Origin of the sequence: Frankia sp. R43, assembly GCF_001306465.1 — a bacterium.
GTDB lineage: Bacteria > Actinomycetota > Actinomycetes > Frankiales > Frankiaceae > Parafrankia > Parafrankia irregularis.
Map to the genome: position 1 here is coordinate 461,371 of NZ_LFCW01000001.1, position 115,343 is coordinate 576,713.

The window sequence follows — 115,343 nt, forward strand, 5'->3', positions numbered from 1 at the left end:
TGCCCGGCGTTGACCAGATCCAGCTGGCCGTCGCGGATCTGCAGCACGACGGCGGTGACGAAGTCGTCGAAGCCGCTGACGTCGGCGACCTCCTCGTCCAGATCGGTCAGCACGGTTTCGATGTCGGGCCGGTGCTTGGCGACGAGCCGGAAGCAGCCCAGCACGCGGCTGGCGATCCGCACCGCGTCCAGGCCCTTGCCGCGGACGTCCCCGACCAGCAGCCGGGTACCCCAGGGGCTGTCGACGACCTCGTACAGGTCGCCCCCCACCATCGCCTCGGCGGCGGCGCTCTCATAACGGACGGCGAGCTGCAGATCACCTGCCGCGGTCGGCGCCATGGGCAGCACCGCCCGCTGAGCCACCTCGGCCACCCGGGTCACGTTCTGCAGCTTCACCTCGCGCTGCGTGTTGTACCGGCTGACGAAGACGGCCATCACACCGCCGACCGCGATGCCGGTCAGGCGCACCAGCTGCGCGGCCAGACCGCCCTCGTTGACGGTGAACAACTCGTCGTGGATGCCGATCAGCACGCTGGCGGCCAAGGCCAGGGCCGCGTAGACCGTGGTGAGGAACGGGCCGGAAATCGTCGCCGCGAGCAACGGGGAGAGCACGGTCAGCTCCAGGATCGTCCAGCCGTTGCTGGCCAGCTGCAGAACGACGATCGCCACGAGCATCAGCAGCGGCGCCAGCCGCATCGCCCACCGGGCCGCGGGCCGGTCGTTGCCCCTGGGCGAGGAGGACGGGCTCACCGCGACCGCGCCACGACGCCGGAGCGCCCCGCGACGCCGGTCAGCGCGGGCCAACCCGGCCACCCCGCACTGCCGCGCTCAGATCCACCTTTTCCCTGTTCCCAGCCCCTCCCAGCCCGAACCCCGCACCCCAGCGACGCGCCCAGCACGAACTACTCTGGCCGGGCACCCGTGACCTGGAGGCTCGCGGCCTGGAGGCTCGCGGCCTGGACGCCGGCTCGGCTCAGAGCTCGGGCAGCAGCCCCGCCGGGTGGATCTGAGCGAGCAGGAGCAGCACCAGCAGGACGGTGACCGCACGGAACTCGCGCACGGTCAGGTCGTGCTCACCCACATGGTCTCGCCGCCCCGTGTAACCCGCGAAATACCACTTCATGACGGTCGCGCCGGAGCCCGCGACCGCGAGCACGAGCACCGCCGCGAGCAGCACGAACCAGGTGCCGACGCCGTCGAGGACCAGGTCCTCCCAGACGAATCCGATGGTCGCCGGGTAGCCGACCGCGGTGAGGCCGAACAGCAGGAAGGCCACAGCGAGCCGGGGCGTCCGCGCGAAACAGCCGCCTGGGCCGACCAGCGCCATCGGGCCGCGCCGCGCCTCCGTCGCGGCCGCGATCATGACCGCACCGCCGGTCGCGACCACGCCGACCTGCCAGGCCAGCACCGCCCCCACCGCGGCGACACCGGGATCACCCGCCGGCCCGTGCCCCGCCGTCCCGAACACCGAACCGGCCAGTGCCCCGCAGCTGACCACTCCACTCAGTGCCAGCCCAACCTGGGCGAGCGCGGTGCGGACGTCGCGTGCCACCAGGCCGAGACCCGCCCCCAGCAGGGCGGTCACCCCACTCGCGGCGACGACCAAGCCGGCCCAGGCCTGCCCGTGCAGCAGCCGCGCGACCTCCGGCAGCAACAGCAGACCGGACGGACCGGCCGTGAACGCGACGAGGAGACCCGGCGGCAGCGAACCCGCGGGGGCGCCGTTCCCGACCGGAGAGCCGTACCAGGCGCGAGAGCCGTACCAGGCGCGAGAGCCGTACCAGGCGCGAGAGCCAGGCCCTGCGACAGAACCAGGCCCTGCGACTGAGCCAGGCCCGACGGCAGAGCCAGGCCCTGCGGCTGAGCCAGAACCTTTGGGAGAGCCGGATCCGACGAGGCAGCCGTGCCACAGATGCAACGGCACCAGGCATTGCCGGACACCGACGCCGAACGTGACCAGCACAGCCGCGGCGGTCGGCCCGAGCGGCCCGGGCAGCAGCAGCCCCACGGCGCACGCGCCAACCCCGAGCAGATGGTGCAGCCCGAACACCCGCGCCGGCCCGGCCCCGGACGGATCGGCCTCATCGACCAGCTCACGCCATACGACCACGGCGGACAGCGCCCACGAGGCCAGCGCCGCGCCGGGCCCGTCGGACGCGGTCGCGGCGGTGCCGCAGGCCAGGACGAGCAGCGTCCGGGCGAAGGTGCGCGGTGAGTGTGACGTCCACGGCGAGTCGGACGTCACCGGAGCGAGGGCGGTGGCGGCGAGCCCGGCGAGGCAGGTGACGAACGGCATCCACCGCCCGCTCCCCGGCGCGAGCAGCACGACCCCACCGGCCCCGCCCGGCCAGGCACCCAGCCGCTCGGCCAGCATCGCCACGGCGATGACGCCCAGCGCGACGGCGACGCACCAGGTCGCGGTGGCCCGGGCAGCCGGCGGATCAGGGCTCCGGCGCACCGCGACCGAGCCACCGAGCAGGCCGATCGCGACCAGAAGCGGCGTGACCGCCAGGATCACCACGGCCCTCCGGAGCGGGGACGGACGGGACGGACGTCGGTGGGGAACCGGGGCGGCTCGTCCAGGTGGCGCGCCGGCCGAGTGCCGCCACCGGGCCCGTCGTTGCGGGCCGTCAGGCGACGCGACGACGGGGCGTCGGGCCTCCGGGGCCGCAGGCCCGGCCCACGACCGCCGGTGCTGTCGGACGCCGGCCCACCCGCACGGTCCGCCGCCGCACCGTCCGCCGCCGCGGGATCCGCCGATGCGGGATGCGCCGATGCGGGCTCTGCCAGCGCAGGCTCCGCGAGCGCACCGTGCGACGCGGGACGGTCCTCGCCGACGACGTCCACCGGCTCGGCGACACCGCCGGCCTCGATGTCATCCGTGGGCGCGACGCCATCCGTGGGCTCGATGACGCCGGCGTCGGTTGGCCGGCCGGCCGCGCCGAGGGACGTCATGGGCATCTCCGTGGTACCCGCGTCCACGATGCCGTCGTCGATGCTGTCCTGGGTGATGCTGTCCTGGGTGATGCTGGCCTGGGTGATGCGGTCCTGCGGCGTGGTGTCCGGTGCGGCGCTGGCCGGGCTCGGAAGCTGGCGGGCGAGGTCCTCGGCCGCGGGCCGCGGCACCGGCAGCCGCGGCGGTGTGGACGGCCGGGTCGTTTCAGGGACGGCCAACGGCTCCCCGGGCCGGGAGACCGCCGCCGGACCTGCCTGGCTGGGAATCCGTCGGGGCAGCGCGGTCAGGCCGGGCAGGTCGGGCAGGTCGGGGGCGTAGGTGTCCGCGCCGTAGGGGCCTGATCCGTCCTGGGCCCGCTGGCCGGTGCGCCGCGGTGCCGTGGGATGGTCCGCGTCGGCCCCGTCCACCGAACCCGCGTCCGCATCAGCGACAGGAGCGGAGCCGGAACCAGAAACCGGGCCTCCCTTCGCCTCCGGACGAAGCCCGACCTCGGCCTCGCCTTCGGGCTCGGGCTCGGGCTCAGGCTCAGGCTCAGGGCCGAGCCCGGCCTCGTTCACGCCGGCTGTAGCGACAGTCGGCAGTGTTTCCATCGTCGCCCAGGGCCACCAGTCGCCGTGGACTGGCTCCGTCGACGCGGCCGGCGCCCACGACGCTCCGCCGCGAGGCGGGCCCGCCGCGGCAGCCACGAACCCGGAAGCGGGGCCGAATCCGGAGCCGGCGCCCGGCCCTGCTCCGGTCCCCGGCCGCGCCTCGGCCTCGGACCTTCCGCCGATCACCTCCACGGCCTGCCGCTGCCAGCGGTCTATCGCTGTCAGCGCACGCGCGGCCGCACCTCCGACCTGGCGAAGCACCACGTCTGCGTCTCCCCTCTCGAACGCGTACCGGTAGAGCCGGGGCTGCCATCGTGCGGGCACGATCGCCATGTTTCGTCCCGGCCCGGAAGCGGATGTCGGGGCACCACGCTGTGCCTGCTCCAGGCGCTGGCTGTCACGCAGCGCGCTGGGTGAACGAAGGATCTGAGCACAGCGCAGCGTCGCGTGGACGAGGGTGTGCGTCAGGGCAAGGGTGTGCAGGCCCAGTCCGATCTCGGCGACGATCAGCCCGACCTGGGTCATCGACCCGTAGGCCAGCGCACTTTTGACGTCGCTCTGGGCCCGGCTGACAACCGCGGCGTGCAGGGCGGTGAGCCCGCCGACGACGACCAGTGCCAGCCGCGCGAGCGGGGTGTGATCGAGCAGCGGGTCGGCGCGCAGCAGGAGGTAGGGGCCCAGGTGAACCGACACCGCCCCGTAGAAGACCGCACTGGACGGCGTCGGCCCTTCCATCGCGCGCGGGAGCCAGCCACCGACGGGCACGAGCGCGGACTTGCCCAGCACGGCCAGGAGCAGCAGAAAGGCCAGGGCCGGCGCGTGCGCGAGCACCGCCGGGGCTGCCAGCACACCGTCCCAGCCGTGGGTGTGGTGCTCCGGCCCGCCGCCACCGCCGGCACCGCTCGCGCCGCCCGCGGTGCCGCTCGCGAGGTGCCCGAGCCAGACCACCGCGACGAGCAGCCCGGCGTCACAGGCCCGGTAGGTCAGGAAGGCCCGCAGCCCGTGGCGCACCGGCGCCGGCCGTTCGGCGAAGAAGGCGATGAGCAGGGCGGAGGTGAGTCCGACCAGTTCCCAGCCGAAGTACAGCGTCGGCGGGTCACCGGCCAGGACCACCAGTTCCACCGCGCCGCCGAACAGGAGCAGCAGCAGGTGGAAGCGGGTGAAGCCGGGCTCCCGATGCAGGTAGCGGGCGGACACCGCGCCGGTCAGGCCGACGAGGGCGGCCGCGACGAGCGCGAAGGGTGCGGACAGCGGGTCCGCGCTCAGATGCCAGGTGAAGCTGTGGTCAGCTGTGCCGAACCAGGGGCCGACGGCCGCGTCCACGGCCTCGCCGCCGCTGACCGCCACCGCACCGGCGAGCACCAGGCAGGCGAAGGTCACCACGCTGAACGAGGTGGCGACAACCGTGGTGGTCACCCGTTCGGAGCGGATCCGTCCGAACCACATCAGGCTGCCGAGAAGGACGACGGCCGCCCCGGGCACGGCAACCGCCAGGACCAGGGTCGCGGGCAGGAGCCCGGCGCCGAAACCGCCGCTCATGGTCCGTCCGGCCTGTCCGGGAAGGGGGCGTCAAGCCACCGTGACGGCAGCCGCGGCTGCTCCGGGATGTCCGCCCACTGCTCCGACGACAGCAGCTCCGGCGACGGCCGCTCCGACGACAGCCGCTCCGACGACAGCTGCGGCGACGGCGCCTGCGCCGGGATGTCCACCCGTGCTGGTTCACACGCCGCGAGCACGTGTGCGGGCGGCAGGTGATCGCGCTGTCCGGCGTAGTAGTGCTCCGACCGGGCGACCACCGGGAGGCGCAGGCTCTCCGGCCGGTGTGGTTCGAAGCGGCCGTCGACATGGAGCCAGGTCCGCGGCGAGTGCGGGTCCCAGGCCGCGAGCTGGATCCAGCCGCCGTCGACGAGCCGACGCAGGTGCGGGTGCCCCCGCACGATGGACGCCAGCAGGTCGGGCTCCGCCTCCACGATCATCAGCAGCCGCATCGGCTCGTGGATCTCCACCGACTGCCAGGGCATGCCGGTACGCAGGTCGGAGGCGTGCCCGTCCATCACACCGACCAGGCCGCTGATGTTGTGGGGCAGCTTGGACCCGGCGCCGAAGCCGATCGGGTCCACCGCGCTGAAGTAGTACTCGAGGCTGATGCCGGCTCCGACCGGTGCGGTGGACAGCAGCAGCCGGCTGAGCACGGAGCCGTCGTGATCGGTCGTGGGGTCGTAGGAGACGAGGAACGACCGGCGGTCCAGGTACAGCCCGCGGGTGCGGGAGCGCCGGCCGATCACACAGGTGGCGTTGGTGCTGTGCCCGTACTCCGGCCGCGACTGCGCGATGTCGGCCGACCGCCCCCGCACGTGGGCGTGCGCGGTGTCGGCGGCGACGTCGGCGCCCACCGACTCGAAGCGTCGGCAGCGCTCGTGCGCGTCGAGTTGGACGGCCGCGCGCAGCGCCTCGGTCGCGGTGGCCAGCGCCGCCTGCGAAGCGGCCGGGACGAGGTCGGTGTCGTAGCAGGTCAGGGAGCCTTCGCAGGTGTCGTGGTGGCCTGCGACGAACCAGGTGTCCGGGCCGATCAGGCGACCGCGCCGGGCGAGCGCCGCCCGCACCCGTGGATGGTTCGCCATCGCGGCGAACGCCCGCGCGTTCGGGCCGCTGCGGCCGCCACCGGTCGCGCTGCAGTCGTACGCGGCCGCGTGCGGGTTGTTGACGCTGGACGATCCGTGCCCGATCACGAGGACCACACCACCGGTCGGCCCGGTCATCCCGATCGTCGTGAGCAGCGTGTCGACGATCTCCGTCATCTCGTCGACCGTGAAGCCGAGCCGCAGCGGACCCGCGCCCACACCGGGCACCAGCCCCGCGCCGCCCACCACCGCACCGGCACCGGCACCGGATTCGATCTCTCCGCCCTCGACGCCCTCGCTGGGCTCGACGGTCTCGCTGGGCTCGACGGTCTCGCTGGGCTCGACGGTCTCGACGGCCTCGACGGCCTCGACGGCCTCGACGGCCAGTCGAGTCCGCGGCCAGGGGCCGGGGCGGTCATGGGGGCACAGCATCCGGGCGCGTTCACCGACGGCCCGCGGGGCCACCGCACCGACGACCAACGGAACCAGCCGGGCCAGCCCGGCGACCGCGTTGTGGCCGGTCGGCCGACCGGATCTGCCGCGGGCGGCCGACAGGATGTGGTGGCGGTGGGCGTCACGGCGCCGGGTCTGCTGATAGGCGATCAGCTCCGCCTGGTCCACGGCCTGCTCGACGACCAGGTTGTGCGGCGTGACCGACACCGGGCACAGCGCCCGTGGCCGGACGTCGTCGAGTCCCTGGTAGGCCATGGCGACACCGAAGAACCCCGCCGCTCCGTACGTGCGCACCCGCGGGTGGATCTCCTCCAGGTGCCTGCGCAGCGACTCCTCCCGTTCGTCCATGCAGAACACGGCCTGGAAGGCGGCCTCGGACGCGCCGCCAGCCTCGTGCACGGCATCGGCGCCGAGCCCGGCGTCGATCTCGGGGAAGCGGCGGTCGTGCGCGGTGAGCGCGTCGAGGATCTCGGTGCGGTAGCGCCGTTCATAGGCCAGGTGCAGCAGCCAGCGCCGTCGCCGGGAGCCGAGGTCCGCGACGGCACCCAGCCAGGCCCGGGCCCACCGCGGGTCCCCGAGCGCCTCGGTCTCGACGTCCATGATCTGCGCGAGCACGAACGCCTCGTAGACCAGCTCCAGATCGGGAGCGGGCCGATCGGGGACGGCCATATCGGGTGCGGCCAGATCCCGGTCGGGCCGGTCCGACCGGTCGGACCGGTCGGACCGGTCGGACCGGGCCTCGCCGGCCGGCCTCGCCGGGGCGGCATCACCGAGCGGGCCGAGGTCCTCCGGGGTGGCGTCCGGGCCGATCGTCTGGCCGAGCAGGTGACGAACGGCCACGACCTCCAGCGTGAGCTGGACGGCGAGCAGGTCCACAAGGCGGGCGGGCGACGGCTGCGACGGTGCCCGGTCGGGATGGACCTCGAACTGGCGGACCATACCCGCCCAGCCACGCAGCGACATCAGCGTCGCCCGGACGGCCTCCGGCCAGACCGGCACGGGGACCCGCAGCGCCCGCAGCGCCCAGGTCACCGTGCGTTCGGCGGTCCAGCCCTGGCGCAGCTGCCGGCGCAGGTGCGCGGCGAGCCCGGACCAGTGCGGCTCCCGGGTTGCCCCGAGCGTTCCGAACAGGTGACGGAAGGCTGTGAGCAGGCCGTCCTCCCGGTGCGGCAGCTCCCAGGCGGCCATCCCCTGGTCGAGGAAGGCCGCGCACAACCTGATCAGTACCGGATGGATCATCTCGTCGATGTCGACGCCGAAGCGGTGGAGCAGCTGGTCACGGCGACGCAGCGGGACGGCCCGCGGTGGGGCGGGCGGCACGCACCGCAGCAGATCGCCCCACAGGGCACTCAACAGCGCGGCCCGCAGCGCTCTGCGCTCGGCGGCGCGGCCGCGCGGGGACCGCCGCCGGGGTGCCGGGAAGCGCCGCCTTGCCTGTCGGGTGAGCTCCTCGCGCCGGGCCGGGGAGACGAGTGGATGGAAGTGGCTGAGCTCGCCGCCGTCCGCGAGCCGCCAGGAGACCGCGGGGGCGCCGGGGACGTCGACGAAAAGGCCGAGCCGGGCGAGCCGGAAGTCGTTCCAGGTCGGCCCGCCGGGGAGGATCTCGGTGTCCCCGGCGGAAGCGGACGCGTCATCGCTCGGCCCGCCGTGCTGGTCCAGCACGGCCACCAGGTCCCGGGTGAGGATCCGGCCGGACGAAAGGTGGTCGGAGAAGGCCCGCTCGGTCTGGAACGCCGCCGTTCCCAGCAGCGCGCCGGCACGCTCGACCGCCTGCGGGAACGGGAGCTCCTCCAGGGCGTGCAGCGGGTTGTGGTGGGAGAAGTACCCGAGTGGTGCCTGGGGCGGCAGGAGCTCGGCGACCTCCTCGACGATGCGGACGATCAGTTCGGTCTGATCCTCGACGTGGGCCATGTCCCCTCCCGTCCCCCATTCATGGTGGCCCGGTTCCTTCATTTCCCGCGGGCCTTCCAGGTACTGCTTCCTCGACCAGGAATGTGTGCCCTCCAGCACGCTGGTTGCGGTACCGACCGATCTCCGGCAGACCGAAGGCCGGCCTCTCTCCCACGACCACCCGGATTTTTCCGGGTTTTCGGCGACCGGCGACGCGGCGGGCCCGCGGGCCGACACACAATCGGCGGCGAACACGGCCGCGCATCCCAGGGGAAATGCGCGGCCGGCTCCGCCCCACCCGAGGGTCGACCAGGCTGGCCGGTGAGCCACCGCCGCAGGATCGCCTGACAGGTATCAGTATGAAGGACTCTGGGCCCCTTCGGCACGTGCCGATCATCGCGGTGGCACGAATCACCGTCATACTTTCTGGAAGGCCTTTCCTGCCAGCAAACCCAATGGTCGTCGATTGGCGGTCAGCCAGCCCCGGAAGCCATCGAAAAATGCTTCACGGCAACCGACCGGAGGCACTTTTCGGCACTCGGGAGACGGCGCTCGAAGTGGCCGGCCAAAGATTTGGGGATGCTCGTCGCCCTGGCGACCACCAGCCTCAGGCCCTGACTGGCAGCAGCCACAGCGACAGCGACAGCGCGTGGAGCGGCTCGAAGATCTGAGGATTCTCGCCGTGCCGGCGACCACAGTCCTCAGATCCTGCCGGGCCGCGGCAACAGCCGCCGGCGTCCAGCAACCTTGGCGGATACCGAACAGGTGGTAAGTTTGATTTCCGGACGTACCGTGTCAGGCCACGTCGGACGAGGAGGACCCGCGATGAGCAGGACGGCCCGGGAGTGCTCGATCGCGAACGCCCTCGCCGTCGTCGGGGAGCGGTGGAGCCTGCTGGCCCTGCGGGAGGTCATGCTGGGCGCACGCCGGTTCGACCAGATCGTCGAGAACACGGGCGCGAGCCGGGACATCCTGGCCGCGAGGCTGCGGTCGCTGGTCGCGGCGGGGGTGCTGGAGAAGCGCCAGTACAGCGAACATCCGCCGCGCCACGAGTACCTGGCGACGGAGGCCGGCCGGGCACTGCAGCCCGTGCTGCTGGGTCTCATGGACTGGGGCGACCGGTACGTCACGGCCGGCCCGCCGCCGACCGTGTGGCGGCATTCCTGCGGCGCCGAGCTGCGGCCACGCTGCGTGTGCGCGAGCTGCGGCGAGCAGGTGGAGGCGAACGGCGTCACGCCCGTCCGCCTCGGCGAGGTGAGGCCGGTCACCGAGGTGCGGCCGACGGGCTGACATGCGAACCGACGGGCCGACGCGCGAACCGGCTGGCCAACGCGCGAGCCGGCGGGGTCAGCCCGATTCCGCCCGGCCCATCGAGGCGGCCGGGCGGCCCGGTCCCACCGGGCGGACGAACCAGACGTCCGCCGGTGGGACCGAGGGGATCGTGCCGCTGCTACGCCAGGGCGCCGTCGAGCTCGCCGCGCAGCTCCTCGGGCGTGACGGTCGGCTCGAAGCGACGTACGACCTTGCCGTCGCCGTCCACGAGGAACTTCGTGAAGTTCCACTTGACCTCGTCGGTACCGATGGCCTCGGGCCGCGAGCGCTTGATGTGCTCGTAGAGGAAGCCCGACTCCGGCCCGAAGTCGCCGGGGGCCTCCGAGCGCAGGTAGGTGTACAGCGGAGCCGCGTCGGGCCCGTTCACCTCGATCTTGCCGAGCACCGGGAACGTCACGTCGAAGTTCGTCGAGCAGAACTCCTGGATCTCGGCGTTGGTGCCGGGCTCCTGGCCGCCGAACTGGTTGCAGGGGAAGCCGAGGACCTCCAGGCCACGGCCCTTGAGATCCCGGTAGAGCGCTTCGAGACCTTCGTACTGCGGCGTGAGGCCGCACTTGCTGGCAACGTTGACGATCAGCAGCGTCTTGCCGGCGTACTCACTCAGCGGGCGGGGGGTGCCGTCCGACGCCTCGACGGTGAAGTCATGGACAGTCATCTGCGACCTGGCTCTCGATGGGGCGGACCCGACGATCACGGGCCCGGCGGCGGGACGCCGAGTCGTCGCCGAACCAGGGCCAGGTACGACCGGTACGCCCCGGACGGCCGGAGGACCGCCTCGGGCGAGGCTGGGCGTGCGACGTGTACGGCGCGGACACATCGGACGCTACCCGGACCAGCAATATTCTGTCACCGCCGCGGTGACGGAAATCGCCGGTGAACGGGGCAGCCGAGCGAGGCGTCCGGGTGAAGCAGCCCCGGCGGGTGGAGGGCACCGAGCGGGACAGTCTCAGTGTGTCGGGGTGCGCAGCTGGACGAACGACATCTCGCGGCGGACCCGGAAGCCGAGGTCCTCGTAGAGCCGGATCGCGTCCATGTTCGAGACCATCACGTGGAGGAAGGGCCGGTCGCCACGGGCGAGGATGCCCATGGCCGTCGCCCTGATCAGGCGGGTGGCGAAACCGGCCCCGCGGTGCACCGGATCGGTGCACACGGCACTGATCTCGGTACGGCCCGGGAACCGCATCCGCTCCCCGGCCATCGCGACGAGTCGCCCGCCGCGTCGGATGCCCAGGTAGGCACCCAGTTCGATGGTGCGCCGCTCGAACGGACCCGGCTGGGTCCGGGCGACCAGGTCGAGCATCTCCGGCACGTCCTGCGCTCCCAGGCGAACCGCCTCGGGGTCCGGACGGCCGGCCACGTCATCGCCGAGCAGCTGAACGGCGGGGACCGCCATCACGATGTCCCACCCCGGCGGCGGCAGTGACCTCAGACCCGCGCAGCCGAGGAGGACACCCGGCCCCACCAGATCGGCGAGGTCGGCCCAGGCGGCCGGATCGGTGTCGTCGCTCACCGCGGCGAACGGTGAGATATCGGAGGGGTAACGCGCCGCGCGCCCGTGCACGATGGCCAGCGCAGTGTGTACGCCCGTCAGCGACGCCCAGACCGGGTTGTCGAGTGCCGCCTCCGGAGTGGTGACTGCCACCGACCCCAGCCGCGCGCCCGGCAACGCACTCGGGCTCGGGCTTGCGCCCGTCGGACCCATCCAACCTCCCACCGGCGACAGGCGCCCAGGACGCGCCCACGGTCAGACTATGCGCCGGGCCCGAAACCCGGTGAACGGCCCACCCTCGTCGCGGGCCGGCGGCCACCCGCCACCAGCTCGGCCGAATGCCGCACCGGGCCCGTCAGACAGCCCCTCAAGCGGGTCGGCGGTCGTGACGCGGGGTCCGGACGCACCCCCGCGAGAAGGGCCCGTCAACCGCGCCGTGGACCGCGCCCTGCGCCGGCCCATGGACCGGCCCGCCGCACGCCCGAGCCAACCGGGGGGCGACCGCAGGTGGCGCTCCGAACGGCGACACGCGCGACCGGCCATGGGCATCGAACTTGACAACCAGCCGAGGAACGCCCCCTCCGGGCCGTGGAACAGCCCGCACCCGGCGGCCGCACCACCCCCGTTCGGAGGGGGCCCGCCCCACGGCCCCACACCCGGCCCCGGCCGGAATGCGCTTGGAACAGGCCGGATTCTCACCCACCCGAACACCGACCGGCAGACCGAACCCGTGAACTGAGAATGAATTTAGCACATAACAGCCACGGCCGACACCGACTTAAAAGCGTCGTCGTTTCTGGCGAGAAATGGCCCGGTCAGGCCAGCGCAGCCGCCGGGAATGCCAAGCTGTCAACTCCGCGCAGCGGCGCCCCCGTTCAGCCGGGGGCCGTGCATCGGTTTCCAGCAAAACAGGATCAATCCAGATTCACTACAGAAACACAACAGAAACACTCTGATACCACTTTCGGCTATGGCCCGGAGATAGCCCGCAACGCCCGCCGCACGACCCGCCTGGGCGGTCAATAGCATGTGCGACGCGCAGATGACCTGCACTGATAGTTCGGGTTCGACCCAGGATCGACACCGGATCAACCCAGGTAGGACAGGCGCATCGGGGCGACGGCAAGGGGGCGGAGATCGACGCGGTCAGCACGGCCGGAGAGGGGCTCCAGGCCGGTGTCAATAGGCATCGGGAACCACATTTCAACGGCCACTTCACTTCATTTTTCCGCGACGCGGAGAAACATTACGGAACCATCCCGGGCGACCCCTCGAAGGCGACTCACAAGCGCCCCGGAGGGGCCTCGGGAGACATCAGCCAGCGAACGGGACAACGCGCTGCGCCACGCAAGATCCGTCGATTCTCAGCCGAATTCCCGACGGAAGTTCCTGACCGCGGCGGGCCGGCCCTGAGCCACCGACCACCGACGACGAGGACCTGATCGATGTCAGAACACGCAATCGCGCGCCATCAGGTGCGGCGACCACCGACGGTCCGCGACCTGATCGCACCGCCGATCGCCGCGGTGCTGGTGGTGATGCTCACCGGCCTCGGCATAGCCGCGGTGTCACCCACCGACGCCCGCGGGCCGGTCCTGTTCTGCGCATCCGTCGCCGCCATAGTCGTCGGGCTGGCGAGCGTCTTCGCGGTCCGCAACCGGCAGATCGCCATGGAGCTGCGCGGCCGGGTCGTCACGCTCGAAACGAAGGTCAAGACCTCCACCGCGCAGACGGAACGGCTGTCCCGGGAGGTGCTCCCCCTCGTCGTCACCCGCCTGCGTGAGGGCGCCACCGCCCAGGCCGCCCTCGGGGAGGCGCCGCGAGGTACCGACGGCGCACACCTACACATTCTGCGCACCGTGACAGAGGAGGTCAGCCGCGGCGAACGGATGCGCTCCGCCGCGATGGCCGCCTGCGCGAGCGCCGCCGGCCGCATGCAGGCGTTGAGCACCGCCATGCTCGCCGACCTTCGCACCATGGAGGAACGGCACAGCGAGGAGGTTCTCGGCGACCTGCTGCGGCTCGACCACCTCACCGCCCAGGCGGGGCGCCTCGCCGACAGCATCGCCGTTCTCACCGGCGGGCGTTCGGGTCGTCGCTGGACCAAGCCGATCGTCATGGAAAGCCTGCTGCGCGGGGCGATGGGACGGATCAGCGCCTACCAGCGGGTCCGGCTCCACTCGACCAGCACCGTGGCCGTGGTCGGCTACGCCGCCGAGGGCGTGATGCACACGCTCGCGGAACTCATGGACAACGCCACCAGCTTCTCGCCGCCCTCCGAAGAGGTGCACGTCTACGTCGAGGAGGTGCAGGCCGGCGTCGTCATCACCATCGAGGACGGCGGCCTGGTCATGGGGCAGGCAGCCCTCGAACGGGCCGAACGCGCCGTCTCGGCGGAATCGCTCGACCTGACCAACCTCTCCGGCACCCGGCTGGGCCTCGCGGTCGTCGGCGTGCTCGCCCGCAAACACGGTCTGACGGTGTCCTTCCGCCCGTCGTCGCGCGGCGGAACCGGTGCCATCGTGATGGTTCCGCGCCAGCTCATCACCGCGCCGAGATCGGTGGAGCCACCGCCCACGATCAGCGACGCGACGGACGCGGCGACCACGGGCCTGCGCACCGCCGTGGCGGCCCGAGCCCCACGGGCCCTGCCGCCCGCGGCCGCCGACGACCGGCACAGCCGAAGCACGGCCGCGTCGGACCCCGGCTTCAACCGGCAGCGGCAGGGGGCGGGCGGCGGCGGTGACCTGGCGAACCACCAGCCACGCAGACCGGATCCGTCCGAGTTCGTCACGGCCCTGGGTGCGCTTCCCACCCGTGAACCAGGCGCCTTCCCGACCCGCGCCGCTACCAGGAACGCTCCGAGCACGGAGCAGACCCACGCCCACCCCCACGTCGCGCTCGACGCCGGGCCGAGCGGCCCCGCGGACACCGCAGCCGCCACCGGCATCGATGCCGTCACCACCCGGATCACCCTGCCCAAGCGAGCCCGCGGCCAGTCCCTCACCGCCAGTACCCGCGCGGCCGGCCCCGCCGTCTCCCGCCCGCGCTCACACCGGGCCCGTCGCAACTCCATCGCGAACTTCGCCGCGTTCCGTCGAGCCATGCGCGCCGCCAGCGCGACCAGGTCGACCACAACGCGCCCGGCGGCTCCTGGTCCGACGCCGGCGAGCCCGCAGATGCCGACCCAGGGGACGGCGGAGCTGGCAATGCCGGGACCGGGCATGCCGGGGCTGGGCATGCCGGGGCTGGGCATGCCGGGGCTGGGCATGCCGGGCCCTGCGGCGCCGTTCGGCCCGACAACGGGCACAGCGTCCGCGACGAACCCGGCGCCCATCGACGCGGAAACCACCGTCTCCGCGGAGCAGTTCGAGATGGCGGCGCTGGCGGAGCTGATCGAGATGGCGGAGCTGGCCGCGGCCCGCGCCTCGGACGAGGCCCCGGCCATGCCGACGGACGCACCTGAGCCGGGCCCGGAGCTGGCCACGACCGTGCAAGCGGAGAGCTTCGCCGCCGCGGTCGGCCCGGCCCCCATGGCCGACACCGCCGCCGCCGACGACGTCGCCGCCGCCGCCGACGACGTCGCCGACGCCGACGCCGACGCCGCTGCTGCGACCGTGCAGGCCTCCGAGACCGCGACGACCTCCGAGACCACGCGGGGCTCCGCTACCGGGGAGCTGCCCGCGGCGGCGACAGACAGCTCCGGGTCGGCCGTGACCGACATCGAGGACAGCCGGCCACCGGCCACGCCCGCACCCGGCCCGACCGCCGGCCCCAGCCCGGATGGAGGGGCCGGAGCGGGGGCGGGGGCCTCAGCTGGGGCCGGCTCGAAGCCGCCGCTGGCTCCGACGCGCGTCGGGTCCGCGCCGACCCGACGCAGCCGGCCGACGAGGACGTCCCGGTGAGGACGTCCCGGTGAGTGGCACCGGCTGCCCGCTGGCCGACCGGACCGGACCGGTTCGGTCAGCCAGCGGGGACATCCCGATCAGAACCTTCCCGACCTGGCCTTTCCACGACGACCAGACCAGCACTGGACGACCAGATTGGAGGCAGGGGCAACCCGGGCGGGCCCACCGCACGGCACCCCGCAATCCCGATGAATACCACTGAGAGCGATCTTGACTGGCTGCTGGAGAACCTCCTCGCGCGTACCCCGGGAACGCACCATGCCCTGGTGCTGTCCCGGGACGGGCTCAAGCTGTGCCGGTCATCGGGCCTGAGCATCGACCAGGCCGACCAGCTCTCCGCGATCGCCTCGGGCATCCAGAGCCTCGCGCACGGAGCGTCCATCGAGTTCGGGGACGGCACCGGCGGGGTTCGGCAGTCGATGACCGAGTTCCACGGCGGCCTGCTGTTCATCGTCGACGCCGGCCAGGGCGCCCACCTGGCGGTGATCGCGACCGACGACGCGGACGCCGGCATCATCGGCCACAACATGAGTGAGCTGGTCGAACAGATCGGCGAATACCTGAGCGCCGCACCCCGCGGGCCCGTCCAGCCCGCCGGACAGCCGTGATCCGACGGCTCGTCGACAGCGAGGACCCGGACCGGCTGTACACCCTCACCGGTGGTCGCAGCCGGGCCGGACGCACCGCCTTCGACCTCGTCACGCTCGTCACGAGCAGAGCGGACCCCGCCCCCGGGATGCAGTCCGAACACATTCGGATCCTGCGGGTCTGCCGGGCCCCTACCGCAGTGGTCGAACTCTCGGCGGATCTGAAGCTCCCCGTGAGCATCGTGAAGATCCTGCTCTCCGACCTGTTGGAGAGGGGCCTGATCGCGGCAAGCCACCCCTCCACCCCGACCGATCCGCTTCAACTTCCCGATCCCGCGTTCCTGAAGCAGGTGCTCGTTGGACTCCAGAAGCTCTGAGGTCGCCGTCCGGCCGCCGCTGCAGACCACGGCCAAGGACGGCGTCAAGATCGTGATCGTCGGCGGATTCGGCGTCGGCAAGACCACGATGGTCCGTTCCGTCAGCGAGATCCGCCCACTGAGCACCGAGGAGGTGATGACCGAGGCCGGCGTCGGCATCGACGACCCCGGCGCGGTCACGGACAAGAACACCACCACCGTCGCGTTCGACTTCGGACGCATCAGCCTGGACGCGCAGATGGTGCTGTACCTGTTCGGCGCGCCCGGTCAGGAACGGTTCTGGTTCCTGTGGGACCGCCTGTTCGCCGGCACCATCGGCGCGGTGGTGCTCGTCGACACCCGCCGGGTCTCCGACTCCTGGTATGCGATCGACCGGCTGGAACACCACCGGATGCCGTTCATCGTCGCGAGGAACAACTTCGGCGAGCCCGAGCACTCGCTCGAGGACCTGCGCGAGGCGCTGTCCCTCTCCCCCGACGTGCCCGTCATCGACTGCGACGCCCGGCACCGCTCGTCCAGCAAGGACGTGCTGATGACGCTCGTACAGCACCTCTACGAGCAGGCCTCCGCCCGCAAGGAGGCCTCATGACCACGATGCTCGGTCCGGGTGCGGGCGCGGGGCCGGCTCCGCGCCCGGGCGTGGGCCGCGGCCGCTCCGACATCGCCCCGGTGCGGCGCCCGCAGGCCCGGGGCCACCGCGACCCGCGTCCCAATCCGGCCTCGAACCCGCACCGCACCCCCACTCCCACCCCTGCCGCCGCGCCCGGCCCGGTGATTCCGGTGACGTTCGACGGCACCCGGCACGCCTGGCTGGTCCTGGGGTACCGCGAGCTGCACTACGTCCTGAGCAGCCCGGAGATCTTCACCAGCGATCCGCGTAACCGGGCCCGCCGGGAGAACATCCCGGCGGACTGGGCGCCGCTCCCCGGGCTGGGCCGGCGCCCCTCGCTGCTCCACACCGACAGCGAGGACCATCAGCGCCGCTACCAGGCGGTCAACGACGTCCTGGGCGAGGTGGACGTATTCCTCCTGCGCGCGCGGGCCGAGGCCATCACCGACAGCGTGATCGACGACTTCGCCGGGCTCGGCTCGGCCGATCTGGTCGCGTCGTTCGCGCACCAGGTGCCCGCCCTGGTCCTGGCCTCGCTGTGCGGACCGGACGACCTCGACGCCACCCAGATCGCCGAGGACCTCGTCGACCTGGTCGACATCGGCGCGGACGCCGCCCGCGGCCACCGCCAGCTCGTCGCCCGGCTGCGCGACCTGCTCGACATCCGGCTGGACGAGCCCCCCACCGAGGACATCATCTCCGGCCTGATCGACCATCCGGCCGAGCTGACGGACGACGAGATCGTCGAGGATCTCGCGGTCACCCTCGGCTTCGGGATGCGGACGGTGGCCGGCTGGATCGGCAACTCGCTGCGGCTGCTGCTCACCGACGGGTCCTTCGCGCTGGAGCTGTCCGGCGGGCGGCGCAGCGTCATGCAGGCACTCACCCGGGTCCTGTGGGAGGACACCCCCCTGCAGATCACCGCCGGCCGCTGGGCGACCCGCGACATCCAGCTCGGTGGCCAGCGGATCAGGGCCGGGGAGATGGTCGCGCTCGGCCTCGCGGCCGCGAACTCCGATCCCCGGGTCCGCCGCGACCACGCCTCGGGCCCGCCGGCCGGGTGCGGCGCCGCGTCCGCCCACAACCACCGCCCCGGCCCCATCCAGCAGGGCGCCGGACACCACGCCGGCAACGCCGCCGACGCCGACGCCGACGCCGACGCCGACGGCACTGTCACGACGTCCGGGCCCAACAGCGCGCACCTGTCCTTCGGGCACGGTGCGCACCGCTGCCCGTTCCCCGCGCAGGAGATCGCCGAGGTCATCACACGGACCGCCGTCGAGGTGCTCCTCGACCGGCTGCCCAACGTCCGGCTCGCCGTCCCCGCGGGCGCGCTGGCCTGGCGACGCACCGCGTGGAACAGGGCACTGACCGCCCTGCCGGTCCGGTTCAGCCCAGTTTGACGTCCGCGACTGGCCGCGCCGCACGGCATCACGCTGAAACCGAGCCCGGAGACCACCGATGACCGATCCCCACTCACGCCAGCCCGGCGCCTGCCCGAGCGGCATGCCCCGGCCGCTGAGCGGCGCGCGCCAGTACAGCCCACTGCGCCAGTACGGCACGTCCTGCCCGGCGCCGAGCACCACCCGGCGCGGCGAGGCTCCCGGAACCGGCAGGACCCGCGGGTCGGCCGGGCCGGGCTCGTCCAGCTCCCCGGCCGTGCCGGCCGCACCAGCCACACCAGCCGCGTCCACCGCGTCCGCGATGCCCGCATCGTCCGCTCCGCCGGGAACGGCCGATGCGCCCACCACCGCGCTCGGGTTCCCCGGCACGCCCGGCGCCACCGCGGCCGGCCCACCGGAGCCCCGACGTCCCGGCTCACCGCCAGTGCCGCCCATCGCGCCACCCGGTGAGCGGGACCGCGGCCAGGAACCGGCGCGCCAGCCCGCCGACCGGTCGACGTTCGAGGCCCGCTGGCCCGCGCACCACGGCGCCGCCCGGCTGCCCGCCGAGGGACCCGGCAACCGGCGCGCCGCCTTCTACCACCAGATCAGGGACGAGCACGGGCCGGTCGCGCCGGTCCTGCTCGAAGGTGACATCCCGGCCTGGCTCGTCCTGGGCTACCGGGAGGTCGTCTACGTCGCGGGGACGCCCGCCCTGTTCGGGCGGGATGCCCGGATCTGGAACGCCTGGGATCTGGTCCCGTCGGGCTGGCCCCTGCAGCCGATCGTCGGCCAGCGGCCCTCCCTGCGCAGCCTCGACGGGCCCGCCCACACCCGGCGGCTGGCGGCGATCGGTGACGTGGTCGGCCGGTTCGAGTCGCACGACCTGCGCGCCCGGGTGACCCGTGGCGCGGACACCCTGATCGACGCGGTGGCGGGCAACGGCCGGGCGGAGCTGATGAGCCAGTACGCCGGCCCGCTGCCCGCGATGGTCAACGCCGAGATGTGGGGGCTGCCCGCCGGCGACCTGACCGCCCTGGCCCGGGATCTGACCCTGCTCGTCAGCGGTGGCACCGGAGCCCGCGACGCGCGCCGCCGGGTCCACGCGATGCTCGTGCGGGTCGTGCGCCGCCGCCGTGACCAGCCCTGCGACGACGCCGTCTCAGCGCTGATCGCGCACCCGGCGGAGCTCACGGACGAGGAGATCGTCGAGGACGTCATGGCGACCCTGACCGTGGCCCAGGCACCGACCGCCGACTGGATCGGGAACACCCTTCGCCTGATGCTCACCGACGACCGGTTCGCCGTGGATCTGGCGGGCGGCCGGCTCAGCGTCGGCGGCGCCATGGCCGAGGTCCTCTGGGCGGACCCGCCGATCCAGAACCTGGTCGCGCGGTGGGCTCGTCGTGACCTCCGGCTCGGCGGGCGGTGGATCCGCTCCGGCGATCTCCTCATTTTCGGCCTCTCAGCGGCGAACACCGATCCGCGGGCGCGTCCGCGCGAGTCCGGCCGGGCCGCCGGCAACAACGCCCACCTGGCATTCGGCCACGGCGAGCACCGCTGCCCCTTCCCCGCGCAGATGGCAGCCGAGACGATCGCGACCACGGCCGTCGAGGTCCTGCTCGATCGCCTCCCCGACCTGGAGCTCGCGGTGGAGCCCACGGCGCTGCTGTGGCGCCCCTCGGTCTGGGTGCGTGGCCTCGCCACCCTGCCGGTCCGGTTCACATCGCCCTGACCGGTACCGGTCCGCGTGACTGATCCGAAGCCCGGAAAAACCTCAGGGCCCGTGGGGAAACCCACGGGCCCTGAGGTTTGGTGCTGGTCACCAGCGCCGGGAGCACCAGGTGCTCCCTCGCCGGACTACTCCCTGCCGAACTGCTCCCGAAGCCGCCGCAGCGCCTCCTCGTCGATCGCCGAAGCGGGCTGCTCCGACTGCGAGGTGTAGGAGGACGGCGCCGCAGCTGCCGCGTCCGCCTCCTGCGCCGCCCGGATCTGGGCCTGGTGGGCCTCGTACCGGGTCTGGGCCTCGGCGTACTGCCGCTCCCACTCGGCCTGCTGCTCCTCGAAGCCCGGCAGCCATTCGCCGGTCTCGGGGTCGAAGCCCTCGGGGTAGACGTAGTTGCCCTGCTCGTCGTACTTGGCTTCCATGCCGTACTGGCTCGGGTCGAACGTGTCGCCCTCACCGGCCAGCGCGGAGGCCTCGTTGGCCTGCTTGAGCGAAAGGCTGATCCGACGGCGGTCGAGGTCGATGTCGATGACCTTGACGAGGATCTCGTCGCCGACGTTCACAACCTGCTCGGGGATCTCGACGTGGCGCTCGGCCAGCTCCGAGATGTGCACCAGGCCCTCGATGCCCTCGTCCACCCGGACGAACGCACCGAACGGCACGAGCTTGGTAACGCGGCCGGGCACGACCTGGCCGATCGCGTGGGTCCGGGCGAACTGACGCCACGGGTCCTCCTGCGTCGCCTTCAGCGACAGGGAGACCCGCTCGCGGTCCAGGTCGACGTCGAGGACCTCGACCGTGACCTCCTGGCCGACCTCGACCACCTCGGACGGGTGATCGATGTGCTTCCAGGACAGCTCGGAGACGTGCACGAGACCATCCACGCCACCCAGGTCCACGAAGGCACCGAAGTTGACGATGGAGCTGACCACGCCCTTGCGGATCTGGCCCTTGGCAAGCTGCGCCAGGAACTCCGAGCGCACCTCGCTCTGGGTCTGCTCCAGCCAGGCGCGGCGGGAGAGAACCACGTTGTTGCGGTTCTTGTCCAGCTCGATGATCTTGGCTTCGAGCTCACGGCCCACGTAGGGCTGAAGGTCGCGGACGCGACGCATCTCCACGAGCGAGGCGGGGAGGAAGCCACGCAGGCCGATGTCGAGGATGAGACCACCCTTGACGACCTCGATGACGGTGCCGGTGACGACGCCGTCCTCCTCCTTGAGTTTCTCGATCGTGCCCCAGGCGCGCTCGTACTGGGCGCGCTTCTTGGACAGGATCAGACGACCTTCCTTGTCCTCCTTCTGGAGAACAAGGGCCTCGACGTGGTCGCCGACCGAGACGACCTCGTGCGGATCGACGTCGTGCTTGATCGAGAGCTCCCGCGACGGGATGACGCCCTCGGTCTTGTAGCCGATGTCGAGGAGCACCTCGTCGCGGTCCACCTTGACGATGACGCCGTCGACGATGTCGCCGTCGTTGAAAAACTTGATCGTCTTGTCGACCGCGGCGAGGAAGTCCTCGGCCGAGCCGATGTCGTTGACCGCAACCTGTGGTGTGGTCGGGCTGTGCGAGGTGGTCACGGTCTCCACGGGTCGTACGTCGGTGGTGCTCGTCAAGGGGTCGGCTCCGACTGGGAATCGTCTCTTCGCGCGAGGGCCGGATCGAACCGCCGGGACGGAGGGACAGGCACCGCAAGAACGACACTGTCAGAACCGAAAGCGACTGCTCGAGTGGATCCGCTCGGTCTGAGACCCACGAACCCTCGTGCAACTCCCAAGTCTAGGGAGCGGTGTCCCTGGAGGTCAACGGGAGCAGCCACCGACTCGAAGTCGATCGGCCGGATCGCCGGCTCAGCCGGCCATCTCGTGGCCACCCAGCGGCCATCCCGCTCACCCTTTGACGCTCACATAGTACGAAAAGTCACCTGGTCTCGTCCTCGAGTTGACTGTGAAAGTGTCCACGTCGACCCTCGGGCGTTCCGCCCGGGGACGGCTGGCGCGACCGCGCGTCACGCCGATCCCGGCGGCCGAATCCCCGGTGGGCGGCCCGGGGAGCAGGTGCGCCCGGGGTGTCCTCGGGAGGCACCCGGGTGGCGGGCACGTCGCCGGATCGAACCTGTCCCGCCCCGCCGATCCGCAGCGGCATCGTCCGTGCCGGGTCACCGTCCACCGCACCGGCGGCGACGCCGCCCACACCGAGGTGTCCGCCATCCGACACCGCGACGCCGCGCGTCAGGCCGGTCGCCAATGGCGCCGTGGTGCCTGGCCCGGCTGCCTGGCCGACCCGCCCGCCCGGCCTCGAACGGGCCCGCAGCCGGCCCACCAGCCACCGCCCCAGCGCGATGAACGGGCGCTCGACCAGCAGGTAGGTCACCGCGGAGACGGCGCAGGTCAACCCCAGGACCATGAGGAAGAACGGCCAGAAGGGGCGCGCGCCGTCGGCCGGGCTGATGTGCTCGACGACGACGTCGATGACGGTGGTGTGCCACAGGTAGATGCCGTACGAGATCATCCCGAGCCAGGCCATCGGGCGGCAGGCGAGGAACCTGCGCACCAGGCCGCGGTCGCTCGGCCCGAACACCGCGGGCAGGAGCAGGAAGAATCCGGTCAGGCCGTAGAAGAGGTGGCGCCCCATGTCCTGGCCGCGGTCCGGGATGAACAGCGGGCTGCGGGGCAGCCCGAGCTGCGTGCTCGAGAACCAGTAGAAGAACGCCGCTGCCAGTACGCAGGCGGCCCCGAACCAACGCCACTGCGCCCAACGCGGCGAGCGCCCGTTCTGCGTGTACCAGGCGGACAGGACCGCGAGCAGCATGCCCATGGCGAACAGGTCCCACCAGACCGGCAGCCAAACCGTCCAGCCGTCCGCCCACCAGATGTCGGACCCGATCAACTTGTAGTGCAGCACCCGGCTGATGACGAAAATCACCGCGAGCGCGGCGAGCTCGACCCTCAGCTGGGCGCGGGGGGAGCGCCGCCGGCGGACGAGCAGCCAGGCGTAGAGCGGGATCGAGAGGTAGAACGCGAACTCGATGTTGAGGGTCCAGGCCTGGGTCAGGCCCTGGATCGCGGTCTCCTTGCGGTAGCCCTGCGCGAACAGGGCGGTCTGCACCAGCCCCTTGAGACCGTGGACGCCCATCCGCTCGTCCGGCACGACGTTCAGCGCGACCGCGAGCGCCAGCCAGTAGAGCGGGATGATCCGCAGCAGGCGACGGACGAAGAAGGCCGGGGCGTCGGGAGCCCGGCGACCACTGAGGTGCGCGGCGGCGAACGGCCGGTAGAGCAGGAAACCCGAGATCAGGAAGAAGATCTCCACGCCGATCTCGCCCCGGGCCACGTAGGTCCCGATCGCGTTGTCGCCCGTGGTCAGCCCGCTGTAGAAGGCCACGTGGACGACCAGCACCAGCAGCGCGGCGATCCCACGCAGCCCGTCGAAGCCGGGGAACACCACGGGCGGGCCTGACCGGGCCTCCGACCGCCCCGTCACCTCCGCCGATCCGGATGATCCGGATGTTTCAGTCGGTTCGGCGCCGGCCGGCCCACGCCGGGACTCCACGGCGGGCCCCGCACCATCGGTGACAGCACCGGCACCAGCGCCAGCACCGGCGAAGGCCACGCTTTTCGTGGCAACGCCGAGCTTGCCTCGGAAGCCGGCGGTCATCTATCCCGACCGCCACTGTCGGTGATGTCAGGCACGCACGCAAGGTACCAGGAGGTACCACGCGCGGGCCCCGCGCAAGCGTGACGGGGACCGCTACCGACCTCGCCGCGAGCGCCCGTTTCCCCCGGCATCCAGCGAAAATCCTGACCGGACGGCGCCTGGTGAAGCCCGCCACGGCCAGCCGGCGCGGCCTGCGCCTTTCTCCGGGGCGGCACGCGACCATACAGAGGACCAGCACGGACAGTAGTGACTTGGCAAGATTGCGCCGCAACTGATCGCAGTGCGTTTAGTGCGGATCGCACGAAGCGCCACCGCGGTGGCGCCAGCGACGCGGAGCGGCTACACCCGGCACGCACTAACACCCATATACCGACATACAACGACCAGCACCAACGATCGCGAATGCTCAACGGAGGACGTATACATCGGAAGTGGTGGTCAATTAATCAACGGGTTGAGCTGTGCGACCAGCCGACCGGCTAACGTGGATGCCGCGCCGTCCGGCCGGCGGACGACGAGCGGCGCGCCTGACCCCAGCCTCGCCAGCCGAACGGGCCACTACGCTGAACTGCGCCGACGGTGCCAGCAGTCCCGCCACAGGCCCTCCGGTCAGCCCGGCCAGGCAGCCCATCCGCCCATGCGCAATGGGCTTCCGTCGTGCCGATCAACACACTGGACAGCTCGAGCCTTGCCACCCATCAGTGTCGTCGGACGATCCCTTCGTCGTAGCCTCGACGCCGTGGTACCGCCGGGACGACAACTGGGTGAATCCGACGGGCAAGGATGATTCCGAGTTTTCTCCCCCGACCACAGCGAGGTGACGTCGAGCCCATCCAGGACAGGCAATGGCAATGTGGATGCCGGCCGGGGCACATCGCCGGCGCAACCGTGACCACGCGGCCGGGCGACAAACTCGTTTCCCGCGACGACACGGCGAAATCCGGCGGACCGGGCAGTCGGGCCGGGCCGACGTCGGTCGACCCGGCCAGCCCTCGATCCGCGTCAAAGGCGGACCCGCGAGCAGGCGCCTGCCTCACATCGGGCATCGTGGTCGTAACGGACATTGCACCCAGGCCGGGAGATCGTTCCTGGTCAGCCGCGTGCCGAGCCCAGGATCCGCGGGTCACCGGATCGACGGGCCAGGTAACAACGACTCGGAAAGGGGACTGGGCTGAGCCGCCGAGAGATCGACACCCACCCGCTGGCCCGCCCCCGACGCGGCAGTTCGCGGGAAGGCCGGGCCACCACCAGGACTGGCTCGCGCCGGGAGCGTGACCGCGCCGTGGGCTCCGACCAGCTGACCACCGGCCTTTCACCCGACCAGAACCGCCTCGACCGCGGTCGCCTCGACGCCGCGTACCAGCGGGACGCCGTCCCCGACCCTGATGGTCGGCTGCGCACGGCGACCGGCTACCGGGGCGAGGACACCGAGCGGATCGAGCGCACCTCCGCCCGGACCCGGATACCGGGACCCCCCCGGCCATCGGCACGCACCCGGCCACCGACGCAGCCGGGCCCGCCCGAGACCGGCCCGATGGAGACCGGCCCGGTGCGTCCCAGCCTGCGCAAGAGCGGCCCACGGAAGGCCGCTCCGACGGACTCCGGCCCGCGGGAGACCGGCGTGCCGCGGCCCAGCAGCTCTCCAGAGACCGGCCCGACCGACACCGGCCCGATGGAGACGGGCCCACTCACGGCTCCGGTCCTCGCGCCGCTCGGCCACTCCCCCGCGCTGGACGGCCTGCGGGCACTGGCGGTCATGAGCGTCATGGCCTACCACGCCGGTCTGAGCTGGATGCCGGGCGGGCTGCTCGGCGTCGACGCCTTCTTCGTGCTCTCCGGATTCCTGATCACCGGCCTGCTGGTCACCGAGTACCGCGCGACCAGGCGCATCGACCTCAGGTCGTTCTGGATCCGGCGCACCCGCCGGCTGATGCCGGCGCTGCTGACCATGATGCTCGGGGTGGCGGCCTATGCCCGCTGGGTAGCGGCTCCCAGCGAGGTCGCGACGTTGCGCATGGACGCGCTGGCGACCCTCGGCTACGTCGCCAACTGGCGCTTCGCGCTGTCGGACCAGAGCTACTTCGATCATCTCTCCACCCCGTCGCCGCTGCTGCACACCTGGTCGCTGGCGGTGGAGGAGCAGTTCTACGTGCTGTGGCCGCTGTGCGTCTACCTGCTGATGTGGCAGACCGGACGGACGGTGACCCGCTGGCGCAACCAGCGCCGCCGGGCCCAGACCCTGATCCTCACCGTGGCGGTTCTCGGGGCGGAGGCCTCGGCGCTGCTCGGGCTGTTGCTGGTCCTGCTCGACAGCGACGAGTCCCGGATCTACTACGGCACGGACACCCGTGCCCAGGCACTGCTCGCCGGCGCGGCCCTCGCCGTCTGGCGGATCCAGCGGCGGACTCCGCTCACCGCGCGGACGAAGAAGGGCCTGGCGGTCGTCGGGTGCCTGGCGGGCCTGGCGATGCTCGCGATCTGGGCGACCGTCGACGGGGAGAGCCGGGTGCTGTACACCGGCGGCTTCCTCGGCGTGGCGGTCGTCGTGATGCTGCTGATCGCCTCGATCATCGAGGTGCCGACCGGGCCGGCCGCGAAAGTGCTCTCCTGCGCCCCGCTGCCTGCCATCGGTCGGGTCTCCTACGGGCTCTACCTGTGGCACTGGCCAGTCTTTCTGACCGTCACCGCCGGCCGCACCGGGCTGAGCGGCCCGGCGCTGCTCGCCGCCCGGGTCGCTGTCACGGCGGCGATCACCATCGCGTCGTTCCACCTGGTCGAGAACCCGATCCGGCGTGGGAAGATCCGCTTCCCCCGGCCGCGGCTCACCGTTCCCGCCTCGATCGGCGCCGTCGTCGCCGTCGTCATGGTGGCGACGATCGCGGATCCCGCCGCCGGACGTGGCGCGGCCGATCTGGAACGCCTGGCACAGCAGGCCGCGGTCGCGGCGCCACCGACGCCGCGCGCCGAGCCCGCCTCCGGTGGCCGGACCCTGCGCGCGATCATGGCCGGCGACTCGCTCGCGCTCACGCTGGGTTTCAGCCAGTTCACCGTCACCGCGGCGGACCAGGGGATGGAGGTCCGCGACGCCTCCGAGCTCGGCTGCGGCGTCTCCCGGGCACAGCCGAGGTACCTCATGGGCGAGCGGGACTATCCGCAGGCGAGCTGCGTCAACTGGCCCAACCGGTTGCGGCAGAAGGTCGACGAGGTCCACCCCGACGTCGCACTGCTGCTGGTCGGCCGGTGGGAGGTCACCGACCAGGTGTACAACGGTCGCCGGACGCACATCGGCGATCCCGCCTTCGACGCCTACCTGGGGCGGGAGCTCGATCTGGCGATCACCACGCTCTCGGCCGGCGGGGCGAGGGTGGTCCTTCTCACCACCCCCATGTTCAGGAAGGACGAGGCGGCTGACGGCAGTATCTACCCGGAGACCAGGCCGGACCGGGTGATCGCGTTCAATGCCCTGCTACGCCAGGCAGCCGCCCGGCACTCCGCGGTGACAACCGTGATCGATCTCGCGGCGATCCTCAGCCCGGACAACCAGTACCGCGACGAGATCGACGGCGTACAGGTACGCGACGACGACGGCGTGCACATCAGCAACGGTGGTGGCGCACGGGCAGGTGATGTCATTGTGCCTCAGCTTGTACGGATGCTCCGCCCGGCAACGACTGGCGGCGCGGGCACGCCGAGCCCGGTACCCGAGTGACCTCGTCGCTTTACCTGGCGCTAACCTTCCGCAGCAGTACTCCACGGTCCACAGGAGGATGATCGTGCCTCGCGCACTGATTACGGGAATCACCGGCCAGGACGGCTTGTACCTGGGTGAGCTGCTGGTCGGGCGCGGTTATGAGGTGTTCGGCCTGGTGCGCGGGCAGTCGAACCCGAAGGTCGCGACGGTGGAGCGGGTGGTGCCCGGGGTGGTGCTCCTGGAGGGGGATCTCACCGATCTGCCGTCGTTGATCGGTGCCGTGGAGATCTCTCAGCCGGACGAGGTGTACAACCTGGGTGCGATCTCCTTTGTGGGTCTCTCCTGGAAGCAGGCGGAGCTGACCGGCGAGACCACCGGAATGGGAGTTTTGCGGGTTCTGGAGGCATTGCGGATCGCGGCGGGTAACGATCTGTCGCGCGTGCGCTTCTACCAGGCGTCCTCGTCGGAGATGTTCGGGAAGGTGCGGGAGACCCCGCAGCGGGAGACGACACCATTTCACCCGAGATCGCCGTACGGGGTGGCCAAGACATTCGGGCACTATCTGACGGTGAACTATCGCGAGTCATACGGGTTGTTCGCGTGTTCGGGGTTGCTGTTCAACCACGAGTCGCCGCGGCGCGGGATCGAGTTCGTGACGCGGAAGATCTCGCGGGCGGTGGCGCGGATTTCGCTGGGGTTGCAGGACTCGGTGTCACTGGGAAATCTCGAGTCGCGGCGGGACTGGGGTTTCGCCGGGGATTATGTGGACGCGATGTGGCGGATGCTGCAGCAGGACGTCCCGGACGACTTCGTGGTCGCGACGGGTGAGACGCACAGCATCCGGGAGCTGTTGGATGTGGCGTTCGCGCGGGTGGGGATCGAGGACTGGTCGGAGTACGTGCGGGTCGATCCGCGGTTCTTCCGGCCGGCGGAGGTCGACGTGCTGGTCGGTGACGCGTCCAAGGCGCGTGAGGTCCTGGGGTGGAAGCCGCGGGTGGGCTTCCACGAGCTGGTTGAGATGATGGTCGACGCCGACCTCGCCGCCGAGGCCGCAGCCGCGGGACAGACGCTGACGAACAGGTGACTGATGCTGCCCGGACACTCATGTCGGGACGCGTGCGAAAGGCCCGCATCCCACGCCCTGCGGCCCGCGCCACGACTCGGCGCGGGTGAGTTCACGTCCGGATGCATGTCACGCCCTGTGACGGGGAGGGTACGCGCGTGCGTGACTCCGGGGGACAGCCGATGAACACTGGTCCGGCCGCCGGTTCCCTCCCCCCTCAGTCCCGCGGACGACACCGTTCGGGCCGACGGGCACCCATGTCGTTCCGCGCGTCCGACCCGGCGGCGGGTCGGACGCCGGCCTCCTCCTCACCCACGGGCACGGCGTCACCCACGGGCACGGCGTCACCCACGGGCACGGCGTCACCCACGGGCACGGCGCCCGGAGGCACCGCCTACGACGGCGGCACGGGGCCGGTCGGCGCCACCGCCGGCACCACGGCCGGGACGCCGATCTCAGGCCGGGCGACCGGCCTGCCGGACCCGCGTGACGCGGGCGGGGCGGGCGCGGCACGGCGGACGCATCCGAGCCTGGCGGCGTTTCCCGGGCTCGCCGGGCTGGCGCCCGCGCGCCTGCGCGGCCAGAGCGACCGCATTCGGGCCGCGATGCGCGGCGCCATCCCGCTCGCACTCGCCGGCCTGGTCGCGAACGCGGCGAACCTGGGGGTGACCCTGGTGATCGCGCGGGAGATGAGCACCCGGTCCTACGGCGCCGTCGCCCAGCTCTTCGCGATCTTCTTCGTCGTCTCCATGCCCGGCAGCGCCCTGCTTGTCGGAGTCGTCCGGCGGATCAGCAACTGGCAGCACACCGGCCAGGCCGAGTTGATCGACGCCTGGATCAGCCGGGTTCGTCGGGTCGGCGTCGTGGTGGTCCTCTCCGTCGCCGTGGTCGCGGCCCTGGCCCGTGGCTTCATCGCCGACGAGCTCTCGCTGCCCGGTGCCGGCGGCGTCGCGGAGATCATCATCGCCGGTGCCGCCTGGTGCCTGCTGTGTGTCGACCGCGGGCTGATGCAGTGCGGACGGCTGTACCCCGCGTTGTCCGCGAACCTGCTCGTCGACGCCGCGGTGAAGAGCGGCTCCACGATCGCGCTGGTGCTCGCCGGCCTGGACGAGGCCGGCGCGGCGATCGCCGTCCTGTTCGGGGTGCTCGCCGCGCTGGCGCACACTCGTCTGTGCCTGCGGCGCCATCCGTCCGCGCTCAGCAACCTGGAGCCGGTAGGCTGGCAGCCGCCTCCGGCAACCCCGGCAGGCCCCCCGGCAGGCACGGACACGGCGGCGACGACGCTGCCGTTGCCCGTCGCCGGCCCGGCGGCCACCGCGGAGCCTCGGCGCCTCGCCGTCGAGGTCGGTTCGGCCCTGGTGACACTGGCGTTCCTGGGCGTCCTGCAGAACATCGATGTTCTGCTGCAGGGCAGGCTCTCTCCGGACGAGTCCGGCCCCTACGCGGCTGTGTCGGTCGCGGCGAAGGTGATTGTGCTGGCAGCGGTCGTCCTCGCCGGCTTCCTCCTGCCTGAGGCCGCGGACCGCAATCATCTGGGGCAGCACGCACTGCATCAGCTCGGCGCAACCCTGGCGATACTCGCCGTGCCTGCCGTGGGGCTGCTCACCGTGGCCGCCATCGCACCCGACACACTGCTGTCTCTGGCTTTCGGGCCGCGTTTCACCAATGCCTCCGGTGCCCTCCTTCCACTCGCCGGAGCAATGACCTGTCTCGGAGCGACCGTGTTGTTCTCCCACTACCTGCTCGCCCTCGGCGAGCGAGCCGTGCTCGCCGTGCTCGCCGTCGCGACCGGTGCCGCCGTGTCCCTGATGGTCTGGGCCCAGGGCTCCCCCGTGTCGACCGCGCGCGCGAATCTCGGCTGCCAGGCGGTCCTCGCGGTCGTGACCGGGCTGATGGTTCTCGCCGCCGCACGCCGGACGGCCCGCGCATGAGCGCGCTCCCGCAGGAGGAAGCCGCGCTGGCCGCGCTCTCCGGAATCGACCTGACCGCGCTGTCCGCCCCCACCCCGACCCTGGCCGAGCTGGTCGAGCTGTCGGGCCTGCGCCGCATCCACATGTTGGCCTGGCGTGATCTCGACGACCCCGAGTCGGGCGGTTCGGAGCTGCACGCCGACAAGGTCGCCGAGCGGTGGGCAGCGGCCGGTGTCGACGTCAGCCTGCGCACCGCGCTCGCGCCCGGCCATCCGGAGACCGCACGGCGGCACGGCTACCAGGTCGTGCGCAAGGCCGGGCGCTACTCCGTCTTCCCGCGCACGGCGATGTCCGGCGCGTTCGGGCGGGGCGGCCCGTGGGACGGGCTGGTCGAGATCTGGAACGGCATGCCGTTCTTCTCCCCGCTCTGGGCCCGCTGCCCGCGGGTGGTGTTCCTGCACCATGTGCACGCCGAGATGTGGCGGATGGTGCTCTCCCCCAAGCTGGCCCAGGTCGGCGAGACCATCGAGTTCAGGATGGCGCCGCCGATGTACCGGCGGACCCGCATCCTCACGCTGTCCCAGTCCTCCCGTGACGAGATCATCGAGCTGCTCGGCCTGCCGGCCGGCAACATCTCGGTGATCCCGCCGGGCATCGACCCGTCCTTCAGGCCGGCCGGGGAGCGTTCGCCGCATCCGCTGGTGCTGGCGGTCGGCCGGCTGGTCCCGGTCAAGCGGTTCGACGTGCTGATCGACGCGCTCATCCGTGCGCATGACGAGCATCCGGCGATGGAGGCCGTGATCGTCGGCGAGGGGTACGAGCGCCCGGCGCTGGAGGCACGCATCGCGGCCGCCGGCGCCGGCCGCTGGCTGCGGCTGGTCGGCAGGGTGGACGACGCGGAGCTTCTCGACCTCTATCGGCGCGCCTGGGTGCTGACCTCCGCCTCCGCCAGGGAAGGTTGGGGCATGACGATCACCGAGGCCGCCGCCTGCGGGACACCCGCCGTCGCGACCAGGATCGCCGGCCACACCGATGCGGTCGTGGACGGCGCGTCCGGTCTGCTCGTGGAGGATCCGCATGACCTGGGCAAGACGCTCGCGAGCGTGCTGACCGACACCGAGCTGCGGACCCGGCTGACCGCCGGCGCACTGGCCCACGCGGCGACGTTCACCTGGGAGCAGACCGCCCGCGCGACCTATCTCGCGCTGGTGAACGAGGCCGCTCGTCGCAAGCTGCTGCGCCGCCCCGCCCCGAGCAGCCACCCGGGCACGCCCCAGTGACGTTGACCGCTCAGGCATCCGGCTCCGCGGCGCCCGACGGGCCGGAGCCGGGGCCGGATGCCACGCTGGGCTCCGACGGCCCAGGCTCGACCCGCCGACCGCGCATCCCCCGCCGCTTCCAGCGTGTGATCCCCTCGTGGCCCACACTGGTGCTGGCGGCCCTGGCCTACATCCCGCTGCTGGCAACGGCGCCCGGGCGGATCGGCGCGGACACGAAGGCCTACCTCTACCTCGACCCGGGCCGGATGCTCTCCCGCGCGGTGTCGATGTGGGATCCCGACGTCGGCATGGGCACGGTCACCCACCAGAACATCGGCTACCTGTTCCCGCAGGGCCTGTTCTACTGGCTCCTCCAGCTCGTCGGGCTGCCCGACTGGGTGGCCCAGCGGCTGTGGACCGGCTCGATCCTGTTCGGCGCGGGCGCGGGCGTGCTGTTCCTGATGCGGTCGTTCCGCTGGCCCGACCGGTACGCGTTCATCGCCGCGCTGGGCTACATGCTCACGCCCTACACCCTGGAGTACGAGGCCCGGATCTCGGCGATCCTGCTGCCGTACGCGGGCCTGGGCTGGCTGATCGGCATCACCGTGCGCGGCCTGCGCGAGGCAGGCGTGGACGAGCTCGCCCGAGCGGGCGTCACCGATGCCTCCGGTGGCTCCGGTGCCTCCGGTGGCTCCGGTGCCGCTGCTGCCACGGGCCGCGCCCGGTGGGACCGCCTGCGCTCCGGCTGGCGGTGGCCAGCGGCGTTCGCGCTGATGGTGACCCTGATCGGCAGCATCAACGCGTCCAGCCTGATCTTCATTCTGTTCGCGCCGCTGCTGTGGGTGCCGTTCGCGGTGTGGGGCACCCGCGAGGTCCGGTTCGCGACCGCGCTCGGCCTGTGCACGCGGGCGGTGGCGCTGATCATCGTCACGTCCGCGTGGTGGATGGCCGGTCTGTACACGCAGGCCGGCTACGGCCTGAACGTGCTCGCGTTCACCGAGACGGTGAAGACCGTCGCGAGCAGCTCGCAGGCGTCCGAGGTGCTGCGGGGCCTCGGCAACTGGTTCTTCTACGGCGAGGACGCCCTCGGGCCCTGGATCAGCCCGGCGACCGAGTACACCGGCAACCTGGTGATCATCGCGATCAGCTTCGCGGTGCCCATCCTGGCGCTGGCCGCCGCCGCCTGCGTGCGCTGGGGCCATCGCGCCTACTTCGTCGCCCTGATCACGCTCGGCACGACGATCTCGGTCGGCGTGTACCCGTACGACGACCCGTCGCCGCTGGGCCGGCTGTTCCGCGACTTCGCCGAGGGGTCCACCGCCGGGCTGGCGCTGCGTTCGCTGCCCCGCGCGGTCCCCATGGTGGTGCTGGGACTGTCGGTGCTGCTCGCCGGCGGCCTGGCCGTCCTCGACCAGAGGTTCGCGGCCAGCCGCGCACGGCGAGTCGAGGCCGCAGCCGCGGCCACGGCCACGGCAGGCGCGGCCTCCGCGCGCCGACGGCCCGCGCTGGTGCCGACCCTGGCGTTCGGCGGGGCGGCGCTGATGCTCGTGCTGAACATGTCGCCACTGTTCCGCGGGCAGTTCATCGAGCCGCTGCTGGACCGCCCGGAGGACATCCCGGCCTACGAGCAGGAGCTCGCCAGCGCCCTCGATGCCGTCGCCCCGGACACGACCGGCCAGCAGACCCGGGTGCTGGAGCTGCCCGGAGCCGACTTCGCCCACTACCGGTGGGGCACCACGCTCGACCCGGTCACCTACGGGCTGATGGACCGGCCGTCGGTGGTCCGCGAGCTCATCCCCTACGGCGACGCCGGCTCCGTGGACCTGGTGCGCGCGCTGGACCGGCGGATGCAGGAAGGCGTGCTCGACTCCGAGTCGATCCCGGACATCGCCCGGCTGATGAGCGCCGGCGACGTCGTCCTGCGCAGCAACCTCGCCTACGAGCGGTTCCGGACCCCGCGCCCCCGCGCGACCTGGGACCTGGTGGCCGACAACCGGCCGGACGGGCTGAGCGAGCCGCGCACCTTCGGGCCGCCCACCCTCGAGGACCCCGGCATCCCCTACACCGACGAGATCACGCTGGGCACCGACGCGGACGTCATCGACCCGCCGGCGCTGGCCGACTTCGCCGTCGACGACCCACATTCGATCGTGCGGGCCGAGAGCACCGAGGCACCGCTGCTGGTCAGCGGCAACGGTGAGGCCCTCGTCGACGCGGCCGCCACCGGCCAGCTCGACGCCGTGCTCGACAGCGGGCGCACCGTGCTCTACGCGGGCGACCTCGTCTCCGACCCCGACAAGATGCGCCAGGCTCTCAACGACGGCGCGGAGCTGCTCGTCAGCGACACCAACCGGCTGCGGGCCGAGCGGTGGACGGGCGTCCGCGAGAACTTCGGGTATGTCGAGCAGCCAGGCGTCACGCCACTGACCAAGGATCCGAACGACAACCGGCTGGTGCTCTTCCCCGACGCCGGGCACGCGTCCGAGACGATCATGCAGACGTCCCCGCCCGGCTCCGCGGCGCAGGTCGCGAACGTGCGGGCCACCGACTACGGCAACACGTTCTCCTACGGTGTCGCCGACCGGCCGACCCAGGCGATCGACGGCGACATGAAGTCCGCCTGGCGGGTGGGGGCGTTCACCGATCCGACCGGCGCCGCCTGGCAGGTGCAGCTCACGAAGGCGACGACCGCCGACCACCTCCGGCTCGTGCAGCCGATCAACGGCCCGCGCAACCGGTGGATCACCCGCGTCACGCTGACCTTCGACGGCGGCTCCCCCGTCACCGTCGACCTGCGGGAATCCTCCCGCACCGAGCTGGGCCAGGTCATCGACTTCCCGTCCCGGACCTTCACCACCCTGCGGGTGCACGTCGATGCCACGAACTACGGCGAGCAGCGCACCTACGACGGTCTGTCCGGAGTGGGCCTGGCCGAGGTGGAGATCCCGGGCCCGGACGGCAGGCCGCTCACCGCGGACGAGGTGCTGCGCCTGCCCACCGACACCCTCGACGCCGCCGGCGCGGACTCGCTGGAGCACCGGCTGAGCCTGCAGATGTCGCGTGACCGCGCCAACCCGGCGGAACCGTTCCGCATGGACCCCGAGTCGACGATCAAGCGCACGTTCAACCTGCCCACGGCGCGCACGTTCGCGCTCACCGGCACGGCCCGGATCTCCGCCTACGCGCCGGACCAGCTCATCGACGCGACGCTGGGCCGCGCCGCGGCGGCGCCGACGGTGTCCTCGTCCGGCCGGCTGCCGGGCGACCTCGACGCGCGTGCGTCGAGCGCGTTCGACGGGAAGGCCACCACGGCGTGGAGCCCGGGCCTCGGGGACCAGGTCGGGACCTGGCTGCAGATCGCCGCACCGACGCCGGTCACGTTCTCCACGATGAACCTGACGGTCGTGGCCGACGGGCGGCACTCGGTGCCGACGAAGATCGGCATCGTGGTCGACGGGCGCCGGGTCGGCGCCGTCACCGTCCCACCGATCAACGACACCAAGGTGACCTCCCAGACCCGGGACGCCACCCAGACCGTGAGCCTGAGCTTCCCGGCTGTCACCGGGAACACCATCCGGTTCGTCGTCGACGACGTCCGCACGGTCACCAGCACGGACACGATCAGCGGCGCGATCACCAACCTCCCGGTGGGTATCGCGGAGCTGTCCGTCCCCGGGCTTGACGGCACCGCCGGCGGGACCGGCCGCAACGAGGCGGCCACCACGGCACCCGGCGCCGCCGGCTCCACGGGGGCCACCGCCACCGCCGCGGGCGACACGATCAACGCGGTCCCGGCAAGCACCGCCGGGACCGCCGGCCCGGCCGGCCTGGCCGGCACCGGGTTCGTCGCCGCCGCCGCGCAGGACATTCCCGCGCCGTGTCGCACCGATCTGCTGACCATCGACGGCGCCCCGATCGGGGTCCAGGTCACCGGCACCATAAAGGACGCCAGCGGCCGCGACGGCCTCTCGCTGCGAGCCTGCGGGACGCCGGTGACCCTCAGCGCCGGCGACCACGTGATACGCACCGCGAACGGTTCCGTGACCGGCATCGACATCGACCGGCTGCTGCTCGCCTCCGAGGCCGGCGGTGGCGCCTGGCTCGACGCCACCGGCGACAGCACGGACGCCGCCGCGATCACCACCGGCGGAACCTCGGCGCCCGCAACCGCGCCCGCGGCCGCGGCCGCGACCACTGCGACCAGCGGTACGGGCAGCGGCGGGGGCGCGTCCCTGCCCACGCTGAAGGTCAAGGCGACCAGCGACACGTCGTTCCAGGTGGACGTCACCGGGGCGACACCGGGCAAGCCGTTCTGGCTGGTGCTGGGCGAGAGCCAGTCCCCCGGCTGGACGGCGAAGACCGGCGGCCAGGACCTCGGCAAGCCCCGGCTGGTGGACGCCTACGCCAACGGCTGGCGGGTCGACCCGACGAGCGGCAGCTTCAGTGTCGTCATCGACTGGGCGCCGCAGCACGTGGTCGGCCTGGCGCTGAAGCTTTCGGTCGTCACCGGGGTGCTGAGCCTCGCGGTGCTGATCGCCAGCACCTACCGGCGCCGCCGCGGGCGGACCTGGCGCGACCTGGGCCTGCCCGCGGTACCGGGCGCGGCGAACCTGCCCGGCTCGGGTCGGCCCGGTCCGGGCGCCGCCAGCCTGGCCGAGCTGCCGACCGCCGAACCGTGGCGGGACGCGGCACCAGCCGTCTCCGGGCGGTCGACCGTGATTCTGGCGCTGGCTCTCGGCGCGGTGAGCGTGGTGCTGGTCGGTCCGCTGGTCGGTCTGATCGTCGCGCTGTGCACCGCCGCCGCTGCACGGGTGCCCCGAGCCCGGATCGTGCTGCGTCTGGCGCCCATGGTGTGCCTGGCGGTCAGCGCGCTCTACGTGCTGCAGGCACAGGGCCGGTTCGACCTCCCGTCAAACGGGTCCTGGGTGGCCGCGTTCCACAAGGTCGCCGCGATCTCCTGGCTGGCCGTCCTGTTGCTGGCCGCCGAGGCGGTCATCACCCTCGCGGCCCGACGCCGCCAGCGACCGGCAACGTCCGCCCCCGCGGACGCAAGTCCGGCACGGTAGGCCGAATCTCCGACTCAAAGGTTGCAGAGAGTAACTTCCGGTTACCCTCCGTATAGCATCGCTGCGTCATCTGCTACGAGCGGCTCCTGGTCGACGAGTGCGACCGACCACGGGTCCTGACGAAGGGATGAGGCGCGGGGGTGCCACAGGAAACCACTTCGGATCGGGGGATTTCGCCGCAGGAGGCAACCGACTCCGGCGAAATCAGCCCGACGCACGGTCGGCACGGTCGGCATCGACGATCCGCGACCTGGCGGATCCGGCCGGCCAGGCCACACGGCGCGGGCAAGCAGAGCGTGGGCAGGCACAGCGGGGGGGAGCACAGCTTCACGAGTGAAAACATCCACGCCGGCGGTCGACACGGTGCCGGCAGTGAACACGGTGCAGGCGATCAACACGGTGCCGGCGGTCAACACGGTGCAGGCGATCAACACGGCGCGCACGCCATGGCGGGTCGGCGGCGGCGGCGGTCGAGGCGGCGCACCGCGCTGCTGCGCCTTGCGGTCCTCGTGCCGGTCCTGCTGGCGGGCACGACCATCGCCGACCTCGGCGCGCAGGCGGTGCCGGTGCCCAGCGTCGTCATCGAGGACAACTCCGTCGGCTCCGGGGTCTCCCAGATCAGCTATTTCGGCGACTGGACGGCCTGCGTGGGCTGCTCGCCGAGCACACCCAACGGGCGTTACTCCCGTACGGCCGACGCCTCCAGCGGCGCGGTGCTCCGTTTCTCCGGCACCCAGGTCGACATCTACGGTGTGCTCGCGCCCAACGGAGGCATCGCGACCATCAGCGTCGACGGCGGGACGCCGACCGCGGTCAACACCTACTCCGCCACGCCGTCGGTGGCCCGCATCTACCAGTCCGCCCTCCTCAATCCCGGCATCCACACCGCGGTGCTGGTGAACGTCGGCTGGCGGGAACCGGCATCGGGGGGAATTCAGATCACGTTCGACCGGGCGCAGGTCTTCGTCGAACAAAGCGGCGGGAACCCCGGCAACCGGTCCGGTCAGCCGTGGTACTCCGGGGCGAACGGCGATCCCATCCAGAACGCGGCGAACGTCGACGCCTTCTGCGACCGCCGGGGCAGCCCCTGCGACCTCGCCCATGTGTTCGTCAGCCGGAACAACTGGCAGAACATCGTCCAGCCGTCGTGGACCCAGGCCAACTTCGCCAACTGGCCGGGCCGTCTCGTCATCTCGGTACCTCCCTTCCCCGAGAACTCGGGGAGCACACTCACGGCCTGTGCCGCGGGCGCCTATGACGGCTACTGGCGCACCTTCGGACAGACCCTCAACACCACCGGCAGGCAGAACTCGATCATCCGGATCGCCTGGGAGGCGAACGGCGACTGGTACCAGTGGTCCGGAAGCAACCCGTCGGCCTACATCGGCTGCTGGCGGCACATCGCCGACTCGATCAACGCGACGTCCGATCCGGATCCGCTGCTCGACTGGACCATCAACGCGCACTACTCGCAGAACCCGTCCAGCCACAACCCGCTCGACCTCTACCCCGGTGACAACTGGGTGGACATCATCGGAATCGACGCCTACGACCACTACCCGCCGTCACGGACCCAGGCGGAGTTCAACAACCAGGCCAACGCCATCGGTGGAGTCACCTGGCTCTACAACTTCGCCCGCGCCCACAACAAGCTCTTCGGCATCGGGGAGTGGGGAGTGGTGAGCGGGCGCGACGAGAACGGCGCCGGGGACAACCCCAACTACATCCGGTTCATGCGTGACTGGATGGAGCAGCGTGCCGGGCAGGGCCTGTACTACGAGAACTACTACAGCACCTGCGAGCCACCGAACGTCGGCTCGAACCTGTATCGCCCCACTGATGATCACTGCCTGTTCATCAACAACGCCGCCGCACTGCTCTACACCGATCTGTGGAGCAGCCCCTAGCGGGAGGCCCTCGGAGCGGCGCGTCGCTCGCGGGAACGTGGGGGACCCGCGAGCGACGTCGCCTTGCGTCAACGGACGATCGGACCCGGCGGAGCCACCAGCAGCTCGACCAGCCGGTCCAGCTCCGCCGGGGGGTCGTCGGTGAAGCCGGTGTGGACCGGTGAGGTCTGCACCACCGTGCTGCGGGGAGCGGTCAACCACCTGAACCGCTCCCCGCCGGAAAGCCGCGCGGCCGGGCCGGCGTCCGGGCCGCCCGCACAGACCTTCCGCAGCGCCGTGAGGTGCGCGGCCACCGCGTCGAGATCCACGAACGGGTCGAGGCAGACCAGGCGGGCCTGATCGACCAGGCACCGCGACCCGAGATAGTTCGCCGCCTGGCACCACAGCAGCACCCCGACGTTGACGCACTCGCCCCGGTCGACCCGGGGCATCACCCGGACCATCGCGTACTCGAAAAGATCAGGCACCCAGGCCTCCGCGCAGCCAGTCGGGACGTCCGCCGCGGGTGCCCGCCGAGCGGTCCGGGACGGTCGACGGGGCCGGGACCAGCAGCTCCGCGAGCCAGGGGCGGCGCCCGGAGACCCGGGCGAGCAGCCAGTCGACGTAGGCCGAGCCCGGGGCGTCCGTCCACTCTCCCGGCACCAGGCCGACGGCATCGGCGAGCAGGCCGGCGGTGACCGCCGGCGCGAGCTGGGCATCCGCGGCCGAGAGCAGTTCCGGCGCGTCCGCGCCGAGCACCGGAAGCAGGACGTGGTCGGTGAAGCCGGGCGCGGCGCGGTCCACCGCCGCCTCGATGCCGGCCCAGTCATGGTGCGGATACAGCGCGGCCCCATGATCGATCAGCCACAGGCGCCCGCCCCACACCAGCAGATTCGGGTTCCGCCACGACCTGTCGACGTTCAGGGTGAACGCGTCGAGCCAGATCACGCGGGCGGCGAGCGACGGCTCGACGGCGAACGCGAGCGGATCGTAGGTGATCGACCCGGGCAGGTAGTCCATGCCGAGGTTGCTGCCGGGGCTCGCTCGGAGCAGCTCCTGGACCTCCTGATCCGGCTCGGTGCGGCCCAGATCCGGATCGACGTCGATGACCACGAGCTCTGGCACCGCGAAGCCGAGGCGGCGGGCGAGCTCACCGACGACGACCTCCGCCACCAGCGACTTCGGGCCCTGGCCCGCGCCGGTGAACTTGACCACCCAGGTGCCGAGGTCGTCGCCCTCCATCAGCCCGGGAAGGCTGCCTCCCTCCCGCAGCGGTGTGGCATAGCGAACGGCGCGAACATGACGGAGCACATCCCCCAGCATGCCCGCCGGCCACCGGAGCGGACGGAGCGGGGCACGGACACGAACGCGGACACGGGCCCGTGCCCGGCGGGGCTGGAGCTGAAGCTGGGGCTGGGGGCGTTACCGCGGGCCGGCGACCGCGGGAAATGTGAGCGGGAGCGGAAGGGCCGCGGACATCGACACCCACGCGAGGAAACCCGAACCGGGCACGACCACCTGCCGGAAGGCGGTGAGGTCGAGGCCTTCCGCACCGTCGTCGCCGACCACGTCGTCGAACAGCTCGGCGGAGATGATGAGCGCGAAATCAGCGTGCGGATGTTCCGCGAGCTCGCGCTCGACGATGTCGGCGTCACGCAGGCCGCAGGCCTTCTCGACCGCGCGCCCGCCGAACCCTCGCTCGTCACATCGGGTGATTCCCTGGTGCAGCGCCACCCGAAGCCGTGTTCGTGCCGCGGCACCCGCATTCATCCGGCCGACCGTGAGCCGCAGCCCACGGACGAGATCGCCGACGACCCGCACCTCGTCGATTCCGGGCGGAAAAACCGCGAACTCGTCGCCCTCGGGCCGGGCAAACCAGTGTGCGCACTGGACATCGGCGGCAAGGCAGGCCTCGTCGAGAATCCCTCCCAGCGACCTGTCCGCGGCGACGGCAATGCACAGGCGCCGGATGCCGGGAACCACTTCGTTCACGCTCAGCCTCCGATGGCGACGTTCCAGCGGAATTTACCGTTCATCTACGGAACACCGAATCACCGGTGGCACGCCGAACACATCCTCATGTGACGGGTTTGCGCCCACGGTGTCGACCGGACAACGCAGTGGCCCCACATCCCGTAGCGGCCGCGGGTTCACGGGTCCCGGGTGATTCCGGCCGCCTGGTAGAGCGCGTCGACGTCACGGATCACGATCGCCCGGTAACGGGTGTCCACGATCCCCTGCTGGCGCAGCTCGCGCAGCACCTTGTGCACGGTGGGCTCCGCGGCTCCGACCAGCGCCGCGAGCTCCGGCTGGGTGAGCGCGATCTGCACCCGGCGGCCCGTGCCGTCCGGCGCGCCGGCGCCGTAGGAACGCTCCAGCTCGCAGACCACCCGGGCCAGCCGCATCGCGACCGTGCACCCGCTGAACTCGACCCGCCGCCGGGTCGAGTTGCGCAGCTTGGCGCTCACCGACTGCAGCACGGGCCTGTTCGCATCCGGGTTCGCCCGCAGAAAGGCCAGGAAGGCCTCCAACGACACGACCTTCGCGAGAACGGCCCCGGCCGCGGTGACCGTCGCGGAACGAGGCTCCCCGTCCAGCCCGGCCTGCTCACCGACGAGATCACCGCCGTGCCGGATGGCCAGGAGCGCGAAGCCACCGTTCTCGGTGGTCGCGGTGACCTTGACCCAGCCGCTGAGCAGGAGGACGACGAAGCTGGTGGCGTCACCCTCCCGCAGCAGGACCTCGTCGCTGGCGAACTCCCGGTAACTGCCGAGCGCGACGAACTCCGCACGGGTCGGCTCGGCCAACATGCCGAGCAGGCTGTTCGCCGGCCAGTCCATACGACGCGGACGCTGGCGGTCCGGCCCAGCCGGGCCCACCACCGGAACCATCACCCGCTCCTTCACCTCACCGATCGCACTCCAGGCAGCCGCCTACCGTAACGGTTGATATCACCACGTCGGCGCCTGGGGGTGAAGGTTTGGGTGCAGCAAGCCACGATCACACCCGCGCCGGCCCGAATCCGGCCCGCGGTGCGGCCGGGCCGCAGGCCGGATCAGGCCCGGTACGGCCGGATCTGCCCGGTACGGCCGGGTCAGACGCGGTCCGCGGGTCAGACGCGGTGCGGCCGGGTCAGACGCGGTGCGGCATCAGCGCGTTCTCGGGGATGACGCCGAGCCGTCCGGCCTGGTAGTCCTCGATCGCCTGCTGGAGCTCAGCCCGCGTGTTCATCACGAACGGCCCGTACATCTCCACCCGCTCCCGGATCGGACGGCCGCCGAGCAGCAGTACCTCCAGGTTCGGGGTGTCGCCGTCCTGGCGCGGGCCCGCCGCGAGGCTGATGCGGTCCCCCGCGCCGAGCACCGCCGTCTGACCGAGCTGCACGGGGGTGTCCTTGGCTCCGACGGTGCCCTCCCCCGCCAGCACATAGACCAGCGCGTTGTACTCCGGGTTCCACGGGACGCTGACGCGCGCTCCCGGGCTGACCGTCGTGTGCACCACCGCGATCGGCGTGTGGGTCGATCCGGGACCACGGAAACCACCCACGTCACCGGCGATGATCCGAACCAGGCTCCCGCCGTCCGGCGAGGCGACCAGAGAGACCTGTTCGCCTTCGATGCTCTGGTACCGGGGCGGGCTGAACTTGTCCTTGGCCGGCAGATTCACCCACAGCTGCACTCCGTGGAAGAGACCACCGCTGACAACGAGCGCCTCCGGCGGCGTCTCGATGTGCAGGATGCCCGACCCCGCCGTCATCCACTGGGTCGCGCCGTCGGTGATCAGACCACCGCCGCCATGGGAGTCCTGGTGCTGGAAGGTCCCGTCGATCATGTAGGTGACGGTCTCGAAGCCGCGGTGCGGGTGCCAGGGAGTGCCCTTGGGCTCACCGGCGGCGTAGTCGACCTCGCCCATCTGGTCACCGTGCACGAACGGGTCACGGTCGGCGAGGCTCACCCCGGCGAACATCCGGCGGACGGGGAAGCCCTCTCCCTCGAACCCGGTCGGGGCGGTCACGACCTTCTTGACGGGCCGCTCGACATCGCCGAGCCCCGGCGCGGACAGCCTCGGCAGGGTGAGGGTGTCGGCGGTGACGGCTGGCATGGTGACCTCCCAGGTGACTCTGTTCCCGTGTCATCGTGCCCCATCCGGACGGGGTGATCCGGGCGAGGGCACGCCTTCCGTGCGCGGCCACCGGCACCTGGCCACCCCCGAGAACCAAGGCTCGGCGAGGCAGCGGCAGAGGCAGTTGCGCACGCAACCACCCCTCCCAACCCGCCGAGCGCCCGGTAACTTCCCGCCGCCCGACCACGCGGACCAGTGGCGGTAGCCGCGAACCACGACCAATTCACCTTGGCGATCCGACGTGGGGTTCGGGCAGGCGTGGAGCTTCTCGGCTGAGGCGTCGTGACAGTAGATCGGCCGGGGCAGACCGCCCCGGGCATGCGGCGCGAACGCCACCGGAACAGCGCCCGACCGCGGTTCGCTCAGAGCGATCGGACTCGGGAACAACCTGCGGCTCCAATAGCTTGAGTGGTTCGTACTCAAGGTTCGTGGGTCATGAACGCTCCAATCGAGGGATGAAGGTCGTATGTCACAGACCAGGCTCCTGCCGCTGCTGCCACTGGACGACACGGTGCTCCTGCCCGGCATGGTGGTTCCGCTCGACCTGTCGGACGCCCGGACCCGCGCCGTCGTGGACGCGGCCCGGGGCGGCCGACCCGGCTTCGTGCCCGAGCCGCGCGCGCCCGGCATCAGCAGCCGCTCCGATCAGCGCCGGCCCGAGCTCCTGCTGGTTCCCCGGGTGGACGGGGTCCGCGCCGACGTCGGCGTGGTGGCCGTCGTCGAACAGATCGGGCGGCTGCCGAACGGTGAGGCGGCCGCGGTCGTCCGCGCCAGCTCCCGCGCCCAGCTGGCGACTGACGGCCCCGGCATCGCCGGCGATGGTGAAGCCGCCATCGGCGACAGCGCCGGCGACGGCGGCAGCGGCGTCGAGGTCGGCTGGGTCGAGGCGACGATCCTCGAGTCGGCCGTGCCCGCCGGCTTCACCGGCACCCTCAGCGCCCCGCTGCGCAGCGGGCATGACGACGCCGACGGTGCCGTGGCCCGCCTCGTCGAGCTCGCGCTCGAGTACCGCACGCTGGTCACCGGCCTGCTGCGCACCCGGGGCGTCGACCAGGTCGCCGACACCGTGGCGGCGCTGGAGAACCCGAGCACCCTCGCCGACACCGCCGGCTACTCGTCCTACCTGTCGGCGGAGCAGAAGCTGGAGCTGCTGCGCACCCTGGACGTCACCGCCCGGCTCGCGAAGCTCATCCCGTGGACGCGGGAGCACGCCGCCGAGGTGGACGTCGCCGAGACCATCCGGCGGGACGTCCAGGAGGGGGTGGACCGTCAGCAGCGCGAGTTCCTGCTGAGACGCCAGCTCGACGCCGTGCGCAAGGAACTCGCCGAGCTGGATGGAACCTCCGAGTCCGCCGACAGGGACAAGGAGGACTACCGGGCCCGGGTCGAGGCCGCCGAGCTGCCGGAGAAGGTCCGCGCGGCGGCGTTGAAGGAGGTCGACAAGCTGGAGCGGACGTCCGAGCAGTCCCCCGAGGGCGGCTGGATCCGCACCTGGCTCGACACCGTCCTGGAAATGCCCTGGAACGAGCACGCCGAGGACACCTACGACATCACCGCGGCGCGTGCCGTGCTCGACGCCGACCACGCGGGCCTGGCAGACGTGAAGGACCGGATCGTGGAGTACCTGGCGGTCCGCCGGCGCCGGGCCGATGCGGGGCTCGGCGTCGTCGGCGGGCGGCGCAGCGGGGCGGTGCTCGCGCTGGCCGGTCCGCCCGGGGTCGGCAAGACGTCGCTGGGTGAGTCGGTGGCCCGCGCGATGGGCCGCAGGTTCGCCCGGGTGGCGCTCGGCGGCGTCCGGGACGAGGCGGAGATCCGCGGTCACCGGCGCACCTACGTGGGCGCGCAGCCGGGGCGGATCGTGCGGGCGATCCGCGACGCCGGCTCGATGAACCCGGTGATCCTGCTGGACGAGGTCGACAAGGTCGGCTCCGACTACCGCGGCGACCCCACGGCGGCGTTGCTGGAGGTGCTCGACCCGGCGCAGAACCACACCTTCCGCGACCACTACCTGGAGGTCGAGCTCGACCTGTCGGACGTGCTGTTCCTGGCGACCGCGAACGTGCTGGAGGCGATCCCCGCGCCGCTGCTCGACCGGATGGAGCTGATCCTGCTCGACGGCTACACCGAGGAGGAGAAGGTCACCATCGCCCGCGACCACCTGCTGCCCCGGCAGATCGAGCGGGCCGGGCTCACCCCGGCGGACGTCACCGTCGACGACGACGCGCTGCGGCAGCTGGCCGGCGAGTACACCCGCGAGGCCGGCGTGCGGGACCTGGAGCGGGCGACCGCGCGGGTGCTGCGCAAGGTGGTCGCCAAGGTCGCCCTGGGCGAGGCAGCGCTGCCGGTCACCGTCGGCGTCGGTGATCTCACCGGCTACCTGGGCCGGCCGCGGCACACTCCGGAGTCCGCGGAGCGCACCGCGCTGCCCGGGGTGGCGACCGGGCTCGCCGTCACCGGCGCCGGCGGGGACGTCCTTTTCGTCGAGGCGTCGCTGGCCGACCCGGAGACGGGCGCGAGCGGCCTGACGCTCACCGGCCAGCTCGGCGACGTCATGAAGGAGTCGGCGCAGATCGCGCTGTCCTACCTGCGCTCACGGGGGGTGGAGCTGGAGCTGCCGGTCGGGGACCTGCGTGACCGCGGGATCCACCTGCACGTCCCGGCCGGCGCGGTGCCCAAGGACGGCCCGAGTGCCGGCGTCACCATGACCACCGCGCTCGCGTCGCTGCTCTCCGGGCGGCCGGTGCGCGCGGACGTCGCCATGACCGGCGAGGTGTCGCTCACCGGGCGGGTGCTGCCCATTGGTGGGGTGAAGCAGAAGCTGCTCGCCGCGCACCGGGCCGGCATCACCACCGTGCTGCTGCCCGCCCGCAACGGGCCCGACCTGGACGACGTCCCGGCCGCGGTGCGGGAGGCGCTCACGGTGCACCTGGTCGCGGACGTCCGCGAGGTGCTGGAGCTCGCGCTGGAACCGGCCTTCGAGGCCGGGCGCTCCAGGACAGCCCTGGCCGCCTGAATCGGCGCCCCCGCAGGGGGTTCGGCCGCCGCGGCACCTGAACGGGCCCACCCGAGGGGGGTCTGTCAGGTGCCGCGGCGCCGGTTGGGCTGGGTCACGCAGAGCAGCTGGTGAACACCGGTGTCACGTTGTCTGTCGGTGTCCAGCAGCAACAACGGCACGCCGCAGGAACCGATGGGACGCAACGCCCGACATCGGCGACACGCCGGGCGTTCGGTTAACACCTTGTGACGCCACCCACGAAACGGCGCTCGGGCAGCTACCTTCGGGGTGTGGATCGTGGCCGGTGTCTTCGGCAGGAGCGCGTCGCACAGGAGCGCATCCTGGCAGTGAGTCGACTACGGGGCCGTCAGCGCCCGCGGGACAATCGCGGGCCGGGGCGCACCCCGACCCGTCCACCGGGTCGGCGTCCACGCTGATCTGGCGGCGGGCCGATCAGGCCCGGGCAGTGATCGGGCCCGAGTGCGGGCGGTGCGGGCCGGCGGGCTAGAGTGGGCGTCTCTACGCAGGCCGTGACGAAGGGTGCGCCCACGTGGACGCCTTTCGGCGAGGCTGGGTTGGTCTGGCGTTGTTCCTCTCCGCCCTCGTCCTGATGCCCGTGCTGGTCGTGCAGTTCCAGCACGACGCGTCCAGGGCATCCGAGGCCGCCGATGACCTTGCGGCACAGCAGACAACTCCGGCCGGCTCGCAGCCGGAACAGACCGGGATGATCGTCGCTCCGACGAGCGCGCCGCCGGGCACTCTCACGCGGTTCGAGGGCGTGGCCGAAGGCACGATCATTCATGGCTTCCAGCGGATCACGCTCAGCACCACAGGCCAGGTCGGCGGGATCAGGTACACCCTGACCGGGCCGGGCGACTTCTCCTACACCCTCGACGCGCAGGCCGCTCCCTACCTGTTCAACCCGCATCCGGGCGGCTGGCTCACCAGCGAGGTCGACGACGGCCTCTACACGCTCAGGGCCGCCGCCGCGAACCCGGGGATCGCGCCCGCCACCATCCGCTTCCGGATCGAGAACGCCGCCGCCACCCCAAGCCACCAGCCGACCTGACCGGCGGACCTGGCTTGCGGCTCATCCCGGCGGACCTGGCCGGCCGTGCCTGCCGGGATGAGCCGGCCTGGCCCTCCCCTGGCAACGGCACCGCCGCCCGGCGAGTATGGACAGCCCGGCCGGACCAGAACCGGGTGGCACCCGGTCACCGCGCAGTGTGCGCACAGTGTCATGGTGTGGCCAGGCTCGCCCGCGATGCGCCGATGCCCGGCTTCCGGCTGCCGGCACCGTGGGTGCGGCATTCGCCTGCTCGGCGCAGGCAGGCTGGGGCGTAGAGGTAAGTGGAGGGGCGTACGTGACGACAGCGACGGAATTCCCTAATGTGAACGGGATGGATCGTCTGGTTTGGATCGACTGCGAGATGACCGGCCTCGACGCCGGTTCCGACCTGCTACTCGAAGTTGCCTGCCTGGTAACCGACAGCGAGCTGAACGTCCTGGATGAGGGCATCGACCTCGTCCTCGGCGCGCCGGACGCAGCGCTCGACCAGATGCTCCCCGTAGTGAAGGAGATGCACGAGGCCTCGGGGCTCACAGCCGCGGTACGAGCCTCCGAGCTCAAGGTCGACGAGGCCGAGAAGCAGCTCCTCGCCTACATCCGCCGCTTCGTGCCGGACTCACGCAAGGCGCCGCTGTGCGGCAACTCGATCGCGACCGACCGCACCTTCATCGCGCGCTATCTCCCCCAGCTGGACGAGTTCCTCCACTACCGCATGATCGACGTCTCCTCGATCAAGGAGCTCGCGCGGCGCTGGTACCCGCGGGCCTACTACGCGGCCCCGGTGAAGGCCGGCGGTCACCGCGCGCTCGCCGACATCCAGGAGAGCATCGAGGAGCTGCGGTACTACCGGGAGATCCTTTTCGTACCCCAGCCCGGTCCGACGACCGAGGCCGCCCGCGCCGCAGCCGCCGCGATCCGCGCCAGCTGACCTCCCCGAGGGCGCCGGAGGCCAGGTCGCACGGGCTACCGGTCGAACGAGCACAGCTCGCCCGGGCGCAGCTCGGCCGATCAACGCTGATCGGCATTTTTTCCGTTCGAACGCCACCCCGGGCGTCACGGTGGCGTGTTCAACCGGTACGATGGCCCAGCCCGGTCGAGGTCGGGTCCGGTTGATACCGGCATGGTGGGTGTAGCTCAGTTGGCAGAGCACCGGGTTGTGGTCCCGGGTGTCGCGGGTTCAAATCCCGTCACTCACCCCATGGCTCCAGCCGTTCTACCTGGCCCATTTGGCTAGGTAGGGCCGGTTGGGCGGCACGAAACATGGTCATCGGGTTGCGCGCCCTATCCGCGCCCAGGAAATGATCTCGTTGGAGAGCGTCGGCGGAGCACCGGACCGCCCGCCTCAGCAGGCACCCGCCGGCCCCACCGCTCCGCCACCCCAGTGCCGGAGCCGGAGCCGAGGATCTGAGGGCTACGGCAGCCGATCTGGCGACCGGTAAAGGGCACGGTAGGCAGCTACGGCACAGGCGTGCAGGTTGGGATTGCTCCAGACCCAACGCCCGTGGCGTCACCGTTGGCAGGTTGTTTCCGCTGGCAGGTCCGCGCCCTAGTGAAGAAGTACTTCCCCGGCTTTCCCGTGGCCCTGGCTGCTCCCACCCGGAGAATGGCCAGGATTACGGGCCGGGGCGCTCCGCTGCGGTCAGCACCCGGCAGGTTCACGATCCCGCGCAGACGCCGCCGGGACCGTGTGCACCACGGTCCCGGCGGCCTGACGGCCAAGGCGTCACCTGTCGTCACCCGACCGTCCCGAGCCGGGATCGACTCGCTATATGATCACACTGGTGGGATGAGGCCGATGTGCCGGCCTTTGCCTGCGCAGTGGCGGCAGGGCTCCAGATGCGGAGCAGTCCCGCCCTGGTCCGCGGCACGAAGCTCGAACACCGCCCGCCCACCGCGGCAGGTCAGACAGATCTGGTTGATAACGTTCACCCGCTCCGGGCTGGTATGCGCCCCGGACGGCTGCTCCGCTGTCGTCACCGATGTACCCACCTCCCCGGTCAGGACCAACCGTGGACCGCATCCTCCGGCCGGTCAGCGTGCGGCGCCTCGCCCGCCCAGTGCTCTCGCCACCGGCTGGACGCGCGCCAGGTGCTGTACCGGCCCTGGCCGCCGGCCCCACAAGGACCGGACTCGCTCACCTCCCGACCATCCGTCACCGCCGGAACAGCGGACTGCCTGGTCGCCCGATGACGCTAGCCAACGTCGACATCGTATGGGCCGGAATGCAGCAAAGAGCCGCACTCCCTCACCGGCCGCGCACCGACCGGCCATTTCCGGACACCCGATAGCCTGTCCGCGCCCACCCGACAACGCGGCGGTGACCGGACGTCCCGGCCCAACCGGCGCGGTGCGGCCGCGCCGTACCCGGTTCACCAGCGGCACTCCCGGCCACCGTTCCGACGCTTCCTACCTGGGCCTCTTTCCCAGCCCGGCGCGGACAACGCCATTCCCAGCCGCCCGCTCCTCGATTTCCCGGCAGCAATTCCCCCGGCGGCGCAGCCTCCAAGGGGAACCCGGAAAATCACCGACGGCCGCCAAACGGCCTTATCCCACCGGACCTTCCGCGCGAGGCCATCGAGACATGGATCTCACCGTCAGGAGGCTCCAGCGTGTGGTGACGCCGCACAACCACCTGACGCCGTCCGCAACGTCCACGCCGTGACATCCGTGCCGGGGAATCCGCGCGGTGACGGCCAGCCCGCGTCCCCAGCCACCAGGGCACCCTGCCCGTCGTTTCGGCGCCGGCCACCACTCGGGCCCGGCGACGCCCCCTGCCCGGGGCGCCCTCGGTACCGAGGCTCGGGACCTCGGTGCCCCCGGCACCCCGGCACCCCGCGCGAACGGCAGGGCCCTGTGGACACCGCGCCTGCGCGAACGGACCGGGCCTGTTTATTCGATATCGAACAGGCCCTGCCGGACCGCGTACATCACTGCTTCCATCCTCGAATGGAGCTGAAGTTTGTCGAGAATATTCCGGACGTGATTCTTCACGGTATTCTCGCTGATGAACAGCTTGCGCGCGATCTCACGGTTCGCGCGCCCTTCCGCCACCAGCTTGAGGACCTCCAGCTCACGCGCGGTCAGATGGGGCGCGTGCGCCCGGGGCCGGTCCTCACCTCCGCCACGCGCCATCGTGGCGAACTCGACCATCAGCTTCGAGGCCATGGACGGGCTGATCAGGCTCTGCCCGCTGTGGACGGCGCGCACCGCGTCCGCCACCTCGTGCGGGGGAATCGACTTCAGCAGGTAGCCGACCGCCCCGGCCTTGATGGCCTCGAACAGGTCGGACTCCTCGTCCGACACGGTGAGCATCACAACCCGCACCCGCGGCACCGATCGCTTGATCGCGCCAGCGGCGGCAATGCCGTCACGACCCGGCATCCGGACGTCCATCAGGACGATGTCCGGCGCGGTGCCGGACGCGAGCACGAGCGCCTCCTGCCCGTCGGCGGCTCGCCCCACCACCGAGATGTCGTCCTCGGTGTCCAGGACGACCTGCAGGCCCTGAAGAAAGAGCTCGTGATCGTCCACGACAAGGACCCGTATCGGCGCCCCGTTACGGGTCGGGTCGGCATCAGCGGCCGACGGCGGCACCACACTGGCCGTCATCACACATCCGGAAATCGGGTTCGATTATTCTGCCTCGCGGCTTCGCCGCCGCGAACGAATGCCGTTTCGGACACCCGCCCACTCTACGTGATGCACCACACACCCGAGGTCGCAGGCACGCGGAAGTCACCTCTCACTCTCGCGGCCTTAACATATCCGACATAGGCGGAAGAGTACGCGCATTCAGATCAACTGCCTCCTTCTCGGCAGTTTTCGCGCACATCCCAGCGCCGCCCAGACCCCTGCATCAGCCCCACCACCGGCACCGCGCCTGCCCACCACACACCCCACCACCTGCGTCGACGTCGGATCGGACCGGATCGACAGCACAGGCGCCGGCGCTCGCCGCCGGCCGCACCACGGACTGGAACACCATTCATCTCGATGCATACCAGAACCAGGCAACCCGGCCGAGCAACCCGCACGTCCACGTAACGGCGACTTCATAACCAGTTATCCAGGTCAACTGGATGCACTGGATAACACCGGGTGCAAGACGGCATTGAAGTCTGTTTGGTGGCGCGACGATCCGATCAGAGAGACCCTCGGCAGATGGACGCCTCAGCCAGCACGCCACCGACCCGCCTGCGCCTCAAGCAGGGCACCGCCTGGGCCGATGCCTACGGACGTGCCCGCCAGGTCGCCCCCGAAGCATTCGACGAGGACCGCCTGCTCAATCTCTGGGGCGGCAGGTGGCACCGAAGTGGTAGCCCGTTGCACAGTCTTTCACCCATCGACGGCTCCCCCATCGCCGGGCCACCGATGATGGACCCGGACGAGGCCCGCGAAGCCATCCGCGCCACCCTCGACGACCACAAGGAATGGCGCGACGTCCCGCTGGCCGACCGCCGGGCCCGGGTGACCGCCGCGGTCGAGGCCATGGAGGAGCACCGCGACCTGCTCGCGCTGCTGCTCGTCTGGGAGATCGGCAAGCCCTGGCGCCTCGCCCGCACCGACGTCGACCGCGCGCTCGACGGGGTGCGCTGGTACATCGACGAGATCGAGCCCATGACCGCCGGCCGCACCCCGCTGCCCGGCCCGGTCAGCAACATCGCCAGCTGGAACTACCCGATGAGCGTGCTCATGCACGCCATGCTGGTCCAGATGCTGGCCGGCAACGCCGCCATCGCCAAGACACCGACCGACGGCGGCGCCGCCTGCCTGACACTCGCCGCCGCCCTGGCCCGCCGCGCCGGCCTGCCGATCTCCCTGGTCTCCGGCTCGGGCTCACGGCTGTCGTCCGCGCTGGTGCGCGCGCCGGAGATCGGCTGCCTGGCCTTCGTCGGCGGCCGTTCCGCCGGCGGCCAGGTCGCCGCCGCCCTCGTCGACACCGGCAAGCGGCACTTCCTCGAGCAGGAAGGCCTCAACGCCTGGGGCATCTGGGACTTCTCGCAGTGGGACCTGCTCGCCGCCCACCTGCGCAAGGGCTTCGAGTACGGCAAGCAGCGCTGCACCGCCTACCCCCGGTACGTCGTGCAGCGCCAGCTCTTCGACCGCTTCCTCGAGATGTACCTGCCGGTGGTCTCCTCGGTGCGGTTCGGGCACCCGCTCGCCGTCGAGAACGACTCCGACCCGCTGCCCGACCTCGACTACGGCCCGGTGATCACCGCCGAGAAGGCCGCGGAACTCGCCGGCAAGGTCGACGAGGCGATCACCAAGGGCGGTGTTCCGCTGTACCGCGGTGACCTCGCCGACGGGCGCTTCCTGCCCGACCAGGACCGCGCCGCCTACGTCCCGCCGGTGGCCATCCTCAACCCGCCGCCCGCCGCAGCGCTGCACCACGCCGAACCGTTCGGCCCGGTCGACACCATCGTCATCGTCGACTCCGAGGCGGAGCTGCTCGCCGCCATGAACGCTTCCAACGGCGCCCTCGTCGCCTCACTGGCCTGCGACGACGAGGCCACGGCACGGCGGCTGTCCGGCGAGCTCTCCGCGTTCAAGGTCGGGGTCAACAAGCCCCGCTCCCGCGGCGACCGCGCCGAGCCGTTCGGCGGGCGCGGCGCATCCTGGAAGGGCGCGTTCGTCGGCGGCGAGCACCTCGTCCACGCCGTCACCGTCGGCGCCGACCCGAACGAGCGCCTCTACGGCAACTTCCCGTCCTACTCCCTCTACCCCGAGACGTAGAGCCGTTCCGTCAGCTCGCCGCGAGCGAGCGCAGCACGGTTGTCAGCGCGGCGGCACCGGCGGCGCAGTCGGCTGCCTCGGCGTGCTCGGCCGGCGAGTGCGAGACGCCGGTCGGGTTGCGCACGAACAGCATCGCGGCGCGGACGCCGTGCGCGGCCAGCACACCGGCGTCGTGCCCGGCGCCGGTGCCGATGACGGGAGCCCCGCCGAGCAGCCCGGCGAGGTCGGCCGCCAGCGCCGGGTCGAACCTGGTGGTCGAGGTGAACGACTCCTCCACCGCGCGCGTCCCGAGGGTCTGCTCGATCATCGGGACCAGCCGGCGCACGGCCGCCTCGTCCGCGCCGCGGCCGTCGAGCCAGCCGGTCGCCGCCGACGGGATCGCGTTCACCCCGTTCGGGACGACCCGGACCTTGCCCACGGTCGCGACGCAGCCGAGCGTGGCGGCTGCCTCGCGAGCGGTGAGGATCAGCGACGCGAGCGCGAGAGCGGGGTCGTCGCGGTCGGCCAGCCGGGTGGTGCCGGCGTGGTTGGCCTCACCGGTGAAGTCGAAGCGCCACCGCCCGTGCGGCCAGATCGAGGAGGCTACGGCGACCGCCGACCCTTCGTCGACGAGCCAGCGGCCCTGCTCGATGTGCAGTTCGACGAAGGTGCCGACCCGGGCTAGGGCCTCGTCGTCACGGCCCAGCGCACGCGGGTCCCGGCCGGCCGCGGTGAGCGCCTGCGCCAGCGTGATGCCATCACCGTCGGTCAGCGCGAGGGCGTGGTCGGGCGACAGCGCACCGGTCAGCACCCGCGAGCCGGCGCAGGCCACGCCGAAGCGGGCGCCCTCCTCGTCGACGAAGTTCACGACACCGATCGCGCGCGCCGGGGTGAAGCCGTCGCGGCGCAGCGTGTCGACGGCCCGCAGCGCCGCGACCACGCCGAGCGGGCCGTCGAAGTTGCCGCCGCCCGGCACCGAGTCGAGGTGGGAGCCGGTGACGACACCGGGCCGCCCGGCCCGCAGGGATGCGTCCGGGTCGCCCCACCAGGCCCACTGGTTGCCGACCCGGTCCTCGGTGACGTCCAGCCCGACGGCCTCGGCGGCACCGCGGAACCACTCCCGCAGGGTGTGGTCCTCACGGGTCCAGGCGAAGCGCTGGTACCCCCCGGTCGAGGCCCGCCCGACGCCGGCGATCTCGCCCAGCATGTTCTCGACCGCCGCCGCGCTCTCCATCGCGCTCTCCCCACTCATCGCATCTCGGCTCATGACATCCCGGCTCGCGACATCCCGGCTCATCGCATCTCGCCGGCGCCGACGTACGGGTACCGGCTGGTCAGCGGGTCGTCCTCGGCGAAACGCCCGAGCCGGAAGTCCGCCGCCGGGATGCCCGGGTCGCGGCTGTCGCCGTCGAGGATCAGGTCGGCCATCAGGGTGCCTACCGCTGGACTGATCTTGAACCCGTGGCCGCTGAAACCGGCCGCCAGGAACAGGCCGGCCGGGCCGGCCGGCGCGACCGGCGCGATGACCGGGTTCCAGTCGGGGGTGATGTCGTAGCAGCCGGCGTAGGTGTGGGCGACCGACGGCTCGGGGAACGTCGCGAAGCGGTGCAGCACCTTCTCGGCGGCCCGTTCCAGCCCGGCCTCGCTGGCCTGGTTGGAGTAGTCGTCCGGGTCGGCGAACGTCGGCTGGCTGTGGTCGCTGTTGCCGACCAGCAGCTCACCGGAGCCCTCGATCCGCGCGTACTGCAGGCTCACCAGGTCGGAGAGGACCGGCAGGTCACGCAGCGGCACACCGGCGTCGACGACGAGCAGCTCCGAGCGCAGCGACTCGATGGGCAGCTCGACGCCGACGCCGGCCATCAGCGCGCCCGACCACCAGCCCGCCGCCACGACGACGATGTCGGCCTCGACCTTCCCACCACCGGCCAGCTCGACGCCCGTGACCGCGTCGCCGGCGGTCAGGACCCGGGCCACCGGCGTGCTCTGCCGGATGCGGGCGCCACCGTCGCGGGCCTGGAAACCGAACTGGGTCGCCAACTGTGAGGCGTCCGCGTATCCGCCGCGTGGCTCGTAGGCGAACGCGGCCAGGTCGTCGAGGCGCAGGTACGGCCACAGCGCCCCGGCCCGGTCATGGCCGATCAGCTCGACGTCGATCCCGAGCGCCTGGTGGGTCGCGGTGTTGGCCCGCAGCGGCTCGACGTTCTCGGGCCCGACGGCGACCAGGTAGCCGACCTGGCTGAACCCGATGGCCTCGCCGAGCTCCTCGAAGACCGGCAGGCTCCGCCAGGCCATCGCGGCGATCGAGGGCACACCGTAGTGGCAGCGCACGATGCCGCTCGACTTGCCGGTGCCGCCGCTGTTCAGCGTCGCCCGTTCGAGGATCAGCACGTCACCCACCCCGCGGGCGGTCAGCGCCCGGGCGATCGACAGACCGATCAGCCCACCGCCCACGATCACGACTCGTCCGCCGGTCATGCCACCTCCTGATGCGTACGTACAGGCCGCCCGCGCCGCGCCCGTCCCGACGCTAGTCAGCCGTCGCCCTCGTCACCTCCGCTCGCTGTAGGAAGAACGGGGAGCATGATGAGACAGCTGAACCAACCGAGCGCGTGGGCGAGGGCGAACCGAGCCAGGTCGGAGAGGCGGCACCGAACAGCCCGTGGGACTGCAGGACATCGCCGAGGATCTGGCCGCGCGGCTGGGCCGTTCGGTCGCGATCGACGACCTGGACTCCCGGCTGCTGGCGCACACCGCGCACGAGGAGCCCGTCGACCAGTTCCGGATCGACTCGATCATGCTGCGCCGGCCACGGTCGGAGAACACCGTCACCCGGCACGCGCGCAGCTTCGGCATCGACACGGCCACCGGCCCGGTGCGGATCCCCGCCAGCCCGCGGCTCGGCTCGTTCGCGCGGGTCTGCGTGCCGGTCCGCTGCTCCGGGACGTTGCTCGGCTACCTCTGGCTGTTCGACGAACCGACGCCCGTGCCGGACGACGATCTGGAGCCGGCGCGCGCGGCCGCCGCGGCCGCGGGTGAGGAGCTCTTCCGCGAACGCCTGCTCGACGACCTGCGCCGAGCCGCCGAACGCGAGCTGCTGCGGGACATCCTCAACCCGGACGACGAGGTGCGCCGGCACGCCGCCGCCCGCCTCGTGGCCGACCACGGCATCGCACCGGACGCCCGGGTGCTGGCCGTCGCCGTCGTGATCGACCAACGGGCGTCCGCCACCAACGCCGACGATGCCGACGCCACCGACGCCACCGACGGCAACCGAACCGGCGCCGCCAGCCTGGGAGGGACGGTCGAGCTGGATCTGGCCCTGCGGCGGGCGCGGCAACGCCTCACCCCGACACGGGCGCTGGGCATGACCACCAGCGCCACCGGCGGCGTCCTGCTGCTGATGCACCCCAGGCTCCCCCGGCGCGAGGCGCTGCGGGCCGAGGCCGAGCGGATCCACGCGGACCTCGCGGCGCACCTGCCGGCGCCCGCCGTCTGGGTGGGGCTCGGGCCGGAACGCACCGCCCTGCGGGAGAGCGCCGGCAGCTACCGGGAGGCGCTGGAGACGACCCGGGTCGCCCGCCTGGTCCCGTCGCTCGGCCAGACGGCGTTCTCCGACCAACTGGGTGTGTACGGGCTGCTCGCCCGGCTGCCGCTGGAATCCCTGGAGTCCAGTGCGCTACCGGCGGGGCTGCGCCGCCTGCTCGCCGCGGACCGGTCCGGCGCGCTCGTCCAGACCCTGGAGACGTATCTGGACCTCGGCGGCGACCCGGCCCGCACGGCGGCGCGCCTGGTCATCCACCGCACCACGCTCTACTACCGGCTCGGCCGCATCGCCGACCTCACCGGCCTGGACCTGCGCGACGGAAACGACCGCCTCGCCCTGCACCTTGGCCTGAAACTGCGCCAGATGCTCAGCCGTAGAACGCCCCAGGCGTAGGGCGCACGTCAGGCACAGGGCACGTCAGACACCGGGCGCCTCAGACGTAGGGACGTAGGCCGTGCTCGGCGAGCGGGCCGAGCCGCAGGCCCGCGTCGTCACAGCGGGCCGCGAGCTCGGGCAGCGCCCCCAGCGCGCTGCGCCACGCCCCGGGCGCCGAGGTGCAGTCGCTGTCGTGCAGCAGCACCGTGGCGCCGCCCCGCAGGTCGGGCTCGATCGTCGCCAGCACGTTGGACGGGGTGGCGGTCGCCGTCCAGTCCCGCCCCCAGGCCGTCCACAGAACGGGGGTGAGGCCGAGGCGGCGGGAGGCGGCGAGCACCCCGGACGACAGCACCCCATGCGGCGGCCGGACGTACCGCGGTGCCCGGCCGGTCGTCTCGGCGAGCAGGTCACGGGTGCGCGCCAGCTGGTCGTAGGTCGACATCGGGCCCCGCAGCAGCATCGGGCGGTGGTCCCACCCGTGGACCGCCAGCTCGTGCCCCGCCGCTGCCATCTCCCGCACCAGGCCGGGCGAGCGCTGTGCCATCCCGCCGAGGACGAAGAACGTGGAGCGGACGTCAAGCTCGTCCAGCACCTCGAGGAAGTTCGGGGTGGAGACCGGGTCGGGACCGTCGTCGAAGGTCAGCGCGACATGGTCGGAGCGGCCGACCCCGGCCAGCGCGGGCGTGACCGCGGTACGCAGCCGGCGAAACGTCGCCAGTGACGGCAGGCCGTGGAGCAGCGCGGCGGCCGCCACGAGCCCGCCGCCCGCCGTCGCGAGGCCCGCTGCTCCGCGGCCCCGTCGCGTTTCCTGTCGCCGCATGCTCCCACCGCCGTACGCCACGCCGTTACAGGACACATCCCAGCCACGCCGCTACCGGCCAGGCCGCTGCCAGTCGGGCCCCCCATGACGGACCAGCCCCCGCTGCACACTGTGCCACAGCATCGTCGCCGTTCCGTGCGACCCGCACATTCCGTCACCACCGTACGTGTATTTCCACCTGCGAAGTTCACCGGAGGAGGGGTGGTCGCCCTCAGCGCGTAACAATGACAAGGCCATCAGGGTCCGGCTCGACACCGCGACCCGACTCGACACCGCAACGCGATGGCCGGCAGCACCGGGGTTCCGATGGACGTCAGTCGTGGCCCCCTATCGACAGCCACCTCCTACGGACGACCAATCGTGACCCCTGGAAGCGGCGCGCTCACGCGGATGCAGGACGATGTCACGGCGTGGTCTGTCCGTGTCCGAACGTGATACTGGTCCGGGGCGAGGCCCCGGCGATCACGCGTCGGCGAACTTGGAGGGGAGTCGCGCTGAACATCCCACGCATGGGCGCCATCGGCTGGATGTTCGTGGGCGCCGTCGTCCTCGCCGGGATCGCGCTCAGCGCCGGCCGGCAGGACCCGGACGAGGCACGGATCGTGCTCTGGGGCGACTCGCTGGCCTGGGAGGCCCGCGACTCGTTCGTCGCGGCCGCGCAGGCGGATGGCTCCAGCAAGACGCTCACCCGGACCTGGGGCGGCACGGCCCCCTGCGACTGGCTCGATGACATGCGCAAACAGGCCCGCCGCTGGGATCCGACCGTCGCCGTGCTCTCGTTCTCCGGCAACACCGGCTCCGACTGCATGCGCGACCGGGACCTGCTCACCGCCTACCGCACGGACGTCACCGAGGCCGTCGAGATCCTGACCCGCCGCGGGGTCGAGGTCGTTCTCACCGACTCCCCGCCCCGCAGGGACCAGCCGGTCGGGGCCGACGGGCTGACCGAGCTCGACCGGCTGTGGCGCGACATCGCCAGCATGCGGACGAACGTCCGGGTGGCCCCGGCCGGGGAGGTCCTCACCTTCAAGGGCCTGTTCATGCCGCGGTTGGCCTGCGAGGCCGGCGAGGCCTGCGAGAAGGACGGGCAGGTACCCGTGCGCAGCCCGGACGGTGTGCACTTCTGCCCGATCATCATGCCGCCGATGACCCCCTGCCCGACCCGTTCCTTCGGCGCCGAACGCTTCGGCCGCGCCCTCGCGGAGGCCGCCCAGCCGGAGGACACCGCCGCCGCCTGACGGGCTCGTCGACGTCGAGCACCAGCGGCACGGCCGGGCACCAGCGGCACGGCGAACCACCAGTGGCAGGGCCAACGACCAGTGGCACGGGCAAAGACCAGTGGCACGGCCGGGAACCGGCGGGTGCGATCAGACGATCCTGAAGTCGATGCCGAGCAGGGAGGCCGCGGCCCGGTAGTCGGCCGCGCGATGCCCCACCGAAAGCGACCAGTGATGGCCGACCCCTGTCACGGACCAGTCATCGACCCACTCACCGGGATCACGCCCGAAGTCCACCCGGCTCGTGGTGTTCCCGATGGCGAGCAGTGGCCCCGGGACGACGGACCCCTGCGAGGCGATGAACGACAGGCTCCCGTCCGCGTCCTGCCCGAGCCCGAGCAGCGTGACCGGCCCGTGCCGGACGTCGAACTCGACGGAAACGCCCCAGCCACGCTTGCCGTGGTAGACGCCGAGGCCGCGCAGAAGCGGTTCACGGGAGGAGACGGCGAGGTGCGCGGGACCGTCGTGCCCCATCTCGACCACCATGTCCTCGAAGTCCAGGGCCTGGATCTCGCAGAACGAACCGCCGGCCCCGGCGGCCTGGGTGGCGAGCTGCGCGACGGTCGTGCGCAGCTCGTACTCGCCGGTCGTGGGTACGCCGCGCCCGGCGAGCAGGGAGGCTCCCAGGATCATGCCGGCCCCCAGCCGCTCGTGCAGCTCACCGCCAAGGCCCCGGTGGTAGTAGGAGAGCGAGTCGAGGTCGAAGTCGTCAACCAGACGGTCCAGGGCCACCGAGACCCGTGCGCCCCAGGCGAAGTCCTCCTCCCGCACGCTCTCGTCGAGCGTGAAGACGGTACGGGCGAGCGTCATCCGGTCCGTGACGTCCGCGTCGGTAACCGCCTCGGCCCGCACCCGGAGGTCGTCGAACTCGAGCACCTCGACGTGCGAGCCGAACGTCGCCGGCAGGAGCGTCAGGTCGGTCGAGACGTCGAGCATGCCTGGGTAGAGGTGGCCCATCAGCCCGTGGCGGGCTGTCCGCAGCGCGGCGCGGATGCGGGCCGCGGTGATCCACTGCTCGATCCGCCGCCACGCGCTTTCCTGGTGCAGCCACCCGGAGACGGAACGGAACGGGATGCCAGCCCGGCGGAACACGTTGCCGACCTCGGGTACGGAGCACTGCCCGCAGTAGGCCAGCCACGCTCCGGTGTCGAAGCTGGCGTGGTCCATCCGCTCGGTCGGCTGCAGGTCGATCACCAGCACCGGGGTGTGTGAACGCTGGGCGATCGGCAGAACCATCGACGAGGTCAGATAGGTGGTCAGGAACATGACGATGAGGTCGCAGTCGGCCCGTCGCAGCTTCTCCGCCGCGGCCGCGCCTTCCTGGGCGTCGGAGATGAAGCCGACGTCGATCACGTCGGCGTCCATCCCCTGGAAGCGCTCGGAGACGTGGCGCGCGGACTCCCGCAGCTGTGGCAGCAGGCCGGGGAACTGCGGCCAGTAGGTACCGAGACCGCCGGCGACCAGCCCGACCCGGGTCTTCCTCCTGGTCCGCACCCGCAGAGGGTCATCGAGCACGCTGGTTCGTCCGGTCATCGTTGATCCCTTTCGGCTCGGGCTCGGCGCTCGCACACCGCGGATTTAATCGATTAAAACAGGCCTCGCCCCCATCATGGGCCTTCCGGGGATGGTCAGCCACCGTGGGACCGCCGGAACGCCAGCAGCCCTCGTCGGCCCCGGTCTCAGGCGGTCAGCCGGAAAGCACGGTCAGCCGGGGACCGCCGGGGCCGAGTCCCGCACCACGAGCGACGGCGTGAGGATCGTGGCGGCATGAACGTGCGTGGAGCCCTCCGAGAGCTCCGCGAGCAGCTTGCCCAGAGCCACCTCGCCGAGCCTGCGCTTCGGCTGCGCGACGGTGGTGAGCGGCAGCGCGCCCCCGGCGGCGAGGTCGAGATCCCCGTACCCGACGACCCGCGCGTCCCGGGGCGGGGTGATGCCACGGTCGACGAGACCGCGTATCACCCCCACGGCGAGCTGGTCGTTCGTGCAGAAGATGCTCAACGGGCTGCCCGTCTCGGCGATCCGCAGGCCGATCCGACGGCCCTCCCCCACCGACATCTCGTCGACCTCGAACTCGACGAGCCGGTCCGGGCCGAGGCCCGCCCGGGCGAGTGCCTGGAACGCTCCCCGCCGCCGGTTCTCGCACTGCGGAATCGATCGGTGCCCGTTGACAAGGCTGACCGGACCGCTGGTGGTCCGCACGAGATGCTCGACGGCGATGCGCCCGCCCTCCACATCGTCGACGGCGACCGAGCATCCTTCGTCCTCGGCGACGACACGGTCGACGAGCACGAGCCTCGCGCCCACGATCCGCAGCTGGGACAACCGCGAGGGGTCGGCGTTCAGCGGCACGACGAGGGCGCCGACGGCGCGCTGCTCGGCCAGCCGGTCGAAGTGCCGCCGTTCCCGGGCGGGGTCATCGTGGCTGACGCACAGCGCGACCATGTACTGCTCACGGTCGGCGGCATCCGACACGGCGTTCGCGATCGCCGCGTAGAACGGGTTGACGATGTCCGGCACGACCAGGCCGACCAGCCGGTTCGCTCCCTGCCGCAGGGTGGCGGCAGCCCGGTTCGGCACGAAGTCGAGTTCCTCGATCGCCGCGAGGACCCTGGCCGTCGTCTCGGGTGACACCAGGTGGGGCCGGTTGATCACGTTCGAGACCGTCGCCGTGGAGACGCCCGCCCGCCGGGCCACGGCCGCGACCCCGAGGCCGCCCTTCACCACGGGACCACATCCTCGACCTTCCGATCCACCTTCCGACAGATGCTAGTGGGGCGCCGTCGGCATGCGCAGACGCCCGCAGGCCAGAGCCGTCCTCAGGAGAACGGCTGAAACAACACGGTCCGTCGAAGCCCGGCAGCGGTTCCTGCGGCGGTTCCTGCGCGAACATCCCGGCCACGCGCTGGACGGCTGGCCGCTGCCGGCCCGATTGGTTTCCTACCGGAGCGACAGCTCACGCCACGCTAGTTTGGGGCCACCCGGAAGCAGAGGAGTGCCCGTGGGCAAGGTGGTCATGTACAGCTCGGTGTCGGTGGACGGCTTCGTCGCGGACGAGAATGACCAGCCCGGACCGCTGTTCGACTGGTTGACCAGCGGTGACGTCCCGTTGGACGAAAGCGGCGAGGTGAAGGTGTCGCAGACGTCCTACGACTACACCCGGCCGTACTGGGACCAGATCGGGGTGACACTCGTCGGCCGCCACGTCTTCGACATCACGGACGGCTGGGGTGGGAAGCCTCCGAGCGGGATCGACCACGTGGTCGTCGTGACACACCGGCCGGAGCCCGAGGGCTGGGACCCCGAGGCGCCGTTCCACTTCGTCGACGGCGTCGAGGCAGCTGTTGCCAGGGCACAGGAGCTTGCGGGCGACCGCGTGGTCGAGGTCGCCGCCGGCGAGGTCGGTGGCCAGGTGCTTGCCGCAGGTCTGGTCGACGAGGTGCGCATGGACGTCGTACCCGTCGTGTTCGGGTCCGGCAAGCGCTACTTCGGGTCGGTCCACGCGCAGCACCTGCTGGAGGATCCTGACGTGATGATCCAGGGCAACCGGGTGCTTCACCTGCGCTTTCGGGTGCGGAAACGAGGTTGAAAGCCAGGCTAGAACGGTGAATCCGCCTTGGAAGGCGTAGTTACCCCCGAGCGCGCGGGGGGCGGAACAGCCGCCTCACTCGCAGACCGCCCTCGGGGCACGACCAGCCGTGAGGGAACATGCGCCACCTCCGTGGTGGGCACCGGCACCCGGCGGCGGATGGTCTGTGCGCAGACCCGGGCCGCATCGACGAGCACGACGAGCGCGAGCAGCGCGAACAGCAGCGCCAGGACACCGTCCACCGTGGAGTTCAGCACGACCCTGTGCATGTCACCGATGCTTTTGGCCGGCGCCAGGATCCTGCCGTCGTCGAGCGCGTCGGCGTAGCGGTCCCGCTGGGCGAAGAACCCGACCCTGGGGTCCGCGGAGAAGACCTTCTGCCAGGCCGCGGTGAAGGTGACCGCGACATCCCAGGCGAGCGGGGCACCGGTGACCCAGGCCCACCGCACCCGCCCGCTCTTGACGAGCAAGGTGGTCGCGACTGTCAGCGCGACGGCCGCGAGCAGCTGGTTGGCCATCCCGAACAGCGGGAAAAGCTGGTTGATCCCACCGAGGGGATCAGTCGCCCCGGCCCAGAGGAAATAGCCCCAGGCACCGACCACCAGGGCGCTGCTCAGCCAGACTCCGGGCCACCAGCTCACCCGGCCGATCGGTTTCCACAGGTTCCCCAGCGTGTCCTGAAGCATGAACCGCCCGACCCGGGTGCCGGCGTCCACGGTGGTGAGGATGAACAGCGCCTCGAACATGATGGCGAAGTGGTACCAGAACGCGGCCAGCCCGCCGCCGCCGAAGGCGCCGGAAAGAATGTGGGACATGCCGACGGCGAGCGTCGGGGCACCGCCGGTGCGGGCTACCAGCGTCGGCTCGCCCACGGCCCGGGCCGCGGCGTCGAGTGCGTCCGGGGTGATGGTGAAGCCGAGGTGGGCGACCGCGGCCGAGGCCGAGGCCGCCGTCTGCCCGACCACTCCGGCGGGCGCGTTCATGGCGAAATAGAGGCCAGGAGTCAGAGCCGCCGCGGCGATCAGCGCCATCAGGGCGACGAAGGACTCGACCAGCATCGCCCCGTAGCCGACCAGCCGTATCTGGGACTCTTTCTGGATCATCTTCGGGGTGGTGCCGCACGCGACGAGCGCGTGGAATCCGGACAGCGCGCCGCAGGCGATGGTGATGAACAGGAACGGGAACAGGCTGCCGGCGAACACCGGCCCGTTACCTCTGGTCGCGAAGGGGCTGACCGCCTCCGCCTGGAGCACCGGTAGCTCGACGACAACGCCCACGGCAAGCAGACCGATGGTGCCGATCTTCATGAAGGTGGAGAGGTAGTCGCGTGGCGCGAGCAGCATCCACACCGGCAGCACCGAGGCGACGAAACCGTAGCCGACCAGGCAGATGACCAGCGCTTTCGGGCTCAGGGTGAAAGCGGAGGCGAGCCCCGACTGCTGTACCCAGCGGCCGGCGACAATCGCCGCGAACAACGCCGCGACGCCGAGGGCGGTCGCCTCGGCCACTCGTCCGGGCCGAATCGCCCGCAGGTAGAGACCCATGAACACCGCGATCGGGATCGTCATCGCGATCGAGAAGGTGCCCCATGGCGAGTGCGCGAGCGCGTTCACCACGACGAGTGCGAGCACCGCCAACAGGATGATCATGATTGCGAAGACGGCGACCAGCGCGGCCACCCCGCCCACCGGGCCGATCTCGTCCCGGGCCAGCTGGCCGAGGCTCCTGCCGTCACGGCGCACCGAGAAGAACAGGGTGATCATGTCCTGCACCGCGCCGGCGAAGATCACGCCGACGACGATCCAGATCGTGCCGGGCAGATAGCCCATCTGCGCGGCCAGGACCGGGCCGACGAGCGGGCCGGCCCCGGCGATGGCGGCGAAGTGGTGGCCGAACAGCACCCGCCGGTCAGTCGGCTGGAAATCGACGTCGTTGGCGAGACGCTCGGCCGGCGTCGCCCGGGTGTCATCCACGCGCAGCACCCTGTCCGCCAGGAACCGTGCGTAGAAACGGAAGGCGATGGCGTAGGAGCCCAGGCCCGCGACCAGCATCCAGAGCGCGGACACCGACTCGCCCCGGGACAGCGCGAGCACAGCCCAGCCAACCCCGCCGGCCACCGCCACGATGGTCCAGACGGCGATCGACCGCACCCGTCCGGCCCTGCCGGCGGTGTCGACGATGCCGCGATGCGCGGTCACGAGCCACCATCCCTGATCGCCCCGCTGGACAGACCCGCGAGACCGACATCCGGCGGCAGATCGCAGCTGAAGCGCCGCAGCCCGAACCGGCGGCGGCAGTCCACCGCGATCGCCCGGCCCACCAGGTACGGGTAGGCCCGCGGATGGGCCACGGCGCTGTCGGGCGGGTCCGTGTCGAGCGGGCGGAAGCCGCGGTACCCGCGCGTGACGGCCCTCGGCGCCGTGCGCAGCCACGGCTGGCCGGCACATCCGCAGCACAGCCCCAGCCCGGCCCAGTCGAAAACGATCATCTCGTCCGCGCGAAGCGCCGTGCACGCACGGCCGGTCAGGCGGATCAACGCCGGCACGTCCTCATGAGCGGAGTCCACCGACATGACACACGAAAAGCAACGACCTGGCTACATGCAGTTTTCGCGTCGCCGCGGCGAGCCTCGGCGCCCAGGCCGGCGCGGTGGAGCGGCAGCAGTGCGGCCAGCCAGAACGGGGCAGCGCCCCGTCACGACGCTGTGACGGGGCGCTGCTTTCCCTCCGCTGCGGCCGGCCTGACATCCGGGAGGCTGTTCTGCCAGGCCGACCGCGGGAGGCCTGTCGCGCACGGGGCCGGCCCGCTGACGTGCGGGGCGCGAAGCTCCGAGCGCTGGGTGCTGAGTACGTGAGTACTGAGTTACTTACTGGAAGTCGGTCGGAACCGGCTCGGACCATTTCCGGTCCGTGCCCGGCCAGCACAGCCACGGCTTCTCGGCGGTCGCCCCACCGATGAACTCGAACTTGCCGCCCTTGTAGGTCAGCAGGCTCATGCACTCCTGCTTCGGCCCGTGGGTGGCCGGGTCGTCCTGGGTCGGCATTTCGTGCTGACGTGACCAGTCGATCGCCGGGACGAGGCCGCCCGCGGTGAAGGAGGTCAGGGCGTTCGTCGCCTTGACGACGGAAGCCTGGGTGAATCCGGGGCCGGCGGCCTTGATGCCCTGGTAGGCGGTCTCGGCGGCGATCCAGCCGTACTCGGCGAGCTCCGTCAGCTTCGACCCGCTCTTTTCCATCCACTTCTTGAACAGGGCGAGGCCGTTGCCCTCCCCGTTCGATTCGAAGGGCCGGAAGGCGACACCGAGGACGTCGCCCTCGAACAGGTCACCGGCGCCCTTCATGAAGGTCAGGTCGTAGGAGTTCGACTGCAGGATCGGGACGTCCGCCATGCCCTGCCGCTTGAGCTCCTGGGCGAGCGTCTTCTGGCCGTTGATGTCGAAGCAGCTGACGATGAACTCGACGCCGGCGTTCTTCATCGCGCTGACCTCCGGGCCGATCCCGTTCGGGATGCCGAAGGCGATGCCGTTGTTGGTGTAGACGACCTGCTGGCCGGTTTCCTTCGAGTAGAGCTTGATGGTGTCGGTCGCCGCGTTCGCGCAGTCCTTGGAGCTCTGCGAGACACCGTAACCCAGGGTGGCGATCTTCTTGTCACCGAGGACCTTGGGTGCGTAGGCCATGAAGTGGCGGGTGCAGGCGATGCACTCGACGCCGTTGCTCGCGTAGATCGAGTCGTGGCCGTTCATGTCATCCGGGTACCACGGGACGGAGTAGACCGGGATGCCCGCGTTCGCCAGGTCCGGCCAGCCGGTCGCCAGCATCGGGACGCTCAGGGTCGCGAAGGTGTCATTGTCGTTGATGATCTGCAGCGAGCCCTCCTTGTTCTTGGCAAGGGCGTCGTCGATCGTCGTGGTGAGCTTCAGCTTCCGGCCGTCCAGGCCGCCCTCGCTGTTGCGGTAGTCGAAGTAGGCGTTGATGCCCTGGATGAAACAGTCGTAAAGGCAGGTGCCCAGCGGGTTGTTCGTCTTCGTGCCGATAGCGGCGAAGTGGATCTCGTCGGCGGTGACGCCCGGCGAGGCGTTGGCCTCGCGCGACACCGGGGTGTCGGGGGTCTTCTCACCACCCGAATTCGAACAGGCGCCGACCAGAAGGCCGGCGATGACAACGACAGAGGATATCCAGGATAAGTGTCGTCTCATCAGACCGAAATCCCTTCGCAACGCCATGCGATGTGCAAGGCTTGATGAATTGAACCAGTGTCTCGGCGCCGGAGCCGATTCCGTCGCCTTTAATCAGACACAGCGCGCTCCCGGCCGCGAGCCGATCACCGGTAGCGATCGGCCGGGCATTGGCCGGGCCTCCCGGTGACCCGCGGGTTGCCCCATCGGCTGGACCACGCTCCTCGGCTGACGGGCCGGGCCCGAGGCCACCAGCGGGGCCCGGCTGGATCCGGGTTCCGCACACGGCAACCTGCCCATCTCGACCTCCAGGAGTCACCGGCCACCATGCGCGCCCACTTCCTCACAAGTCTCCGCAACGGTGCGTATTGTTAATGCATCGGCACGTCTGTGTCTAGGCTTAGGCGCCGTGACCGATGCCCGCCGGGGTAGACCCCGCAGCGACCAGGCCGACCGCGCCATCCTCGGCGCCGCTGCGGACCTGCTCACCTCTGTCGGCTACGAGCGGCTCTCGGTCGAGGGCATCGCCGCCCGGGCGGGCGTGGCCAAGCAGACGATCTACCGGCGCTGGCCCTCCAAGGCCGCGGTGGTCGCGCAAGCCGTCCTCGCCGCGCAGTCCGGGGTTGCGATCGCCCCACCCGCGGACACCGGCGACCTACGCGCCGACCTGCAGGAATGGGCGCTGCAGTACGGGCTGTGGCTGGCCGATCCGGTCGTGTCAGCGATGATTCGCGGGCTTGTCGCGGCGGCGGTGGACAGCCAGACCAATGCCACCCGGCTCTACGACCACCTCGCCGACCCGATCCGCACCGCGATTCTCAGCCGGCTCACCCAGGAGGCGGAACGGGGCACGCTCCGGAAGGACGCCGACCTCGACGCGCTCATCGACGCCATCCTCGGCACCATGCTCTACCGGGTGCTCTCCAGCCTCACCGACGACCCCAGGCCCGACCTCGGGGGGCTCGTGGACATCCTCGTCGACGGGGTGAGGGCTCAATAAACGCCGCCCCAGCCCACCACCTTTCGGTAGGTACGGGCGGCGACCTTCCAGGCGGCGCGCTCCCCCGCCGCGCTGTCGGTGAGGACGGCGAAGCCGATCTGCTCCCCGAAATCGGGGCCGTTCGCCAGATGGACCCGGAACCGGACCGCCGCGTGCCCCGGATCGATGAAGACGATGTCGTCGATGCTCGGCCGAGCCGTCCGCACAATGTCCGGATGTTCTGACCGCACCCGCTCCAGCAGCGGGCGCAGCGCCTCTCCGCCCTCGATCGCCGCAAGCGTCGCGGTGGTCGCCGCGGCCTCCGCGTCCGGGTCGGAGCCGCCCTGCCCACCGGTGAACGCCGTGGTGAAGGCGGCTCGGATCTGCTCGGCCGCCGTCTCCGGGTCGGCCGGCGGGACGCCGGGACGCGGCAACGCGAGCCCATCCGGCCACAGGACGACGGCCCGCTCCGCGGCCGCACGCACGAGGGCGGCGTCGACGACGGTCTCGCAGATCTGCAGCCCACGTGCCGGGAAGGCGGCCAGCAGGGTCAGGGGCCCGGGCGGCGGGAGCGGAGCGAGCCAGTAGCGGACCACCGCCCGCAGACCGGCCTCCGGGTCCGGCACCTGGCGCCCCGACACGACGAGCCCCACGCCGTCGCGGCCGGGTTCCGGCCAGGCGAACTCCCGGGGCCACGGCATGCTGCTCGCCGTGCGACCGTCGGCGAAGCGGACGGCGAACGGCACGATCATGCTCGCCGCGTGCTCCCAGCCGCCCGGAAGTGTGGGCTCCCAACCCGGCCCGCTGCCGTGCCGCAGCCGTATTTCCAGCGTGATCTCCACACCCATCGGGTAGGCGGACATACCGACGACGGCGACCGCGGTATCCGCATTCGCGCCGATAAGCTGCTGGACCGGGGCGACACCGGGAAGAAAGTGCGTCAGGTTGTGGCCGAACGGCAGCTGCCGCGCCCTGCCACCGCCCCAGGAACCGAAGTTCCGCGCCACCGCGGATGCTATGGAACTGGGCTCCGCGGAGGAGAAGTTCATGATCTCAGATCATGGCAGAGATCACCCGTTTCGGCGAGGTAATAAACGATGGATATCGCCGACCAGCCGGAGAGACCGTGCCTCGTCTACGCGCCCGAATTCTCGACCGCATTGACCAGCTTGAAGGCGCCGCGCGGGCCGTCCCCGGGCCGTCGATCTGGAATCCGCGGCAGGTCTCCGGCATGACCGGGGTCGCTCCCGCGACCGCCACGCACGTCGCCCGGTGGAACCCGAGCACTGTTCTCGCGCTGTGCGCCGGCGCCCGCGAGATCGTCGAGCTGCACGGCTACCAGCACGACTGCGAGGGCGAGAACGGGCCGTGGAGCGTTCCCGAGGGCCGGGTCTGCGCGACCCTGCGCGCCGCCGCCCGGATGCTCGGCGTCGATCCGGACCAGGGCTGAGCACGACGTATTATTCGCCGGACGATCAGCGACCTGGAGGAACGGACGATGGCTGTGCCTGCCGAGGAGCTGCTGCCAGGCACCCGCCGCGCCCTGCTGCACCGGCTGGCCGTCGGGCAGGCACAGGGGCGCACCCCCTCGCTGGTCGGCGCCGTCGTACGCGGCGGGCGACTGGTCTGGGCCGAGGGCCGGAGCATGATCGACGGGCACAGCCCGGACGCGGACGTCCAGTACCGGATCGGTTCGATCACGAAGACCTTCGTCGCGGTCCAGGTCATGCGCCTACGGGATGAGGGGGCGCTGGATCTGGCCGACCCGCTGGCCCGGCACCTCCCCGACCTCGCGGCCACGCCCACAGCCGAAGCCGCTGCCGCGGCAGCGACAGCGACAGCGACAGCGGCTGGCTTGGGGGCGGGGGCCGGGGCCACAGGCGGCGCCGGAGCGCTGACGATCGCCCACCTGCTCGGCCACACCGCGGGCCTCGCCTCCGAACCTCCCGGGCCCTGGTGGGAGCGCACCCCGGGAACGCTGCGGCCGCGGCTCGGTGACGTGCTCGACGAGCCGCCGCTGCGCCATCCGCCGGGCCGCCGGTTCCATTACTCCAACCCCGGGTTCGCGCTGCTCGGTGCGCTCGTCAGCCGGCTGCGCGGGCAGCCGTGGGGCGACACGCTGCACCAGGAGCTGCTGGCACCGCTCGGCCTGAGCCGGACGACGCTGCTCCCGCAGGCGCCGCACGCCGGTGGCTTCGCGGTCCATCCCTGGGCCGATGTGATGCTGCCCGAGCCTCTGCAGGACACCGGTGTGATGGCGCCGGCGGGCCAGCTCTGGTCGACCGCCGCCGACCTGGCCCGCTGGGCGGTGTTCCTGACCCGCGGTGACAAGGACATCCTGAGCGCCGACACCCTGGCCGAGATGCGCCAGCCCACCTCGGGCCCCGACAAGGCCGACGGCTGGACCACCGCCACCGGGCTCGGCCTGCAGCTGCGGCGGCACGACGGCCGCCTGCTGTACGGCCACGCCGGCTCGATGCCGGGATTCCTGGCCGGGGTCTGGGTGAGCCGAAGCGACGACGTCGCCGCGGTCGTCCTGGCGAACGCGACGGCGGGGCCCGCGGTCGCCCAGATCGCCGCGGACCTGATCCGGATCGTCGCCGAACACGAGCCGCGCATCCCGGAGCCCTGGCGCCCGGTGTCCGCCGTCGACCCGGAGCTGCTGGCGCTCACCGGCCTGTGGCACTGGGGCCCGGCACCGCACCTGATGTACCTGCGCGCCGACGGCGGGCTGGAGCTCATCCCGCAGGGCCAGACGGGCCGCGGCTCCCGCTTCCGCGCCGAGCCGGACGGCACCTGGACGGGGTTGGACGGCTACTACGCGGGCGAGACCCTGCGCGTCGTCCGCGCGGCAGACGGCACCGCCGCCCACCTGGACATCGGCACCTTCGTCTTCACCCGCACGCCCTACGACCCCGGGGTGGACATTCCCGGCGGCATCGACCCGGACCCCTGGCAGGCCTACTGACGTCCCGGCGTCCGGGCGGGCTCGGCGGCGGTCAGCCGGTCGACGGCGTCGTTGAGCGCGCCCAGCTCGGCGGCGAGGGCCCGCACCCGGTCCGGCCCGAACTCGGCCAGCGCCTTCTTGAAGACCTCGGCCCGCAGAGCGCCTTCATGCGCGTACACCCGCTCGCCGTCCGGGGTCGCCCGCAGCAGGCGGCGCCGGGTACCGGGCGCCGGCAGGAACTCGAGGAGACCACGGCCGATCGCGGCCTTCACCTGGCGGCTGACCGTGGACTGCTCCAGTTGCAGCATCTCCTCCAGCTCCCGCATCGAGAGGGGGCCCGTTTCCGCCAGCGCCCAGAGGATCCGGAAGCTCGACCGGTCGAGGGTCGACTCCTCGGGAAGCTGGACCCGCCGCCGGCTGAGCCGCAGAACCTCGTTCCCGAGCGCCCGCAGCGCCTCGTCGTCGATCGACTCCCCCAGGCCCCCCGCCGACCTCAGATCCCCCGAGACCTCGGGTTCCGACCAGGCCCCGTGGTCAGGGTGCGGCGGGCCGGCGGTGTGGCTGCCGTCCATAGCATCCTCCAGTACGTGGAACACAAGCAGTACCAGACGCTAGACGGCGGTGACGACGTCTGCCTCGGTGGCCGGCGCTGCCGGCACCGCCGTGGCCGTGGCCGTGGTCGACCGCCGGCGGCGCGGAAGGAACGCGGCGAGCACGGCACCGGCCGACGCCGCGATGGCACCGATGCCGAAGCAGAGCGTGAACGCGCCCTCGCTGGGTAGCCGAATCCCCCCGAACGCGGTGGTGTTGCTGGCGAGCACGGTGCCCATGAGCGCGGCCGCCACGCTGCCGCCGACCGAGCGGGTGAGGGCGTTGAGACCGACCGCGGCCGCCGCGTCCTGGGGTGGTGTGGCGTCCAGGATGAGGGTGGGCATCGCGGCGTAGCCGATGCCGACACCGGCGGAGCCGACACACATGACGATCAGCAGCTGCCACGGGGCGTCCATGAGAACCACGCCCAGGCTGTAGCCGACGGCCAGGACCAGCGCGCCGATCACGAGGGTGATCCTCGGCCCGGTACTGCGGATCAGCCTGCTGGAGATCGGGGCGAACGCGAGCATCATCAGGCCGGCCGGAGCCATCCACAGCCCGGTGGCCTGCAACGACTGGCCGAGACCGTAGCCGGTGGCCGCCGGCAGCTGGAGCAGCTGCGGAATCACGATGGACTGCGCCATCATGCCGAAGCCGACCGCCAGGGCCGCGATGTTGGTCATCAGCACCGGCCGCTTCGCGGTGGCCCTCAGGTCGACCAGCGGCTCGTCCTGACGCAGCTCGGCGAAGACCCAGAGCACCAGGACGGCCAGGCCGCCGGCGATCGCACCGAGGGTGCGGGCGTCGCCCCAGCCCCAGGCGGTGGCCTTGGAGATACCGACCAGGAACACGACCAGGCCCACCGCGAGGCCCAGCGCGCCCAGCACGTCGAAGCGCCCCTCGTGGCCGTCATGAATGTGCGGGATGGCGACAGCCGCGAGCACGAACACGACCGCGGCCACGGCCGTCGACACCCAGAACACGGTGTGCCAACCACCGACGTCGACGATCCAGGCGGCCAGCGGAAGGCCGATCGCACCGCCGACACCCAGGGTGGCGCTCATCGCGGCCAGGGCCGTCGGCGCCATCCGCGGCGGGGTGATCTCCCGGATGAGCGAGATGCCGACCGGGATGAAACCGATCGACATGCCCTGCAGGGCACGGCCCACCAGCATCGGTGTGAGCGAGCTCGACAGCGCGCACACCAACGACCCGACGATGAGCGCACCCGCGCTCGCCATGAGCACCCGCTGCTTGCCGAACAGGTCCGCGAGTCGACCCGCGACCACCATGAACACCGAAGCGGCCAGCAGGGTGACGGTGACGACCCAGGCCGAGTTGGACGCCGAGGTGCCCAGCAGATGGGGCAGCTCGGTCTGCAGCGGGATCACCAGCGTCTGGGTGAAGGCGGTGGCCATCCCACCGATGCACAACGCGATCACCGACACGATCGGCGGCGCCTTCCTGGCACCCGAGGCAAGCGACATGATCCAACTTTCGTCCGCGCCTACATACTTGATACAAGCAATGTATGCATAGTACATACATGTAGTGCCGACGTCAGATCAGGCCGAGTGACAGGCGATACACCGCTGCAGCCGACGGGCAGGACCGTGCGGTCAGGTCGCCCCGACGGGGCGACAGTGCCGGGCGGGGCGGTACGCCGGGTCAGAGCAGGCCGTCGTCCGACAACGTCACGGTCTGCACGCGGTGGACGCCCCTCCTGCGGACGACGACGTCACCGGTCACCCGGACCCGGCAGGCGAGCCGCAGGTTGCCGACACCCGTGAGGTCGGGTGCGTCCACGACGTCCGCAGGAGCAGCGGCGCCCTCGATACCCGCGACGCCCTGGAGACCGCGAGGCAGCCCGCCGGAGAGCAGGGGCTCAAGGGCGCCGCACTCCGCGTCGTCGGGCGGGACGAGATGCTCGGCGCCACGGACGACCTCCAGGCGGCAGACCGTGCACGTCCCCTGCCCATGGCAGGTCGTGGGCCAGTGGTACCCGAGCCGCCACGCGGCCTCGATGACCGTCTCCCCGGGTTCGACCGTGAGCTCGGCACCGAGGGGCTCGACGCGCACCACCGGCCCACCCGGCCGCGGATCCGTCACGGCTCCATCATCGCGCGACCGGACGGCCGCGGGCAGCGTCCGCCGACCGCTTCAGACTGCTGCGGCAGCCGGGATCACAGCCGGCGGATACACCTGCTCGACGCGGTCGCGGTGGGTGTACATCTCCCAGTAGCACTCGGCCAGATCGTCGGGGTCCACCACGGGGAACCGCATGCCGTCGACGGTCAGGTCGCCCGTGGCGCCCGTGGCGTCGGCTGCCGGGGCGTTCTCGCTGCGGGCGATGGCCGCCGCCACGGCGAGCGTGGCGGCGTAGACGCCGGTGCCGGCGAGCTCCGCGTGCAGGGAGTACACATAGTTGCGGGCGGCGGCCATCACCGGCCCCGGACCACTGAGGTTCGCCATCGCGTGCACCGCCGAGAAGCCCTGTGTCAGCAGGATCGCGCCGTCCGCGCGTTCGGTCATCTCCGGCAGCACGGCCTGGACGACCTCCACCGGGGTGAGCAGGAACAACGGGATCAGCGTCCGCAGGGTGGCCGCGTCCAGGCCAGCCGCGGGGGTGAAGTCAAGACCGGCCGGTACCGGCCCGTACTCCACGACGTCGATGCGACCGAAACGCTCCCGGATGGCCTCGACCAGCGCGGGCACCTGGGCGGGGTCGGTCAGGTCGGCGGGGAAGACGGCCGCCTCGATGCCCTCGTCGGCCAGTCGCGCCGCGAGCGCGTCGAGGCGGTACCGGCGACGGGCCACCAGGGCCACCCGGAAGCCCTCGCGCCCGAAACGGTGCGCCAGCGAGACACCAAGCCCGGTCCCGGCACCGAAGATCGCAATCACTTTGGACACGGCGACTCTCCTTGCTTTCTCATTCGACTAAGTTGACCCATGGGTCAATTTCAGGTCGAACGGTAGCATGGAACTTGACCGTAGTGCCAAGTTAGCCCGGTGCCGGGGCAGCCGGGACCAGGGAGAGACCAGATGCGGGCCGACGCGCAACGAAACGCGGGCAAGCTACGGGAAGCCGCCGCCGAGCTCTTCGCCGAGCGCGGCCTGCAGGTACCCCTGAAGGAGATCGCGCGCCGGGCCGGCGTCAGCCACGGCACCCTCTACAACCTCTTCGGCAGCCGCGAGGCGCTCATCGATGAGGTGGTCGTCGACCTGGCCGCCGACCGGCTCGCAGCGGCGGCCCGGGACGCACTGGCCCATGAGGACGCCTGGGAGGGGTTCGCCTGTTACATCGAGAAGCTCTGCGAGCTACAGGCCACCGACCCCGCGCTCGCCGACGTGCTGAGCGGCCGCTACCCCGGCGCCGAGCGCCTGATGGACCTGTGCAGCCGGGCGAGCGCCGATTCGACGCGAATCATCCAGCGTGCGCAGGACGCCGGGGAGCTGCGCCCCGACTTCACCGGCGAGGACCTCGCCCTCACCTTCGGCGCCATCGCCCGCCTGGCCCGTGCCAGCGCTGGGACCAACACCGGCGCTGACACCGCCCCCGACGTCTGGCGGCGCAGCGTCGCCTTCCTCCTGGACGGCCTGCGCACCGGGGCCGCCCGCGGCCCGCTTCCTACCGGCCCCGCGACGCCACGACAGGCCTACGCGGTACTGAGCCGACTCTCCGGCATAGAGTAAATACTCACTACTTAGATCTCCGCCCGTCACCAGCACCCGCGCAGCCGTCGCATGGTCACGGATGACCAGGAGGCGGAACGCGGGGCCGGTGGGGCAGACGTCGGGAAGACCGACATCCGTGGAGCAGGGCCCGACGGGTCAGAGCAGCTCGAGGATGGTGGCGTTGGCCTGGCCGCCGCCCTCGCACATGGTCTGCAGGCCGTAGCGGATGCCGTTGTCACGCATGTGGTTGACCAGCGTCGTCATGATCCGGGCACCGGAGCCACCAAGCGGGTGGCCGAGCGCGATCGCGCCGCCGAGCGGGTTGACCGCCTTGGCATCGGCGCCGATGTCGGCGAGCCAGGCGAGCGGTACCGGGGCGAACGCCTCGTTGACCTCGAACGCGCCGATGTCGTCGAGCTTGAGCCCGGACCTGGTGAGCGCCTTCTGGGTGGCGGGGATCGGCGCGGTCAGCATGATCACCGGGTCGCTGCCCGCGAGGACGGCGGTGTGGATCCGGGCGATCGGCCGGAGGCCCAGCTCGGAGGCCTTCTCACTGGTGGTGATCAGCAGCGCCGCCGAGCCGTCGGAGATCTGGGAGGAGTTCGCGGCCGTGATCACGCCGCCGTCCTCCACCGTCCTGAACACGGTCTTCAGCTTCGCGAGCCCCTCGACGGTGCCGCCGCGGCGGATGCCCTCGTCCTTGCTGATGACCGTGCCGTCGGCCAGCGTGACCGGTGCGATCTGCGCGTCGAACCGGCCCTCGTCCTGGGCGGCGGCGGCCTTCTCGTGCGAGCTGACCGCGAACTCGTCGCACTGCGCCCGGGAGAAGCCCCAGCGCTCGGCGATCATCTCGGCGCCGACGCCCTGGTCGGGGAAGGCGTTGTTGTAGCGGGCGAGGTAGCGCTCGCCGAACGGCACCTGGCCCATCAGCGCGCTGCCCATCGGCACCCGGGACATCGACTCGACACCACCGGCGATGACGAAGTCGTAGTGGCCGGCGACCACCCCGGCGGCGGCGAAGTGCACCGCCTGCTGGGACGACCCACACTGCCGGTCGACGGTCACACCGGTCACCGTCTCCGGGAAGCCTGCGCCGAGCGCCGCGTTACGGCCGATGTCGAATGTCTGCTCGCCGACCTGGCCGACGCAGCCCCAGACGACGTCCTCCACGAGAGCCGGGTCGACGCCCGCGCGCTCGACCAGCGTGGCCAGCACATGCGCCGACAGGTCCGTCGGGTGCACACCCGACAGCCCTCCGTTCCGCTTGCCGACCGGCGTCCGCACCGCCTCGACGATCACCGCATCACGCATGACGACGTCCCCTCAGTTGGCCAGCGTTGCTGAGTATGCATTCACTCTTGCAGGCGATGCAAGTGGTGGCTAACCCAGCGCGGGCACGATGCTATTCGCCCGCCGGCCGTCACGGAGGTCCACCGACTCCGCCGCCAGCGCCACCGTCAGACGGGCTGGCCGATCGGACGGATCGTCACCGTGTTGAGGTCGACGCCTGCCGGCTGGTCGAGCGCGAAGCCGATCGCCTCGGCCACCGAATCCGGGCTCATCGCGATGGGGGGAGCCTGGCCGTGCCAGAACGCGGTGTCGATCATGCCTGGGTTCACGACCGTGACTCCGATGCCGCGGGTCGTGGCGTGCAGGCGGAGGTTCTCGGCGAGGCCGACCACTGCCCACTTCGTGGCGGAGTAGAGGTTGCCCGGGCTGTTCTTGATTCCGGCCACGCTGCCGATGAGCACCAGCCGGCCGCGGGACCGCTCGAGGTGGGACAGGGTCGCCTCGGCCAGCAGAGCCGGGCCGAGCACGTTGGTGAGCACCATCGGTGCCCAAAGCCGCGGATCGCCGCCGTCGATGACGCCGGCACCGCCCGTCCGGAAATGATCCGCGGACGCGCCGCCCGCGTTCGCGACTGCCGCGTCGAGCGACCCGAAGCGCTCCACCGTGCTGGTGACCGCCGTGTTCGTGGAGTCCCAGTCGGAGGCATCCGCTATCAGACCCAGCACGCGGTCCGCGTGGCCGACTTCGTCTAGGAAGGCCTTGAGCCGACCGGGGTCGCGCCCGGTGACGGCGACCCGGTGGCCACGCCCGAGCAGGAGCCGAGCGGTCGCGGCGCCGATCCCGCTCGTGCCACCGGTGATCAGGACCGTCTTTCCAGCGACCGGCGATGCGCCCGAGTCAGTGAGTGTGTCAGTGAGGAAGGTGCTCATGGCGTCCACTCTGTGGCGCGGCGCGGACCCCCGACAGTTGCTTCCAAAGGTGGGGACGCCATCCCCTGGCAGGCAGCGGGTCGCCCAGGGAGGCTACGGTTATGGCGAACGCGAGGTACTCCCAGCTCGGTGGCTTCCTGCGTTCGCGACGCGAGCGGATCCGCCCCGAGGAAGTCGGGCTCGCGCCCGGCCCGCGGCGCCGCGTCCCCGGTCTGCGTCGCGACGAGGTCGCCGTTCTCGCCGGTGCCTCGGTGGAGTACTACACCGAACTCGAGCGCGGTGCCGGTTCGCAGCCCTCCGACCAGATGCTCGCCGCGCTCGCCCGCGCCCTGCGCCTCAGTCGCGACGAACGCGACCATCTGTACCGGTTGGCGAACCGCCCGATCCCGCACCAGGGCGGGACGGCGGCACACGTCCACCCCGCGATGCTCGACCTGCTGACGCGAATCGACGGGACCCCGGCGATGGTGAGCACCGACCTGCACACCGTTCTGGTCCAGAACCCACTCGCCATCGCGATGCTCGGCGACCTGTCCGCGCACCACGGCCGCGCGGCGAGCTTCATCTACCGATGGTTCACCGACCCGACCGCGCGGCAGATCTACCCGCGGGAGGACCTCGCCCCGCAGTCACGCTCGTTCGTCGCCGACCTGCGCGCGGCAGTCGGGCGACGCAGCCCAGGAGACACCGAGGCGACCAGGCTGGTGGACGAGCTACTGCAGCAGTCGCCGGAGTTCCAGGCGCTTTGGGCCGACCAGGACGTGGAGGTGCGCAGAGACGAGCGCAAGCGAATCGTCCACCCCGCCGTTGGCCTGCTCGACCTCAACTGCCTCAGCCTCTTCAGCGAGGACGGCCGCCAGCGTTTGCTCTGGTTCACCCCACGTGCCGGGACCGACACCGCCGAGAAGCTCGCGCTGCTGACCGTCGTGGGCACACAGGCGCTGCAATGCGAACCAGTCCGATGAACCGATCGAGCAGGTACCGGGTGACGCCTGGCGGGTGATCCGTTTCGCGCCGCCGGTTCCGGCGCACAGCACGCACGTTCGGCATACCCGCACGCCGGCGATGTTAGAAGTCTGTTGAAATTCGCGGCGCCGGCGTGAGAGTTCTGTGAGAAGCCCTTTCCTTCGCGTGCCCACGGGAAGTCCAATACTCGCTGCCCGTCGGCGATGACGAACAGAGAGGACATTCCGATGACCCTGGGTGACGCAGCTCCCGCCACACGGGGTGCCGACCCGACGAGAACCACGCGGGTCGCACCGCTGAACTGGCTGACCGCACGAAATCTTTCCGATCTCGGCGAGCTGACCGCACGCTGGCTCGAGGGCACCGTCGCCACCGGGCCCGCTTTCGGCGGGGCGCTGGACGAACAGACCCGGACAATCGCACCACGGCTGGCCTCGATCAACCGCCGCGGCCTGGTGACCCTCGCCTCCCAGCCCGCTCAACGCATTGCGGACGGATACGGCAGACGTGCGTTTGTCGAGGGGTTCATCGACGAACCCCGCGCGCTGACGGTCAGCCGCATGCTGCTGGGCACGGACATCATTCTTCTCATCAGGCCCCCGGCATGGTCGGCGACGCACAGGAGCATCCGGCCCGCGCGACCCGCCGAAATCACGGTCGAGATCAGCGCCGGCATGCCACTCACTCGGGCCGGAAACTGCCATACCTATGCGGACATCAAGTATCTCTACGGCATGTGCGGCGGATGCAGCCGGCGCGCCGTGGCGAGCCTGGGTCATGCCTGCCAGGTCACGGCCATCGACCCCGTGTGGGGGCGTCCGGACTATCTGTGGGAGGCACTGAGCCTCGCCCTGACATCGACCGGGCCGGGCCGCCCACCGGCGAGAGCGATCATCGCACCCCGCTGACACGCTGAGGCAGGCCCATCTGTGCGAGAACTGCCCGCCCCAACGGCTCGCCTGGATCGCCGAGGGTCTCAGGGAGATCGAAGTGGTTCCGGCCGGGCACCACGAGATCGACCGGCGCGGTGCCGTATTCGGTCAGTGCCGAGAGGAACTGCCGGTGCTGGGCGGCGAAGGCGGACGTCTCGTTCTCGCCCCGAGCGATGACCAACGATGGGAGGGAGCCGGTTCCGCGGAGCCGGTGGACCGGGCTGTTGCGGGCCGCCTCGGCGGCGGTGAGCCTGATCTGCTCACCCACGTACGTGTGGCGCAGCGGTTCCAGATCGTAGATCCCGCTGAGCAGGCAGGCACCACGGATCACGCCGGTGGGGCGCAGCGGGGCGGGGAGCCATCCGTCCACCAGGCACATCGCGGCGAGATGGGCCCCGGCGGAGGAACCGCTCAGGAAGATCCGCCGAGGGTCGACACCCAGCGGGGCGGCATTCCGAAACAGCCACAGCACGGCCTCGCGGACCATCGCGACGATCTCGTCCAGCCGGTTCGCTGGCGCGAGACCGTAGCCGAGCGCGGCGAAGGCCGCGCCGCGCGAGACGAAGTCCGGAGCGGCGAAGGACGACTCGGCCGCGCTCAGCTCCTGCCAGTAGCCCCCGTGGATGAACATCTGCAGCGGCGCTCCGGGTTCGGGACCGGGCACAGCCGCCGGCAGTGCCGGCAACACGGGCAACGCGGGGAAGAAGTGCAGAATCCGGTCGGGGCCGGGGCCGTAGGGGATCTCCCGCCAGGCCAGGTCGGCGCGGGCCCGGGCCGAACCGTCCGCGTACCCGCGCAGGCAGGCCCGCAGGTCCGGCACGGTGAGGCTGGGCGAGTACGCCCGGTCGCGCAGGGCTCGTTCACCAGCCGCGTCAGAGTCAGCCGCGTCGGAGTCAGCCGCGTCGGCGTCGGTCATACGGGGGCCGGTCATGCCGGGGCCGGGCCACTGAAGCAGGTTCGCGCTTCCCAGAGCTCCGGGTAGAACTTCAGCTGGGCCCGGCCCGCCAGGTACGTCGCGCCCGCGCTGCCAGCCGTCCCGGGTCTCACCCCCAGCTGTCGTAGCACCGTCAGCTGATGGCGCTGACGCCAGCTCGACCACATCTGATCGTGGCCGATCAGGGCTTCGGAGAGCTCCCACAGCTCGCTGTACCGATCACCGCCGGCGGCGATCTCGCACAGCGCCGCGGATCGCTGCGACGCGGTGGCGGCGGGGAAGCCGGCGCTGGTCAGCAGGACGACGAAGGCGTCCCACAGGTCCGGTTCGGCCAGCCGCCGGCTCAGCCGCCGGTGGTCCTCGGCGGTCAGCCAGCCGGCCCGGGCCAGCCAGCCGTGGTCGTCGGCGCCGGAAAGGAACTCGATCTCACGGAACTGTGCCGACTGGAAGCCGCTGGACGTCCCGAGCGAGCCGCGGAACTCCAGGAAACCGTGCGGGGTCATCGTGTCGACGACATCGATCTGGTTCACCAGCACGCGCTCGATCTCATGGCAGCGGCGCAGCCGCAGGCGGGCGCGGTACGTGTCGCCGCCGAGCATTCTGTCCCGGACATCGGCCAGCTCGAACAGCAGAACCTTGAACCAGAGCTCGTACACCTGGTGAACGGCGATGAAGAGCAGTTCGTCGTGGGCGACCGGCAGGCTCCTGCAGCGCTGCTGGTCGAGCATTTCGGTGAGACGAAGATAGCCGGCGTACGTGAGACCGTCGTCCTGGCCGACCGAAGCCTGATCGACAGAAACCTGGCCGACAGAAACCTGGCCGGCAGAAGGCTGCACGATGGCGATGTCCTCACTCGATTCCATGGGCGGCGAAGGTCTCTCTCACTGCGGGAAGGTCGAGAACACCGGCGGATTCGCACATACGCCGGGTGGCCTGCGCGACCGTGCCGATCCGGCTGGTGGTGGCGGTGCCGCCGTAGACGTCCCGGAGCACGCTGTCGGCGGTGGATTCGTCGAGGCCGGCGAGCAGGAGGGACGATCGGACGGGGGCGGCGTCCCAGGCGATGCAGGCCTCGATCAGGGGTGGCAGCGCGTGGCCCACCCGGGTCCGCAGGGCGGGTTCCAGCTGAGACCACAGCAGGTGGAAGAAGCCCGCGAAGAAACGATGGTGGCGACCCTCGTCACGGGCATGGTCCCGGGTGACGTCCCGGACCGCGGTGACCACCGCGGGATTCGTCGGAACCTCGTTGAGAACCGCGGTTATCAGCGTTTCGAACACGACCGTCTGCAGCAGGTGGGCGAGCACCGGCTCATCGGGGAGAATGGTGTCCGCGGCCAGGTCGAGCTGTTCGACGAAACCGCCGTAGTCCCACCGGGGAATCGGGATCCCGGTGACGGTGGCGATCTGGTCGGCCAGGTCGAGGCTGTACAGGGAGTGATAGCCCTCGTCGCAGTAGATCCTGTAGGCGTCCAGCCGGTGGGAACGGGGCACCTCGAAACCGAGCCGGTTACCGGCGATCAGCTCCGCACCGCGGTTCACGACCCGGGTTTCCAGCTCGGTGGCCGACAGCAGGAACTGGTACAGATGCCGGACGGTGAGTTCCCGCGACGCGGAGTCCGGCAGCGTACGGACGGCCTCGTGGGCCAGGTAGGGAACCAGCTCGGGGGGAAAGAACACCAGCCCCTCCTCCAGCTCCCGGTGGAAGGTCCGCCGGGTTCCGCCGCGCACCCCGGCCGCGTCGTACCAGTCCTTCATCGGCGCACCCGCGCCCGATCGGTGCGGCTTCGCCGTCATCGCGGGCCCTCGGCGCGCTCATACCGGCGGCCGGGGGCGGAACCGGACGCGAAAGCGGGCTCGGGCTCGGCCACAGATGCGGATGCGGATGCGGATGCGCGCAGGCTGCCGAGCAGGCGAGCGATGCGGTCGACGCCCTGCGACACGACCGCCGGCGCGGCGGCGAAGCAGAGCCGGAACCAGCCCGGATCCGGGCTGGCGAAGAGGCGGCCCGGCAGCACGTTGACATGGGCCTCGTCGAGGATTCGCGCCCACAGCTCGTCCTCGGCGGCGAAGGTGGGTTCGGTCAGCCACCCGCGCAGATCGACCCACAGGGAGAACCCCGCCTCCACCGGGACGAAGGGAAGGCCCGCGGCCGTCAGCAGACCGGCCGCCGACCTGTAGGCACGGCCGAGCCGGCGACGGCTCTCCGCGAGAAAGCCGGTCACCCACTCCCGGTCGGCAAGCAGGTCCCGCAGCAGGGCCTGGGTGTCGGTCGAGGTCGCGGCGAAGTAGGCGAGCGCCCGCGCCGCGGCGCAGACCTGCGGATCCGGGCTGCACAGGACGCCGATCTTGAGGCCGGGCAGTCCGAAGTCCTTCGCGAAGCCCCACACGACGTGGACCCGTCCGGTTCCGGCCGCCTCCACCTCGGGGTCGAGGGCGCTCACGAACCCGCTGTTGTCACCGAACACCGAGTTCGCGTAGATCTCGTCCACGACGACGTCCACCCCGTGCCGTACCGCGACCGCCACGATCTCGCGCAGGACCCGCGGGGGCAGGACGTGACCGACCGGGTTGCCGGGCGACGCGAGGGCCACGGCACGGACGGTGACCCCACGTGCCCGCGCCCCGGCCAGGGCTTCGTCCAGCACGTCGGGCGTTACCTGGAAGTCCTGGTCAGCCCGCACAGGCGCGGGTAGCAGCCGGGCTCCGGAACGGCCGACCAGATCGACGTCGAACGCGCTGTAGTAGGGGGCGGGCACGACGATCGCCTCGCCCGGGTCGCACAGGACGGTGGCGATGACGTCGAGGGCACCGGTCACGCCGCTGACGACGACGAGGTGGTCGGGGTCGATCTCCGTCCGGCAGATGCCGGTGAGGAAGCCGGCGAGCTCCCGGCGGAAGGCGTCGGCGCCGTGCAGCGGGCCGTAGTGGGTGTCCGCGGCGGTCAGCGGCCGGCGGGCGGTCAGCCGCGGGGCCAGCAGGTCCCAGACCAGGCGGTTCTCCGCCGTTCCGAGGTTGATGTACCCGTCGGGGCGCAGCCGCGCGTCGTAGGGGTACGCCTCGGCGCGGAAGTGGGCGACGGCGATCGCCGGCGGCTGGGCGGCCAGTGCCGCCGCGCGCCTCGACACCATCACAGACTCACCGGGCGTCGGCCCGGGGCCTCGTCGGCTTCCGCTCCGGTCTCCGCTCCCGTCTCCGCCTGCCGCCTGGTGAGCAGCCGCCCGGTGAGCAGCCCCGGATGCACCCCCAGGCCCATCGACGCGTCGACAACCGCGCCGTGCAGAACGCCGGAGCCGTCGGCGCACAGCCACCACACCAGCTCCGCGATCTCCTCCGGCTGGATCAGCCTGCCCTTCGGCAGACTCGCCTCGAGGTCGAGCCGGGCCCGCGGCGACAGCCCGTCCAGGGTGCTTTCCCGCAGCATCGGGGTGTCGACCGCGCCCGGGCAGACCGCCATCACATCGACCGGGGAATGGGCCGTCTGCGCCGCGAGATGCCGAGTGAGGTAGGTCAGCGCCGCCTTGCTCATTCCGTCCACGATGTCGAAACCGGGAAACTGGGCCAGGCCGCCGCCGACACTGGAAATGTTGATGATCTTCCCGCGGCCGCGTTCCAGCATTCCCGGCAGAACCCGCCGGATCAGCCACAGCGGGCCGATGCTGTTGATCCGCAGAAACGCCTCGTCCCGGTCGAGTGGGTCCGCGACGTACCGGTCGATGCTGCGGGTACCCACAGCCGCGTTGTTGACCAGCACGTCCACCGGCCCGGGAAGCGCCGCGAGCAGGCTGTCGTGACTGTCCCGCTCGCCCTGGCGGAACTCGAAGGCACGCACCTCGACGCCGGCGGCGCACAGATCCTTCGTGATGGATTCCGCGGCATCCCGCCTGGAGTGATAGGTGAACCACACGTTGTCCCCGGCGCGGGCGAACCGCGTCACGGTGGCCAGGCCCACTCCACTCGACCCACCGGTGACCAGAACGTTTCGCGGCATCGTGTCCTTTCCTGAGGCATCGCCAGGAGCCGAGACTGTCGTGCCCCCGCGATCAGGGCACGCGGAGACAACCGCACAGGGCAGGCTTGGTCGCGTGCGGGTCGAGGCTGTTCGATCTGGTCGGACGGGACGTTCGTTCAGGCCGGCCGGAAACGTGCCGGCTGCGACGGCGGCACGCGTCTGCGCCCGTAGCCGACGACCACGGGTTGCGACGGGGGTCTCGCGGCACAGGTGCGCACCTGCGGCCCCACGGCCCGGGGCTTCAGGTGATCCCGATCCGCAGAAGCGAACTCTAGCAGCAGCTTTGCTCCGCATCTACGGATTCGGGATCCCGCTCGACGGCATCCCACGGCCCTCCGCCAGGGCCAGCGGGCGCCCGCGCACGCGCGGCGATCAGCCCCGGAGCCCACACATGCCGGGCACCGTCGGGCACCGCTGGACAGTGCGGCCACCCGGGGCCATCCTAAGCGGGCGCTTACCTGAGGCGCCCACCGAAGCCGATCATGAATGGGAGACGGTCGCATGCCCGAGGCAGTCATCGTCGCTGCGGCACGCACGCCGATCGGTCGCGCGGGGAAGGGGTCCCTGAAGGACCTCCGGCCCGACGACCTCGCGGCCTTCATCACGCGGACCGCCGTCGAGAAGGTGCCCGGGCTCGACCCGAACACCATCGACGACCTGCTCCTCGGCTGCGGGCTGCCCGGCGGCGAGGCGGGCAACAACATGGGCCGCGTGGTCGGCGTCCTCAACGGGTGGGATGCCGTTCCCGGCGCCACCATCACCCGTTACTGCTCGTCATCGGTGCAGACCACCCGGATGGCCTTCCACGCGATCAGGGCCGGGGAGGGCGACATCTTCGTCTCCGCCGGCGTCGAGACCGTCTCCCGGTTCGGCAAGGGGACCTCCGACCACATCCCCGACACCGTCAACCATCTCTTCGACGACGCGCAGACACGCACCGCGGCGACGGCCAGATCCAACGAGACCTGGCACGACCCGCGCGTGGACGGGCTGCTCCCCGACGTCTACATCGCGATGGGCCAGACCGCCGAGAACGTCGCCACACTGCGCGGCATCTCCCGCCAGGAGATGGACGAGTTCGCCGTCCGCTCGCAGAACCTCGCGGAGAAGGCCATCGCGGACGGATTCTGGGCCCGGGAGATCACCCCGGTCACCACACCGGACGGCACCGTCGTCACCGCCGACGACGGCCCCCGCGCGGGCGTGACCTACGAGGCCGTCTCCCAGCTCAAGCCGGTCTTCCGCGAGAGCGGCACCGTCACGGCGGGCAACTGCTGCGCGCTGAACGACGGCGCCGCGGCGGTCGTCGTCATGTCCGACAGCAAGGCCGCCGAGCTCGGCCTCACCCCACTGGCCCGGATCGTCGCCACCGGAGTCTCCGGCCTCTCCCCCGAGATCATGGGCCTCGGCCCGGTGGAGGCCTCGAGGCGGGCGCTCGCCCACGCGGGCATGACCATCGACGACATCGACCTCGTGGAGATCAACGAGGCCTTCGCCGCGCAGGTGATCCCGTCCTACCGGGACCTCGGCATCGACATCGACCGGCTCAACGTCAACGGTGGCGCGATCGCCGTCGGCCACCCGTTCGGGATGACCGGCGCCCGCCTGCAGAACACCATGCTCAACAGCCTCGACTGGCACGACAGGACGACCGGTCTCATCACGATGTGCGTCGGTGGCGGCCAGGGCATGGCGCTCATCCTCGAACGCCTCTGATCCCTCGAACACCCCCGGCCCGCGAACGCCGCTGGCCCGCGAACGTTTCAGAGCACGGGACTCGGCCGGTGAAGGCGAGTCCCGTACTCAGAGCGTGAAAGTGAGCGCCAGCGCGCCGGCGAGCAGCACCGCGGCGGAGAGCACGTAGCGGGAGACGAACGTCCAGCACCAGACGGTGCCCGCCGCCGTGCCGCTCACCGCGCGCAGCTCGACGTACGGTTCGGGACCGCGCAGATACCAACCGGTCACCTCGACGTCCTCGCCGACGAAGGAGCTGGCACGGGTGGCTCCGAACAGCAGGCCGGCCCCCGGCAGCGGATTGTCGTATTCGAGGGTCACGATCCCGCTGCCGTCGTCGAGAACCAGATCCGATGAGGCCACGAATCCGCCTCGGCCGACAATCGTCCCCCGCAGCCTGACCGGTATCGCGGAGACCGGGCCGGCGTCGAGGCGGTCCAACAGGTCGGCGACCCGCGCGACCGGCTCCGGGGTGCCCAGCGGCGCCCGCAGCGTCGCGCGGATCACCAGCAGCACCCCGGCGGCCGCCACCAGCGCGGAGACCAGTGTCAGGTTGGCCTGGCCAGGATCGCCCTTGAAGGCGAGGAAGGCGGCGCCCAGGCAGAGCCAGCCGCCGAAGTGCACCGGCAGCTCCGCCAGGAACTGCGCTCGGGCCCGCAGGCGCTCCTCGGCACTCGCCTGCGCCGCGGTCCGCACCCCGCACCACACCCGAGGAGCGCCGGGCAGGCCACTCGCCTCCAGGGCCGCGATCCGGGTCGCGACCAGCGGATGGGTGGACAGCAGCTCCTGCCAGCGGGCCCAGGGGCTGGTGACCTCGAAGCGCAGCGCCCGTACCAGCCGCTCCGGTGGCAGCTGCGGCCCGGCCGGGTCCAGCGACGGCGCCGAGCCGGCACTGGCGATGCCGAGCGCGCCGACCGCTCGGGTCCGGCCCTCCTTACGGGCCAGACGCCTGGCCTGGCGATGGTGGTCGTTCTCGCGGAGGTCCGCGACGCGCTCGGCGAGAGCCCGGTCCCGCTCCCCCATCCCGTACACGATCTTCACCAGCGCCGAGCACAGGGCGTCCCCGTCACCGGTCGCCGCGCAGGAGGCGTGATCGGCTCCGAGCTCCCGGGCCCGGGAAAGGCCGAGCAGCGCCAGCTCGGAAATCAGGTAGACGACGAATCCGAGGATCCTGACCGGGTCGTTCCCGCCGGACTGGTCGCCACCGCGCGCTCCGGCCGTGACGTAGTACAGCAGGGCCGGCACCACCGACGCCGCCGTCATCACCGCGAAGTCGCGGTTGCGGATGTGGCCGATCTCGTGCGCCACCACGGCTTCGACCTCGCGGTCGTCAAGGCGGTCGAGCAACCCGCGGCTGATCCACACCCGGGCGTCCCGCCGCGTGTGGCCGAAGGTGAAGGCGTTCGGGTCGCCGTCCTCGACGATGCCGAGCCGGACCAGCGGAACTCCGGCCAGCTGGCACTGCCGGGCGACCATCGTGGCGACCGGCTCGTCGCTGAGATACCCGTCCTCGCCTCGTGCCAGCTCGTGCGCCGGCACCAGCCATTCCACCAGCCGCGGCCCCACCAGGAACTGCACGACGGCGAAGACCGCCACCACGGCCAACGGCACGAGGAAAGGCACGGGGGTGAAGAAGGTGAGCAGCCAGCAGCCCACAATCAGTACGCCGCCCAACAACGACAACCCGGCCGCCGAACGCCGCCAGACATACCCTGCCACGCCCGCCCCCTGAACTTGCCCGAGCATACAAACGGGACTGCCGAGCCGAGTAACGCTACTGCGAACCGGATCCGGGCGCAGCAGAATTGCGCAGCTGAATTCGCGCACTGTCCAGTGGCGCCGCGGCGGGACGGGTCAGGTTGTCGCCGCCCAGGACAGTCGCAGGTTTACTCCGCGTCCAGCACGATGCCGTTATGTCTGACGCCGACGTTCATGTCGCGGACACCGTCCAGTGGTCCTGCGGTGGTCTGATGCGTTTTGCCCCCGACAACCGTTGATGGGGGCTGTTCGCGCAATCGGAGGAAGCGTGGCCGCTGGTAGTGCTCATGGCGTCGGGCCGGCGACGGTCCGTCGCGGATGGGGGATGATCGCCGTCGCGGTGCTGGTCGCCGTCGCGGTGGTGATGGGCTCGACCCGGCCCGCCATGGCCGCCGACCCGCCACCGGCCAGCTTCACGGTCGACATCCCGCTCCCCGACAACTGGGACCACGCGACGGCACAGGCCTGGGCGGACGACCTCAACACCCGCCACGCGCTCCTGAGCGACTCGATCAAGGAGCAGCTCGACGCCTACCGGGCGGACCTGCCGGGCGCGCCGACCGAGACCTGGCACGACTTCGACGGCTCCGCCGCCGTGACGGGCTCCGGACTGTCGCTCACGGTTCAGGTGAACGAGGTGCAGGCAACCGACCTCGAGTGGCTGCGGGACATCGGCCTCCTCCTCGCCACCGCCGCGATGGTCTATGCCATCCGTTTCGCCTGTATGGCCGCTGCCACCGGACCGCTGGGGGCGGCCGCCCCCGTGCTCTGCACGCCGCTCGGCGGATTCTTCGGGACGCTCATCGGCGGCGCGATCAGGAACGCGGTCACCGGCCAGCTGCACAGCTGGAAGGCCTGGGCCATCGTTCTGGGCGCCGCGGTAGGGGCCGCCATCCTGGGTTACGGCTGGGAGGGGTGGCTCAATCCCCTGGTCAAGGCGCAGGGCCCGAACTGGATGGCCTCGGCCGGTGGGGTGCTGCGCAATCTCGGGCAGAAGATCAAATTCTGGGCGCCCGCGACCGGGGATGCGATCGCCAGCACTGGTGACGGCCTGGCCGCGAACGCCGACGACATCGCGCTCGGCATCGTGGAGGGTGTGGAACAGGCGGGAGCCAACCCGACGAACCTGCGCGTGCTGCCGCTGGGTGACTCGATCACCTACGGCGTGGGGACGTCGGACAACTCCAGCTACCGGGCCCGGCTGTGGAGCCTGCTCGACCCCAGGGTGGACGACCTGGACTTCGTCGGCTCGGTGGATACCGGCCAGCTGCCCGACACGGACAACGAGGGCCACCCCGGCTGGACGATCAGCCAGATAAGCCAGATCGCGGCCTGCACGGTCCGCACCTACCAGCCGAACATCGTCACGCTGCACATCGGCACGAACGACATGGCGCGCAACGTCTCGGTGGCCGGTGCCCCGGACCGGCTGCGCACCCTGCTGCGCAGGATCTTCGAGGCCGCCCCGAGGACGACGGTCATGCTCGCCACGCTCATTCCGTCCACGACACCGGCGACCATGAACCGCATCCAGGCGTACAACGCCGCCATCCCGGGGATCGCGGCCGAGTTCCGCGCCACCGGGCGGATGGTCCACGTGGTCGACATGGGCGCGGTCACCCCCGGGGACATGACCGACTCGTTGCATCCCAACGCGACCGGTTACCGGAAGATGGGCGACGCCTTCAACGGCGCGATCAACGAGATCCTGACGAAGGGCGGGTTCGGCGTCACGCAGCCGGCCGACTTCTTCGTCGACGCCTGCGGTGGGACGACGGGCGGCGCCGGTGGCACCACCGGGGCCGTCGACCCGTCAGCCAACCTTGACAACGGCTGGAGCCCGATGGGGGTCGTCGCCTCCGGCGCCGGACCGCGGGCGCAGGTGCGGTTCGCCGACCTCAACGGCGACGGTCGGGACGACTACCTCCTCGTCGGTGACCAGGGCCAGGTCCAGGCCTGGTTCAACACTCCCGGTGGCAGCGGTGGCATCTCCTGGCAGTCGAGGGGCCAGGTCGCCTCGGGCTCCGGCCCGCGTGACTCGGTGCGCTTCGCCGACATCAACGGTGACGGCCGCGACGACTACCTCGTCGTCGACAGCGCGGGTGTGGTGCAGGGCTGGCTCAACGTCCCCGGCGGGGGCGGCGGGGTGTCCTGGGACTCCCAGGGCGTCGTCGCCACCGGTGTCGGCGCGACCCGCGACGAGGTGCGCTTCGCCGACATCAACGGTGACGGCCGCGACGACTACCTCGTCCTCGACGGCGCGGGCGTGGCGAAGGGCTGGCTCAACAACCGCAGCGCGAGCGGGATGTCCTGGGGCTACGCCGGTGTGGTCGCCGCCGGTGTGGGTGCGACCCGCGACGAGGTGCGGTTCACCGACCTCGACGGTGACAGCCGCGACGACTACCTGGTCGTGCAGGCCCAGGGCCAGGTGCGGGCCTGGTTGAACACCTTCAGCGAGTCCGGCGCGGGCTGGCTGGTCCAGGGCGAGATCGCCGGCGGTGTCGGTGCCTCCCGGGCCGACGTCGAGTTCGCCGACCTCACCGGCGGCGGCAGCAGCGACTACCTGGTGGTCAACAGCACCGGCCAGGTCACGGCGTGGCGCAACGACGTCTTCGGCCAGGAGGACCGGTGGGACTACCAGGGCACCGTCGCGAGCGGGGTCGGCGCCACCCTGCCCGAGGTGCGGTTCGCCGACCTCAACGGTGACCGCAAGGACGACTACCTGGTCGTGAGCGAGCAGGGCGCGGTGCGGGCCTGGCTGAACAACCGTGGCGGCAGCGGCTCGCCGTGGACCTATCTGGGCCAGGTCGCCGCGGGGGCCGGGCCGCGGGAGTCGGTGCGCTTCGCCGACCTCAACGGCGACAACCGGGACGACTACCTCGTGGTCAGCACATCAGGGCAGGTGCAGGCCTGGTTCAACGCCGGCAGCGGCAACAGCGTGTCCTGGCAGGCCAAGGGCGTGGTCGCCGCGGGCTCCGGGGCTCGTGACACGATCCGGTTCAGCGACATCGACGGCGACAACCGGGACGACTACCTCGTCGTCGGCACCGGTGGGCAGGTGCAGGCCTGGCGCAACGTCGCCGGCGGCAGCAGCGGGGTGTCCTGGCAGGCCCAGGGCGAGATCGCCGCGGGGGTCGGCCTGCCCGCCTCGATGATCACCTTCGCCGACATCGACGGCGACCGCCGGGGCGACTACCTGGCCGTCAGCGAGAGCGGACGGATCTGGGCCTGGCGGAACAACCGCGGCGGCGGCGGCGCGACGTGGCTCACCCAGGGTGAGATCGCGACCGGCGTCGGCGCGACCCGCGACCAGCTCCACCTGACCGACTACAACGGTGACGGCCGCGACGACTACCTGGTGTCCGACAGCGCGGGCGTGGTCAGGGGCTGGACCAACAACGGCCTGGTACGCAAGGGCTGACACTCGCTGATGACAGGGCCGGCCGGACCGCTGATATCGCGAGCGGTCCGGCCGGCTCGGTGTAGGGCCACTCCGGCCACTCCGGCCGATGCGCCGGCCTCCGGACTACACGCCGCGGAAGCGGTTGATTGCCGTCAGGTGACGAGCCCGGGTCTGCTCGTCACGAACACCCAGCCCCTCCTCCGGCGCCAGACACAACACCCCGACCTTCCCCTGATGCGCGTTGCGATGCACATCGAACGCCGCCTGCCCCGTCTCCTCCAACGCATACACCCTCGACAACGTCGGATGGATCAACCCCCGCGCCACCAACCGGTTCGCCTCCCACGCCTCCCGATAGTTCGCGAAATGCGACCCCACGATCCTCTTCAGACTCATCCACAGATACCGGTTGTCGTACTCGTGCATGAACCCACTCGTCGACGCACACGTCACGACCGTCCCACCCTTACGCGCCACGAACACCGACGCCCCGAACGTCTCCCGCCCCGGATGCTCGAACACGATGTCCGGATCCTCCCCACCCGTCAGCTCCCGGATCCGCGCCCCCAACCGCTTCCACTCCCGCGGATCCTGCGTCACCTCATCCGACCAGAACCGATACCCCTCCGCCGCCCGGTCGATCACCAGCTCCGCCCCCATCGACCGGCAGATCTCCGCCTTCGCCGGCGACGACACCACACACACCGGAATCGCCCCACCCCGCAACGCCATCTGCGTCGCATACGACCCCAGCCCACCCGACGCGCCCCAGATCAGGACGACGTCGCCCTGCTTCATCCCGGCCCCGTTCCGCGACACCAACTGCCGATACGCCGTCGAGTTCACCAGACCGGGGGACGCCGCCTCCTCCCAGCTGAGGTGGTTCGGCTTCGGCATCAGCTGGTTCGCCTTCACGAGGGCGAGCTCCGCGAGACCACCGAAGTTCGTCTCGAACCCCCAGATCCGCTGCTCCGGATCCAGCATCGTGTCGTTGTGACCCTCGGGCCGCTCCAACTCCACCGACAGACAGTGCGCCACCACCTCGTCACCGGGGTGCCAGGCATGCACCCCCGGTCCGGTCCGCAACACCACACCCGCCAGATCCGACCCCACCACGTGATACGGCAGATCATGCCGCCGCGCCAACGGCGACGTCCGCCCATACCGCTCCAGGAAACCGAACGTCGACAACGGCTCAAAAATCGACGTCCACACCGTGTTGTAGTTCACCGACGACGCCATCACCGCCACCAACGCCTCACCCGGCCCCAACTCCGGCGTCGCCACCTCATCCACATGCAACGACTCCCGCGGATCCTTGTCCCGCGACACCCGCCCCTCGAACAACCCCACCTCGTCCTTCCGCACCACCACACCCCGATACGACTCCGGCACCGCCAGCGACGCGAACTCCGCCTGTCGTTCCGGCGACCGCTGTCCGCCCGTCATGATCGCGTCCAGGATGTGCTTCATCATCGATTCACCCAGCTCCGTTCCGGAGGAATGAGCCTTTCCGTCGTCGGCTCCGGCCGGCGACCACAGGCCGGACAGACGTGAGACGGAAAAGCCTCAACGAAATCAGAAATGAACTCAGCACCGTGTTCCGGTATGCGGCTTCCCTGGTGTCAGGGCTCGCTTGAGAATCTTGCCGGTGGCGGTCATGGGCAGCGACTCCATGAACTCGACGATGCGCGGGTACTTGTACGCGGCCATGACCTCGCGGCACCAGTCGACCAGCTCCTTCTCCGTCGCCTCGGCCTCGGCCCGCAGGACGACGAAGGCCTTCACCTCCTCGCCGTGGCTGGGGTGAGGAACGCCGATCACGGCCGCCAGGCTGACCGCGGGATGGGTGAGAAGGACCTCCTCGACCTCCCGCGGGTAGACGTTGAAACCACCTCGGATGATCATGTCCTTCTTGCGGTCGACCACGTAGACGTAGCCGTCGGCATCCCTGGTTCCGATATCTCCGGTGTGAAACCACTGCTGCGGGTCGATCGCCTCCGCGGTGGCCTCCGGGCGATTGAGGTAGCCCTTCATCACGTTGTGCCCGCGGACGCAGATCTCGCCGGGCTCGTCGACCGCCGCCTCGGTGCCGTCGTCCCGGCTGACACGGATCTCGACACCCCAGACCGGCAGGCCGATCGAACCGGGCCGGCGCGGCCGGTCCAGGCGGTTGAACGTGGCGACCGGGCTGGTCTCGGACAGGCCGTAGCCCTCCAGAACCGGAACCCCGAAGCGCTCCTCGAACGAGGTGAGGACCTCCATGGGCAGCGACGAGCCGCCGGCCACCGCGAGCCGGAGGTTGGCGCAGACCCCCGCGACGTCGTACCCGGTGGCGGCCACGTGGTTCAGCAGAGCCCAGTACATGGTGGGAACACCGACGAAGACGGTGGCATTCTCCCGCTCGAGAAGATCCAGTGCCTTCTCCGCGGTGAACCTGGGCAGCAGTACCAGGGTGGTGCCGGTGGCGAATCCGCAGTTCATGTGAACGGTCTGCCCGAAGGTGTGGAACAGCGGCAGGGCCACCAGCTGGATATCGTCCGCCTGGACGTTGAAGAGCCGGCTGCACATCAACGCGTTGTGCACCAGGTTGCTGTGGGTGAGCTCTACGCCCTTCGGGCTGCCGGTGGTTCCGCTGGTGTACAGCACGACCGCGGTGTCGGTTTCGGCGGTGTGCCGGGTGGTGAAGTCGGGCGAGCCCGTCTGGGCGAACTGCAGGAGCGTCTCGCCGGGCACCCGGCCGGCCTGCGCCGCCAGGTCCGCCGCGAGGAGAACAAAGAGGTCACATCCCGGCGTGGAATCAAAAGCGGCCAGCCCGCGCTCGCCCATGGGAAGGTCGTCGGCCCCCTCGAAACAGAAGAAGGCCCGCGCACCGGAATCACTCAGATGGTAGGAGATCTCCCGCTCGGTGAGCAGGATGGACAGCGGTACCACGACCGCGCCCGCCTTGAGGATCCCGTAGTAGACGACCGGGAAGTACGGCAGGTTGGGGCAGCTCAACGCGACCCGGTCCCCCGCTTTGATGCCTCGATCCACCAGTGCGCCGGCCACGAGGTTCGCCATCGCGTTCACCTCGTGATACGTCCAGCGGCGATCGTCGAAGACTATGGCGGTCCGATCCGGAACCGTGCGTGCGCTGTCCTCGAGCAACACGGCTAAGTTGAGCACGAGCACCTCCGTGAGACCGCGTGTGTGGGGCGCGTAACCACTCTGTTCCCGTAAACCACTCTGTTCCCGTAAACCACTCTGTTCCGGTAACCACTCTGTTCCTTCACCTGTCCGGCGAGCTAGTGGCCGGGTCACGAAGTCGGCTGTGACTCGTCCACAGACCGCCCGCCGGGCCGCTCCGGCCGCCGCACCACACTGCCGGGCGCGAGCAGGCGGATGGCCACGACCAGTTCGATCACGTCCTGGACGGAGCGCAGGTCACATCCGGTGCGCTCGGCAATGCGCTCCAGCCGGTAGTAGGCCGTATTGGCGTGCAGATGCAGCAGCTCGGCCGCGGTCTTCGCGTTGAGATTGCTGGCGGTGTATGCGAGAAACGTCTTTATCAGCCTTGAGCCGCACGCCGAGTCCTCTTCGACGAACCGCCGCACCGCCGGTCGCACGAGCTGGCGCGCCAGGGAGTCGTCCCGCATCAGCAGATAGTCGAAACTGGACAGCAGGGGCAGCACCACCACCCCGCCGTGCTCACCCAGGCTTCTTCGGGCGAGGCAAGCCTCCGAATAGGCGTCGGGTAGCTCGGCGAGCCGGTCATGCACGGCGCTGACACCCACCGCGAGGCACACCCCGTCCCGGCCGAGGGCATCCACCAACGCCTCGAGGCGTTCCACCACCTCCGCCGCGCAGGCGGGGACGGGCGACACCGCGACGATCTCCGCCTGCCGCACCACGACCAGACCGGCGCCGCCGCGGACCACCGCTCTGCGCAGAGTCGAAGCGGCGTCCTGCAACTGCTGGTCAGCCGACAACGGGGCCACGGGCACCGCGGACAGGGCCACCAGCCTGGTCCGCGTTCCCAGGCCGACCGAGCGCAGCAGGGCCCGTTTCGGGCCGTCCGGCAGCTCGCGCGCGGCCAGCAGATCCTCAAGGACGTCCCGGCGCAGGCGGTCGCTGTCCGCGAGCTGGAACTGTTGCTCATCCAGATAGGACTCGGCCGCCGCCGCGGTCCCGGCCTCGGTGAGGCGCATGACATCGGCGGCGAGTGCGAGCGTCGCGGCGCGGGCACCGGAGTCGGCGCGGGTGGCCGCCACCATTGCCTCCCAGAGCGTGAGCTGGCCGACGACGAACGCCTGCAGGAGGTCGGCGAGCGGAATCTCCTGTCTGGCCCGGCGACGCGACTGCGCCCGGGTGGGCGCGAGATCCTCCGCCCGGGTCGGCCGCTGCTCCGCCACGCTGGCCAGCAACGCTCGGAACACAGCCTCCACATGCGCGGTCACATCCCCACGCAGCTGCCCATCCGTGCTCGTGCGGTAAGCCGGGACCTGCGCCCAGATCGCGTCGACCGCGTGTGCCACCAGCTGTCCGAGCAGGTTCTCGGCCGTGGCGAGCACGCCGGTCAGGCCAGGCTCGCCCGGCACCCGGCCGACTCGGCGCGATGCGCGGGCGAGCACGGCTGGCGGCTGCTCCGGTAGTGCCCCCATGGACGGCCCCTCCCCTCGCTGCCACCTCGCCGCCACCGCACTCCCGCCGCACGGAGGCCGCACGACCCCTCGACCGCACGACCACCCGGCCACCCGGCCCCTCGGCCCCTCGGCCGCTCGGACACGCCGCGGGGGCGCCACACGGACGTTGCTACTCGCCAGTAGGCGCATCCACAGGCTACCTGCCGGTAACTTCCATTGACACCCCGAGGGCCACACCGCAGCCGATGGCCCGACAACTACGTCCAACTTCTTTCAACGGGCCACCGCACCCGACCAGCCATTTCCGCTGAGAGGCACAGATCGACATGAAAGTCAACACTACCCACGAGTAGCTAACTTGATGTGATCTGCGCTATACAGCCCTGTACAACGAACGACAGAGACTTCCCGTCGAGCCCTGGCCCACTACCACAGCTGCGGAGCATGCTGATGTCGAGCGCGCAAGTGCCCTCCGAGTCCACCGCGCCCCCAGACACCGGACCCGGCCCTGTCCCCGGTCCGACCGGACCCTTCTGGTCAGGCATCGGGCAGACACTGAGCCGGCGGACGAGCATCGTCGCGGCGGTTGTGGCAGTGGTCACCGTCGTCCTGGGTCTCGGGTTACCGCGCCTGGAGTTCACCACCGGCCAGGAGAACTACCTCAACTCCGACTCCCAGGTCGCCAAGGACAACGTCGCCTACCAGGATCTCTTCGGTGGCCAGGCCATGATCAGCCTGTTCACCGTCAAGCCCGGCTCCGAGCTGAAGGATCTGTTCACCACCGGCAACGTCGAGAAGTTCCGCGCGCTGTCCGCAAAGCTGGAGAAGGACCCGCGCATCACCGCCGTGGTCACTCCGCTGACCGCGCTGGAGTTCACCCACAACCTCGTCACCAGCGACGACGGGAACCCGATCAACAGCGCGGCCGGGCAGATCCTGCTCGGTGCCCGCGACCGCGACCCCGACCCGGCGTCCGCGGACCGCCGGCTGCAGGACTCGCTGAAGACGCTGCAACGGATCAACGAGATCCCCGCGGAGCGGCGCGTCTTCGATGATCCGGAGTGGGTCGACTTCCTCCTGCACGACAACACCGGCGCCATCCGCAAGTCGCTGCGACCGTTCTTCCCGAGCGACAGCACCGCGCAGATGGTGGTGCGGCTGCAGGGCAACGCCTCGATCGCGGACGAGGGTGAGGGCGCTTCGGCGGCCGAAGCGGCCACCAAGGAGCTCACGTTCGACAACGCCGAGGTGGTCACCACCGGCGCCGCCGCGCTGCTCCGCGACATCAACGACTACCTGCGCGGTGGGTTCCTCACCCTCGGCGGCATCTCGCTGCTGCTGATGGCCGTCCTGCTGGTGGTCGCCTTCGCGGTGCGCTGGCGGCTGCTGCCGCTCGGGGTGGTGGGCGTCGGGCTCGTCTGGGCCTTCGGGCTCGCCGGTTACCTCGACGTGCCGCTGTCCATCGTCACGATCGCCGGCCTGCCGGTGCTGCTCGGCGTCGGCATCGACTTCGCGGTCCAGCTGCACAGCCGGGTCGAGGAGGAGGCACAGCTCGACCGGGCCGGGCATCCGGTGGCCGAGGCACTCGGCCGGCTGATGCCCGCCCTGGTGCTCGCCACCGTCGCCGGCGTCGTCTCCTTCCTCGCCCTGGAGTTCAGCCAGGTGCCGATGATCCGCGACTTCGGCGTTCTGCTCGCGATCGGCCTGCCGGTCATCGTCGTCGCGACAGTGCTGCTGTTGGCCGCCTCGCTCGGCTTCCGGGAGCGCCGCAGGCCCACCCCGCCGAAGGACTACTCCCACGGGCCGCTCGGGCGGACCGTGCTCGTCCTCGGCTCCCTCCCCCGGTTCACCGCCATCCCCCTCGTCGTCGCCGCGGTCGGGGTCTTCGTCGGCGGGGTGTTCGCCGACGGCAACCTGAAGGTCCAGACCGACCCGGAGAAGTGGGTCAACCAGGACTCCCAGGTCGTGAAGGACATCCAGACGCTGAAGGCGCGCACCGGCTCCAGCAGCGAGCTGGGCATCTACATCCAGTCCGGCGACGTCTTCGACGACAAGACGGTGAAGTTCGTCCACGACTTCGCCTACCAGCAGCTCGAGGAGCACCCCGGGGATCTGGTCACCGCGTCCAGCCTGGTGACGACGGTCAGCTTCCTCATGGAGATCCCCGACACCACGCTGGTGGCGCCGACCGGCGCCGACATCGAGCGCGCCTACAAGGTGGCACCGGAAGCAATCAGGAAGAGCACCGTCAACCTGGACGGAAAATCGCTCAACCTGATCTTCCGGACCGGCCCGGGATCACTGGAGCAGCGGGCCGTCGTCGTCAACGACATCCGCGACACCGTGGCGCCGCCCGAGGGCGTGCGGGCCACCCCGTCGGGCCTGGCCGTCGTCGGCACCGGCCTGCTGGAGAACTTCGAGAAGAACCGCGCCGAGCTCACCTACTACGCGCTCATCGCGGTGTTCCTCGTTCTGCTGATCCGCCACCTGAACCTCGTCCGGGCCCTGGTGTCGATGGTTCCGGTGCTGATCGCGGTCGGCCTCACCGGGCTCATCTCCTGGGCCGCCGGCTTCGAGCTCAGCCCGCTGACCGCCGTCGGCGGACCACTGGTGATCGCGCTGTGTACGGAGTTCACCACGCTGATCGTCATCCGGCACCTCGAGGAACGTGAACGCGGCCGCAGCCCACAGGCCGCGATCGACGAGGCCGCGACCAGAACCGGCCGCGCCTTCATGGTCTCGGCGCTGGCCGCGGTCATCGGAATCGTGGTGCTGGCGTTCAGTGAGCTGCCGCTGCTGCGTGGCTTCGGACTCGTGGTGGCCCTGAACGTCGGCGTCGCGCTGCTCTCCGCCCTGATCGTGCTGCCGCCCCTGCTGCTGTGGGCGGACGAGCAGGGCTGGATCTACCGCGCGGCCACCTCACCGGCCCGTCCGCCGGCCGCGCCGGCGCCCGCGGCAACCGCCGGGGCTCCCGACAGCGTGACGGACGACACCGCCACGGCAACAGCCGGGACGGACGACGACGAGGCGGACACGGACGCCACGGACGCCGCCGCCGACGCGGACGAGGACGAAGACGAGGACGCCACGGAGACGAAGGAGCAGGCGGGAGAGCCGGCGGAGGCCGGCAAGGGAACATCCGTCTAGGCATCGGTATCCCCTGGGCCACCGCACGGGCCGCCCTTCGGGGCCGGTCCGTGCGGTGGTGCCGGCAGTGGACGGACTCCGGCAACCGGGTGTCCGGTCGACGATGCCGTCTTGGCGTTTCCCGCCGCTGCGCCATCATGCTGGGGTGATGGCAGGTGAGGGCTTGTTGCTGGGCCGGGAGAAGGAACTCGGCGACCTGCGCGATCGCCTGAGCCGCATCGAGTCGCGGGGCTGCGGGGTCGGCCTGGTCGGCGAGGCCGGCGTGGGCAAGAGCGCGCTGCAGGCCGCCGTCGTCGAGGACGCCCGCGCGCGTGGATTCACCGTGCTGACGGCACGGGGCAGCGAATCGGAGACGCACCTGCCGTTCGCGAGCCTCCATCAGGTGCTGCGACCGGTACTCGCACGCAGCGCCACCTTGCCGGCACGGCAGCGGGACGCCCTGCTGTCCGGCTTCGGTATGAGCGACCTGACGTCACCGGACCCGTTCCTGATCGCGCTCGCCGTGCTGGAGCTCGTGGTGGACGCGGCCCGGCAGGCACCCGTCCTCCTGTCGCTCGACGACCTGCACTGGATGGACGAGCCGTCGGTCGACGTGGCGGCGTTCGTGGCCCGGCGCGTCGAGAGCGAGCGGGTCATGGTGCTGGCTTCGGTACGGGCCGGCTCCGCACCGTTCACGGACGACCCGTCGATGGAATGGGTGACTGTCGCCGGCCTCGACACCTCCGCGGCCTCGGCCCTCGTCGACAAGCACGCGCCGGACCTGACACCGGCACTGCGCGAGCGGGTGTTGCGGGCGGCCCGGGGCAATCCGCTGGCGCTGCAGGAGTTCCCGGTGGCGATGCGATCCGGCCGGTTCGGGTGGACCGAGCTGTCCGACGAGCTGCCGATGACGACCCGGCTGGAGCGCGCCTTCGTGTCCCGGGTCGCGCACCTGCCCGCCGCGACGCGGACGCTGCTGATGGTCGCCGCGCTGGACGACGGCACGGATCTGGCGGAGATGCTGGCCGCGGCGAGCATCGTCGGGGGTGCCACGGTTGGTCTCGAGGCCAGCCAGCCGGCGTTCGACGAGGGTCTGCTGATCTCCGACGGCACGGTCGCCCATTTCCGGCATCCCCTCGTCCGCTCGGCGCTGTGGCACGCGACGCCGCTCGCGCAGCGGCAGGCCGGCCATGCCGCGCTGGCCAGCGTCCTTTCCAGTCCGCATCCCGACCGGGCCGCCTGGCATCGGGCGTCCTCGATCACGGCGGCCGACGAGCGGATCGCCGCCGAGCTCGAGCAGGCGGCCCGCAACGCCTTCCGGCGTGGCGCCCTGGTGTCAGCCGTGTCCTGGCTGCGACGAGCGGCAGCGCTCAGCCCCGATCCGTCGGCGCGGGGGGCGCGTCTGCTCGACGCGGCGGAGATCGCGTTCGAGCTGGGCCGTTTCGGCCAGGTCGAGCGGATCAGGAGGCAGGTCGCCGGGATGGCACTTCGCCCCCGGGACCAGTCGAGGCTGGCATGGTTGGAAGGCGTCTTCGATGACGGCTGCTCGGGCGAATCGGCGGAGGTGCGGCGGCTGATCCGGCTGGCCGAGCAGGCCCTGCGCACCAGCGATCCGGACCTTGCCATGCAGCTTCTGGTCGGCGCCGCCCGGCGGGTGTGGTGGAGCGACCCTGGAGCGGACGTCCGTCATGAGATCGTCCGCACGGTGCAGCAGGTGTCGCTGCCGGAGAACGATCCGCGGCTGCTGGCCGTCTGCGCGCTCGCCGAATCGAACGAACGCGGATCCTTCGTCATCGGCCAGCTCGCCCACTGGCCTTCGGACGCGCACGGCCGGCCGGAGGCGGCTGGCCTGCTCGGTATCGCCGCGTTCTGCACGGGTGACTTCGCCCGCGCGGTCGAGTTCCTCTCCACACCGGTCGACGCGCTGCGCTCTCAGGGCCGGTTGAGCCTGCTCGCCGAGGCCCTCGCGATCCGCGCCTGGGCCGCGATCTACCTCGGCGGTTTTGAGCTGGCGCGCACGGCCGACGAGGCGATGCGGCTGGCCGACGAGACCGGCCAGACCCTGTGGGCGGCGACAGCACGGATCGCGATCGCCACCATCGGAGCGATCCGCGGCAGCCACGGCCCGGGCGCGGAACTGCTCACCGCCGCTGAGCGGGTGGCCGTTCGGACGCCGATCGCCACGTCGTCCCTGCTCGCGGGTGTCCAGTTCGCCCGCGGCCTGGCCGAGCTGGGCTCAGCCCGCTACGAACAGGCCTACGGGCAGCTGCGACGGGTGTTCGATCCCGAGGATCCGGCCTTCCAGCGCGCCCAACAGGTCTGGACGCTGAGCTACCTGGCGGAAGCCGCCGTCCACACCGGTCGCCAGGACGAGGGACGTGCCCTGCTGGTCGGCATCGAGCGCATCGCCGGCAATGATCCCTCGCCCGCGGCGAGAATCGCCCTGGAGTACTCCCGCGCGGTCCTGGCCGACGACACGACCGCCGAGGTGCTGTTCCGGCAGGCCCTCGACGGCGGCGGGCGCCGCCTGCCCTGGCATCGGGCCCGGGCGGAGCTGGCATACGGCTCGTGGCTACGCCGGCACCGGCGGCTCGTCGAGTCCCGAACGATGCTGCGAGCGGCTCGTGACGCCTTCGACACCCTGGGCGCCCGGGCCTGGGCCGAACGCGCCGACCAGGAGCTTCGCGCGACCGGTGAGAAGGGCTGGCTTCCCACCGTCGGCCCGAGCGAACTGCTGTCACCGCAGGAGGCCCAGATCGCCGAGCTGGCCGCGCAGGGCCTGTCGAACCGGGAGATCGGGCAGCGCCTGTACCTGTCCCATCGCACGATCGGCTCGCACCTCTACCGCATCTTCCCGAAGCTCGGCATCACCTCGCGGGCACAGCTGCGCACCGCGCTGACCAGCGGCACCACGCCATCCAACGTCACCGCGACGTCCGGCGGAACCGCGACGTCCGGCGCCCCGCAGCCACGCCCGCCGGGATCGGATTCGGTCAGATGACGCTAGCCAGCTGGACGTCCCCGTGTCTCCTCCCGTGAATCGACTCGGTCCGCGACCGAAGCCGTACCCGCCCGAACCGTTCTAGGTTCACACCGACGGCTCGGCGTCGGCCGCCGAGCACGCGATGAGGGAGTGAACGATGGCGACGCCGGTGCTGTTCATCCACGGCCTGTGGCTGCACGCGAGCTCCTGGGAGCCCTGGCTGCATCTGTTCCGGGACGCCGGGTACGACCCGCAGGCCCCGGGCTGGCCCGGCGACGGCGAGACGGTCGAGGCGACCCGAGCCAATCCGGAGCCGATCGCCGGCCACGGCATCGACGACGCCACCGAGCACTTCGCCGCCGTCATCGACAAGCTGCCGTCGCCGCCCATCCTGATCGGGCACTCGTTCGGCGGGATGATCGCGCAGAAGCTGCTCGGGCAGGATCGGGCGCTGGCCGCCATCGCGATCGACGCGGCGCAGATCAAGGGCGTCCTGCCGGTGCCGCTGTCCTCGTTGAAGGCGACGCTGCCGGTGTTCAAGAATCCGGCCAACCGGAACCGCACGGTCTCCCTGACCGCGGAGCAGTTCCGGTTCGCGTTCGCCAGCGCCGTGTCCGCGGAGGAATCCGAGGATCTCTTCGAGCACTGGGCGATCCCGGCGCCGGGGCGGCCGCTGTTCGAGGCGGCGGCCGCCAACTTCAGCCCGCATTCGCCGGCTCAGGTCGCGACGGGCAACGAGAACCGCGGCCCGCTGCTGCTGATCGCGGGTGGCAAGGACAACACCGTCCCGGAGACGGTCACCCGCGCGACCCTCAAGCAGTACCGCCACTCCTCGGCCGTCACCGACATCCTGGAGTTCGCCGACCGGTCGCATTCGCTGACCATCGATTCCGGCTGGCGTGAGGTCGCCGAGGAATGCCTGGCCTGGCTGCGGCGGCAGTCGCTGTGAATCTCGGGCTGGCCGGCAAGGCCGTCATCGTCACGGGAGCCAGCCGGGGAGTCGGGCTCGCGGTGGTGCAGGGCCTGGTCCGGGAGGGAGCGCAGGTCGCGGCGGGAGCGCGGGCGGGCTCCCCCGAACTGGCGGCCCTCGCCGACCAGGGCGACGTGATGGTCGTTCTGGGCGACCTGACCACCGCGACCGGATGCCAGGCCCTGGTCGACGCGGCCGTGGCCCGCTTCGGCGGGGTCGACGTGCTCGTCAACAACGTCGGCGGAGTCCATCCCCGCACCGAAGGATTCCTCGGCGTCACCGACGAGGACTGGCAGTGGGCGATCGAGATGAACCTGTTCTCGGCTGTGCGCGCGACCCGCGCGGCCCTCCCGCACCTGCTCCGGTCCGCTCCGTCCACCGTCGTCACGGTCTGTTCGGTCAACGCCTCGCTGCCCGATCCCGACGTCGTCGACTACAGCGCGGCCAAGGCGGCACTGCGAAGCTTCTGCAAATCCCTGTCGAAGGAGTTCGGCCCGCGTGGGGTCCGGGTCAACACGGTCAGCCCCGGGCCGGTCGAAACCGCGCTGTGGCTCGGCCCCGGCGGCGTCGCCGAGACGGTGGGGCGAGCGCAGGCGATCGATCCCGCCGCCGTGCGGGCCGCCGCGGTCGCCGGAACGCCGACCGAGCGGTTCACCCACCCTGAGGAGGTCGCCGAGCTCGTCCTGTTCCTCGCGTCCGGGACCGCCGGCAACATCACCGGAACCGACGTGGTCATCGACGGCGGCATGGTCACAACGATCTGAACACCTGTTCCGGCGCGGCTTCGCCGGGACGTCCGCCGGGACGTCCCGGCGGGGCTCACGGCCGCGTGTGCCCCGGCACGGTGAGCCTTGGCAGGGTGAGGATGTCGGCTCCGTCGTCGGTGATGGCGATCGTGTGCTCGCTGTGTGCCGTCCGGCAGCCGGTCGCGCTGCGCAGCGTCCAGCCGTCGGCATCGATGACGAGCTCGGCGGTGTCCGCCATGATCCAGGGCTCCAGGGCCAGCATCAGGCCGGGGCGCAGCTTGTAGCCACGGCCGGGCCGCCCGGTGTTCGGGACATGCGGGTCCTGGTGCATCGTCGAGCCGATGCCATGACCGCCGAACTCGGTGTTGATCAGATACCCGGCCGCACTGAGGACGGAGCCGATGGCATGGGCGATGTCGCCGATGCGCGCCCCGGGGCCGGCGGCGGCGATCCCCGCGTGCAGCGCGCGTTCGGTCGCGTCGATGAGCGCGACGCTCTCCGCGGGCTTTGACTCGCCCACGATGAAGCTGATGGCGGAGTCCGCGGCGACGCCGTTCTTCGAGACGGCGAGGTCGAGCGAGAGCAGATCGCCGTCGGCGAGCCGGTAGTCGTGGGGCAGCCCGTGGAGCACGGCGTCGTTGACGCCCGTGCAGATGTAGTGGCCGAACGGCCCACGCCCGAACGACGGCGCGTAGTCGACGTAGCAGGACTCCGCGCCAGCCTCGACGATCATGGCCTTCGTCCAGCGGTCGATGTCCAGGAGGCTCGTACCCACCACGGTCCGGCTCTTCAGCGTCTGAAGGATGTCGGCGACCAGGGCGCCTGCCTCCTTCGCCCGGGCCAGTCTGGCGGGGTCCAGGATCTCGATCACGCGCGGCACCCCTCCCACACATCCCCAATAATTATCCCGGCCATACTATACCGGTATTACAATCGGTCCCGTGGTCAGGTTGCCGCTCACTGCCGCCGAGGTCGAGCGCGGTCAGCGCCTCGGTGCCCTCCTCCGGCGAGCCCGCGGTGAGCGCTCGATGCTCACCATCGCCCTGGCGGCAGGCGTCTCACCGGAGACACTCCGAAAGATCGAGTCCGGCCGGGTGGCCACCCCGTCCTTCCCGACCATCGCGGCGATCGCCGACGTCCTGTGCCTCTCCCTCGACGAGGTGTGGGCCGAGATCAACCAGCCGGCCGCCACGTCCGATCCGGCCGGATCGGATCGCGACGCACGCGAGCGGCTGGCCTCCTGAGCGTGCAGCACAGGCCGGGCGGTGGTCGAATGGCCTGCGACCGGGCCGGGTGGCAGGCTTGCCCGTTCTGCGAAGATTGCGCGCATGGAGAACCCCATCGCGCGTGCTGGATGCCTGGTCGCGGATTGAGCATTGGCTTGCCGACCACGCCCCAGCCAGCTACGGCCGCCTGAATCCGCCGGCCGAGAACTCACTGAGCCTTTTCAATCTTGGTTTGTCTGATTCTCCCGGCGGTTAAGGGTCACCAATTGACGAATTGAACGGGAACCGGCTCGGGCCGTTCCATCATCTGGCGACGGCAATAGTTGGTCGGGCGGCGGGCGGAGGGATGCCGTAAATAGAGAAGTCCCCGGTAGATCACAGGGTTCCTACTCCACTGTGCCCTTGACCGAGGACTTCCGTTGCTAACCTACCCCGGTGTCGTCGACCTGCCCGAGTCGACCCTGACCTTCCTCACGGGACTGCTGGCCGAGGACCGCGCCCAGCGCCGGACCTGGCGCAAGCTGCCCCCACGCGAGCAGGCACTCCTGGTGCTCGCCCACCTCCGCAAGGGTGAACGCTACGAGCACCTCGCCGAGGGCTTCCAGGTCAGCGTCGGCACCGTCCACAACTACATCCGCGAGGCCGTCGGCCTGCTCGCCACCCACGGCCGGACCCTGCTCGCCGCGGTCTGGACCTTCGCGTGGACCCAGAGCAACTTCCTCATCCTCGACGGCACCGTCGTGCGTACCAACCGTGTCCGTGCGCACAACAAGCTGTACTACTCGGGCAAGCACAAGTACCACGGCATCAACCTGCAGGGCCTCACCGACCCCTACGGTCGGCTGCTCTGGATCTCCGAAGGACTTCCCGGCTCCGTCCACGACCTCACCGCGGCCCGGATGCACGACGTCCTCCATCTGATCGACCGCTCGGGGCTCTACCTCTACGCGGACAAGGGCTACGTCGGCGGCGAGGGTGACCGCCTCCTCGTCCCGGTCAAGAAACCCAAGAACAGGGAACTCCCCGACCGCGACAAAGAGACCAACTGGACCCACGCCACCACCCGCTCGCAAGGCGAACGAGGATTCGCGGTCCTCAAGAACTGGCACATATTCGACCGTTTCCGCGGCTGCCCACGCCGCGTCGGCATCTTCGCCCAGGCCGTCCTCGTCCTCTCCAGTGAGGGCCTTTAGGAAAATCGACTTTGAAAAGGCTCACTGATCGTCGAGGCGGAACGTGTACCGGGTGTTCGCTTCTCACCAGGCCTCGTCGCACTCCCGAGCATGCGTAACGGCACCTCCGAATGGATGGACGGCTCGAAGGACGACGGTGCCAGGCTCGGCAGATGGCCGTCGCTGGCCGCGATGCTGACCGACATCGCCGACGCGGTGGAGACCGGCACCGACCTCGGCATCTGGCGGCCTCAGGTAGTCGACGGACGTCTGGACTGGGAGATCGCCCCGAGAAAGCACTCCGGGAGCTCTAAAGATCACCCAGGCCGCCCACAGTGGGCGATCGCCTCCCGGTAGATCGGGTTCGCGATCCGAACCGGCGGGCTCAGCCGCTCCTCCGCCCCGCCCAGACACCCGACCATGATCGTCTCCGACGTCGGAACCGCGATTTCCTCGCGCGCCGCGTCCTCATATCTCCATGGCTGGCCTTCGGGACCTATGCGAAGCTCGAATCGTGGTGGCCAAGGTCTTCGCCTGGACGGACTGCACGACACGCTTCGTCATGGCGTCGTCATCGTGGTCCGACGTGGCTCGTGCGGCGCGCTCGGCTGGTTTCGGGGGCGTCAAGGCCGGTGACGTCACCACACTCGTGTCGGAGGACGAGCGTCGGGCGGCCGAGGGTCGACCGGGCGTCCTGCTGGCGCGGTGGGAGTGCAACGGAGCGACCGGCGAGTGGGGATCTCCCGTTCCGGAGAGGCTCCGGCCGCTGTTCTGAGTCTGGACGGTGTGCCGGCCGAACTACGCTGAAACACCTCGCGCAAGGCCGAACAAGTGAGGGCCGGGACCAACGACGGAGCCCACGGATAGGCCGGGAAGACTAAGAGAAGCAGCGCTCCGTCCACGGATCTCCACCAATGTCCACCAAGTCGGCACGACCTGGACCTCAGCGGGGCCCGTGTCACCGGTTTCCACTGCTTCGGGTACAGCGGCGGGTACAAGGTCGCCGACTCGGACTCCACGATGGCTAGAGCAAGCATTTTGGACCTCAACCTGCCCCGGCTCGGGAGCGACGCGCATGCGACCAGGTGCCCTCCTGTACGCACGCGGACGGCACCACCCATCGATTGTTGCCGCCATCTAGAGCGTATTACCCATAAGCAGGTCATCGCGAGCATTTTCCACATAGTCATTGACGAGATCACGCCATTCCCCATTACTAAATTCGGTTGAACCGTCAAGCATACCGTCGACGTAGCTCAGGAAATTACCCGCAGATTCGAGGACTCGCTCTTTCCCGATAAGACGTAACACTATCCAGGATGCCCATAGGTTGCTCCTGGCTTCGCCAGCAGATGATCGGTCCCAGTCGGGTTGCGTCATAAGGGCGAAGGCTCTTCGACACCCTCCAACAGCTCGATAGAAAGCGACATACGCTTCTCGCCGCTCGGCGTGAAGCCTGAACCGGTCTTCCCTTCGCTCCGTCTCGCGGCGCGCATGCGCCGCTTCCTTAGCTTGGTATCGCGCACCAATGTATACTCCGAGCACCGTCAGGATACCGCCGAGGGCAGTCAGCAAAATAGACGACAGTAGGCTCACCACGACCTCCAAAGAAATAGTCGATGGCAGTCAATCTGCAAGTAACCCCAGATTCTCCGACAACACCCATACGCCGCCCTATCTCCTGGTCTCGCACATTCCGTCCACGGCCGTCCGCCAGCATCCACCCATAATCGATGGCCTTGAAATATCAACCTGGCTAATATCAGACCATCGCTAAGACATCAAAAGTCGGCGACCCATGCATTAAGAAAACCGGGCGTTCCGTCTACGGACGTCCACCGCGGTCCGCCGGCGCGGGTACCGCGATGGGTACACGTCCTTCCGGCTGCATCAGCCTGAAGAGCGATGCAGACCCGTGAACACGGGCAACATCTGAGCGGTCCAGAGATAGCCGTCATTCAATGTTAGGACAGTCAAGAAATTGCGGCGCGCCCACAGATACTCGACGAAGCTCCAGATGCCTATCGGGAAGGATTCGGTCGGGTGCGACGTGAACCCCCGCCGGCGACTCGCCCCTCGGATTACTATGTGCCCCTTCCAGTTCCGGCGACAGTAGTGATGTAGGCTTCAATCTCCTGGGCTGCACGTTCGGAGTCGTTTGAGGTGCGACGCAAAGCAGAGGCTATTTCGGCCTGCATCATCCGCCACTGCTCGCGATCTGCATGCTCTACTCGGTCTGCGAGCGTCGAGAAATAGGTGCTGGAATCCTGATTACGCCGAATAAGCGTCTTGCCCCAATTTCTAAGGGTGCGCTGATTCTTGAAGCTATTTAGGTACTGCAGCAACCCTATTGCAAATCCAACCATACCCACAATGAAGCCAATGAGATCCATACCCTACTCCAGCACCCTGATGGACAGGATATTGCGGACATCCATCTGAGGCGAGCAATCATGCACCGACTTCAACTCTAAGTGGCGATAATCTCGCGCACGAGCATCAATTATCTTTAGTGGTATGCTCGGGTTTGTCTCATTATCTTCCCTGCGATCTCCTCTGAGATACTCGAGAGCCAGGCGCAGGCTGGCAGCAGTGCCAATCGCGAAAGACCCGGCGCAAAGTAGTGCCACCCTAGGTGATGCGCTCCATGGATTCTCATACATTGCGAGTATGCCGACATTTGGACTACCAGTGAAAGAGAACCGCCTTCCGTCGGCAGCAACAATCATCCCGGGATATCCGTACGGCCTAGGGAAGCCGGCCCGCCAACGATCCCAGGATTCACACTTTTCCAGCAGCATTTCGGAAATCAAATTGACTGCCGCAGAGCCCACCACTACAAGGTTATCTTCGGGTGGCGGACCCTGCCGGAGATTCTCATAGTAGTCGATGTCCAGCATGCTTCTTACTGAAAAGGAAGAAGCTCCCGCGCTTCTCGCAAGCCGGTCTACCTCTATTGCAATCTCGGGAAGATAGAGCCCATCAGAAGAGAGCGCGAGGTGCGGAGTATCCGATGCTGTCGCGCGTCCACTCGGCATCACTATGGAGAGAGCTAAAGTACCATCGGCTCCACCAAGTCCTCGCCAGAAACCTGAATCAGAGAGTTTTCGGAGCTCCATCACGATAATTCCCGAAAGTTGAACATACTCGTCATCGAAGTTTCTACATCGATTTCAAGGCCTACGATTTCGCGCCCCACACCTGACCTATTTTCCCGACATTTTGCAGAGTGCACTCCCGAGTCGCGCGCACATGAATATAGAGGAAACCACTCCTCGCACAGGAAAGTCGATGTCGAGAGAATTGCTATTTCCTGTCGCGCAGTACAAATACCCGCCTCCCCCATCGTCACCCATCCTTGCCGGGGCGAATTTCAAGTGTAGCAAGTCCAACTGCGCAGATCGTAGCTCGGAACACAACTGGACTCGACCTGTTCTTAAATAAAGCCGTGCCGGCCGATGTCGACGTCCCGGGAAGTCGCCGCCCATGGCAGTGATGCGCCCGGCGAACGCGGCGGGAGCCATGGATTTGATCTTACGAAAGAGACCTTGACCAGGACTTTCGGGGCGCCGCGAGGGACCGAACCCCGAACCCGCGGATTAAGCGCAGCGGGCCGCCTGTCTACTGTCGCCCATGGATGTCCGCCGCGTCGGCCCGGGCCTGCGCGCCTGCCTGCCCGTTTCCACGCCTGTCCATCGATCTCCACCGGCTTGGGTAGCCCCCGGATCCGTCACATCCGCGAGGCATCAGGTGAAGACCTCGACGGGGGCATCGGGCAACGCCCCCGTGTTCGACCCGAACATCGCAGGTGACCAACGGAAGGCGCAGAACCATCTCGCCGGGGGCCCTTCGAAAGATCGAGTCCGGTCGGGTAGCCACTCCTTCCTTCCGCCGTCGCGGCGATCGCCGACGTCCTGTGCCTCTCCCTCGACGAGGTGTGGGCCGAGATCAACCAGCCGGCCGCCACGTCCGATCCGGCTGGCTCGGATCGCGACGCACGCGAGCGGCTGGCCTCGTAAGCCACGCCTGTGGTCAGTACCGGTCCAGAACGTGCGCATAGGGCATCGGCAGCTCCGGTGTGGCACCGCCCGGAAACCACGCCGCGCAGGTTCGCCGGTGGCGCTGCGGGATGGTCGTCTCGGCCGCGCAGGAGTATCCGAGGAGCAGGCGCACCAGCAGCCGGTTGTCGGGGATGAGCTCGCCGCCCACCAGCTCGTCCATCGCGGTGCCGGTGGCCGCCCCGCCGTCTCGCCGCCGAAGTTCCGGTTCGAGCGTGGCCAGCAGCTCGGCTCGGTTCAGGATCGCCGCCATCATCCCGCCGGTCGGCGGGAACTCCTGGTGGTACGCGCAGCCGAGCTGTCGCGCGAGCCGCCCGACGACCCCGTCCAACGGCTCCCGCACCCGGAAGTCGCTGACCCGCAGCTCCCAGGCGGAGCGGGCGACGTCGGCGAGCAGGCACCGGGCGGCCTCCGCATCGCGGGCCGCCATCTCCTCCACAGTCAGCCCGAAATAGCCGTCGCCGAACGACCGGCCCGCCAGGATCGCGTATCCCACGGGCTCCCCCGCGGCCTCGGCCACGCGGATCTCCGATCCCGGCCGCCAGGTCGTCCGGGGTACCAGCCGGTTCCAGTCCGCGCGACGTTCATGGGTCCACGGGCGGTGGGCGTGCGCGGCGTTGTAGAGGCCCACCATCGCCGGCAGGTCGTCCGCCGAGCCGAGTCGGACGCGCACACCGCCAGGCCTCACGGCCGTGTCAGCCGCAGCCGCCGCCACGGCCGCATCCGCGGCGCGTTCCACATCGCGAACGCGGATCTCCAGAGATCCCTCGGCCACGCAGGTGGTGAAGCCGAACTTCTCGTACACACCCCGGATGCCGTCCGAAACCATGGCGACGTCCACCCGCCGTGACATCCCTGCCAACGCCTGACGGAGAAGCCGGCCCATGTGCCCACGCCGCCGGAAGGGCGGCTGGACCTCCACCCCGCCGACGCCCTCGGCGTCGACGGCCACGGCACCGAACCGCCACCGGAACGAATGCACCTCCAGCTCACCGACAGGCGTTTCCCCGTCGGCCAGGAGCCGACAGAACCGCACCGGCCGGCCGCCCGCACCCGGCTCGATCGTCTCCGTGTAGCGCAGACCAGCCTCAAGCACGATGTCGATCACGGGATCCATGCCCTGAATGTCAACGACTCAGATGAATCACACAAGGCGCTCGGGCGATCGGCACTCAGTCAGATGGTTACCCGTTCAGCAGAGTCACTGTGCGGCCGGCTGGACTGGTCGCGGCGGAGACGGCGGTGGTCCGCTGGACCCGGGGCTCGGCGATCGACGATCTGGCAGTTGCCTGCCGGCCGAGCTGCTGCCCCCGTGCGGTCGGCTACCGGTGGGCGTCCTCGCCGTCGCCGACGAAGTCGAACAGCCGGACATCCGGCTGGTAGGGCAGCGGCTGCCCCACCAGCCGGTGGGTGCCCACCCCCAGGAGGAATCCGTCCTCGCCGTCGAATCCCGTCTCCGCGAAACCGGCGCCGGCGAACCAGGAGCGGATGGTGGGCGTGAGATCGGGTGAGCGGCGGTGCCGGGTCCAGATCACGGTCGCAGCGGGCCGGCACAGCCGCGGCAGCTGTTCGACGGTGTGCCGCACATCGGCGTCGGCGATGTTGCCGAAAACCCCGCAGACCAGGGCGATGTGCACCGGCGCGACCGGCTCGTACACGGCGGTGACCGACGCGTCGCCGTGCACGACCTCCACCCCGCCCAGCCCGGCGGCACGGGCCGCGCGCTCGGCGTCGGCGGCGAGATCGGGGTCGAGCTCGACGAGCCTGGCCCGCACATCCCCGCGCCGGGCGTGATCCGGCAGCGCACCGAGGATGTCGCGCCCCTGCCCGGCGCACATGCTCAGCATTCGGATCTCTCCGGCGGGCTGTTCGTCCAGTGCCTCCCGCAGCCGCCGTTGGACGAGGGCCAGCCGCCGGCTCAACGACGAGCCCGGCAGGTCGTAGCGACGATGCCAGCCAACCCAGTGACGCTCCGCAGCGGAAGAGTCCATGGCCCACAAGGATATCGCCGCCCATCCCCCGCCAGGGTGATCACGGTCGGCCGCCGACGACCACAGCGACTCCCGCTGCCAAGCCGCGGCCGTCGACGTGGTAGACGTCCCATAGGCGGGCGCAGGGATCGGTAACCCCGTTCACATCACGTCCACCACACCACCACGACCACCAACCACCGGCCAGCGAGGTGCGCGTTGAGCGAGTATCAGTACTACGAGTTCCTCGCCGTCGACGAGCCGCTCGACACCGACGCGCAGGACGAGGTGCGCGCACTGTCGAAGCGGGCACAGATCACGGCCACCAGCTTCGTCGACGAGTACGACGGCGGCGACTTCAGCGGCCAGCCCGACGAGCTGGTCGAGGCCTACTACGACGCCCATCTGTACTACGCAGACTGGGGTTCACGGCGGCTGCTGCTCAGGCTGCCGACCAAGCTGCTGCCCTTCGACGCGGTGGAGCCCTACTTCGTTGACGGCCAGGTCGGCGCCTGGACGACGGACGAACACCTGATCCTCGAGCTGTCGAGCGAGGATGAAGCCGACAGCGAGGAGTCCGCGGCGGAATGGTCGCTGGCCCCGTTCGCCGGCCTTCGCGACGAGCTCGCCGCCGGCGACCACCGGGCGCTGTACCTGGCCTGGCTGGCGGCGTACGGATCCTGGGAGCGCGACGAGAACGCCTTCGACGACGATGCGGAGGACGAGGTCGAACCACCCGTCCCCGCCGGGGTGGGCAGTCTCACCGCCCCGCAGCGTGAGCTGGCGACCTTCCTGCGTCTGGACGAAGACCTGCTCGCGGTCGCCGCCGAGGCGAGCCAGCCCCTCGACAACCTGGCACCGGGTGGTTCCGAACGCCTGGAAATCTGGATCACAGGACTGCCCGCGGCAGAGAAGGACCAGCTGCTGCAGCGCGTCGTCACCGGCAACCCGGCGGCGGTCCGCGGCGAGCTGCTGCGCCGGTTCGGGGCCGAGAACGCTCCCGCCGCCTCCGACGCACCGCGGCGGACGGTGGCCGACCTTCTCGATGGCGCGGCGAACAGACGCGCCGCGGAGCCCCAGCTCGGCAAGGACTGACCGCGGTGGCTCCGCGGCGACGTCGTCCCGAGCACGTCGCCGCGGAGCCGCGGAGCCGCGGAGCCGCGGAGCCGCGGAGCCGCGGAGCCGCGGAGCCGCGGAGCCGCGGAGGGATTATCCGAGTACCAACCGGCCGGCCGGCCACCCGATTCCCGGCTATTCAGGTGCCGATTTGGGCGCGCGCCCAACCGAAGGCGATATAAAGCGCTGTCAGCTGTTCCAACGGCGAAGGAGCGGGCGCACATGAGCATCGACGGACGCTGGGAAATCATTCTTTCATCACCGATCGGCGAGCAGAAGGGTGAGCTCACGATCACGAGCACCGGCTCCGGATTCACGGGCTCCATGGTTCAGGACGGCACGACACTCGAGATCACCGACGGCCGGGTCGACGGTGACAAGATCTCCTGGTCGGTCGCGGTCACCTCCCCGATGAAGCTCACCCTCAAGTCGACGGCCACCGTCAGCGGCGACACGATGACGGGCAAGGCGAAGCCCGGCATCATGCCCGGGATGTCGTTCACCGGAACCCGCGTGGGCTGAGCCCACCCAGGGAAAGCACGGAGATACCAGCGGACGGTGCGGCGCGACCCCAACAGCGGCTACGCCGCACCGACGGCCTCACCTTCGGCGATACTGCCCCTTTCGCCCGATGCCGTCCGCATGCCCTTCGGCCGGACAACCGGCAGGTACAAATCTATTCGGTTTCCATATTCCAAAGGAAAGCAGCCGGAGGAATCGTTTCCTCGGAAAATGACCGCGATGCGGGGGCTGCCCCCGGACCTACTCCGGCCGCTCGACAGCACCTCGGGCGGCCATGAAGCGGTCCTCCAGGGAGCTCAGCGCCGAACCCAACAGCATCCGATGCTCCACCACGTAGTTGACGAATACCGGTGTGTGATGCTCGCCATGCAGGTCCACCCCGATCCGCTGCCCCGCGTCCCGCCGCAGACGGACGAGCTGGCGTTCGAGCCACTTCTCGTTCGTCCGGTCGGACGGCCGGTCCAGCAGGCGCAGGGTCTGGTGGGTGCGATCCCGCGGCCGCGGCGGCAGGCCCCGCAGCTCGGGGTAGCAGTAGGCGGCGAGGGTACGGACATCGCCCGCCGACCAGTCCGGATCAGGTGCCGCGGCGGTCGTCGTGGCGGCGGTACCGGCGATCACGCCGACGGCTGGAGCGACTGCCGTGACAGGGGAGGCCGCATCGTCGCCGGGCCCCGACGGCTCAGAACGCACCCCCGGGGAGATCGGTGTCCGGCATGGCGCGACCAACTGCACGATCAGCTGGAAACGATGTTCCACATCCCCGTCGGGGGAACGCAGCGTCAGCCACTGACGGGAGCGGGGAAGCAGCTCCGGCGGGCTGAACGGGGTGATCTCCCGATGCAGCCCGGGTGCTGTCAGCAGGAGCTTCGTGGCGGTGGTCGAGCAGTTGGTAACCGCCCACCCGCCGCCTGCCTGACTGATCCGTCCCGCCAGCCGGGGCATGGACGGCTCGAGGGAGCCCTCCGGGGTCAGCAGCGTGGCCGCGAGGTCGACGCCGGCAGGAGCCCGACCAAAGCCGAAAACCATGCCGGGGTGTAGCAGCCATCGCGAGTCGACCCGCAGGGCGTTCTCGCGTGGGTCGATCTCGGTGTTCAGGCCCCCCGCCCGCCGGTAGAGCAGAATCAGCTGTGTGCCGGGGAGACCGGGGGTGACGCTCACCGGGGCCGGTCTCCGCACAGGCTGTCGTTGGCAGGCATCAGTGGGAGAGTCCCACGGGTAGCGAGACCCTGGCGATGGTGGAGAAGCTGCGGGAGCTGCGCCGAGGGCGCGGGGCGCGCTCGGACGACCTCCCGGCTCGGACCGGGCCCAGGCTCCGGCTGTTCTGTGGCATCGCAGACCATGATTCCCCGGGGCAGCTGCGGGAGAAACTGGTCCGTGCTCTGATCGGACAGTGTGAGCGGCTGCCCGGCGACCTGCGGCTCGCGGTGCTCGCCGCGTTCGCGCTGCACGACCAGGCCGCCCAGAAGTTCCTGCACGAGCGGATGGAACGGCTGGCCGGCCGGCTGGGTCGTGATCCGTGTACGGCCCGCCGCCGCGTTGACGAGGGCCTGCGCCTGTGCGCATCGGCTCCTCAGCAGAACGACTCGAAGCCCAGGAGCTGCTCATCGCCACGGCGCCACACCGCGGCCGCGTAGGTCAGGCCGTCGGCGTCGCCCCGCGCGCCGTATCGCCCCGGAACGTCGAAATGGTGCCGCATCCGCTCCCAGCGCTCGGACGCGTCGACCGGAGTAAGCCACCGCAACGGGCGGTGGAACCCGTGTAAAAGTACGGTGCGCGCGTCGACGAGTCGGCGCTCCACCTCGTCAGCCTCGGCCCATCGCTCGCGACGCCACTCCCGCCCCGCGTCATCCCACAGCCGGTCACCGAGTACCCGGTTCCGCGGCTGCCGTTTCCCCACCGATCCATTGTGGCACCAGCCGAGCGGACGCCGGGCAAGAAGGCCCGACCCGCAATCATGGTGCCATGGGCATTCCGAGCCGGGCGCCGATCACCGTCCGCCACGCACGCGGCGAAGATCTTCCCGCCGCCCTGGAGGTGTGGCAGCGGGCGAATACCGCTCGTGGCCGCCCACCTGATGTCGCCCGCGTCGCCAGGGTTCACGCGAAGCTCGCCGCCCCAGACGCCCTGCTGTTCGTCGCCGAGGATGGAACAGAAATTCTCGGCATGCTTCTGGCCGAGACGGGCCGGGAAGACGACGGGCAAGGTCCCGAGCTGGAAGAACTGTGTCACATCTCGATGGTCTTCGTTGATCCCGGCTTCTGGGGGCAGCGAATGGGTGAAAGTCTCCTCCGAGCCCTCGTGGACCATGCTCGCGGTAGCGGATACCGCCGCCTTCAGCTGTGGACCGGAACCACCAACCGTGCAGCCCAGCGCCTCTATCGTCGCGTTGGATTCGTCCCGAGTGGCCGCGTGGCACGCATGAGGAACGGAGAGGAGGCCCTTCACCTCAGTCGACCAACCCGTTGACCAGACGATCTTTACGCGGAACAGCCTGGCCACCGCCACCGCCCTTCAGATGGTCGGACGGCGGGGCGGCCGGACTAAAGGGCCACACTCGGG

General features: G+C 70.8%; 86 protein-coding genes, 1 tRNA gene and 2 pseudogenes (1 of these 89 running past the window's edge). 42 read left to right on the top strand and 47 right to left on the bottom strand.

Translation table 11 applies throughout. The features are described from left to right. From ACG83_RS01575 to ACG83_RS01590, 4 genes are all read right to left on the bottom strand, one after another. Positions 1–695, bottom strand: the 5' portion of a protein-coding gene (locus tag ACG83_RS01575) for a PP2C family protein-serine/threonine phosphatase (protein ID WP_054564365.1). 373 nt of this gene lie to the left of the window's left edge; the window shows 695 of its 1,068 coding nt (coding positions 1–695); the start codon lies at positions 693–695; its stop codon lies off the left edge, out of view. Between the two features lie 277 nt (positions 696–972). Further along, positions 973–2,517, bottom strand: coding sequence for a proton-conducting transporter membrane subunit (locus tag ACG83_RS01580; protein ID WP_054565343.1), 1,545 nt, complete (start codon positions 2,515–2,517; stop codon positions 973–975). Then, positions 2,514–5,084: a proton-conducting transporter membrane subunit gene (locus ACG83_RS01585; protein ID WP_054564366.1), complete on the bottom strand. Its 2,571-nt coding sequence runs from the start codon at positions 5,082–5,084 to the stop codon at positions 2,514–2,516. Before ACG83_RS01585 ends, ACG83_RS01580 begins: the two co-directional genes overlap by 4 nt. Next, complete coding sequence (locus tag ACG83_RS01590; RefSeq protein ID WP_054564367.1) at positions 5,081–8,530, bottom strand: DUF2309 domain-containing protein; 3,450 nt, start codon at positions 8,528–8,530, stop codon at positions 5,081–5,083. The genes ACG83_RS01585 and ACG83_RS01590 overlap by 4 nt, the downstream gene beginning before the upstream one ends. Before the next feature lie 804 nt (positions 8,531–9,334). Between ACG83_RS01590 and ACG83_RS01595 the strand changes: the two genes are divergently transcribed. Next, positions 9,335–9,799, top strand: a complete 465-nt coding sequence (locus tag ACG83_RS01595; RefSeq protein WP_054564368.1) for a helix-turn-helix domain-containing protein — start codon at positions 9,335–9,337, stop codon at positions 9,797–9,799. Positions 9,800–9,959: 160 nt separating this feature from the next. Here ACG83_RS01595 and ACG83_RS01600 read toward each other — a convergent pair whose 3' ends face one another. Both ACG83_RS01600 and ACG83_RS01605 read right to left on the bottom strand, forming a co-directional pair. Continuing rightward, a complete protein-coding gene (locus tag ACG83_RS01600; protein WP_054564369.1) occupies positions 9,960–10,496 on the bottom strand; it encodes a glutathione peroxidase in 537 nt (178 codons plus the stop codon). 291 nt (positions 10,497–10,787) lie between these two features. Next, positions 10,788–11,543, bottom strand: coding sequence for a GNAT family N-acetyltransferase (locus ACG83_RS01605; RefSeq protein ID WP_054564370.1), 756 nt, complete (start codon positions 11,541–11,543; stop codon positions 10,788–10,790). Between the two features lie 1,232 nt (positions 11,544–12,775). On the opposite strand from ACG83_RS01605, the gene ACG83_RS01610 reads away from it, so the two are divergent. The 6 genes from ACG83_RS01610 to ACG83_RS01635 all read left to right on the top strand — a co-directional run bounded on the left by ACG83_RS01610 (position 12,776) and on the right by ACG83_RS01635 (position 19,929). Next, positions 12,776–15,235 (top strand): ATP-binding protein, encoded by a 2,460-nt coding sequence (locus tag ACG83_RS01610; RefSeq protein ID WP_054564371.1) that lies wholly within the window; start codon positions 12,776–12,778, stop codon positions 15,233–15,235. Positions 15,236–15,426: 191 nt separating this feature from the next. Beyond that, the gene (locus tag ACG83_RS01615) at positions 15,427–15,846 is read left to right on the top strand and encodes a roadblock/LC7 domain-containing protein (RefSeq protein ID WP_006542598.1); all 420 of its coding nucleotides are present in this window, start codon (positions 15,427–15,429) and stop codon (positions 15,844–15,846) included. After that, a complete protein-coding gene (locus ACG83_RS01620) occupies positions 15,843–16,202 on the top strand; it encodes a DUF742 domain-containing protein (protein WP_054564372.1) in 360 nt (119 codons plus the stop codon). The genes ACG83_RS01615 and ACG83_RS01620 overlap by 4 nt, the downstream gene beginning before the upstream one ends. Then, positions 16,183–16,791, top strand: a complete 609-nt coding sequence (locus ACG83_RS01625; RefSeq protein ID WP_054564373.1) for an ATP/GTP-binding protein — start codon at positions 16,183–16,185, stop codon at positions 16,789–16,791. Before ACG83_RS01620 ends, ACG83_RS01625 begins: the two co-directional genes overlap by 20 nt. Next, complete coding sequence (locus tag ACG83_RS01630; protein WP_054564374.1) at positions 16,788–18,215, top strand: cytochrome P450; 1,428 nt, start codon at positions 16,788–16,790, stop codon at positions 18,213–18,215. The genes ACG83_RS01625 and ACG83_RS01630 overlap by 4 nt, the downstream gene beginning before the upstream one ends. 58 nt (positions 18,216–18,273) lie before the next feature. Beyond that, positions 18,274–19,929, top strand: a complete 1,656-nt coding sequence (locus ACG83_RS01635) for a cytochrome P450 (RefSeq protein WP_054564375.1) — start codon at positions 18,274–18,276, stop codon at positions 19,927–19,929. Between the two features lie 125 nt (positions 19,930–20,054). Here ACG83_RS01635 and rpsA read toward each other — a convergent pair whose 3' ends face one another. Together rpsA and ACG83_RS01645 are read right to left on the bottom strand one after the other, a co-directional pair. Further along, positions 20,055–21,533, bottom strand: a complete 1,479-nt coding sequence (gene rpsA / locus ACG83_RS01640; protein ID WP_054564376.1) for a 30S ribosomal protein S1 — start codon at positions 21,531–21,533, stop codon at positions 20,055–20,057. Between the two features lie 304 nt (positions 21,534–21,837). Then, entirely contained in the window at positions 21,838–23,400 is a 1,563-nt protein-coding gene (locus ACG83_RS01645) for an acyltransferase (RefSeq protein ID WP_347280096.1), read from the bottom strand. Between the two features lie 1,330 nt (positions 23,401–24,730). On the opposite strand from ACG83_RS01645, the pseudogene ACG83_RS01650 reads away from it, so the two are divergent. The 6 genes and pseudogenes from ACG83_RS01650 to ACG83_RS01675 all read left to right on the top strand — a co-directional run. Beyond that, positions 24,731–27,283 (top strand): annotated as a pseudogene (locus ACG83_RS01650) (acyltransferase family protein); the annotation flags it as partial. 64 nt (positions 27,284–27,347) lie between these two features. Next, entirely contained in the window at positions 27,348–28,349 is a 1,002-nt protein-coding gene (gmd, locus tag ACG83_RS01655) for a GDP-mannose 4,6-dehydratase (protein WP_006542607.1), read from the top strand. A 236-nt stretch (positions 28,350–28,585) separates the two neighbouring features. Then, complete coding sequence (locus ACG83_RS01660) at positions 28,586–30,259, top strand: lipopolysaccharide biosynthesis protein (RefSeq protein ID WP_235497515.1); 1,674 nt, start codon at positions 28,586–28,588, stop codon at positions 30,257–30,259. After that, entirely contained in the window at positions 30,256–31,518 is a 1,263-nt protein-coding gene (locus ACG83_RS01665) for a glycosyltransferase family 4 protein (protein ID WP_054564379.1), read from the top strand. The genes ACG83_RS01660 and ACG83_RS01665 overlap by 4 nt, the downstream gene beginning before the upstream one ends. Continuing rightward, positions 31,515–36,563: an alpha-(1->3)-arabinofuranosyltransferase family protein gene (locus ACG83_RS01670; protein WP_054564380.1), complete on the top strand. Its 5,049-nt coding sequence runs from the start codon at positions 31,515–31,517 to the stop codon at positions 36,561–36,563. The genes ACG83_RS01665 and ACG83_RS01670 overlap by 4 nt, the downstream gene beginning before the upstream one ends. 446 nt (positions 36,564–37,009) lie before the next feature. After that, positions 37,010–38,470: a glycoside hydrolase family 26 protein gene (locus tag ACG83_RS01675; protein ID WP_054564381.1), complete on the top strand. Its 1,461-nt coding sequence runs from the start codon at positions 37,010–37,012 to the stop codon at positions 38,468–38,470. A gap of 68 nt (positions 38,471–38,538) precedes the next feature. Here the strand turns inward: ACG83_RS01675 and ACG83_RS01680 are convergent, their stop codons facing one another. The 5 genes from ACG83_RS01680 to ACG83_RS01700 form a co-directional block, all read right to left on the bottom strand. Continuing rightward, complete coding sequence (locus ACG83_RS01680) at positions 38,539–38,937, bottom strand: DUF3037 domain-containing protein (protein ID WP_054564382.1); 399 nt, start codon at positions 38,935–38,937, stop codon at positions 38,539–38,541. Beyond that, positions 38,930–39,772 (bottom strand): HipA family kinase, encoded by an 843-nt coding sequence (locus ACG83_RS01685; protein WP_054564383.1) that lies wholly within the window; start codon positions 39,770–39,772, stop codon positions 38,930–38,932. The genes ACG83_RS01680 and ACG83_RS01685 overlap by 8 nt, the downstream gene beginning before the upstream one ends. Positions 39,773–39,871: 99 nt before the next feature. Then, a complete protein-coding gene (locus tag ACG83_RS01690) occupies positions 39,872–40,441 on the bottom strand; it encodes a hypothetical protein (protein WP_054564384.1) in 570 nt (189 codons plus the stop codon). Between the two features lie 158 nt (positions 40,442–40,599). Beyond that, positions 40,600–41,340 carry a Crp/Fnr family transcriptional regulator gene (locus ACG83_RS01695; protein ID WP_054564385.1) on the bottom strand — a complete coding sequence of 247 codons (741 nt, stop codon included), beginning with the start codon at positions 41,338–41,340 and terminating at the stop codon, positions 40,600–40,602. Between the two features lie 241 nt (positions 41,341–41,581). Continuing rightward, a complete protein-coding gene (locus tag ACG83_RS01700) occupies positions 41,582–42,550 on the bottom strand; it encodes a pirin family protein (RefSeq protein ID WP_054564386.1) in 969 nt (322 codons plus the stop codon). Positions 42,551–43,037: 487 nt separating this feature from the next. Between ACG83_RS01700 and lon the strand changes: the two genes are divergently transcribed. The 4 genes from lon to ACG83_RS01720 all read left to right on the top strand — a co-directional run bounded on the left by lon (position 43,038) and on the right by ACG83_RS01720 (position 47,834). Beyond that, on the top strand, positions 43,038–45,584 hold the full coding sequence (gene lon, locus ACG83_RS01705; RefSeq protein WP_054564387.1) for an endopeptidase La: 2,547 nt from the start codon (positions 43,038–43,040) through the stop codon (positions 45,582–45,584). A gap of 532 nt (positions 45,585–46,116) precedes the next feature. After that, positions 46,117–46,635, top strand: a complete 519-nt coding sequence (locus ACG83_RS01710; RefSeq protein ID WP_063792964.1) for a hypothetical protein — start codon at positions 46,117–46,119, stop codon at positions 46,633–46,635. Positions 46,636–46,966: 331 nt separating this feature from the next. Then, positions 46,967–47,563, top strand: coding sequence for an oligoribonuclease (orn, locus tag ACG83_RS01715; protein ID WP_198955422.1), 597 nt, complete (start codon positions 46,967–46,969; stop codon positions 47,561–47,563). 195 nt (positions 47,564–47,758) lie between these two features. Next, a tRNA-His gene (locus ACG83_RS01720) sits at positions 47,759–47,834 on the top strand. Between the two features lie 574 nt (positions 47,835–48,408). Here ACG83_RS01720 and ACG83_RS41855 read toward each other — a convergent pair. Then, a complete protein-coding gene (locus ACG83_RS41855; protein ID WP_076823669.1) occupies positions 48,409–48,612 on the bottom strand; it encodes a hypothetical protein in 204 nt (67 codons plus the stop codon). Positions 48,613–49,524: 912 nt separating this feature from the next. Then, a complete protein-coding gene (locus tag ACG83_RS01725) occupies positions 49,525–50,244 on the bottom strand; it encodes a response regulator transcription factor (RefSeq protein WP_006543981.1) in 720 nt (239 codons plus the stop codon). 552 nt (positions 50,245–50,796) lie between these two features. Here ACG83_RS01725 and ACG83_RS01730 point away from each other — a divergent pair. Next, positions 50,797–52,368 (top strand): aldehyde dehydrogenase family protein, encoded by a 1,572-nt coding sequence (locus ACG83_RS01730; RefSeq protein WP_054564390.1) that lies wholly within the window; start codon positions 50,797–50,799, stop codon positions 52,366–52,368. A 10-nt stretch (positions 52,369–52,378) separates the two neighbouring features. Here ACG83_RS01730 and ACG83_RS01735 read toward each other — a convergent pair whose 3' ends face one another. Both ACG83_RS01735 and ACG83_RS01740 read right to left on the bottom strand, forming a co-directional pair. Continuing rightward, a complete protein-coding gene (locus ACG83_RS01735; protein ID WP_235497517.1) occupies positions 52,379–53,599 on the bottom strand; it encodes an allantoate amidohydrolase in 1,221 nt (406 codons plus the stop codon). Between the two features lie 41 nt (positions 53,600–53,640). Next, positions 53,641–54,822 (bottom strand): FAD-binding oxidoreductase, encoded by a 1,182-nt coding sequence (locus ACG83_RS01740; protein WP_054564392.1) that lies wholly within the window; start codon positions 54,820–54,822, stop codon positions 53,641–53,643. Positions 54,823–55,006: 184 nt separating this feature from the next. Here ACG83_RS01740 and ACG83_RS01745 point away from each other — a divergent pair, with 184 nt between their 5' ends. Further along, positions 55,007–56,284 (top strand): CdaR family transcriptional regulator, encoded by a 1,278-nt coding sequence (locus tag ACG83_RS01745; protein ID WP_054564393.1) that lies wholly within the window; start codon positions 55,007–55,009, stop codon positions 56,282–56,284. Positions 56,285–56,324: 40 nt separating this feature from the next. Here ACG83_RS01745 and ACG83_RS01750 read toward each other — a convergent pair whose 3' ends face one another. Then, positions 56,325–57,086 carry a polysaccharide deacetylase family protein gene (locus tag ACG83_RS01750; protein ID WP_054564394.1) on the bottom strand — a complete coding sequence of 254 codons (762 nt, stop codon included), beginning with the start codon at positions 57,084–57,086 and terminating at the stop codon, positions 56,325–56,327. Positions 57,087–57,595: 509 nt separating this feature from the next. Here ACG83_RS01750 and ACG83_RS01755 point away from each other — a divergent pair. Beyond that, positions 57,596–58,324, top strand: coding sequence for a hypothetical protein (locus tag ACG83_RS01755; RefSeq protein WP_054564395.1), 729 nt, complete (start codon positions 57,596–57,598; stop codon positions 58,322–58,324). A 129-nt stretch (positions 58,325–58,453) separates the two neighbouring features. On the opposite strand, the gene ACG83_RS01760 is transcribed toward ACG83_RS01755, so the two are convergent. Beyond that, positions 58,454–59,896: an L-fucose/L-arabinose isomerase family protein gene (locus tag ACG83_RS01760; protein WP_054564396.1), complete on the bottom strand. Its 1,443-nt coding sequence runs from the start codon at positions 59,894–59,896 to the stop codon at positions 58,454–58,456. Between the two features lie 171 nt (positions 59,897–60,067). Continuing rightward, positions 60,068–61,087: a LacI family DNA-binding transcriptional regulator gene (locus ACG83_RS01765; protein WP_054564397.1), complete on the bottom strand. Its 1,020-nt coding sequence runs from the start codon at positions 61,085–61,087 to the stop codon at positions 60,068–60,070. A gap of 274 nt (positions 61,088–61,361) precedes the next feature. On the opposite strand from ACG83_RS01765, the gene ACG83_RS01770 reads away from it, so the two are divergent. After that, positions 61,362–61,949: a dihydrofolate reductase family protein gene (locus tag ACG83_RS01770; RefSeq protein ID WP_054564398.1), complete on the top strand. Its 588-nt coding sequence runs from the start codon at positions 61,362–61,364 to the stop codon at positions 61,947–61,949. 8 nt (positions 61,950–61,957) lie between these two features. Here ACG83_RS01770 and ACG83_RS01775 read toward each other — a convergent pair whose 3' ends face one another. The 3 genes from ACG83_RS01775 to ACG83_RS01785 form a co-directional block, all read right to left on the bottom strand. Continuing rightward, entirely contained in the window at positions 61,958–64,147 is a 2,190-nt protein-coding gene (locus ACG83_RS01775) for a carbon starvation CstA family protein (RefSeq protein ID WP_054564399.1), read from the bottom strand. Further along, positions 64,144–64,521, bottom strand: a complete 378-nt coding sequence (locus ACG83_RS01780) for a hypothetical protein (RefSeq protein ID WP_054564400.1) — start codon at positions 64,519–64,521, stop codon at positions 64,144–64,146. The genes ACG83_RS01775 and ACG83_RS01780 overlap by 4 nt, the downstream gene beginning before the upstream one ends. A 294-nt stretch (positions 64,522–64,815) precedes the next feature. Further along, entirely contained in the window at positions 64,816–66,144 is a 1,329-nt protein-coding gene (locus ACG83_RS01785; protein WP_054564401.1) for an ABC transporter substrate-binding protein, read from the bottom strand. A 388-nt stretch (positions 66,145–66,532) separates the two neighbouring features. Between ACG83_RS01785 and ACG83_RS01790 the strand changes: the two genes are divergently transcribed. Next, positions 66,533–67,123: a TetR/AcrR family transcriptional regulator gene (locus tag ACG83_RS01790; RefSeq protein ID WP_054564402.1), complete on the top strand. Its 591-nt coding sequence runs from the start codon at positions 66,533–66,535 to the stop codon at positions 67,121–67,123. Here ACG83_RS01790 and ACG83_RS01795 read toward each other — a convergent pair. After that, positions 67,117–68,151: a hypothetical protein gene (locus tag ACG83_RS01795; protein WP_152991224.1), complete on the bottom strand. Its 1,035-nt coding sequence runs from the start codon at positions 68,149–68,151 to the stop codon at positions 67,117–67,119. The two genes, ACG83_RS01790 and ACG83_RS01795, sit on opposite strands and share 7 nt — an antisense overlap. Before the next feature lie 11 nt (positions 68,152–68,162). Between ACG83_RS01795 and ACG83_RS01800 the strand changes: the two genes are divergently transcribed. Both ACG83_RS01800 and ACG83_RS01805 read left to right on the top strand, forming a co-directional pair. Next, positions 68,163–68,552 carry a DUF6221 family protein gene (locus ACG83_RS01800; protein WP_161934716.1) on the top strand — a complete coding sequence of 130 codons (390 nt, stop codon included), beginning with the start codon at positions 68,163–68,165 and terminating at the stop codon, positions 68,550–68,552. 48 nt (positions 68,553–68,600) lie between these two features. Next, positions 68,601–70,070 (top strand): serine hydrolase, encoded by a 1,470-nt coding sequence (locus ACG83_RS01805; RefSeq protein ID WP_054564405.1) that lies wholly within the window; start codon positions 68,601–68,603, stop codon positions 70,068–70,070. On the opposite strand, the gene ACG83_RS01810 is transcribed toward ACG83_RS01805, so the two are convergent. The 4 genes from ACG83_RS01810 to ACG83_RS01825 all read right to left on the bottom strand — a co-directional run bounded on the left by ACG83_RS01810 (position 70,064) and on the right by ACG83_RS01825 (position 73,550). Then, entirely contained in the window at positions 70,064–70,621 is a 558-nt protein-coding gene (locus tag ACG83_RS01810; protein ID WP_054564406.1) for a MarR family winged helix-turn-helix transcriptional regulator, read from the bottom strand. The two genes, ACG83_RS01805 and ACG83_RS01810, sit on opposite strands and share 7 nt — an antisense overlap. Before the next feature lie 39 nt (positions 70,622–70,660). Next, on the bottom strand, positions 70,661–72,127 hold the full coding sequence (locus tag ACG83_RS01815) for an MFS transporter (protein WP_054564407.1): 1,467 nt from the start codon (positions 72,125–72,127) through the stop codon (positions 70,661–70,663). Positions 72,128–72,308: 181 nt separating this feature from the next. Beyond that, entirely contained in the window at positions 72,309–72,749 is a 441-nt protein-coding gene (locus ACG83_RS01820) for a 2Fe-2S iron-sulfur cluster-binding protein (protein WP_054564408.1), read from the bottom strand. Between the two features lie 51 nt (positions 72,750–72,800). Next, entirely contained in the window at positions 72,801–73,550 is a 750-nt protein-coding gene (locus ACG83_RS01825) for an SDR family oxidoreductase (RefSeq protein ID WP_054564409.1), read from the bottom strand. A gap of 132 nt (positions 73,551–73,682) precedes the next feature. On the opposite strand from ACG83_RS01825, the gene ACG83_RS01830 reads away from it, so the two are divergent. Then, positions 73,683–74,333 carry a TetR/AcrR family transcriptional regulator gene (locus ACG83_RS01830; RefSeq protein ID WP_054564410.1) on the top strand — a complete coding sequence of 217 codons (651 nt, stop codon included), beginning with the start codon at positions 73,683–73,685 and terminating at the stop codon, positions 74,331–74,333. A gap of 138 nt (positions 74,334–74,471) precedes the next feature. Here ACG83_RS01830 and ACG83_RS01835 read toward each other — a convergent pair whose 3' ends face one another. Beyond that, positions 74,472–75,626: an acetyl-CoA C-acyltransferase gene (locus tag ACG83_RS01835; protein ID WP_054564411.1), complete on the bottom strand. Its 1,155-nt coding sequence runs from the start codon at positions 75,624–75,626 to the stop codon at positions 74,472–74,474. A gap of 146 nt (positions 75,627–75,772) precedes the next feature. After that, complete coding sequence (locus ACG83_RS01840; protein ID WP_054564412.1) at positions 75,773–76,534, bottom strand: SDR family oxidoreductase; 762 nt, start codon at positions 76,532–76,534, stop codon at positions 75,773–75,775. 101 nt (positions 76,535–76,635) lie between these two features. On the opposite strand from ACG83_RS01840, the gene ACG83_RS01845 reads away from it, so the two are divergent. Continuing rightward, complete coding sequence (locus tag ACG83_RS01845; RefSeq protein WP_054564413.1) at positions 76,636–77,499, top strand: helix-turn-helix transcriptional regulator; 864 nt, start codon at positions 76,636–76,638, stop codon at positions 77,497–77,499. 228 nt (positions 77,500–77,727) lie between these two features. Further along, positions 77,728–78,408: a hypothetical protein gene (locus ACG83_RS01850; RefSeq protein WP_054564414.1), complete on the top strand. Its 681-nt coding sequence runs from the start codon at positions 77,728–77,730 to the stop codon at positions 78,406–78,408. Here the strand turns inward: ACG83_RS01850 and ACG83_RS01855 are convergent. The 5 genes from ACG83_RS01855 to ACG83_RS01875 are packed head-to-tail and all read right to left on the bottom strand — an operon-like array spanning position 78,392 to position 83,354. After that, complete coding sequence (locus ACG83_RS01855; protein ID WP_054564415.1) at positions 78,392–79,348, bottom strand: alpha/beta hydrolase; 957 nt, start codon at positions 79,346–79,348, stop codon at positions 78,392–78,394. The two genes, ACG83_RS01850 and ACG83_RS01855, sit on opposite strands and share 17 nt — an antisense overlap. 11 nt (positions 79,349–79,359) lie before the next feature. Next, the gene (locus ACG83_RS01860) at positions 79,360–80,202 is read right to left on the bottom strand and encodes a tryptophan 2,3-dioxygenase family protein (RefSeq protein ID WP_054565345.1); all 843 of its coding nucleotides are present in this window, start codon (positions 80,200–80,202) and stop codon (positions 79,360–79,362) included. 13 nt (positions 80,203–80,215) lie between these two features. After that, complete coding sequence (locus tag ACG83_RS01865) at positions 80,216–81,160, bottom strand: diiron oxygenase (RefSeq protein WP_235497518.1); 945 nt, start codon at positions 81,158–81,160, stop codon at positions 80,216–80,218. Further along, positions 81,157–82,494, bottom strand: a complete 1,338-nt coding sequence (locus ACG83_RS01870) for an aminotransferase class I/II-fold pyridoxal phosphate-dependent enzyme (protein ID WP_083472966.1) — start codon at positions 82,492–82,494, stop codon at positions 81,157–81,159. The genes ACG83_RS01865 and ACG83_RS01870 overlap by 4 nt, the downstream gene beginning before the upstream one ends. Then, the gene (locus tag ACG83_RS01875; RefSeq protein ID WP_054564416.1) at positions 82,494–83,354 is read right to left on the bottom strand and encodes an SDR family NAD(P)-dependent oxidoreductase; all 861 of its coding nucleotides are present in this window, start codon (positions 83,352–83,354) and stop codon (positions 82,494–82,496) included. The genes ACG83_RS01870 and ACG83_RS01875 overlap by 1 nt, the downstream gene beginning before the upstream one ends. A 522-nt stretch (positions 83,355–83,876) precedes the next feature. Between ACG83_RS01875 and ACG83_RS01880 the strand changes: the two genes are divergently transcribed. After that, positions 83,877–85,091, top strand: coding sequence for an acetyl-CoA C-acetyltransferase (locus ACG83_RS01880; protein WP_054564417.1), 1,215 nt, complete (start codon positions 83,877–83,879; stop codon positions 85,089–85,091). A gap of 87 nt (positions 85,092–85,178) precedes the next feature. On the opposite strand, the gene ACG83_RS01885 is transcribed toward ACG83_RS01880, so the two are convergent. After that, positions 85,179–86,828 carry a zinc metalloprotease HtpX gene (locus ACG83_RS01885; protein ID WP_235497520.1) on the bottom strand — a complete coding sequence of 550 codons (1,650 nt, stop codon included), beginning with the start codon at positions 86,826–86,828 and terminating at the stop codon, positions 85,179–85,181. A gap of 364 nt (positions 86,829–87,192) precedes the next feature. Between ACG83_RS01885 and ACG83_RS01890 the strand changes: the two genes are divergently transcribed. Next, positions 87,193–90,288, top strand: a complete 3,096-nt coding sequence (locus ACG83_RS01890) for an FG-GAP-like repeat-containing protein (protein ID WP_054564419.1) — start codon at positions 87,193–87,195, stop codon at positions 90,286–90,288. 105 nt (positions 90,289–90,393) lie between these two features. Here the strand turns inward: ACG83_RS01890 and ccrA are convergent, their stop codons facing one another. The 3 genes from ccrA to ACG83_RS01905 all read right to left on the bottom strand — a co-directional run bounded on the left by ccrA (position 90,394) and on the right by ACG83_RS01905 (position 94,913). Beyond that, entirely contained in the window at positions 90,394–91,743 is a 1,350-nt protein-coding gene (gene ccrA / locus ACG83_RS01895) for a crotonyl-CoA carboxylase/reductase (RefSeq protein WP_054565347.1), read from the bottom strand. Positions 91,744–91,860: 117 nt separating this feature from the next. Further along, positions 91,861–93,438, bottom strand: a complete 1,578-nt coding sequence (locus ACG83_RS01900) for a long-chain fatty acid--CoA ligase (protein WP_054565348.1) — start codon at positions 93,436–93,438, stop codon at positions 91,861–91,863. Positions 93,439–93,569: 131 nt separating this feature from the next. Next, entirely contained in the window at positions 93,570–94,913 is a 1,344-nt protein-coding gene (locus ACG83_RS01905; protein ID WP_054564420.1) for a CdaR family transcriptional regulator, read from the bottom strand. Between the two features lie 432 nt (positions 94,914–95,345). On the opposite strand from ACG83_RS01905, the gene ACG83_RS01910 reads away from it, so the two are divergent. The 4 genes from ACG83_RS01910 (at position 95,346) to ACG83_RS01925 (ending at position 102,738) form a co-directional block, all read left to right on the top strand. Then, positions 95,346–98,042 (top strand): RND family transporter, encoded by a 2,697-nt coding sequence (locus ACG83_RS01910; protein ID WP_083473058.1) that lies wholly within the window; start codon positions 95,346–95,348, stop codon positions 98,040–98,042. 148 nt (positions 98,043–98,190) lie between these two features. After that, the gene (locus ACG83_RS01915; protein ID WP_161934717.1) at positions 98,191–101,022 is read left to right on the top strand and encodes an AAA family ATPase; all 2,832 of its coding nucleotides are present in this window, start codon (positions 98,191–98,193) and stop codon (positions 101,020–101,022) included. A 139-nt stretch (positions 101,023–101,161) separates the two neighbouring features. Next, complete coding sequence (locus ACG83_RS01920) at positions 101,162–101,953, top strand: alpha/beta hydrolase (protein ID WP_054564422.1); 792 nt, start codon at positions 101,162–101,164, stop codon at positions 101,951–101,953. Next, positions 101,950–102,738, top strand: a complete 789-nt coding sequence (locus tag ACG83_RS01925) for an SDR family NAD(P)-dependent oxidoreductase (protein WP_054564423.1) — start codon at positions 101,950–101,952, stop codon at positions 102,736–102,738. Before ACG83_RS01920 ends, ACG83_RS01925 begins: the two co-directional genes overlap by 4 nt. A 55-nt stretch (positions 102,739–102,793) precedes the next feature. On the opposite strand, the gene map is transcribed toward ACG83_RS01925, so the two are convergent. Then, a complete protein-coding gene (gene map / locus ACG83_RS01930) occupies positions 102,794–103,591 on the bottom strand; it encodes a type I methionyl aminopeptidase (RefSeq protein WP_054565349.1) in 798 nt (265 codons plus the stop codon). A 70-nt stretch (positions 103,592–103,661) separates the two neighbouring features. On the opposite strand from map, the gene ACG83_RS01935 reads away from it, so the two are divergent. From ACG83_RS01935 to ACG83_RS01950, 4 genes are all read left to right on the top strand, one after another. Continuing rightward, entirely contained in the window at positions 103,662–103,964 is a 303-nt protein-coding gene (locus tag ACG83_RS01935) for a helix-turn-helix transcriptional regulator (protein WP_054564424.1), read from the top strand. 401 nt (positions 103,965–104,365) lie between these two features. Then, entirely contained in the window at positions 104,366–105,139 is a 774-nt protein-coding gene (locus ACG83_RS01940; RefSeq protein WP_054564425.1) for an IS5/IS1182 family transposase, read from the top strand. A gap of 90 nt (positions 105,140–105,229) precedes the next feature. Continuing rightward, complete coding sequence (locus ACG83_RS01945) at positions 105,230–105,475, top strand: hypothetical protein (protein ID WP_152991226.1); 246 nt, start codon at positions 105,230–105,232, stop codon at positions 105,473–105,475. Between the two features lie 157 nt (positions 105,476–105,632). Then, positions 105,633–105,893, top strand: a complete 261-nt coding sequence (locus ACG83_RS01950; RefSeq protein WP_152991227.1) for a hypothetical protein — start codon at positions 105,633–105,635, stop codon at positions 105,891–105,893. Between the two features lie 362 nt (positions 105,894–106,255). Here the strand turns inward: ACG83_RS01950 and ACG83_RS43775 are convergent, their stop codons facing one another. The 3 genes from ACG83_RS43775 to ACG83_RS43785 all read right to left on the bottom strand — a co-directional run bounded on the left by ACG83_RS43775 (position 106,256) and on the right by ACG83_RS43785 (position 108,240). Next, positions 106,256–106,714: a hypothetical protein gene (locus ACG83_RS43775; RefSeq protein WP_152991228.1), complete on the bottom strand. Its 459-nt coding sequence runs from the start codon at positions 106,712–106,714 to the stop codon at positions 106,256–106,258. A gap of 488 nt (positions 106,715–107,202) precedes the next feature. Then, positions 107,203–107,511, bottom strand: a complete 309-nt coding sequence (locus tag ACG83_RS43780; protein WP_152991229.1) for a hypothetical protein — start codon at positions 107,509–107,511, stop codon at positions 107,203–107,205. 3 nt (positions 107,512–107,514) lie between these two features. Then, positions 107,515–108,240 carry a hypothetical protein gene (locus tag ACG83_RS43785; protein WP_152991230.1) on the bottom strand — a complete coding sequence of 242 codons (726 nt, stop codon included), beginning with the start codon at positions 108,238–108,240 and terminating at the stop codon, positions 107,515–107,517. A 710-nt stretch (positions 108,241–108,950) separates the two neighbouring features. Between ACG83_RS43785 and ACG83_RS47860 the strand changes: the two are divergent. Next, positions 108,951–109,137: pseudogene (locus tag ACG83_RS47860) on the top strand (XRE family transcriptional regulator); the annotation flags it as partial. 13 nt (positions 109,138–109,150) lie between these two features. On the opposite strand, the gene ACG83_RS01955 reads toward ACG83_RS47860, so the two are convergent. Together ACG83_RS01955 and ACG83_RS01960 are read right to left on the bottom strand one after the other, a co-directional pair. After that, complete coding sequence (locus ACG83_RS01955; RefSeq protein WP_054564428.1) at positions 109,151–110,293, bottom strand: GNAT family N-acetyltransferase; 1,143 nt, start codon at positions 110,291–110,293, stop codon at positions 109,151–109,153. Between the two features lie 205 nt (positions 110,294–110,498). After that, positions 110,499–111,167: a class I SAM-dependent methyltransferase family protein gene (locus ACG83_RS01960; RefSeq protein ID WP_054564429.1), complete on the bottom strand. Its 669-nt coding sequence runs from the start codon at positions 111,165–111,167 to the stop codon at positions 110,499–110,501. Between the two features lie 198 nt (positions 111,168–111,365). On the opposite strand from ACG83_RS01960, the gene ACG83_RS01965 reads away from it, so the two are divergent. Both ACG83_RS01965 and ACG83_RS01970 read left to right on the top strand, forming a co-directional pair. Beyond that, complete coding sequence (locus ACG83_RS01965; RefSeq protein ID WP_054564430.1) at positions 111,366–112,241, top strand: hypothetical protein; 876 nt, start codon at positions 111,366–111,368, stop codon at positions 112,239–112,241. 243 nt (positions 112,242–112,484) lie between these two features. Beyond that, positions 112,485–112,784, top strand: a complete 300-nt coding sequence (locus ACG83_RS01970; RefSeq protein ID WP_054564431.1) for a hypothetical protein — start codon at positions 112,485–112,487, stop codon at positions 112,782–112,784. Positions 112,785–113,024: 240 nt separating this feature from the next. Here ACG83_RS01970 and ACG83_RS01975 read toward each other — a convergent pair whose 3' ends face one another. Beyond that, positions 113,025–113,942, bottom strand: a complete 918-nt coding sequence (locus ACG83_RS01975) for a hypothetical protein (RefSeq protein WP_054564432.1) — start codon at positions 113,940–113,942, stop codon at positions 113,025–113,027. Positions 113,943–114,016: 74 nt separating this feature from the next. Between ACG83_RS01975 and ACG83_RS01980 the strand changes: the two genes are divergently transcribed. Next, the gene (locus ACG83_RS01980; RefSeq protein ID WP_054564433.1) at positions 114,017–114,418 is read left to right on the top strand and encodes a hypothetical protein; all 402 of its coding nucleotides are present in this window, start codon (positions 114,017–114,019) and stop codon (positions 114,416–114,418) included. Here the strand turns inward: ACG83_RS01980 and ACG83_RS43790 are convergent. After that, positions 114,355–114,681, bottom strand: coding sequence for a hypothetical protein (locus tag ACG83_RS43790; protein WP_152991231.1), 327 nt, complete (start codon positions 114,679–114,681; stop codon positions 114,355–114,357). The two genes, ACG83_RS01980 and ACG83_RS43790, sit on opposite strands and share 64 nt — an antisense overlap. A 65-nt stretch (positions 114,682–114,746) precedes the next feature. Here ACG83_RS43790 and ACG83_RS41870 point away from each other — a divergent pair, with 65 nt between their 5' ends. Beyond that, positions 114,747–115,250, top strand: a complete 504-nt coding sequence (locus ACG83_RS41870; protein ID WP_235497522.1) for a GNAT family N-acetyltransferase — start codon at positions 114,747–114,749, stop codon at positions 115,248–115,250. Positions 115,251–115,343: the final 93 nt, after the last annotated feature.

Bases quoted from the DNA above. Each gene is read 5' to 3' on its own strand.
- ACG83_RS01585 (WP_054564366.1), bottom strand. From the start codon at position 5,084: ATGAGCGGCGGTTTCGGCGCCGGGCTCCTGCCCGCGACCCTGGTCCTG.
- ACG83_RS01590 (WP_054564367.1), bottom strand. From the start codon at position 8,530: ATGGCCCACGTCGAGGATCAGACCGAACTGATCGTCCGCATCGTCGAG.
- ACG83_RS01595 (WP_054564368.1), top strand. From the start codon at position 9,335: ATGAGCAGGACGGCCCGGGAGTGCTCGATCGCGAACGCCCTCGCCGTC.
- ACG83_RS01600 (WP_054564369.1), bottom strand. From the start codon at position 10,496: ATGACTGTCCATGACTTCACCGTCGAGGCGTCGGACGGCACCCCCCGC.
- ACG83_RS01605 (WP_054564370.1), bottom strand. From the start codon at position 11,543: ATGGGTCCGACGGGCGCAAGCCCGAGCCCGAGTGCGTTGCCGGGCGCG.
- ACG83_RS01610 (WP_054564371.1), top strand. From the start codon at position 12,776: ATGTCAGAACACGCAATCGCGCGCCATCAGGTGCGGCGACCACCGACG.
- ACG83_RS01615 (WP_006542598.1), top strand. From the start codon at position 15,427: ATGAATACCACTGAGAGCGATCTTGACTGGCTGCTGGAGAACCTCCTC.
- ACG83_RS01630 (WP_054564374.1), top strand. From the start codon at position 16,788: ATGACCACGATGCTCGGTCCGGGTGCGGGCGCGGGGCCGGCTCCGCGC.
- ACG83_RS01635 (WP_054564375.1), top strand. From the start codon at position 18,274: ATGACCGATCCCCACTCACGCCAGCCCGGCGCCTGCCCGAGCGGCATG.
- ACG83_RS01660 (WP_235497515.1), top strand. From the start codon at position 28,586: ATGTCGTTCCGCGCGTCCGACCCGGCGGCGGGTCGGACGCCGGCCTCC.
- ACG83_RS01665 (WP_054564379.1), top strand. From the start codon at position 30,256: ATGAGCGCGCTCCCGCAGGAGGAAGCCGCGCTGGCCGCGCTCTCCGGA.
- ACG83_RS01675 (WP_054564381.1), top strand. From the start codon at position 37,010: ATGGCGGGTCGGCGGCGGCGGCGGTCGAGGCGGCGCACCGCGCTGCTG.
- ACG83_RS01685 (WP_054564383.1), bottom strand. From the start codon at position 39,772: ATGCTGGGGGATGTGCTCCGTCATGTTCGCGCCGTTCGCTATGCCACA.
- ACG83_RS01695 (WP_054564385.1), bottom strand. From the start codon at position 41,340: ATGGTTCCGGTGGTGGGCCCGGCTGGGCCGGACCGCCAGCGTCCGCGT.
- ACG83_RS01700 (WP_054564386.1), bottom strand. From the start codon at position 42,550: ATGCCAGCCGTCACCGCCGACACCCTCACCCTGCCGAGGCTGTCCGCG.
- lon (WP_054564387.1), top strand. From the start codon at position 43,038: ATGTCACAGACCAGGCTCCTGCCGCTGCTGCCACTGGACGACACGGTG.
- orn (WP_198955422.1), top strand. From the start codon at position 46,967: ATGGATCGTCTGGTTTGGATCGACTGCGAGATGACCGGCCTCGACGCC.
- ACG83_RS01725 (WP_006543981.1), bottom strand. From the start codon at position 50,244: ATGACGGCCAGTGTGGTGCCGCCGTCGGCCGCTGATGCCGACCCGACC.
- ACG83_RS01730 (WP_054564390.1), top strand. From the start codon at position 50,797: ATGGACGCCTCAGCCAGCACGCCACCGACCCGCCTGCGCCTCAAGCAG.
- ACG83_RS01735 (WP_235497517.1), bottom strand. From the start codon at position 53,599: ATGAGTGGGGAGAGCGCGATGGAGAGCGCGGCGGCGGTCGAGAACATG.
- ACG83_RS01740 (WP_054564392.1), bottom strand. From the start codon at position 54,822: ATGACCGGCGGACGAGTCGTGATCGTGGGCGGTGGGCTGATCGGTCTG.
- ACG83_RS01750 (WP_054564394.1), bottom strand. From the start codon at position 57,086: ATGCGGCGACAGGAAACGCGACGGGGCCGCGGAGCAGCGGGCCTCGCG.
- ACG83_RS01755 (WP_054564395.1), top strand. From the start codon at position 57,596: ATGGGCGCCATCGGCTGGATGTTCGTGGGCGCCGTCGTCCTCGCCGGG.
- ACG83_RS01760 (WP_054564396.1), bottom strand. From the start codon at position 59,896: ATGACCGGACGAACCAGCGTGCTCGATGACCCTCTGCGGGTGCGGACC.
- ACG83_RS01780 (WP_054564400.1), bottom strand. From the start codon at position 64,521: ATGTCGGTGGACTCCGCTCATGAGGACGTGCCGGCGTTGATCCGCCTG.
- ACG83_RS01785 (WP_054564401.1), bottom strand. From the start codon at position 66,144: ATGAGACGACACTTATCCTGGATATCCTCTGTCGTTGTCATCGCCGGC.
- ACG83_RS01795 (WP_152991224.1), bottom strand. From the start codon at position 68,151: ATGAACTTCTCCTCCGCGGAGCCCAGTTCCATAGCATCCGCGGTGGCG.
- ACG83_RS01800 (WP_161934716.1), top strand. From the start codon at position 68,163: ATGGCAGAGATCACCCGTTTCGGCGAGGTAATAAACGATGGATATCGC.
- ACG83_RS01805 (WP_054564405.1), top strand. From the start codon at position 68,601: ATGGCTGTGCCTGCCGAGGAGCTGCTGCCAGGCACCCGCCGCGCCCTG.
- ACG83_RS01810 (WP_054564406.1), bottom strand. From the start codon at position 70,621: ATGGACGGCAGCCACACCGCCGGCCCGCCGCACCCTGACCACGGGGCC.
- ACG83_RS01815 (WP_054564407.1), bottom strand. From the start codon at position 72,127: ATGTCGCTTGCCTCGGGTGCCAGGAAGGCGCCGCCGATCGTGTCGGTG.
- ACG83_RS01830 (WP_054564410.1), top strand. From the start codon at position 73,683: ATGCGGGCCGACGCGCAACGAAACGCGGGCAAGCTACGGGAAGCCGCC.
- ACG83_RS01835 (WP_054564411.1), bottom strand. From the start codon at position 75,626: ATGCGTGATGCGGTGATCGTCGAGGCGGTGCGGACGCCGGTCGGCAAG.
- ACG83_RS01840 (WP_054564412.1), bottom strand. From the start codon at position 76,534: ATGAGCACCTTCCTCACTGACACACTCACTGACTCGGGCGCATCGCCG.
- ACG83_RS01845 (WP_054564413.1), top strand. From the start codon at position 76,636: ATGGCGAACGCGAGGTACTCCCAGCTCGGTGGCTTCCTGCGTTCGCGA.
- ACG83_RS01850 (WP_054564414.1), top strand. From the start codon at position 77,728: ATGACCCTGGGTGACGCAGCTCCCGCCACACGGGGTGCCGACCCGACG.
- ACG83_RS01855 (WP_054564415.1), bottom strand. From the start codon at position 79,348: ATGACCGACGCCGACGCGGCTGACTCCGACGCGGCTGACTCTGACGCG.
- ACG83_RS01865 (WP_235497518.1), bottom strand. From the start codon at position 81,160: ATGACGGCGAAGCCGCACCGATCGGGCGCGGGTGCGCCGATGAAGGAC.
- ACG83_RS01870 (WP_083472966.1), bottom strand. From the start codon at position 82,494: ATGGTGTCGAGGCGCGCGGCGGCACTGGCCGCCCAGCCGCCGGCGATC.
- ACG83_RS01875 (WP_054564416.1), bottom strand. From the start codon at position 83,354: ATGCCGCGAAACGTTCTGGTCACCGGTGGGTCGAGTGGAGTGGGCCTG.
- ACG83_RS01880 (WP_054564417.1), top strand. From the start codon at position 83,877: ATGCCCGAGGCAGTCATCGTCGCTGCGGCACGCACGCCGATCGGTCGC.
- ACG83_RS01890 (WP_054564419.1), top strand. From the start codon at position 87,193: ATGATCGCCGTCGCGGTGCTGGTCGCCGTCGCGGTGGTGATGGGCTCG.
- ccrA (WP_054565347.1), bottom strand. From the start codon at position 91,743: ATGAAGCACATCCTGGACGCGATCATGACGGGCGGACAGCGGTCGCCG.
- ACG83_RS01905 (WP_054564420.1), bottom strand. From the start codon at position 94,913: ATGGGGGCACTACCGGAGCAGCCGCCAGCCGTGCTCGCCCGCGCATCG.
- ACG83_RS01910 (WP_083473058.1), top strand. From the start codon at position 95,346: ATGTCGAGCGCGCAAGTGCCCTCCGAGTCCACCGCGCCCCCAGACACC.
- ACG83_RS01915 (WP_161934717.1), top strand. From the start codon at position 98,191: ATGGCAGGTGAGGGCTTGTTGCTGGGCCGGGAGAAGGAACTCGGCGAC.
- ACG83_RS01920 (WP_054564422.1), top strand. From the start codon at position 101,162: ATGGCGACGCCGGTGCTGTTCATCCACGGCCTGTGGCTGCACGCGAGC.
- ACG83_RS01945 (WP_152991226.1), top strand. From the start codon at position 105,230: ATGCGTAACGGCACCTCCGAATGGATGGACGGCTCGAAGGACGACGGT.
- ACG83_RS43780 (WP_152991229.1), bottom strand. From the start codon at position 107,511: ATGGATCTCATTGGCTTCATTGTGGGTATGGTTGGATTTGCAATAGGG.
- ACG83_RS01955 (WP_054564428.1), bottom strand. From the start codon at position 110,293: ATGGATCCCGTGATCGACATCGTGCTTGAGGCTGGTCTGCGCTACACG.
- ACG83_RS01960 (WP_054564429.1), bottom strand. From the start codon at position 111,167: ATGGACTCTTCCGCTGCGGAGCGTCACTGGGTTGGCTGGCATCGTCGC.
- ACG83_RS01970 (WP_054564431.1), top strand. From the start codon at position 112,485: ATGAGCATCGACGGACGCTGGGAAATCATTCTTTCATCACCGATCGGC.
- ACG83_RS01980 (WP_054564433.1), top strand. From the start codon at position 114,017: ATGGTGGAGAAGCTGCGGGAGCTGCGCCGAGGGCGCGGGGCGCGCTCG.
- ACG83_RS41870 (WP_235497522.1), top strand. From the start codon at position 114,747: ATGGGCATTCCGAGCCGGGCGCCGATCACCGTCCGCCACGCACGCGGC.